Below are 115,343 nucleotides of genomic sequence, written 5' to 3' on the forward strand. Positions count from 1 at the left end.
GGCCCACGCCGGGGCGCGGGCGTCGCCGCGCGCTCCCCCTCCGCGCACTGGGACGCGCCCCAGCAGCGCTGGCTTCCCGGCGCGGGCGAACGCCCCGGCACCGAGCGGTCGATGCTGCTGGAGATCCACACCAGGGCGCTCTTTACATCGATCGTCGTGCTGTCGCTCTTCCTGCTGTTCTCCGGCCATCTGCGGCCGGGCGGCGGCTTCGCGGGCGGCCTGGTCGCGGGCCTCGGCTTCGTGCTGCGCTTCCTCGTCGGCGGCCGCGCCGACCTCGGCCTGGCCGCGCCCGTCGATCCGGGGCTCGTCGCGGGGGGCGGCCTGGTCATCGCCGCGGGCGGCGGCCTGCTGCCGATCGCGTTCGGCGCGCCCCCGCTCGCGGCCGCCCCCTGGGAGTTCCACGCGCCGGTCTTCGGCACCGTGCACGGCAGCACGAGCCTGATCCTCGACATCGGCATCTATCTGCTGGTCGTCGGCATCATCCTCAAGCTCATCGCCGCGTCGGGGCAGACCGTGGGGGAGGCCCGATGACCTCGACCACCCTGGACTGGACGCTCGCGCTGACCGTCGGAGGGCTGTTCGCCACCGGCGTGCACCTGATGCTCCAACGCTCCCTGACCCGCGTGCTGTTGGGCTTCATCCTGCTGGGCCACGGCACCAACCTGCTGCTGCTGTCCGCGGGCGCCGAGGGCGACCCGCTGCCCCAGGCCATGGCGTTGACCGCGATCGTCATCACCTTCGGCGTCACCACGTTCCTGCTCGCCCTCGCCTACCGCTCATGGCGGCTCTCCGGGCACGACGAGGTCCGCGACGACCTGGAGGACCGCAGCATCGGCACCGTCCGCGAGCGCGACGACTTCGAGCCCGCCGCGATGCCCGACGAGACGGGCGACTCCGACGAGGAGGAGAGCGAGGAGGAGGACGGCGAGGGCGAGGAGCGCGACGGCGGACGCGAAGGGAAGGGGAACCCCGGATGACCACCCTGCTGCTCGTCGTGCCCGTGCTGCTGCCGCTCCTCGCGGCGGCCTGCTCCCTCGCGCTGGTCCGCAACGGCACCGCCCAGCGCGCGCTCACCGTCGTCGTGCTCACCGCGGTCCTCGCCGACGCGATCGGCCTGCTGCTCCACGTCGACCGCGAGGGCACCACCGTGGTCGCCCTGGGCGGCTGGTCGCCGCGGCTCGGGATCGCGCTGGTCGCCGACCTGCTCTCCGCGCTGCTGCTCACGGTCGCCGTGCTGGTCGCGCTCGCCGTCCTGCTCTTCGCCCTCGGCCAGGGCACGACCGACCGCCCTGCCCTGACGGTCACGCCGTTCCACCCGGCGTATCTGCTGCTGGTCGGCGGCGTGGGCCTGGCGTTCCTCTCGGGCGACCTGTTCAACCTCTTCGTCGCCTTCGAGGTCATGCTCGCCTCGTCCTATGTGCTGATCACGCTCAACGCGGGCGGCGAACGCGTCCTGGCCGGGATGACCTACACCATGACCAGCCTCACGTCGTCCCTGCTCTTCCTCACCGCCGTCGGCCTGGTCTACGCGGCCACCGGCACCGTCAACCTCGCCGAGCTCGCCGAGCGCACCGGCGGCCTCTCCGAGGGCGTGCGGTCCGCGCTCGCGGCGTTCCTGCTCGTCGTCTTCGGCATCAAGGCGGCCGTGGTGCCGCTGCACTTCTGGCTCCCCGACAGCTACCCCACCGCGCCCGCGCCGATCACCGCCGTCTTCGCCTCGCTGCTGACCAAGGTCGGCGTCTACGCGATGATCCGCACCCAGTCGCTGCTCTTCCCGCGCGACGGGACGTGGTGGCTCATCGGCTGCGCGGCCGTCCTCACCATGATCGTCGGCATCCTCGGCGCCATCGCGCAGGACGACATCAACAGGCTGCTGTCCTTCACGCTGGTCAGCCACATCGGGTTCATGCTGTTCGGGCTCGCGCTCTTCGACCTCGCCGGGTTCACGGGCGCGATCCTCTACATCGTCCACCACATCGTCGTGCAGGCCGCGCTGTTCCTGGTCACCGCGCTCGTCGTCAGCCGCACGGGCACGGCCGCGCTGCACCGGCTCAAGCCACCCGCGGAGAGCGGCGAACGCCCAGGGCCTGGGCGCCCGTTGGCGGCGGCGCTCTTCCTCGTCCCGGCGCTGAGCCTGGCGGGGCTGCCGCCGTTCTCGGGGTTCATCGCCAAGCTGGCGCTCCTGCGGGCCGCGGTCATCGACGGCGGCGCGATCGCCTACGCGGTGGCCGCGGCGGCGCTCGTCACGAGCCTGCTGACCCTCTACGCCATGGTGCGCGTGTGGCGCGTGATCTCCGTGCCGCTCGCCAGCGCGGCCGCCACCGCGGGGGGCCGGGCGCTGACCGTGGGCGCGGCGGCGGGCATGGTCGCCGTCGGCCTCGCCATGGCCGCGGGGGCGGGGCCGCTCGTCGCGCTCACCGAACGCGCCGCCGCCGACCTCTCGCGGCCCGCCGACTATCGCGAGGCCGTGCTCGGCACCGAGGGCGGTGAGGGACGGTGACCCCGGCGAACGCCGGCCCGGGCCAGCCGCGCCGCCCGCGCCGCCCCGCGGGCCGCAGGCTGCTGGCCCTCGTCTGGCTCTGGCTGCTGTGGATCATGCTGTGGGGCTCGCTCCGCGCGACCGTCGTGGTCGGCGGGCTGCTCGTGGCCGTCGGCGTGCTCACCGCGTTCCGCATGCCGCCCATGCGCAACCGCCTGACGCTCCGCCCGCTGCGCCTCGTCAGGCTGACCGGCCACATGCTGGTCGACCTCGCGGTCTCCGCCGTCTCCGTCGGCTGGGCCGCCGTCCGCCACGGGCCCCGCGCGCCCGCCGCCGTGATCGAGGTCGAACTGGCCGAGAACAGCGACCTGTTGATCGCCACCACCGCCTATCTCACCACCATGACCCCCGGCACCCTCGTCCTGGAGATCGACAGGGAGCGCCGCCTGCTCTACGTCCACGCGCTGCCCGTGCCGGGCCAGGACGCCGTCGACGCCCAGCGCCGCGCGGTGTCGGCGGCCGAACGCGTCGCGGCGCGCGCCATCCGCGACAGCGAGAACCGGAGGACCTTCTGATGGACGCCGTGTTCGTGCTCACCGTCGACCTGCTGGCCGCGTCGGCCCTGCTGACGGTGGTCAGGATCGTGCGAGGACCCACCGTGCTCGACCGCATCGTCGCCCTCGACGTGCTGGTGACGCTGATCGTGACCGCCGTCGCGGTCGGCATCGCCCGGCACGACACCGGCTCGTCCGTGCCGCTGCTGCTGGTGCTGACCCTGCTCGGCTTCATCGGCTCGATCACCGCGGCGCATCTGGTCGAGGAGCGGGAGGACATGCGGTGAGGGCGGCGCTCGACGTGCTCTCGGCCGTCCTGCTGCTGACGGGCGCGGCGTTCTGCGTGCTGACGGCGGTGGGCGTGCTGCGTTTCCCCGACCCCGTGTGCCGCCTGCACGCGGCGGCCAAGGCCCAGACGCTCGGCGTGCTGCTGATCCTGGGCGGCACCGCGTGCCAGGTCAGCGCGCACCACATCGTGTCGCTCGCGCTGGTGGCGGTGTTCCAGCTGGCCACCGTCCCCGTCGTGGGCCAGGTCGTCGGCCGCACGGCGTACCGCACGGGCGCCGTCCACCGCGAGAGCCTGGTCGCCGACGAGCTCGAGGCCCGCCTGGCGGAGGACGAACGCGGGGGTTAGGCGCGTCGCTCGGTCGCTAGGCGCGTTGCTCGGCCGCCTGGGCCGCCTGGGCCGCCTGGGCCGCTTCGGCCGTCGCGGCCGTCTCTGCGGCGAGCCGGTCCAGGGCCCCTGCCGAGGGGGAGCCGGGCGCGGCGGTGTAGGTGACGAGCTGGTGGTCCGGGGTGTTGGGCAGCAGCATCACCACATAGTCGAGCGAGAGCGGGCCGACGGCCGGGTGCCGGAACTCCTTGCGCCCCTGCCCAGGGCCCTTCACATCGTGCTGCGCCCACAACGCCCTGAACTCCTCGCTGCGCACCGCGAGATCGCCCACCAGGGCCCTGGTCACCGGGTCGTCGGGGTCGCGCCCGGTCTCGGCGCGCAGCTGCGCGATGCCGTGCCTGGCGCTCAGCTCCCACTCGATGTAGTACGCGCGCGAGCGCGGGTCGAGGAACGCGAACCGCACCAGGTTCCGCGACGACGGCTCCCGCTCGGCGACATCGGGAACGATCGCCGCACCCATCGCGTTCCAGGCGAGCACGTCGAGGCGGCCGTTGAGCACCATCGCGGGGACAGGCCCCATGGCCGCCATGAGCTGCCGCACCTCGGGCGCCACGCCGTTGTGGCCGCGGCGGCGCGGCGGGGCGGGGACCGAGTGGGCCAGCCGGTAGAGGTGGTCGCGCTCGTGGTCGTTCAGGCGCAGCCCACGGGCGAGGCCGTCGAGGACGGACGCGGAGGGCCGCACGTCACGGCCCTGTTCGAGCCGTGTGTAGTAGTCGGGGCTGATCCCCGCGAGCTGCGCCACCTCGGCGCGGCGCAGCCCGGGGGAGCGCCGCCGCGCCCCGGCGGGCAGCCCGACGCTCTCCGGCCGGATCCGGTCGCGGCGGGATCGCAGGAACGCCGCCAGCTCGCGTGTGGTCATGCCCCCAGTCTGCCGGGCCGAGGGGGCGCGTGCCTGGCCCCGCGGGGACCAGCCTCGCCGGTGCTGGCCATGGGCGAGCACTGGCTGGGGCAGGGACGGCGGCGCACGATCGAGGGGCACATCACAGCGAGGGAGAACTCACGTGCGCTATCGCAACCTGGGCACCCATGGGCCGCGAGTCCCGGCGATCGGCTTCGGCGCCATGACGCTGGCCCCCGGCGTCTACGAGGACGTGACGGAGCGGCAGGCCACCTCGGCGCTGCTCGAGGCCGTGGACTCGGGCCAGACGCTCATCGACACCGCCGACATCTACGGCGCGGACGGGTACAGCGAGCGGCTCATCGGCCGGGTCCTCGCGGGGCGCAGGGACGCGGTCGTCCTGGCCACCAAGTTCGGCGGGAACACCGACGAGAGCGGCCGTTTCATCGCCGGGCTGGGGCGCCCCGCCCAGGTGAGGCGGGCCATCGAGGCCAGCCTCACGCGCCTCGGCACCGACCATGTCGACCTGTACTACCTGCACCGGCTCGACCCGACCACGCCCATCGAGGACACCGTGGGCGCCATGGCCGAGCTGGTCGCGGCGGGCACCATCCGCGCCATCGGCCTCTCCGAGGTCTCGCCCGCGACCCTGCGCCGCGCCCACGCCGTCCACCCGGTGGCGGCGCTCCAGACCGAGTACTCACTCTTCAGCCGCGGCCCCGAGGACGAACTGCTCGATGTCTGCCGGGAGCTGGGCGTCACCTTCGTCGCCTACAGCCCGCTGGGGCGCGGGCTGCTCGGCGGCTCGGTGCGCTCGGTCGACGACCTGCCCGATGACGACTGGCGGCGCGGCAACCCCCGCTTCGTCCTGGGCAACATCGACAGCAACGTCGGCCTCGCCGACCGGCTCGCCTCGCTCGCCGCCGAGGCGGGCATCACCCCCGCGCAGCTCGCGCTGGCGTGGCTGCTCGACCGCGACACCCTGCCGATCCCCGGCAGCCGCCGCGCCGAGCACGTCCGCGCCAACGGGGCCGCCGCCGACCTCGCCGCCGCCCTCGACCCGGAGATCCTGCGGCGGCTGACCGAGGCGATCCCGCGCGAGGCCGTGGCCGGGGCCCAGGCCGACGCGCAGTACCTGGCCGCGATCGACACCGGCGCGTGACCCGTCACGCGTGACCCGTCACGTGTGATCTGTTCCCTGTGACGCGCGGGCCCCCGTGGTCGCTTTCCGTGTGGCGTTCGGGCCTCTCCGTGACGAAGTTCGCCGAAAGGTGGTGAGGAATAGGGCGAGCCTCCACCCGAATGTCATCGCTCACCGCGATCGTGTCGGCCCGTCAGACACTGTGCACAGACGGGCAGGTCATCGATGAATCTCAGCAGACGACGCCTCCTGGGCGGCGTGGCAGCCGGCGTCGGGACGATCGGCCTCCACGCCGCCGGTCTCTCCTCCGGCATCGCCCGGGCCGACCCCCGTTTCACCGGCGACCCCTTCCGCCTCGGCGTCGCCTCGGGCGACCCCCACCCCGACGGCGTCGTCCTGTGGACGCGCATCGCCCCCGACCCGCTCGCCCTCGACGGCCTCGGCGGGCTGCCCGACCAGTCCGTCGACGTCGAGTGGGAGATCGCCCACGACGAGGGCTTCGCCCAGGTGGCCCAGCGCGGAACGGTCCCCGCCGTCCCCGAGCTCGGCCACTCGGTCCATGTCGAGGTCGTGGGGCTCGACCCCGGCCGCGCGTACTTCTACCGCTTCCGCTCCGGCGGCGAGATCAGCCCCGTGGGCCGCACCCGCACCGCGCCCGAGCCCACGTCGGCCGAGGGCGGCGTCGCGTTCGCGTTCGCCTCGTGCCAGTGCTGGTATGACGGCTTTTACACCGCCTACCGCCACATGGCCGCCGAGGACCTCGACTTCGTCGTCCACCTCGGCGACTACCTCTACGAGGGCGGCGTCGGCCCCACCGGGGGCGTGCGCGGCCTCGAGCTCGACGCGTCGTTCCAGCGCGAGACCTACACCCTCGCCGAGTACCGCAACCGGCACGCCCTCACCCGCCTCGACGCGGACCTCCAGGCCGCGCACCAGGCGTTCCCCTGGATCCTCACGTGGGACGACCACGAGGTCGAGAACAACTGGGCCGCCGACATCGCCCAGATCGACTCCGACGGCTTCCCCGACGCCGACCCGGTGGCGTTCCGCGCGCGCAAGGCCGCAGCGGTCCAGGCGTACTACGAGCACCTGCCGCTGCGCCTGCCGCAGAGGCCCGAGGGGTCGGCCGCGCGCATGTACCGGCGGCTCGCGTTCGGGCGCGTGCTCGACCTGCACGTCCTGGACAGCCGCAGCCACCGCGACGACCAGGTGTGCGGCGACGGGACGAAGGCCGGGTGCGACGCCGAGCGCAGCGACCCGGCCCGCACGATGCTGGGCGCCGAACAGGAGGCGTGGCTGCTCGACGGCGCCGCCCGATCCGGCGCCACCTGGAACGTCCTCGCCAACCAGACCCTGGTCGCCCAGGTCGACCAGGACCCCGACCCCGAGGTCCTCTCCTCGGGTCTCGACATGTGGGACGGCTACACCGCCGCCCGCGACCGGCTGCTCACCGGGCTGTACGAGAGCGGCGCCAGCAACCCCGTCGTCCTCACCGGCGACATCCACCGCAGCGTCGTCGCCGACCTCAAGCTGGACTTCGACGACGAGGAATCCCCGATCGTGGCAACAGAGTTCGCCGGTACGTCCATCAGCTCGGGCCGCGACGGCACCGCGATGGACCAGGTCGGCTACGACTGGATGACCCCGGGCGTCAATCCCCACCTGAAGTGGCACAACGCCCAGCGCGGCTACACCGTCATGACCCTCGACAGCGGCGAGCTGCGCGCCGAGTACCGCGTCCTGTCCCGGGTCACCACGGCGGGCGCGCCGGTCGAGACGGCCGCGGCGTTCGTCGTCGAGCCGGGGCGGCCGGGGGCGCGGAGCGTCTGACGCGCGGGGGCACGGGCGCACGGGCGCGGGGTCCGAGGCGCGGGGGGGCGCGTTCCTTGGCCCCCGCGCTACCGTGCGCCCCATGAGCGCAACGCCCGCCGGGCTCGCCCCGGGAGAACGCGTCCCGCTGGGTCGCACCGGACTGACCGTCAGCCGCCTCGGCCTCGGGCTCGCTCCGATCGGCGGTATGTTCGCGTCCGTCCCGCCCGAGGTGGCCACCGCCACCGTCGAACGCGCCTGGGAGCTGGGCCTGCGCCTCTACGACACCGCGCCCGTCTACGGCTATGGCCGCTCCGAGGCCCGCGCGGGGGCCGCCCTGGCCGACAAGCCGCGCGACGCGTTCGTGCTGTGCACCAAGGTCGGCCGCCTGATCGAGCCCGGCGGCCCCGACACCCAGCCGCTGTGGGCCGACCCGCCGCCCGGGATCGGACCGCGCCTCGACCACTCCTACGCCGCCACGCACCGCTCGGTCGCCGAGTCCCTCGACCGCCTCGGCCTGGACCGCGTGGACGTCCTGCACATCCACGACCCCGACCTCGACTACCCGACCGCGCTCGGCGGGGCGTATCGCGCGCTCGACGAGCTGCGCCGCGACGGCGCGATCGGCGCCGTCTCCCTCGGCGTCAACCACCCGGCCGTCGCGGCCCGTTTCGTGCGCGAGGCCCCGGCGCCCGGACCCGACTGCGTGCTCGTGGCGGGCGGCTGCACCCTGCTCGACCGCTCCGCGGCCGACGACCTGCTGCCGCTGTGCGCCGACCGTGGCATCGCCGTGATGGCCGCGGGCGTCATCACCCCGGCGCTCGCCGCCGCCGAACGCGCCGCCGTCCGCGCCGTGTGCGACCGCCACGGCGTGCCACCCCTGGCCGCCGCCCTCCAACTCCCGCTCTCCCTCCCGGCCGTGACCACGGTCCTGGTCGGCGCGCGCACGCCCGAGGAGATCACCGAGAGCGCGACACAGCTCGCGCACCCGATCCCTGAGGCGTTCTGGCCCGAGCTGACGGAGGCGGTGGAGGGCGGAGCCGGTCGTTGACGCTCCGGGTGCCCTGATGATGCCGGTCATGTGCGACCCCCCTGTGATCCCCCGAACGTCGCCCCCCGAGTGCGGCGACGTCTCCACCCCCTATGACCACCGACCGGCCCGCTCGAGTTGCCCGCGTTCGCGACTCAGCGTCGGACGGCCGGTGCCAGCACGTCCTCGCACCAGCGGCGGAACGACGTGGGGCTGCCGGTGCGTTCGGTGCGCGCGACGCCGTTGTCGAGGCCCGCGTCCTTGGCCCGCATCATGGCGAGCATCGATCCGGCCATGGCCTCGGACATCCCGGCCCCGATCAGCCCGGCCGTGTAGGCGTCGTCCTCGACGCGCCGGAAGCGGATCGGCCGGTCGTGCGGGCGCGGGGAGCAGGTGCCCGCGCCGCGCGAGGGGCGCGCGGACGTGGCGCTGGTGCCGCGCCCGTTCGACGACCGGGGGCTCGACGCCGAGACGCTCCTGACCGAGCCCCGGCTGGTCGCCCGTTCCCGCCTGCGCCTGGCCGACCTGGCCGACCGCGTCCTCCCCGACGGCGCCCCCGCCGACCGCGAGGGCGACGGGGCGCCCTCGCGCCACCTCGACCTGGCGCACATCTTCAACCTGATCGAGCTCGGCCGCCTCGTCTGGTTCCCGCCGCTCTCCGTCACGCGCCGCCACCCGCGCCCCGGCATCGCCTACCGCCCCGTCGATGACCTGCGGCCCCCGATCCTCGCCCTGGCCTGGCCAGAGGACTCCCGCTCGTCGGCCGTCGCCGCCCTCCCCCGCACGGCCCTGGCGTGGGTGGGCTGAACGGGATGCAGGCCGCGCGTCCGCGGAGTCGACCGTCGACCGCGGAGGAGGAAACCGGAAACCCGCCTCGACCTGGGGAAATCAGATAATCTGATTCCATGAGGACCATGACCGCGACGGAAGTCGCCCGCAATTTCGCCTCCGTGCTCGACCGCGCCGAGCACGGGGAGACCATCGTGATCACCAGGGGAGGACGGCGGCTGGCGACTCTCTCCCCGGCGTCCGCGGGCAATGGCGGGACGATCAGGCAGTTCCTCGCCTCGCATCCGGTCGACGAGGACTGTGCCCGCGACATCGAGGCGGCTCGGGAGATCGCCACCGACGAGTTGAGCGGCGCGTGGCACGACGACTGATCCTGGACACCGGCGTTCTCATCCACGCCGAACGGGACGGCGCGCGGCTGGTCCGGCTGCTCCGCGACGACGATGACGTGGCTGTCGCGGCGGTCACGCTGGCCGAGCTACAGCTCGGAGTGGAGTTGGCCGACGACTCCCGCCGGGTGCTCCGGCAGGAGTTCGTCGACGGGGTGCGCGCCCTGATTCCAGTTGAGGACTACACCTCGGACGTCGCCGTCGTCCACGCCAGGCTGCTGGCCCACATCCGCCGCCACGGAAAGCCCGGGGGAGGGCACGACCTGATCATCGCCGCCACGGCGACGGCGACGGCCAGGACCCTGGTCACCACGGACGGGAAGGCGGTCTTCGACGACCTTCCCGGAGTCCGCGCCACGGTCGTCCCCACCTGACCCGGCCCCCTACGCCCGCGCCGCGCCCACCGGGCATGACGGGCCCGTGCGGCCCGTGCCGCGGTGGCCCGCCACGGGCTCGTGTCGAGGTACCGCTGGTGGCCGGAAGTGTCTGCTCCGCACCGCGTCCATGCGGCGCAGCCCGCCGCCGCGTGGTCCGTTGCCCAGGTCGGCCATGGCGTCGTTCACCGCCGGGGCGACGCGAGCGCGGTGTGTGCGTCGTCCAGGATGCGGCCCGCCTGGTCGGCCGCCCGGTCCAACGCCCGTGCGAAGGAGGGCAGGGCGGCGGGCGCGATCTGGGTCACTGCCTGCCGCAGCGCGGTCACGGTCGCGGGCGGCTGCGGTCTCCCATGGTGGGATCCGCCCGCTCAGCCCTCCGCCCGCGCCACGCCCACCGGGCACGAGATGCCCGTGCCGCCCATGCCGCAGTAGCCCGCGGGGTTCTTGTCGAGGTACTGCTGGTGGTAGTCCTCCGCCGGGTAGAACGGGTGCGGGGGAGCGGGGAGGATCTCCGTCGTGATCTGCTCGTAGCCCGACTCCGACAGCACCTTCTGGTACGCCGACCGCGACGTCGCCGCCGCGGACTCCTGGGCGGGGGAGTGGGTGTAGATCGCGGAGCGGTACTGGGTGCCCACGTCGTTGCCCTGGCGGTAGCCCTGCGTCGGGTCGTGCGACTCCCAGAACACCTTCAGCAGGTCCTGGTAGCTCACCTTCCGCGGGTCGAACACGACCCTGACCACCTCGGCGTGACCGGTCATGCCGGAGCAGACCTCCTCGTACGTGGGGTTCTCCGTGGAGCCGCCCTGGTAGCCGACCAGGGTCGTCCACACGCCCGGGGTCTGCCAGAAGCGGCGCTCGGCGCCCCAGAAGCAGCCGAGGCCGAAGTCGGCGACCTCGAGGCCCTCGGGGTAGGGGCCCAGGAGGGACGTGCCGAGGACGGTGTGCGTCTCCGGGACGCGGAACGGGCGCTCCGCCCGCCCCGGGAGGGCCTCCTCGGCGGTGGGAATCCGGGTCTTGAACGCGTACAGCATGATCGAGTGTCTCCCTGTTCTCCCTGGCCGTCTCAGCGGCCCGCGATGGCCATGGCGCGATAGGCGGCGTACTCCGTGGCGGGGTCGTCGCCGTCGACCCACGGGATCGCACCGACATAACCGTCGATGGCCCGCACCTGTTCCGCCGCCTCCGGGTACCGCTCGGCGCGCACCAGGAAACACAGCAGCAGGTGGCGCACGTGCGGCTCCACCGGGTGACCCGCGCGCACGTGGCTCACCGCGAACTGGGCCGCCTCGATGGCGTCCGCCACGACGGCGCCCTGGTAGATCGGGCCGAGCGGCAGCTCGGGCAGGTGGTCGTACACGGCGAACAGCGGCAGCGCCGCCAGCAGGCTGCCCTCGGGGGCCGACGCCGCGGCGGCCGTGGCGAAGGCCTCCGCGTCGGCGCGCGAGCCGTGCCACTTCTCCGAGAAGTACGGCAACGCCGCCAGGTGCGCGCCCATGTGCTGCTCGTCGCGCTCGGTCACCTTCCGCCACAGCGCCTCGAAGTCGGGCTTGCGGTAGCTCAGGCCGCGCGCGATGAACAGCTCCGTGATGTACGGGATCGGGTCGTCGGGGCGCAGCGCCGCCGCCTCCCCGCACACCGTGCGCGCCTCCTCGAGGATGATCCGGTGGTCGGCCGACGACGGGTCCGCCATCGCCTGCCACACCAGGAACTGCGCGTACACCTGCGCGCCGCCCGGGTCGTTCGGCTGCTCACCGCGCCAGCGGCGCAGCCAGCCCGCGTCGTGCCCGCCCTCGGGCTCGCCCGCCGCGCGCCAGCGGGACAGCTCCATCGCGGCGGCGCCCGCGAGCGACTGCACGCGCTGCCAGCGCAGCTCGCTCTCGTCGGTCAGCGCGAGCAGCTGCCCCGCGGGCCGCCAGTCGCGCGTGCGCCGCGCCTCCTCGAGAACGGAGACCAGCTCGTGGTCGGGCCCCGGCAGGCGGACGTCGAGCTGGTCGACGGGGACGAGCCCGCCCGAGCCGGGCTCGCCCTCCTTGGCCAGCGAGAGCCCCTCGGGCGCCCCCGCCGCACCACCACGCGCCGTGGCGGACTCCGCGGCGGCGGCAGCGCGTTCGAGCTCCTCGCGCTCCCGGCGCCGCCGGATCATCGGCATCACGAACACCGCGAAGAGAACGGCCAGGGTCATCAGCAGGAACAGGGCTTCCATGGCGTGCGGCTCCCCCTCGGTCATGCGTGTCCGGCGGTGCGGGACCGGTGCCTGACGCGTGCTTGACGTACATGGACACCTTATGTCGCGTCCGCCGCGCACCTCGACGGCGTCACCTCCACCGTACGGCCCACTACCGTGGTCCCATGAACGATCACCTCAGCGGCCAGCGCTTCGAGACGGTGGCCATCCACGCCGGGCAGGAGCCCGACCCGGTCACCGGCGCTGTGGTCCCGCCCATCCACCAGGTCTCCACGTACAAGCAGGACGGCGTCGGTGGCCTGCGCGGCGGTTACGAGTACAGCCGGTCGGCGAACCCCACGAGGACCGCCCTCGAGGAGAACCTCGCGGCCCTCGAGGGCGGCGGGCGGGGGCTCGCATTCGCCTCGGGCCTGGCCGCCGAGGACTGCCTGCTGCGCACCGTGCTGTCGCCCGGCGACCACCTGGTGATCCCGAACGACGCGTACGGCGGCACGTTCCGCCTGATCGCCAAGGTGGTCGAACGCTGGGGCGTGAGCTGGTCGGTCGCCGACACCGGCGACCCCGCGTCCGTGCGGGAGGCGCTGCGGCCCGAGACCCGGCTGATCTGGGTCGAGACCCCCTCCAACCCCCTGCTCGGCATCACCGACATCGCCCTGATCGCCGACCTGGCGCGCACCGCGGGCGCGCGCCTCGTGGTGGACAACACCTTCGCGAGCCCCTATCTCCAGCAGCCCCTCGCGCTCGGCGCCGACGTGGTGGTGCACTCCACCACCAAGTACCTGGGCGGGCACTCGGACGTGGTGGGCGGCGCGCTCGTCACGTCGGACGCGGCGCTTGCCGAGGAGCTGGCGTTCCACCAGAACGCGATGGGCGCGGTCGCGGGCCCGTTCGACGCGTGGCTCGTGATGCGCGGCATCAAGACCCTCGCGGTCCGGATGGACCGGCACAGCGCGAACGCCGCCCGCGTCGTCGAGGCCCTCCAGGCCCACCGGAGGGTCTCCCGCGTGTACTACCCGGGGCTGCCGTCGCACCCCGGCCACGAGACCGCGGCCAAGCAGATGCGCGACTTCGGCGGGATGGTGTCGTTCCAGGTCGTCGGCGGGGAGAGCGCGGCGGTCGAGGTGTGCAACCGTACGCGCCTCTTCACGCTGGGGGAGTCGCTCGGGGGCGTGGAGTCCCTCATCGAGCACCCGGGGCGCATGACGCACGCCTCCGTGTCGGGCTCGGCCCTCGAGGTCCCGGGCGACCTGGTGCGCCTGTCCGTCGGGATCGAGGCGGTGGACGACCTGCTCGCCGACCTCACCCAGGCGCTGGGCTGACGGGCTCCGAGGCCCCGCGGGCGTCGGGGCCGCCGCTCTGGAGCCGGGTGATCGCGCCGTTGAAGCGCGTCAGGAGCGCGCAGAAGTCGGCGCGCTCTTCCGGCGTCCAGCCCTCGGTGAGCTCCGAGATCAGCCGTCGGCGCGAGTCGCGCACCTCGGCGAGCCGCTCGCTGCCGAGCGGGGAGAGCTGGAGCACCACGGCCCGCCCGTCGGCCGGGTCGGCGGCCCTTCTGACCAGGCCGGCCGCCACGAGCGGCGCGACCTGGCGGGTCACCGTCGACGAGTCGATGCCCATGCCGCAGGCCAGCGCCTTCACGCCGGCTGGCCCCTCCTCGGCGAGTCTGCTCAGCAGGAGGTAGGCGGCGCGGTCCATCGTCTCGCGGGCGGGGCCGAGGCCGCCGAGGCGGGTCTGCTCCGCCCGGCGGGCGAAGACGGCCACCTCGTGCTGGAGCGTGTCGAGCAACGCCGCGTGCCGCGGCTCAGGCCGCGACCGCGCCGGAGGTGCCGCGGCGGGGGAGGCGGCGGGTGATGCGGTGCTTGTTTCAGGCGTCATGTCCGAACGTTCCGATGGCTCACGGGGGTTCACGGGGGGTGGCGCGCTGGTTGCGCCACAGCGTACGCGTAACCGGTCGGGCACGGGGCGCTCGCGTCCCGATCCCCCCGCGCTCCCGTTCCACCCGGCTGCGACACTTGCCGCATGTCCGACCCGAACCACCCCGAAAACCCCGGTCTCGGCGACGTGCTCGCCGCGCAGAAGACGCTCACCGGGATCACGCGCGTGACGGCCCTCGAAGGCAGCCGTTACCTCGGCGACCTGGTCGGCGCCCCGGTGCGCCTCAAGTGCGAGAACCTCCAGCGCACCGGCTCGTTCAAGCTCCGCGGCGCCTACACGCGCATCGCGGGGCTCGACGACGCCGAGCGCGCCAGGGGCGTCGTCGCGGCGAGCGCGGGGAATCACGCGCAGGGCGTCGCGCTCGCGGCGTCGCTGCTCGGGGTGGAGTCGACCGTGTTCATGCCCGCGGGCGCGCCGCTGCCCAAGATCGCCGCGACGCGCGAGTACGGCGCCGAGGTGCGGCTGCGCGGGCAGGTCGTGGACGAGACGCTGGCCGCGGCCGAGGAGTACGCGCGGACCACGGGCGCGGTGCTGATACACCCCTTCGACCACCCCGACGTGGTCGCGGGCCAGGGCACGGTGGGACTCGAGATCCTGGAGCAGTGCCCCGAGGTGCGCACGATCGTGGTCGGCATCGGCGGGGGCGGGCTCGCGGCGGGCGTCGCGCTCGCGGTCAAGGCGCTGCGGCCGGATGTCGCGGTGATCGGCGTCCAGGCGGAGGGCTCGGCGGCGTATCCGCCGTCGCTCGCGGCCGGGCGGCCCGTCGCGCTGCCCGAGGTCTCGACGATGGCGGACGGCATGAAGGTCGGGCGCCCCGGGGACGTGCCGTTCCGGATCATCGCCGACCTGGTGGACGAGGTGCGCACGGTCTCGGAGGACGCGCTGTCCGCCGCGCTGCTGCTGTGCCTCGAGCGGGCCAAGCTCGTCGTCGAGCCCGCGGGGGCCAGCCCGGTGGCGGCGCTGCTGTCCGCGCCCGAGGCGTTCGATGGCCCGGTCGTCGCGGTGCTCTCCGGGGGGAACGTCGACCCGGTGGTGCTCGAACGGAGCCTGCGGCACGGCATGGCGGCCGCGGGCCGTTACCTGTCGCTGCGGCTGCGCGTGCCTGACCGCCCCGGGGTGCTCGCGGCGCTGCTCGGGGCGTTGTCAGTGGCGGATGCCAATGTGTTGGCGGTGAACCACGTCAGGACCGACCCCGGGCTCGGTGTGAGCGAGGCGGAGGTGGAGCTCCAGCTGGAGACCCAGGGGCCGCGGCACTGCGTGGAGGTGAGGGAGGCGCTGGGCGCGGCGGGGTACCGGATCCTCGGCTGAGCCATCGGTCCCCGGCGTGGGCCGATCGCGGTCCCTGGCGTGGGCCGCCCGAAAATCGCTATCGCGATACATCGCGATAGTCTATGCTGGCGACGCCGCTCCTTCAGGGGGCGGCGCCGAGTCGCGGAGCGCGCCCGTCCGACCGACCCTTGACCGACCCCCCGACCACGCTGGGAGACCACATGCCAGGCGCCATTCACGCCGAGGGGCTGGTGAAAACCTTCGGTGATGTCCGCGCCCTCGACGGCGTCGACATCGACGTGCCCGAGGGCTCAGTGCTCGGCCTCCTCGGGCCCAACGGCGCGGGCAAGACCACCGCCGTGCGCGTCCTCACCACCCTGCTCCAGCCCGACAGCGGCCACGCCGAGGTCGCCGGGGTGAACGTCCTCACCCACCCGAACGAAGTGCGTCGGCTCATCGGCCTCTCCGGCCAGTTCGCCGCGGTCGACGACCTGCTCACCGGCCGGGAGAACCTCCAGATGGTCGGCCAGCTCTACCAGCTCTCCTCGCGCGACGCGAAGCGCAGGGCGAAGGAGCTGCTCGAGCGGTTCAACCTCGCGGAGGCCGCCGACCGCACCGCCAAGACGTACTCCGGCGGCATGCGGCGTCGGCTCGACCTGGCCGCCGCGCTGGTCATCAGCCCGCCCGTGATGTTCATGGACGAGCCCACCACGGGGCTCGACCCGGTCAACCGCCTCCAGCTGTGGGACGTCATCAGGGAGTTGGTGGCCGGTGGCACCACGCTCCTGCTGACCACGCAGTACCTGGAGGAGGCCGACCACCTCGCCGACACGATCGCCGTCGTGGACCGCGGCAAGGTCATCGCGCGGGGCACGTCCGACCAGCTCAAGACGCAGACCGGCGGCGACGTCGTCGAGGTCGTCGTCCACGACCGCGAGCGCATCGACGAGGCCGAGGAGGTGCTGCGGCGCCTGGGCGACGGCGACCCGACGCTGGTGGCCCACACGCGCAAGCTGAGCGTTCCCGCGGCGGGCGGCGCCAAGCTGCTCGCCGAGGTCATCCGCGAGCTGGACGGCCGCGGCATCGAGATCGACGACATCGGCCTGCGCCGCCCGACCCTGGACGACGTCTTCGTCTCCCTCACCGGGCACGCGGTCGAGGAGGAGGCGGCGGGCGGGGCCGGGACCCCCGCGGACGCGGTGACCGAGGACGCGGCGGCCGAGGACGCGGCGGCCGAGAAGGAGAGCGACCAGTGAGCATCAGCGTCAACGGCCAGGCCACCAGGCCCGCCGCCCGCCCCGGCGACGAGCGCATAAGCCTGGGGCAGGGCATCAGGGACTCCCTCGTCGTCACCCGCCGCAATCTGCTCAGGATGCTGCGGATCCCCGAGGTCGTGGTGTTCGGCCTCATCCAGCCGATCATGTTCGTGGTGCTGTTCAGCTATGTGTTCGGCGGCTCGATCACCCTGCCGGGCGCGGGCAACGACCCCGACGCCTACCGGGCGTTCCTCATGGGCGGCATCTTCGCCCAGACGGTCACGTTCGCCACCGCGGGCTCGAGCGCGGGCATCGCCGAGGACATGCAGAAGGGCATCATCGACCGGTTCAGGTCGCTGCCCATGGCCCGCGGCGCGGTGCTGACCGGGCGCACGTTCGCCGACCTGGTGCAGACCGCCGCCATCCTGCTGGTCCTGGCGCTTGTCGCCCTCGCGGTCGGCTGGCGGATCCACGACGGGCTGCCCAAGGCGCTGGCCGCGTTCGGCATCCTGCTCCTCTTCGGGTACGCGTTCACCTGGATCGGCGCGCTGATCGGCCTCTCGGTCCGCTCGCCCGAGGCCGCGACCTCGGGCGGCCTGGTGTGGCTGTTCCCGCTGACGTTCGTCTCCAACGCGTTCGTCCCCTCCGAGAACATGCCGGGCTGGCTCCAGCCCGTCGCCGAGTGGAATCCCTTCAGCGCCACCGTGCTGGCCGTCCGCGACCTCTTCGGGAACCTTCCGCCCAACTCCCCGACGCCCGACGCCTGGCCCATGCAGCACCCGGTGCTGGCCTCGCTCATCTGGTCCGCGGTCATCATCGCCGTCTTCCGCACGCTCGCGGTCAGGAAGTACAAGCGCGCCACCGCCTGACGCGGCGTGACACCGTCTCACGTCGTCCCGTACCACCTCACACGTCTCGCACCGCCTCACGAGCCCCCGGCGCGGCCGGGGGCTTGTGCTTTCCCGGCCCGGTCCGCAGGATGATGCGCCCGGATGCAACGACTCGGCCCGATTCCGCGTGATAGAGGGTGGGTTGACCATGGGAAGGGGGACGCGATGCAGATATCCGCCGGCGGGCTCGCCGAGCGGCACCTCGCCGATGTGGAGGGCCTGCTCACCCGGGCCGCCGATGAGGAGGTGCGGCGCTCAGGAGGCCGCCTCGACAGTGCCCAGCTGCTGCAACGGGCCCGCGCCGCGCTCGCGGAGATCCTGCGCCCCGCCCAGGAGGAGTACGCCGCCTACGCGCAGGCCGAGGCCGAGGGCGCGCCGGTGCGGCTGGCCGACCGGTTCGCGCCCCGCGCGTCGGCCGGGGCGTGCGCCGCCGCGCTGGGCGCGGGGCTGGCCACCGTGCTGCTCATCGGCGGCCTCGAGGAGTCGGCGACCACCGCGTTCGTCGACGCCGGAATCGTCGCAGCGGCCGCCCTCCTCGGCTTCGCGCTCCAGGCCGTGGTCGCGCACCAGTGGTCCGCCGAGCGCCACGCGGGCAGCCGGAACCAGCCGGGCGGCGTCGAGCAGCTCCGCCTCGCCTGGCTCGCCGCGCTCGAAGTGCGGGGCGTCAGGCCGTGGTTCGAGCAGCAGCGCGTCGTCGCGCCCCGCCGCGACCCGCTGGGCCGCGACAAGGGCGACGCCCGCCGCCCCGCGCCGCGGGCCAGGGACCGCAGCGGGGTGGCCCGCACGCGTTCCGTGCTGACCCGTTCGTTCGACCGGCTTCCCGACCCGGGGCATCCGTTCATCGGGCGCCGCAGTCAGCTGATCCAGCTCACCCAGTGGGTCAACCGCGACCGGGCCAGGACCGAGACCCGGCCCACCGTCGTCGTCCTGCACGGCCCTTCGGGCTCGGGCCGCACGATGCTGGCGCGGTGGGCGGCGCACGAGCTGCGTGAGCTGTTCCGCGGCGCGTGCCTGGTGGACCTGCGCGGCCAGAGCGAGAGCCCCCTGCACACCAGGGACGCGATCCTGCACCTGCTCAACCGCCTCGGCGCCTCGCGCGAGCAGCTGCTCTTCCGCGAGGGCGCGGGCCAGAGCGCCGACCCGGCCCAGCTGCGCCGCCTCGCCGAGCGCTACCACCAGCACCTCGCGGAGCTGCCGGTGATCATCATCCTGGACGACGCCACCGACGCCGAGCAGGTCCGCACCCTGATCCCGCCGCGCTCGGCGTCGCTCGTGCTGGTCACCGCCGCCGAGCCGCTGGCCCTCGACCCCGATCTGCCCGCGTCCGTGCACCACATGGCGCTCGGCCCGCTGGACCTGGCCGCGTCGGAGGAGCTGCTGCGCGCCTCCGTCACCGACGGCGCCAGCATCGCGCCCGGGCCCTACGACGAGGCCGCGTGGCGCCGCGTCACCGAGCTGAGCGACGGCCGCCCGCTGCTGCTGCGCATGGTCGGCTCCGCGCTCGACGAGCGCTCCCCCGCCCAGCTCGCCGAGGACCTCTCGGCGTACGGGCCACCGGGCGGCGGCCTCGACCCGGCCGAGCGCGCCATGCGCCTGCGCTACGCCGACCAGCCCGAGATCGCCCGCCGCCTGCTGCGCCGCCTCGCGCTGGTCGGCCGCGCGAGCCTGGGCGCGCGCGCCGCCGCCGCACTGCTCGACGTCGGGCAGCAGGAGGCCGCGCGCCAGCTGGAGCAGCTGACGGGCGCGGGGCTGCTGCGGCATGTCCGCGGCAACCGTTACCGGCTGCACGACCTGGTCCGCCGCTTCGCGCGCGCCCGGCTGCACGACGAGGAGACCGACGAGGAGCGCTCGGCCGCGCAGGAGCGGCTGATCCGCAGCTACGCCGAGCTCGCCGACACCGTGATCCGGCTCGTGGACGGCAAGACCTCGACCCGCGCCGACGTGCTGCCCGCCTCCGCCGGCGGCCATGGCTTCGCGTCGCTCGACGCCGCGCTGCGCTGGCTCGACGACGAGACCAGCTTCATCACCTCGACGCTCCGCCACGCCGACGAGCGCGTGGACCGCACGGCCGTGCAGCACCTCCTGGGCGCGCTGTGCGACTACTGCCTCCTGCGCGGCGACCTCTACCGCCTCGGCGAGCTGAACGAGCTGACCCAGGCGGTCAACCAGGGCCTGCTCACCCGCTCCGTCCAGTGGCGCACGGGCGTCGCGGCCCGGCAGCTGGGCGAGCTCGACAAGGCGCGTTCCACCCTGGCCTCGGTGGTCACCCTCTACCAGCGCGCGCACAACGAGGCGGGCACCGCGCGCGCCCTGCGCGACCTCGGCATCACGCTCCAGCACCAGGGCCAGCTGCGCGAGGCGGGCGAGAAGCTGCGGGAGGCGCTGGCGCTCCAGGAGGGCGAGGCGCTGGACGGCGACCGGGCGTGGACGCTGCACGCGCTCGCGGCCGTCGAGCGCGAACGCGGCCGGATCGTCGCCGCGCGCGGCATGCTGCGCGAGGCGCTGCGGCTGCACCAGGGCTCGGGCAGCGTGCACGGCGAGGCGTGGACCCGCTTCCAGCTGGGGCAGACGCTGCTCCTCGCCGGGGAGATCGCGCCCGCCGAGCGCGAGCTGCGGTTCTCGCTCGACCTGTACGAGCGCTCGCGCGACGTGCGCGGCGTCGCCTGGGCCATGACCGAGCTCGGCCTGGCCCGCGTCCACGACGGCGACCCCGTGGCCGCCCAGGAGCAGCTGACCACCGCGCTGGCCAGGCACCGCGAGACGGAGGACGCGCGCGGCGAGGCGTGGACCCTGTACGACCTGGGCCACGCCCTGGAGGACGCGGGCGACGGCACGGGCGCGGTGCGCACGCTCGAGCAGGCGCGGAACATGTTCAGCCGCATGCGGGACGTCTACGGCCTGGCCTGCGCCCGCCACCACTCGGCGAGGATCACGCGGGACATCAGGGCGGACAGCACGGGATCGTTGCGCAACAGCGGCTTCGCGCGGCAGCTGCTGACCGACGCCAGGCGTGACTTCGAGCGCGCCGGGGTGACCCATGGCGAGGCGTGGTGCTGCCTCGAGCTGACGGTGATCGAGGCCGGGAACGAACGGCTCGGGCAGGCGCTCGGGTTGGCCGACGAGGCGCTGCGGCTGTTCGCCCAGGGGTATGGCGAGGGGCCCGACGCGCGGGGCGGCGACTGGGCGCAGTTCCTGCGGTGCACCCTGCTGCCGCTGGCCTCACCCGGCGGCTCCGAGGTCGGCGAGGCCGTCGCACAGGAGGAGCTGGCGGAGCTCCTGCGTGCCGAGCACCCGCTGCGCGACCCGCGCCTGACGGACGCCGCGCACACCTACGCCATGATGCTCCAGCGCGGCCAGGGCCCTGAGTCGGGCTGGACCGCCTGGCGGCTCGGCATGGTCCCGCGGCGCGGCGCCCGGGATGTGATCGGCGTGACGACCGCCTAGACCGTCACCGGTCGTCGCCGATCGCCGCTGATCGTCGCGCACGTGCTGCTCGGTGTACCTCGGAAGGCACCTCGGAAGGGGACGAACGCCCCGGGAGGCTCAGGAGCGGGAGGGCTGCCGGTCGCCGCCGGCGGTCTCCTTCTCCCGCTCCTTCCCCTGGTGTTCGTCGTGTGCCGCCGCCACGGGGTCGTTCTCCGGGACGGCGATCCTTCCGAGGTGCTTGCTCATGGACTTCAACAGGATCCAGACACCCACGCCAAGGACCGCGAACACGATGAAGCCGAGCACGCCCGGCGTCACCGTGTACTCGTTCAGCTCCTCGGCGAGGGGCAGCAACTCACTCATGCCGTCAATTCTCCCGGATGCCCGCGAAGAGGTCGGACTCGGGTAGCGAGGTGTCCACGCGGGTGCGGGCCAGCTCGTAGTCCTCGGTCGGCCAGACCTCCTGCTGAAGGTCGAGCGGCACCCTGAACCAGCCGCCGTCGGGGTCGATCTGGGTGGCGTGCGCGATCAGCGCCTTGTCGCGGACCGCGAAGAAGTCGGCGCACGGCACGCGCGTCGTCAGCTGCCGCTCGGGCCGGTCGCCGTCGTCCCAGCGCTCGAGCCACTCGCCGTAGGGCGACTCAAGACCCCGCGTGATGAGCGCCTCGTGGAGCGCGACGGTGCGCGGCTTGTTGAAGCCCTGGTTGTAGTAGAGCTTCAACGGCGTCCACGGCTCCCCGGCCTCGGGGTAACGCGTCGGGTCGCCCGCCGCCTCGAACGCCACCATCGAGATCTTGTGCGTCATGATGTGGTCGGGGTGCGGATAGCCGCCGTTCTCGTCGTACGTCGTCATCACGTGCGGCCGGAACGAACGGATCAGCCGCACCAGCGCCTCGGCCGCGACCTCGACGTCCTGGAGGCCGAAGCAGCCGTCGGGCAGCGGCGGTAGCGGGTCGCCCTCGGGGAGCCCCGAGTCGACGAAGCCGAGCCACGCCTGCTTGACGCCGAGGATCTCGCGGGCCTCGGCCATCTCCTTGGCCCGCACCTCGTGGATGTGCTCCTCGATGTAGGCGTCGCCCTGGAGCTTGGGATTGAGGATCGAGCCCCGCTCCCCGCCCGTGCAGGTCGCGACGAGCACGTCGACGCCCTCCGATACGTATTTCGCCATGGTCGCCGCGCCCTTGCTGGACTCGTCGTCCGGATGGGCATGCACCGCCATGAGTCGCAGCTGCTCGGTCAAGACTGTTCCCTCGTCGTCTGGGTCCGGTCGGTCGTCGGGCCTGGGCCGTCGCCTTCTATAGTGACGGATGGACCGGCGCGGCCATTCCGCATTTCCGCCGGTCGTCGTCTCACCACGAGGACCGAGTGCCATGGCTGATCCGCGAGCGGGGCTCCCCGAGGGCCGCTACGGCAGGCGCGGCTCCGACGACGCCAGGACCGACAGGCGGCTCACGGTGATCGGCCTCGCGCTCGGGGCCGTGTTGCTCGGCTTCGTCGCGTGGGCGGGGTTCTCCTACATCGGCGAGCAGCAGGTCACGGGCCAGCTCACCGGCTTCGACGTGGTCTCCGACGAGGAGATCCAGGTCAACGTCGCGGTCCGCAAGCCGTCGGGCGCCGACGGCGTGTGCACCGTCCGCGCCCAGGCCGACGACGGCCTCGAGGTGGGCAGGGGCGACTTCAGGTTCGACGACGAGGGCGACAGCGTGCACCGCGCCGTGACGCTGCGTACCACGCAGCGTGCCACCTCGGCCGAGCTGATGGGCTGTTCCGAGGCGGCGGAAGCCGCGCGATAGGCCCGGTGGGTTTTGTCCCGGCAGCGGAGGGTAATCCTTCCGGACATCGACAGGCATTGTTAGAGTCGATATTTCGATCGACGATCGCCCGCCCAGGACTGAGGATGTCCGGGTCGGGCCTTGTTTTTATCCCCCTCTCGTCTACTTCGAGGAGCACCTGTGACGCAGACCAGCGACACTGTCACCTGGCTGACCCAGGAGGCGCATGACCAGCTCAGGGCCGAGCTGGATCACCTGTCGGGTCCTGCCCGCACCGAGATCGCGAAGAAGATCGAGCAGGCGCGTGAAGAAGGGGACCTGAAGGAGAACGCCGGGTACCACGCGGCCAAGGAGGAGCAGGGGAAGATGGAGGCGCGCGTGCGCCAGCTCACCCAGCTCCTGGAGAGTGCGCAGGTCGGCGAGGCCCCCGCCGACACCGGTGTCGTGGCCCCGGGGATGGTGGTCACCATCGCGTTCGACGGCGACGAGGACGACACCATGACGTTCCTGCTCGCCTCCCGTGAGTTCGCCACGTCCGACATCGAGACCTACTCGCCGCAGTCCCCGCTCGGCGGTGGCGTCAACGGCAAGAAGGTCGGCGACGACGCGGAGTACACCCTTCCCAACGGCAACGTCGCACGCGTCAAGGTGCTCGAGGCGAAGCCGTACCAGGCGGGCTGACACGCCCCGGTGAGGGGGCGTCAGAAACGCCGGGTAGCCTCATGGGCTCTTGCTGAAGCAACGCGCCACCGTCGTTCGGGGGTTCGGCAGGCGCGCCCATGAGATGAGGGAACATTCATGACTGACGACGCGGCCAAGGCCGCGATACGCCGGGGTGCCGCGCTGGCGCTCGCGGTGACCGGGAGCCTGGTGCTCACGGCCTGCGGCGGTGACGGGGAGGCGGCCTCCGGCGAGGGGAACGGGAACGGGGACGGGCTGGAGGCGAGCTGGGCGACGACGCCCGCTCCCTCCGGCGAGTACGACGGGGCCCTTCCCGCGCCCCGGCTCTGGGTGGCCGAGAGCACCGTCGTGGTGGCCGGGACCGCGGGGGTCACGGCGTACGACCGTGCCTCGGGCGAGCCCGGCTGGGAGCTGCCCGCCCCTGACGGCGCGGGGGAGCTGTGCGCCGCTTCCGACTCCACCAACGCCGCGGGCGTCGGCGCCCTGCTCTACGCCGCGGCCGACGACCCCGAGAGCTGCTCGGTCGTCGTCGCCGTCGACGCGGGCGGCGAAGGCCAGCCGCTGTGGACCGGGACGATGCCGAGTGAGGGCTCGTCCTACGGGGCCGAGATCTTCGTCGGCGACGAGGCGATCACGGCCTCCAACGGCGACGTCGCGCAGTTCTCGATCGAGGGCGAGCCGGTGGCGCTGCCCGAGGTGCCGGGCGGGCCCGAGTGTGTGGACGGCGCGGACTGGACGGCCAGCGCCTCGCACCTGTTCGCGCTGAGCGACTGCGGCACGTTCGGCGACGCGTACCAGCTCTCCGCCTTCCCCACGGCCGGTGGTGAGGCGCTGTGGACCCTCGAGAACGCCTCGGAGGACTACCGCCTCGCCAACGGCATGCCGGGCGACCTGCCCACGCTGCGCACGAGCGACGACCTGCTGGTGACGTTCGGGGAGACCGGCGAGCCCGTCTCCGAGGTCCCGGCCGACAACGGCACCGACGAGTGGGACTTCTCGCCCGCCCTGCACCTGTCGCTCGTCCAGGGAGCCACGCTGCTCGCCGGCTCCTTGACCATGTCGGTCGACGGCGGCGAGGGCGCGGCGTACGACCTGGCCACGGGCGAGGAGATCTGGCGTGAGCCGCTCCCCTCGCTGTACGACCTCTTCCCCGGCACGGACGGCGCGCTGCTGATGGACGGGGACGGGATCGGCACGGCGACGGGCGTCATCGCCTTCGAGGTGGACCCGGCCACCGGCTCGAGGACCGAGCTGGGAGCGATCACCGACCTCCCCACCGCGGCGACGGTGGTGGACGGCACGCTCTACGCGCTCCTCCACGACGAGGAGGAGGACACGACGTCGGTGGAGGCTTACCCGCTGTCCTAGCGGCGTGAGTTGAACGGCCCCGAGGTGGGCCGTTCAACGCGAGTTGGCCGGTCGGTCGCGTGCGTCGCGCGCGCGTGCGCCGATGCCTGCGTCGATCGGCCAACTCGCGGTCGTCGTGTCCGCGCTCCGGCACACGGACCGTCAACTCATGGGAGCGCACGCCCGATTTCAAAGACCCGTACGTTCCCCTTCACGAGTCTGTATGCTCGTCACCTGCACCACCCGCCTCTTCTTCATCTGCCGGCCGCTCGGGCACGCTGCGGGGGAACCCCGCGGAGGGAGGGTGATTCCTTGCCCGTGAAGACCCTGCACTCTTGGTTCACCGACAGCGTCCGCCGCGTCCCCGATCAGGACGCGCTGGTCGTCGCCGGGCAACGGCTGAGCTACGCACAACTGGACGCCGTCTCACGGAAGGTGGCGGCCCTGGTGGCCGCGGCGGCCGGGACGCGGCCGGTCAGGGTCGGGTTACTGGCCGCGGGCAGCGTGGTCGCCTACGCCGGCTACCTCGGCGTGCTGCGCGGCGGCGGCACCGTGGTCCCGCTGAGTGAGGACTACCCGGCCGACAGGAACCGCCAGATCCTCGAGCTCGCCCGGCTCGACGTCGTGTTGGCCGACGAAGGCAGGGACACCTCGTTCGCGGACGGCACCGGAGTGCCGGTGATCGCGGTGGCCGAGGACGACGTGCGGGGCGCCCTGCGAGCCGCTCCGGCCGTCCCGGGTGCCCCGCTCGACGACGCGCTCAGCGCGGACGCGGTCGCGTACATCCTCTTCACCTCGGGGTCCACCGGTGTCCCGAAGGGGGTGCCGATCCGGCACCGGAACCTGGATGCGTTCCTCCGCTTCCACCTGGACCGATACCAGGTCGGGCCCGGCTGCCGGATGTCCCAGACCTTCGGCCTGACCTTCGACCCCTCGGTCTTCGACATGTTCGTCGCCTGGGGCGGCGGAGCGACGCTGGTGGTGCCCTCACGCGGCGAGTTGGTCGACCCGGTCGGCTTTGTCAACGACCATGCCCTGACCCACTGGTACTCCGTGCCCTCGATCGTCTCGCTCGTGCGCGACAGCGGCTCCCTCGACCCCGGCAGCCTGCCGACCCTGCGCCACAGCCTCTTCGCCGGCGAGCAGTTGACGCTCGAGCAGGCGCGGGTCTGGTCGGAGGCCGCGCCGGGGAGCACGGTGGAGAATCTGTACGGGCCCACCGAGCTCTCCGTCACGGTGACGGCCTACCGGCTCCCGGCCGACCGCTCCGCGTGGCCGAAGTCCTCCAACGGCACGGTCCCGATCGGCCGCGTCTACCCGCATCTCGACCAACGGATCGATCCGGACACCGGCGAGCTACAGGTCCGCGGGCCGCAGCGATTCGACGGCTACCTCGATCCGGCGGACAACGACGGGCGCTTCCATGAGCCAGGACCGGACCAAGGACCGGACCCAGGACCGGACCCCGGCTCGGGGCCGGGTGCGCGGGCGTGGTACCGGACCGGCGACCGAGTGGCGGTCGAGGACGGTGAGCTCGTCCACATCGGCCGACTCGACCAACAGGTCAAGATCATGGGCCGACGTCTTGAGCTGGGCGACGTGGAGTCCGCGATCCGCCGGTGGGGAGGCCTCGACCACGTGGTGGTCGTCGCCGCGCCGGGACCGGGTGGCGAGCCGCGACTCACCGCCGTCTACAGCGGCATCGTGACCGCGCCCGCCGACCTGCGTGACCGACTGCGCCCCCACCTGCCCGTGCACATGCTCCCCGACCGATTCGTCCAGCTCGACGCGTTGCCGCTCAACGCCAACGGCAAGGTGGACCGCCAGGCGTGCGGCGGGCTCTGACGATCCGCCCGACCCGTCCGGCGGCGACCGCTCGCCGACGCCTCGGCAACCAGCGGTGAGGACACCACGCCGCGACGGGGAGCGACCGGCCGTCCCGCCGCCGAGTTGACACCATCCCGGCCTCAGTCACGCGTAAAGGGGAGGAAGATCGATGAGTACCCACGCAGAGGGACGAACAGGCGCGCTCGTCTGGCAGGTGACATCAGGAAAGCCCGCCACGACAAGGATCGACGGTCCGAAGGACATCGACGAGGCCTGCCGTCGGCTGACCGCGCTCCGTCCGGCCGTCCTCGACGCGCTCCACGAACACGGAGCCCTGTACATCCGGGGCCTTCCCGTGCGCGGTGTGGACGATTTCGCCAGGGTGCGCGACGTGCTCATCCCACAGAGCGCCGGGTACCGGGAGAAGGCGACTCCGCGCAGCGACTACGGGGACGGGGTCTTCTCGTCCACCGACCTTCCGCCGTCGCAACCCATCGCCATGCACAACGAGAACAGCTACACCCTCAGCTTCCCCGGCCTGCTGCTCTTCGGCTGCCTCGTCGCTCCCGAGTTCGGCGGGGCGACGCCGGTCGCCGACTGCCGGAAGGTCCTGAACGATCTGCCGCCGCGCCTCGTGGACCGGATGCGGGCCGTCGGCTGGCAGCTCAAGCGGTCGTACTCCGACATCGTGTCCACCGACTGGCGCACCGCGTTCTCGGCCGAGTCCGAGAAGGACGTGGAGCGGTACTGCGACGACAACCTCATCGCCTACGCATGGCAGCAGGACGGTGACCTCCGCACCCGCCAGCTGCGCCCCGGTGTCATCCGGCACCCGTCCACCGGGGCCGAGGTCTGGTTCAACCACCTGGCCTTCTGGAACGAGTGGGCCCTGGACGACCGGGTCAGGGAAGCCCTCCTGGACGAGTTCGGTCCCGACGGACTGCCCTTCAACTCGGCCTTCGGCGACGGCGAACCGCTGACCAGGGAAGACCTTCGGACCATCCAGGCCGCCTACGAGGCCGCCACCGTGCGTGAGCAGTGGGAGGTGGGCGATCTGCTGCTCGTCGACAACATCCTGGCCGCCCATGGACGTGACGCGTTCCGAGGAGAGCGGAAGATCGTCGTGGCGATGGGCAACCCCGTGGACATCGACGCATGTCGGCCGAGCACCCGCCCCGCCGCGACGTCGGTGTGATCCGACGCCCTCGCCGCGCCGAGGAAAAGGAGCCGTACCCGCTGTGATACCCAAGACCTGCAAGATCGAGAGCTTCTTCGGGGAGTGGGAGTTCGCCGTCGAGTACGTGGCCTGCGCCTCGGACGTGGACGGCCTCACCCTGCGCGAGGTGCTCGACCTCGCCGATCCCGAGACCCTCGCCCTGTGGGAGGGACTCGAGCTCGGCTACACCGAGACCACAGGGCACCCGCTGTTGCGCGAGGCGATCGCCGACGAGTACACGAAGACCGACGCCGACGGCATCACCGTCTGCGGCGGCGGAGCGGTCGAGGCGCTGTTCCTCGTCAGCCATGCCCTCATCGGCCCCGGTGACCACGCCGTTGTCATCTGGCCCGCCTTCGAGCCCCTGCACCGCATCGTCCCGGCCCTCGGCGCCGAGTTCACCCCGGTCCCGCTGGACGCGGAGAACGGCTGGCGGCTCGACCTCGACGCGGTCCGCCGGGCCATCAGGCCCACCACCCGTGCGCTGTTCATCAACTTCCCGCACAACCCGACGGGTGCGCTGCCGAGCCGTGCGGAGTTCGAGGCCCTGGTCGCCCTGGGCGCCGAAGCGGGGGTCACCGTCGTCTCCGACGAGGTCTACCGCCATCTGGAGTTCGAGCCCGGTGCGACGCTCCCCGCCGCGGCCGACCTGGACGAGAACGCCGTCAGCGTGGGGGTCATGTCGAAGGCGTACGCCCTGGCAGGGCTGCGCGTCGGCTGGATGGCCACGCGCAACACGGCTCTGACGACCGCGGCCCGTACCCTCAAGGACTACACGACGGTCTGCGCCTCGGCGCCCGCGGAGATCCTCTCCCTCATCGCCCTCCGGGCTCGGGACCAGCTGGTCGAACGCAGCAAGCGGATCATCCTCGACAACCTCGGGCACGCCGACTCGTTCTTCGGGAAGCACCCCGACGCCTTCGCCTGGGAGCCGCCGCGCGCCGGAATGGTCGCCTTCCCGAAGCTGACGCTCCCCACCCCGGCGCACGAGTTCGTGAGCGATCTCGTGCGTGAGGAGAGCGTCCTGCTGCTGCCGGACAGCGTCTTCGACACCACCGACAACCGCTTCCGCATCGGCCTGGGCCGCACCTCGCTCCCGCTCGCCCTCGACCGCATGGACACGTTTCTCACCCGGCGCGCTCGCCATGGAAGGAGCCAGCGGTGAACCCCGGTGAGCCCGATCGGCTCGTAGCCATGTTCCTGAAGTCCGCACAGGACACACCGGATCGCGTCGCGATCCGGGACAGCGGCGGCTCGTGGACCTACGCCGAGACCGCCGCCGCGGCCGCGGACCTGGCCGACCGGCTCTCCGCCGCCGGGGTCGAGCCGGGCCACCGGGTCGGGGTCATGGCGGCGCGCCGGGCCGGCGGCCCGGTGGCGATCCTGGCCGCCCTGTGGAGCGGAGCCGCGTACGTTCCGATCGACCCCGGCTGGCCCGCCGCCCGGCGCGCGGCGGTCCTGCGGGGCGCCCAGGCGCGGACGGTGGTGGCGGTCGACACCGCGCACGAGACGCCCGATGACGTGCCGCGCCTTGACCTGACGACGCCCCAGCTGCTGCGGGCCCCGAGCGCGCAGCCGTCCTCCCCACGCCCCCGACCGCACCCGGGCGCCGCCTATGTGATCTTCACGTCAGGATCGACCGGTACGCCCAAGGGCGTCGAGGTCCGGTCGGCCGCGGCGGGCGGACTGGTCGAGTCGGTGGCGTCGTTGATCGGGATGGGTCAGGACTCGGTGTTCGTCGCCCTGTCCTCCTTCGCCTTCGACATCTCGGTGTTCGAGATCTTCGCCCCGTGGTCGGTCGGCGGCGAACTGGTCATCGTCCCCGAGCTACAGATCCTGGCGAACCAGCTGGGAGCGTCGCTCGAGGCGCCGGGGCGCGACGTCTTCGTGCAGACCACGCCGACGGTCCTTGAGCATCTCCTCAGGAACGGGCTGGCGCTGCCGAAGGACACCGTCCTGATGCTCGCCGGGGAGCGGCTGCGGCGCTCGCTCGTGGCCCAGGTCGCGCATGTCCGACAGGTGTGGAACCTGTACGGGCCCACCGAGGCCACGATCTACACCACGGCGCACGCGTGCCTTCCGCTGGTCCCCGACGACCCGGAGCCTGACCTGCCGATCGGATCGCCGGTCAACGGCGCGACAACGCGGATCCAGCCGCTCTCGGACGGTGGAGAGGAGGTCGGTGAGCTCCTGATCGGCGGCCCCGGCCTCGCCCTCGGCTACGTGGGGCGGCCGGATCTGACCGCGGAGCGCTTCCTGGACGGCGGGTCGTGCTATGCCACAGGTGACGTGGTCCGACGCAGGGCCGACGGCCTGCTGGTGCACGCCGGGCGGCTGGACCGCCAGGCGAAGATCCGCGGCAACCGCGTCGAGCTCGACGAGGTGGAGGCCGCACTCGCCGAGCGGCTCGGCCACGGTCGCGTCGCGGTCCGGATGGACACGCATCGCGTGGCGGGCCCGTACCTCGCGGCGTTCGTCGCCGATCCCCACTGCGATGTCGTGTCGTTGCGCCGCGGACTCGCCGATCGGATCCCGGCCTACATGGTGCCCACCCGGATCTACCTGGTCCCCGAGATCCCCATGACCAGTAGCGGCAAGACCGACCACAGCGCCCTGCGGTCCCCCGAGGACACCTGGGCCTGGGACGATGTGGTGTTCGAGACGCTCGCGAAGCTGTGGGAGCGGTATCTGGGCGTACCGGCGGCACCGGACGGCAACTTCTACGCGCTCGGCGGGAACGCGCACATCGCCCGGCGGATCGCGACAGGTCTGGCACAGGCCCATGGCACCGAGGTGGACGCCGCGGTGATCGAGCGGCATCCGGTGCTGTTCGACCTCGCCGCCGCGTTGACCGAGCTTGTCGGTACGCCGACGCGGGCCGACGGAAGGGCGTAGCGGCGGCCCCCGATCCGCCAGACCCGAAGATGTTCCTCAACTGTGCGCGGTCTCAGCGACTTTGCCGGGCCTGACAGCCGGTCGTACGATGGCCGCCGCCGTCCGACAGATGCTCATGAGGGCGAGGCTCGGCTACCGAAAGGGATCGATCTCTCGATCATGCAACGGATTCCCGCGCTCGGGCCAGAAGGACTTGACCACCGGTCGGCGGCCAGGTTCTTGCTCGCGCTCGTCGGCAAGCAGAAGGCCGCCACGCTCTGGGGTGCGGCCATGTCCACGGTGTGGATGACCAGCCAGGCCCTGCTCCCGCTCATGGTCGGCCTCGCGATCGACAGGGGAATCGCCGAGAACGACAGCGGCGAGGTGGTCCGGTGGTCGATGGCCGTCCTGCTGCTCGGCCTCATCAGGGCAGCCACCGGCATCGCGTTCTACCGGCACTCGATCATCACACGCACGGTGTCGGCCTCCCTCACCACGCGCATGGTGACGCGGCATGTCACGCGGCTCGGCGCGTCGCTCCCGCGTCGGAGGGACGCCGACGACCTGATCGCGACCAGCACGTCGGACGGCGTCGCGATCGGGATCGGCCTGCTCTACGCCGGTCGGATCATGGGTTCCGTCGCGGCCATCACGGCTGTCACCGTGATCATGCTCATCATCTCGGTCCCGCTCGGACTCCTGGTCCTCGTGGTCGTCCCCGTGCTCAGCGGACTCACCGGCCTGCTGCTGCGTCCCCTGCACCGGAACCAGGACGAGTACCGGTCGTTGCAGGGGCGACTGGCGGGACGCGCGATCGACATCGCCTCGGGACTGCGGGTTCTCAAGGGAGTGGGGGGCGAGCGGCAGTTCGCCGCGCGCTTCCGCGCGGACTCGGCACGGCTGCGCGAGGCGGATGTCGGAGTGGCGCGCGCCGAGGCGGACTTCGAGGCGGCGCGGGTCCTCGTGCCGGGTCTGGTCACCGTGGTCGTCACCTACTCGGCGGCTCAGTTCGCGCTCGACCAGCGCCTGACGATCGGCGAGGTCGTCGCGTTCTACGGCTTTGCGACCTTCCTCACCTTGCCGCTCACCGACTTCATGGAGGGCATGAGCCAGGTGACTCGGGGGATGGTGGCCGCCCGCCGGGTGACGCGGCTGCTGAACGTCAAGCCGCGGGCCGGGAGTTCGCCGGACGAGACGGCCGGTACCGTGCCGTGGACCCGGGGCGAGGCCCTCCTGGGCGACAGCGCTTCGGGACTGTCCGTGCCACCGTCGACGTTCATGGCGGTCGCCTGCGCCGATCCCTCGGACGCCGCCGAGCTCGCCCGGCGACTGGCCCGCTTCGAGGACTCCGGCGAACCCACGCTGGGCGGCGAGCCGTTGGCGTCGCTGCCGGTCTCGGTGGTGCGGTCACGGATCCTGCTGGGCCTGAACAGCGACCGGTTCTTCGCCGGGACGCTGAGGGAGGAGCTCGCACCGTCCGGCACGATCGACACGGCCGCCATCGGTGCCGCCCTGCGGATCGCGTCGGCGACGGATATCGTCGACGCCCTTCCCGACGGCCTCGACAGCCCGATGACGGGACGCGGCAGAACCTTCTCGGGCGGCCAGCTGCAACGCCTGCGCCTCGCCAGGGCACTGCTGGCGGACGCCGACTTCACCCTGCTCGTGGAGCCGACCAACGCGGTCGACGCGTACACCGAGCACCGCATCGCGGGGAACCTCGCCGCGTTCCACGCGACGCACGCGGCCGGGCGGAGCACGGTCGTGTTCACCCTCAGTCCGCTCCTGCTCCAACAAGCGCACCACGTGGCGTATGTGGCGGAAGGCCGCGTGGTCGCCACGGGGACGCACGACGACATACTGGCACGTCACTCGGCCTACCGGACATCGGTGGGGCGTGACGAGGTTCCGCGGGTGAGGAAATGAAGGCTCGTACACTCCCGGTCGCCGATGTGAGGTTCGTCCGAGGTTTCCTCGGGCGGACGGCGCGGCGTCACCGCAAAGAACTGGCCGGTGTGCTGGCCCTGTACGCCATCGCCGTGAGCAGCGGCCTGGTCGGCCCCCGGCTCCTCGGCGCCCTGGTCGAGGACGTGCGAGACGGTACGACCTCGGGCCATGTGACCGTCGTCGTGGCCGTGCTGACCGGATTCATCCTGCTCCAGGTGATCCTGACCCGCGTCGCCTTCCGGGCGGCGGGCCGACTCGCCGCGACGGTGCAGGGCGAGATCCGCGAGAAGTTCGTCGACGACGTGCTCGAACTGCCGCTGTCCTCCGTCGAGCGGTCCGACGACGGCGATCTGGTGACGCGTGCCTCGCAGGACTCGGAAATGCTGCGACGCACCATGCAGCTCGCGGTGCCTCAGGTCATCGAGGCGCTGGTGTGGATCGTCCTCGGCTTCATCGCCCTCGTGCTGGTGTCGCCGTTGCTTTCGCTCGCCATGCTGATCATCCTGCCGCCGCTGATGGCGGGGTTCCGGTGGTACCTGGCCCGGGCGCGCGCCGGCTTCCTGCGCGAGGCCGCGGCCTCCTCCGGCATCACCGAAGGACTGGACGCGACCATCCAGGGTTCGGCCACGGTCGAGTCCTACGGCCTGGAGTCCCACCGCGTCCGCCGCGCGGAGCGTGACACGGAGGCGGGGTACGGGGCGATGAGGTACACCTTGTACCTTCGTACCGTCCTGTACTCCACGGAGGAGTTCCTCTACACCCTGCCGTTGGCCGTCGCCCTGCTCCTCGGCGGCTATGCCTACACCGAGGGCTGGGTCAGCCTGGCCCAGGTGACCGCGGCGACGGTGTACATCCTCCAGATGATGTTCCCGCTCGAGACGTTGCTCGACTGGGTGGGGACACTCCAGCAAGCCGGCGCGTCGCTGGCCCGGCTGCTCGGCGTGGCGGACCGGTCCGAGCAGGACGGCTCCCACTCCGTGAAGAAGCCCGCCGGGCACGGCGCGATCACCTCCACCGAACTCGCCGCCCGCGATCTCCGGTTCGCGTACGACGACGGGCCCGAGGTCCTGCACGGAGTCGAGCTCACCGTGCGCCCCGGCGAGCGGATCGCCGTCGTCGGACCGACCGGAAGCGGCAAGTCGACGCTCGCCCGGCTGCTGTCCGGGACCTATCCACCGCGCGGCGGCGACGTCACGCTCGGCGGCGTCCCCCTGCGGGAGCTGCCGCACCACGAGCTGCGCGAGCACGTCGTACTGGTCAGCCAGGACCAGTACGTCTTCGGGGGCACCCTTCGGCAGAACCTCGAGCTGGCCGCCTCGCACGCCACGCGGGACGGCCGGGACGGGGCCGATGACGCCGCACTCCTCGGCGCTCTCGAGGCCGTCGGCGCGCATGGCTGGGTGGACGCCCTCCCCGAGAAGCTGGACACCACGGTGGGCGTCGGCGGGGAGGACCTGACGGATGCGCAGGTCCAGCAACTCGCGTTGGCCCGGCTGAACTTGGCGGACCCGAGTGTCCTGATCCTCGACGAGGCGACGTCCCAGATGGATCCGAGCTCCGCTCGAGAGCTCGAGCAGTCGTTCGCGGCCGTACTGGAAGGGCGGACCGTGATCTCGATCGCACACCGGCTCCACACGGCCCGCGACGCCGATCGCATCGCGGTCGTGGAGAACGGACGCATTGTCGAGATCGGATCCCACGAGGAGCTGATCGACCGGGAGGGCACCTACGCCCGACTGTGGTCGAGCGGGACCTGAGCCGCCACCCGTGCGGTGCGTACCGCCGGGCGTGTGGCACGGCGCGGCGGCGTCCTTGCCCGGGTGTCCCCTACCAGGGATCGGTCTCGCTTCCGTCGGCGGCGAGCGCCACTCGCAGGGCGCGAAGCACCGAGGCCGGAGGGACCAGCTCGGGGTCCCCGGGTGAGACCCGCATGATCTCGTCGGGTTGCTCGGGAAAGATGTCGGTGACGGTTGGCTCCGAGAAGCCGAAGCTACCCCGCTGAACGACCTCGGGGAGATCCGGCGAACCGGCGCGTAGGACGTTGCGGACGCGCTCCGCCCGTTCGGGGCCGAGCCGGAGCAGTACGAAGGGCACCGCGGGGCGACCGAGCGAGACCCAGGCGTGATGGTCCGGGTGATCGGCTCTCGCCGGGTGGATGACCTCCAACGCTGGTCTGTCCAGCTCCGTCGCGATCCAGGCCGCGGCCTGCCCCAACCGTTCGGCACGAGCCGCGGCGCCGTCGGCGGACCGGGTGACGAGCCTCAGCGCGGGCTCGTACGCGCCGGCGAGGTCCACCGCGCGGCGTAGCTCCGTGGACGAGAACAGCGGGTCGCATCCGTCCGGCACGACGGTGAGCAGATATCCACCGGGGGACCAGTCCTCGCCGGCCATGAAGTGCTTCTGAAGACTCGACCAGACCACGACCTGCACGCCGGACTCCTTGGCCGATTCGGCGACCAGTCGCAGCCATGGCCCTGGACCAGGGACGCTCGCGTCAACAGCCACGAGACCCCGACCACTTCCGCATTCCTTCCCGAGCTTGCGAATCGTCGACGGCACATCACACACGGCGAGGTCGCGGGCCTTGCTCGGCGCCCAGTCGGTGAACTCCGAGACATAGGCGGTCGAGGCGCTGTTGGAAACCGGCTCCAACAGCAACACCATTCCCGAAGGCCCGTCGGGAGCCGCTCCGGGGAAGACCCCGTTCAGTGGATGCTCCTCCTCGATGCGCCGGACATCGCATCGATGCGAGAAATACTTGAGCAGCTTGCCGTTCTCGGGGTAACAACTGTGCCCGGCCAGCACCGATGAGCCTGTCAATTCCGCCTGCCGCAGAATCGAACCGAGCGCGGACATGCCGCTCGACGTGACGACGCAGTCGACTCGTTCGATGCCGGCCAGGAACGGGCGGTGGGCCTCCGCCAGCGAACGCTCGCATTCCTCGACGACGCTGTGGCGACCCTGGGACGCCGCCCGGGCGGATCGGAGCCGGACCGGCCGGACGTCCGCGGGTGCGGTGCCGGATGGCGCTTGGCCCACACACCATGACGAAGCGGTCGGCAGCTGTTCGAGGTCGAGGTAGCCGGAGGTCAACTGGATGAGCGTCGGAGCACCGCCGAGCTTGCGGGCGTCGACGGCGAGATGCTGAAGGACGTCCGCCCCGGTGGCCGGGAGCCACAGCACGCCCACCTCCTGATCGAGTACGCGGAGGGACTCGATCTCGGGAATCGGCAGCCGATCTCGTTTCGCCGGCTGCTTCGCGGCGATGTAGTCGGCGGCGTAGCGGTGGGCCTCGCGGGCACAGCCGACGCTCCTGAAGAGCAACGCGTCCCGCGTGTCATTCGACAGCAGGCGCTCGAGAACGTCCGGGTCGAGCGTCTCACGTTCGTAGTGCGAGGGGTACGAGGGCCCCTGCAACGTCCCGCTCCCGTGGCGGCTTCCCCTCACCGGCGATTGCCACGTCGAGAGGAGCAACGCGTCCCTGAGTCGCAGCTTCGCCGAGTGGATCACGTCCTCGTCGGCACCCGCCCGAATCGCCGCCAACAGGGCGTGCACCGCGTCCCGCTCCATGTCGGTCGCCGGAGCGAGACGTGCGAGGTCCTGCGAGAAGCTCACCCGGCGCCGCGCGTCGGGCACCATTCGACCGGTCACCGGGGCTCATCCATGGGCGGATCCCCGTCCGAACTCATAGCTCATCGAGTAGTCGTACGCCCCGCACGAGCCGATCGCGATCTTTGTGCCGATCCGCAGATCGGTCGTGTCGACGTTCGAAAGGAGCACGTCGCTCTCCATGCAGGTGCGGCCCAACACGCGTGATGTTCCCCGACGCAGGGGAGTCCACCGGCCATCGAGGAGCACGGCCACCGGGCGATCGAACGTCATCGCCTGAGACATCTCCGGGTCACCGATGTCGACCACGACATCGCACTCCGACGCGTCGGTACGCCGAGCGAGCACGGTCGCGAAGCGGATGCCCGCATACTGCGTCAGCACCCGGCCCGGCTCGGTGACAAGCCTCGTCGCCCCGTCGCGGATGGACGGGAAGAGCTCACGCGCCTGTGCCACCGACGAGCAGTAGTCCTCGAAGTCCTCGGCGTGCCAGCCACCACCGACGTCGACCACCGCGGGCGGCGATCCGATCGTGTCGGTCAACACCCGCGTGATCCGTGCGAGCCGCTCGACTTCGCGGCGCCACACGGCACTTCCGATGATGGCCTCGGCATGGTGGAAGTGAATGCCCCACGTCGCGTCCAGCAGGGTCGCCGTCCGAGTGAGCTGATGAGCCACCTGGTCGATCGCGTCCGCGGTGTCCATCTCGACCCCGAACCGGCTCTCGAAGCTCGGATGGAGCCGCACACCGACCGTCTTCAGCTCGAGTGGGAAGGGCCGGTGGCCGACGTCGCCGAGCATCCGCAACTCGTCGAGCGAGTCGGCGAACGCGACACCGCACACGGCCGCCGTGGGGGTGGGCCACCACTTGGCGGGCCCGTTCAGGATCGCGTCCCGCCGCTCGAACCCCGCACGCACCGCGGCGTCGAGCTCGTGCTGCGACGTGGCTTCGGCCACGAGGCCCGACGCCGCGGCGATCGTCATCAGTCCGGGGTGGGGAAAGGTCTTGACGCTGTAGCCGATCACCGTGTGCGGTCCGAGCGTCTCGCGCATCCGCGCGACCCGTCGTGCGAAGTCACTCGTGTCGACGGCGAACGAGCCACTGCCGCCGCCCGTTTCGTACGAACCCTTCTCGAGCACCTCGACGAGTCGTTCAGTGGCCTGATCGTCCCGAGGGTGGTCGACCTCCGGCTCCTCGGTGACGGAGCGGGGCTTGGCGAACGCCGGTACCGTCGCCGACCGGTCTCGGCTCCCGGTCGGCGACGAGTCGCCCGCCCGCTGAAGCCGACCTGCCCCCACCGATGGCGTTCCGGACTCGACGACGAGCCGCGTGAAAGCCGCGCTCGAAGGGGACTCCGTACGGGCCGGGGATCCGGAGATGAGCGACCCGACGACGTTGAGGCCCGCGGCGGCCGCTCCGTAGATCCAGGACGGCAGCGTCGGCTTGACCGCGATCAGGCGCAGCTCACCGCCCTCCGTTCGGATCAGCTCGACGTCGCCGCCGCCGTTCCAGCCCAGCTCGGAGAGGCTCGTTCGCAACCGGTCGCGAAGGGCACCCGAGAGCTCGGTCACCTCGCCCGACCATGTCGTCCCGCCGTTCGCGACCTCCGTCGTCGACATGAACACGGCGTCGACGAGCTCCCCGTCGAGGGCGGCGAACGCGATGGAACACGCCTGACCGGGAATGTGCTCCTCCAGGTACCAGCGGGTACCCCACGTTGCCTCGATCCGCTGCCCCGCGCGGAGCGCGGCCGGTGTCCTGTCGACCCACTGGGACCCGCCGAGCTCGCCCCTGACCCAGGCCCCGTGCTCGCGTCGCCGCAAGAACCTCGAGACTTCGTTGACCGAGTGCGCGTCGAGCGACGGAGGCAGTGGTATGTCCAGCAGGCGCGAGAGCCGCTCCGCGGGTCTTCCGAGACGCGAGACGCAGTGCTCGTCGGGGGTGAGCAGCCGCGCGCTCGGTGGCAGCTCCCGTGCGAGAAGCCGGGCTTCGAGCGCGAGACCCGGGATCAGAAAGGAGTCGCTCGCCAGATCCTTCAGCTGGGCGACCCAGGTATCGAGGCGCACCTCGTCCCAGTCCGGAAGGCAGTGCATCTCATCGAGAATCTCCGAGTGCAGAGCACTTGGCACTACCGAATAGCCAACTCCGACGATCAAGGCATTAGGCTCGAACAGGCGAATGCTGCGCGCGATCCCGAGCCCGGCGGACCCGTTCGATCCGTCGTCAATCCCGGAAACCACATAGCGCGCGCGCATCGAATCTGCCATTTGCGACATTGCAATCCTGGAGAATTTCTCGCTCGTGTAGCGAATCTTTGGGAAAGACTCGCAGCGGCGTGAGCTATTGTCAAGCCCTCTGGATCATGAACTTCCGGTTCTCCGGCGGTAGTTGTGGAATCGTCACCGAGTGTGGCACCTGGCGCGACCAGCCGCCCGCCTTCGGTCCCCGGCCCCGCGTCACCGCCGCACCGACCGTGCGCTCACGGCGTCGGACTCACCGGGGGCAGTGCTGGGCGAGCTCTCGCTCGAGCCGCTTGAGCCCTCCGATATCCCGTAGCCGGGGCAGCTCGTCGAGCATGTCGAGGAATCGCCGACCCCAGAGGGCATAGTCGGGAAAGCGATCGAGCCGGCGCGCGAAACCCTTCTTTCGCCATGACCACGGCTTGATCCCCGCGTAGTGCAGCCCGCGGGCCACATCTATCGTCGGGTAGCCGTAGAAAATCGAGTACCTCGGATCCAGGCTTGTCCACTGGCCGGACCAGAACAACGTTGCCGCTTGCTGGTCGGTCCACGACCAGCGATTCCGCACAAGGTCTCGGATCTCACCTTGGTCGACCCAGTCCATGAACCTGCGGTAGGTCGACATCGACGGCTCGACCATCAGCAACGACGCATTGACACCATAATTTTCGACATCCACGGCCACCCGGTCGGTGATCTCCCGGGGGATCGGCGCGCCAGGTGGGCAGATGTCCGCGTACACGTCGTGCCACACCCATGTGCCGGTCTTGAGCGCGTCAGGCCGCTCGACCAGTTGTCCCCGTTCATCGATATCCGCCATATGGGCTCGGCGCTCGTTGATGATTCCGGCGGGTGCGGGAATGTCCCAGAGCCGCTCGAAGTCGCGGAGTGGAAGGAGATCGGCGTCAATGTTGACGACCTTCTCGTACGAGCAGCCGAAATCTCCGTCAGGCCCGAGGCGCAGAGAGGCGAAGCGGGTCAGTGCGGCGCCCTGCACTCTCGCCGATCCGGTCCGCTGGGAGGCTGAGGAGGGTGATTCCTGGTAGCCGGGGATGGGGATCTCGTCAACGGGGAGGACCTTGTCATAGAGAGTCAGAAGGGCATCACGTGCGCGATCCGAGACATCCTTGGTGACCAGACAGACACGGTCCGAGCGGCTGCCTTGACGCTTGAGCCCGTACGCGGCCATCAGACATCCTGGAAGGTAGCTGTCGTTGAACATGAGGAAGGTCACAAACGCGCGCCGATCCTCCTTCGGAGGCGCCTGTCGCGAAGGTCGCGACACATGCAGGCTCGTGTCTTGGTCGGGCATTGACGACGGCTCCCTCAGGCTCGCGCAGGCATGCGGACGTTCGTCCGGCACGGCGAACGAAGTTCGTGGCTCTCACTGTTGATATCGACCGGAGATTGATCTGGGCCTGCCGATCGGATTCCGAACAGCCTGGGCGTGGATATCGGGTGTCCGAACAGCGGTCGCCGAATGTGATGCAGAATGCGTTTAGCAGAGGCTACCATCGCATTGTCCGCTTCGCCCAACCCATGGGGGGTAACTGGTGATTGGCTCGGTGATTTGCCCAGTTTATCCCGCATGGTTGTGCGTCCGCGACGGCTCGGGCGAGGCCAGGCGCCGCCCCCCGGCGTAAGCTCTCGCGGAGCCACGGTCGCCGGTGCTCCGCGTCATGAGGCGCGTAGCACCCCCATGAGACGGGAGAGTCGGAGGTGAAGGCACCCCACAGCTGTGTCGTTGTCGGCGCCGGTCTGACCGGTGCCACGGCCGCGTCGGTGCTGGCGCGGCAGGGCTTCCATGTCCGTGTCCACGAACAGGCCGATGTGGTCGGTGGGCATGTGCGGACCGAGTGGATCAGGGGAATACCGTACGAGCCGCACGGGGCGCATATCTTCCATACGTTTGATAGCGAGATATGGCAATTCGTCAACGAATTCACCGACTTCGTTCCCTATCGACACCGCGTCACCACGCGGCTGCGCTCCCATCAGCTGAGCTGGCCGCTCCAGAGGAGCGAACTGCCTCAACTCGAGGAGTGGCCCGAGGTGGAGCGGGAGCTCTCCTCGCTTCCGCCCGAGCCCGACACGACCAATTTCGAGACCTATTGCCGGTCGCTCATGGGAGACACGCTCTACGGCCTGTGCGTTCGCAACTACACGCTGAAGCAGTGGGGGCGAGCCCCCGATGAGCTCTCGGCTTCCGTTGCGGTCAACCGGGTCGAGCTCCGTGACGACGGATACCGAAGTCTGTTTCGGGACCCCTATCAAGGATGGCCGGAGCGCGGCTATGCCGACCTGGTGGAAGCTCTCATCGAACCCGCGGAGATTCATCTCGGGAAGCCGGTCACCTGCGCCGACCTGACCGAGCTGACGCGGCCAGGTGAGCCTGTCGTGATCACCTCCGCGCTCGACGACTTCTTCAGCGGCGAACTGGGGCCACTGGAATGGCGGGGAGTCCGTCTGGAAAGCCAGTTCATGCCGGACGTCAGCCTCTTCCAGTCGTCCATGGTGATGAACGAACCCGACCTGGCCGTCCCATGGACCAGGACGATCGAGACCAAGTGGGCGCTGGAGAAGCTCCACACGACTCCCGGGACCGTCGTCATGCGCGAGTACCCGGGCGCGTCGGCGAAGCACTACCCGGTTCCCGACAGTGCCGGGACCAACAGGGCACTTCAGGCCTCCTACGAGGCGAAGCTCGCCGCCTACCCGAGGAATCCGCTCGTGGCCGCGGGGCGCCTCGCGACCTACAGCTACATCAACATGGACCAGGCCGTCCGACAGGGCCTGGCGGCGGCACGTCGCGTCATCGAAGCCCACTGAGCCATCCAACCTCTCGAGGAGAGAATGGTGAACTTCAAGGTCGAGGGGGAGCGCGGCCTTCTGTGGCGGAAGCTCGGTACCCTCCTCCGCAGGCATGGCTACACGACTGAAGCGGTCCGGAATGTGCTTGAGGTGCGGGAGCCCGCGGAGGCGGTACTCGCCGATGTCGGCCGGTATTCGCTTTTCTACATGGGTGCCCTGAAGCGAAGTGAGTCCCCTGTCGCCGTCATCGCGCGACTCTTCTTGTTCTGCGGCCATGTGCCCGCGGTGGATCTCGACCGCACCGACCCGGAGTTGGCGGCACTGCTTTGGCGGCTCGGCCTTGTCGAACAGGTCGCAGGTGATGAGCCGCTGGTGCGCGCCACGGTGGCACTCGTCGAGCTCAGGTCGAATTATTTTATCTCGGATAAATTGTTCGAGAACGCGCCAGGCGGTTTTACCGTTCATGATGGCAGTAGTGGCTGCATGCCTCCCCATGCTTCATCCGTCGAGCTGCTCTCCGGCCTGAAGAAGCCCGCCGCCGCGCGGTCATTTCTCGATGTGGGGTGTGGGAGCGGCTGCCAGTCGGTCGTCTTCGCGTCCGACTACGAGTGTGTGGCGGGATTCGATGTGGATGAAAGGGCGGTGGAGTTCGCCCAGGTGAATGCGGCCATAAATGGACTCTCCGGTCGATATGAGGTGAGCTCGTGGGAATCCTTCCGCGCGGACAGGCTTTATGATCACATTGTGTTCAATTCGCCCGACCCCTCGGTCGCGTTCGACTTCATAGGCCGTGGTCTCGAAGGAATGCTGTCCCGTGCGGGGCATGCCCAGGTGTGGCTGAACTGCGAGGTCGGGGCGGAGGATCAAAGCCTCGAGCATGTGCTTCTGCGGTCCATCGAGAACCCGGAGAGATTCGACATGGAGAGCCAGGAGAACGCGAATTCCCCCTTCTCGGTCGGTGCCGACTTCATACGCTCACGGAAATTTCCCGAACACACGCTGCTTGTGTCGCATCCAGGGGAAAGAGCTTCCTACATGCGGGATCTTGTCGAACGAGGAGTGCGCGAGATCGTATCTGTCATCCTGACGATCCGGCTGCGTCACCATCCCCGCTCCGATTGAGCGTCCCCGGTCATCCGTCGGCCGTCGTGCCGCGCGTGGAGCCTGCCCGCCGTCCCGACTTCCGCTGCGAGAACAGCGCCGCCACGGCGGCCCGGTCGAGCTTTCCCGAGGGAGTCAGGGGCAGCCGTTCGACGGTCCGATACGTCCGAGGCACCATATAGGCGGGGAACGAGGCCGCCAGCAGCTCCTTGACCGACCGGCTGAGCGCGTCGGGGTCGGAAGAGGGGTCCACCGCCACAAGGCACGCGGCGAGCGCCGGTCCCAGGGCGGTGTCCAACACGCAGACGGCGGCGCTGAACACGCCGGGGTGCGAGCCGAGGACGGTCTCGATCTCGCGCAGCTCGATCCGGAAGCCGCGGATCTTGACCTGGTCGTCGTCACGGTCCAGGTAGGCCAGCTCACCGCCGGGCAGCCGCCGCACCAGGTCCCCCGTGCGATAGCAGCGGACCGGCGTGGCAGCCGGTCCCACGGGTAGCTCGGCGAACCGCTCCTTGGTGAGGTCGTTACGGTGCAGATAGCCGACGGACACGCTCGCACCGGACAGCCACAGCTCACCCGCCGCGCCCTCCGCCACCGGCGTCCGCTCGGGGGTGAGCACATGGGCGCCCACGTGCGGGAGCGGTCGCCCGATGGGCGAGGCGACGGAGCCCGACCGAAGCGTCTCGGCGTCGAGCACCTTGAACGTCGAGTGCACCGTGTTCTCGGTGATTCCGTACATGTTGACCATCCGCGGGCCGCGCGGTCCGGCCTCGGCGACGAAGTCCCTGACGACGTCGAGGTCCACGCTCTCGCCGCCGAAGATGACATAGCGCAGCGGGAGCTCAGGACCACCGCTCTCGGCGTGGGCCTGGGCGGTGTAGCGGAAGACCGAAGGCACCTGGTTCAGGACGGTGATCCGCTGCTCCCGCAGGAAGTCGATGAGATCGGTGGAGAGCATGGCGGTGTGCCGTGGTACGACGACCGCGGTCGCGCCGGTCGCCAGCGCGCCCCAGAGCTCCCAGACGGAGAAGTCGAAGCACAGGGAGTGGAGGATCGCCCACCGGTCGTCGGCCGTGAACGCGAAGAGTGGCAGGGCTCCTTCCAACAGCGCGAGCACGTTGCCGTGCGTGATCACACATCCCTTGGGCCTGCCCGTCGAGCCGCTGGTGTAGATGACATAGGCCGGGCTGTCCGCGGACGGCGCGGGCGCCGCCACGCGGCCGACGGTGGACACGGGATCCGCCGCCGGTGTCGCCGGGTCGATGAGGCGATGGCCCGAGAGCCCGAGGCGTTCGGCGGTGGCGCGCGCCCCGACGACGCAGGAGAGCCGCGCGTCCTCGGCGATGAACCGGGTCCGCTCCGACGGATAGTCGGGGTCGAGCGGTACGTAGGCGGCGCCTTGCCTGAGGATCGCGAGCAGCCAGACGATGGTCCGCGCGTCTCGTTCGACCATCACTCCGGTCAGGTCGCCCGGGCGCACTCCGGCCGCGGCGAGACGACCGGCGGCAAGGTCGACGGCCCGGTCCAGCTCGGCGTAGCTCAGCCGTACGCCGTCGGCGATCAGGGCGGTCGCCTCGGGGGTCGCGGACACCCGAGAGCCCAGGAGTTGGGTGAGAGATTCCATGACCTACCTGTCATGTTCCGGGAGCGGGCGCTGATTCCGACGACGGGGGAACGGGCCGGGCCGACCGGGCCGACCGGCCAGGCTCATGGCCGACGCAGCTCCCCGAGCGTCGTGCCCGGAGAGGAGAGGACCTGCCTGACCCGCTCCGCCAGCCGGGACTTCAGCGGTGCGAGGTCGCTGGCTTCGGAGATCTCGCTGATCATCTCGACCCTGTCGTCATGTTCCTCGATGGTCACGATCGCGGGCCACGGCATGGTCTCGCGCGGCAGCACCACCGGCGCGGCGGGGGCGCCGAACATCGCCCCCGGGCCCAGAACCTCGTAGTTGAACGCGATGAGCCCGCTCGGAAGTCGGCGGTACCGCTTGTGCTGGAAGAGGCGGTACAGCCCTGAGGTGTGCTCCGAGCTGTCCAGGATCTGCCCCTGGACGGCTCCGGCCACGTCGATCACGGTGCTGTCGTCGGGGAGGTCGACGATCACCGGCAGCAGGTCGACGGAGAAGCCCATGAGCGGCTTGCCCGTGCGGCGGGGCTGTCCGGTCCTGTGGGCCATCACGAAGACCTGCTCGGCGCCGGTGAGCAGCGACGACGCCACCGCGAGCGCCACCAGGGCGGCGGTGTGCCTGGTGGAACCGCTGGACCGCGACACCTCGCGCAGGCCCGAGAGGCTTTCCCCGGGCAGGGTTTCCACGCGCGTGACGGGCTTCCAGGGCCCCGCGCCCTCGATCAGGCTGGCCGATTCCCATACCGCGTCGAGTCGTTCCCGCCACCGGGTCTCGTTCGCCGCGAACCGTGCGTCCTCGTCGCCGCGCTTCCACCGCGCGTAGTCGAGGAACCCGGCCGGTTCGGGCAGGGCGTCACCCGCCGCACCGCCCAGGTAGCAGGCGGACAGCTCCGACCACAGGACCTCGAACGACCAGCCGTCGACCACCGCGTGCGGCGCGGTGGCCTGAAGGAGCGCGGCGTCGTCGGTCTGCACGAGGTGGAACCGGAACAGCGAGGGCGCCGACGTGTCCGCCTCCCTGAGGGCGAACCGGCGCAGCAGCGCCTCCACGTCGCCAGGTGACGCGTCGCTCAGGGTGCTGACGGTCAGTTTCGGAACGGCGTGGGCGACGCTGGTCTGGGACTCCCCGTTCTCGTCCAGTCCGATCCTCATCACCTCGTGCCGCTCCGCGACCCGCTCGACCGCGTGCCGCAGCCTTTCCACATCCAAGGCGCCCTCGATGCGAAGCGCCTCGGACATCTGATACGACTGACCGAGCTCGCCGCCCAGCTCGGCGGCCAGCCACAGCAGCTTCTGGCCGTCGGTCAGCGGGGCCTCCCCGACGACGGCCGGTGGCGACGGCCGGTGCACGGGTGCCGGTGCGCGCGGCGCGCGGGGCTTCTCCCACAGGCCCTGCGAGGCGACTTCGGCCGCGGCCTCGGCCACCGCCTCCACCAGGCGCGTGCAGTCCGCCTCGGTGTGCGCGGCGCTCAGGAAGCAGGTGCGCCCCTCCCACACATAGATGCCTCGGGTGAGGAGGCCGAGGAAGAACATGTCCTCGGCCAGTGGGGAGGCGTCGACGCCGATGCGGAACAGCGAGGAGAAGTACTCGACCTCGAGGGGGTACCCATGGGCGGCGGCGTGGGCGTTGATCCTCCTGGCCACGTCGGCGGTCCGGTCCGTCAGCGAGTTCTGTAGCCGGGGCGATTCCTTCTTGAGATGCCAGATCATCCGCTGCGCCACCGCCATGGTCAGCGGGTGCTTGCTGAACGTTCCGGCGAACACCATGCTCGGCCGTTGCGGGAAGCCGACATCGCCCTCCCGCCAACGCCCGCCGTCGATGGGGGCCATGAACTCGGCGTCGCCCGCGATGACCCCGATGGGCATCCCTCCGGCGATCACCTTGCCGTAGGTCACCAGGTCGGGGCGGACCCCGAAGTGCGCGGCCGCGCCGCCGGGGTGGCAGCGGAAGCCGGTGATGATCTCGTCGAAGATCAGGGCGGCGCCGTGGGCGCTGGTGAGCGCGCGCAGACGGTGCAGCAGCTCGACGGGCTGATGCCCAGGACGTCGGCTCTGGACCGGCTCGACCAGCACCGCCGCCAGTCGGTCGCCGTAGGACTCGAGGACGGGGATCGCGGAGTCGTCGTACGGCAGGATGATGACGTCCTGGACCATCGAGGCGGGCGTGCCCCGGCCGAGGGGGGTCGTCTCGCCCCGTTCGCCGCCCGCCCGTGGCGCGACCAGCACGCCGTCGAACGTGCCGTGGAACGAGCCGGCGAACTGTGCCACGACCGTCCTTCCGGTCCTGGCGCGCGCGGCGCGCACGGCGCCCATCACCGCCTCGGTCCCCGAGGAGGTGAAGGCGACCCGGTCGACCCCGGTCATCGACGCGATGCCGCGGGCGACATCGCCCGCCGTGGACGACTGCGGGCCGATCAGCAGGTCGGAGGGGGCGAAGTCGCTCAGGGCCGCGGTGAGCGGCTCCGCCGCGTGGCCCAGCAGGACGACGCCGAAGCCCATGCAGAAGTCGAGGAACTCATGGCCGTCGACGTCGGTGAAGCGGGCGCCCTGCCCACGGACCCCGACCACCGGGTAGCTCACCTCACGGCGTCCCTTGCGCGAGGCGATCAGGTTCCGCTGGTCCGCCAGCGCGAACCTGTCCTCCTCGGTGGTGCGTTTCGACAGCGTGGTCCGCCTGGCCCACGCGACCTCCGCCGCGAACAGCTCCGCGTCCTCGGCGGGCCGCTCGGGGACCGGGGGGGCTGACGGGACGGCGATCGGGGCGGCGATCGGGGCGGGTTCGGGGATCGGGAGCGGCTCCGGCTCCGCGGCGCCGACGGGCGCCGACGGGGCGGCGGCCGGGGCGGCGTGTTCGAGGTGCTCGCTCATGCCGGCGCACGAGTCCAGCTCGGAGAACAGCATGCGTACGTCGATGTCGGTCCCGAACTCCGCCGACAGGGCGTCCGCGAGCTGGATGAGCAGGAACGAGTCATAGCCGAGCTCGATGAAGGAGGCGCTCACGTCCACCTCGTGCGGCGCGCACCCGACGAGCTTCGCGACGATCTGCCTGACCCCGGTCGCGATCCATGTCCCGTCGGCGGGCGCCGGGGTCGGCGCCGGTACAGGTACCGGCACCGGCACCGGGTCGGGAGTCGGCTGTGCTTCCTTCTGCATGGGGGGCTGCTCCTTCTGAACGCTCCGGTCGAACGCGTAGGTGGGAGCGTGGAGGAGCGTGGCGGTGGCGCCCGAGCCGCTCTCCCGGCCGGTCCCGTCCGTTGCCGGTGCGGCCTGGTCCCGGTCGGCCGACCACGCGGACGCCAGCAGCCGGGCCCGGGAGTACGCGTCGTAGCCCGCCTGCCTGCCGGTGGTCATGGCCACCGCGTCCGTGCCGAACACCTCTCTGACGAACGGTGTGATACCGGCCTCGGAGTCCAGGACATGGACGAGGTCGGTGCCGTTCGCGCGGAGCGTGTTCACGGCGGCGCCGAAGCGGACCGTCCTGACCAGGTGGCTCGCCCAGAACGCGGGGTCGCGGGCCGTCTCCTCGGCCAGCAGGTCGCCCGTCGTCGGCGATATCAGCCGGAGACCCGGCGGCCGCAGGCTCGCCTGGGACCAGGCCGTCGTGTACTCCGCGACGGCGTCCTTCAGGACCTCGCTGTGGTACGGATACACGACGGGGACCGGGACGCTGGCGATGCCCTCGCCGCGCAGCCGGGCGGCCAGCGCGTCGACGGCGTCCCGCGCGCCGCTGATCATGCAGTCCCTGCCGCCGGGCACGATCGCCAGTGACACGTCGGCGCCGAGGTATGGGGTGACGGACCCCTCGGGGAGCCGGACGCGGATCATCCCGCCCGCGGGGGCGTCCTTCAGTATCCGGGCACGCTCCGTCAGAATCGCGGCCGCGTCGGTCAGGTCGACCACGTCGGCGACCACGCCGGCGGCGACCTCGCCAAGACTGAAGCCGCACAGGGACCCGGGGCGCAGGCCGTCGGCGAGCAGTGACCGTGCGATCGTCACGGACTGCACGAGCATCGCGAGCTCGGTGAGCCGTGGCTCGGGCGGGGACCCGGCGGCCCCTGTGAGGAGCCCTCGCACCAGCGGCCTGTCCTCGGCCGACAGGCACCGAAGCGCGTCGGAGAGCAGGTCCGCGAATCCGTCGATCGTGGCTTCGGCCGCCGTCAGATCGCCCGTCGGCCTTCCCTGGCCAGGGAAGACGAGCGCGCTTTCGTGGTTCCGCGTGGGCAGTCGGCTGCCGGTCCGCCACGTGGTGACCTGGTCGTTCCGCCTGGCGACGACGATCGCCTCGCGGTGGGGGAGGACGCGCCGACCCGTCGTCATCGTGTGGGCGAGGCTCCGCAGACGCCGCGGATTCTCCGCGGCGAACTCCTCCACCCGGTCGGCGGTGTCCTCGACGCTGCGCCGGGAGGCGGCGGTCACCGGCAGGACACCGACGTAATCGCCCGGCTCGTCGGCCGGCTCGGCGACCGGCGCCTGCTCGAGCACGACATGCGCGTTGGTTCCGCCGATGCCCATCGAGCTCACTCCGGCCCGCCGCGGCTTCCCCTCGTCCTCCCACTCGCCACACGTGTCGGGAACGAAAAGCCGGTCGCTCGCCGGTTTGATCCGGGGATTGAGCTCCACGAAGTTCGCGACCGGGGGGATCCGGCCGTGGGCGACGACCAGTGCGGCCTTGATGAGGCCCACGATGCCCGCGGCGGCGCCGAGATGGCCGAGGTTCGCCTTGGTCGCCCCGATGGCGCACCGCACCCCGTCCGCGCCCAGGGCACGTTCGATGGCCGCCCATTCGACGACATCTCCGATCGCGGTGGCGGTGCCGTGCGCTTCCAGGTAGCCCAGGTCGCGCCTGTCCACCCCCGCGGCGGTCAGCGCCGCGCTGATGACCCGACTCTGCTGGCTCACACTCGGCGCGGTGAAGCCGACCTTCTGGTTGCCGTCGTTGTTGATCGCACTGCCGCGGATGACGGCGTGGATGGCGTCACCGTCGGCGAGCGCCCGCTCCAGGCGCTTGAGTACCACCGCGCCCGCGCCGCTCGCGGTGATGGTGCCGGTGGCGGCGGCGTCGAACGGTCGGCAGTAGCCGTCGACGGACCAGACGCTCCCCTCCTGGTGGTAGTAGCCCACCCGGTGCGGGAGCTCGACGTTCACCCCGCCGGCCACGGCCATGTCGGACTCGCCGCGGAGCACGCTCTGACTCGCGAGGTGCAGGGCGACGAGGGAGCTGGAACACGCGCTCTGGACGGTCAGACTCGGCCCGCGCAGGTTCAGCGGATAGGAGATCCGGGTGGCCAGGAAGTCGTTGTCGAGGAGCGCTGTCCAGTTGATCGCTTCCGACAGCTTGAGCGGCCGCGAGACGTCCCCGTACCTGGGGTCCCCGACGCGCCGCATGACCGAGATCGGCGAGGCGCCCCCTCCGGCGGCGAACAGCCCGATGTCCTCGGGATACCGCAGGGGGTCACAGCCGGCGTCCTCGAGCGCTTCGAGTACGACCTCCATCATGACGCGGTGGTTGAGGTTGATCCCGTCCGCCTCACCGGCGCTGAGACCGAAGGCGGCGCTGTCGAACCGGTCGTATCCGTCCAGCGGCGCGACCACGGGTACGTAGCTGTTGCGGACCGCCGGGTCGAGAACGACCCCCTCGCGTCGGCGATCCTCCTCCCCGACCTCCACCATGGCCGTCGCACCGACCTCGATGTTGGACCACAGTGAGCGGTATTCGGCTGCCCCCGGAACCCTGCACGCCATACCCACGATGGCCAACGACTCCTGCATCTGACAGCTCCTCAGTGCCTCGCCGACGCACCGTCGGTCTGGTCTCCGACATCCAGGCGGGAAGCGAAATCGCGCAACTGCGGGTGGTCGAAAAGCAGTCGCAGGGTCGCGGTGCGCGAGATCCGCTTGCGCACCGACGCGACGACCGCCCCCGCCTTCAGCGAGTGACCGCCCAGCTCGAAGAAGTCGTCGTACGGCGACTCCACGGGCACGCGGATCGCCTCGCTCCAGATGGCGGCCACCGCTTCCTCGACCGGGGTGAGCCCGGAATCCGGGGCGTCCGCCGCGGGCCCGGTGTCCGCGGACCGATCCGGCTGCGCGGCGGGGGACCCGTGGCCCGCGGTGGTCGCGTCACCGTGCGGGAGCCCGGCGACACGGGCCAGGAGCTCGGTCAGGCCGAGCGAGGCCATCGGTACGTCGGGCTGGCGCAGCAGCGTCGCCAGGACTTCGTGGTAGGCGGCGCAGTAGCCCTGCGCGAGCTCGGGTGAGTAGGTACGCAGGGCGTACTCCCAGTCCAGAGCGATCCCCGAAGGACTGATGTCGCAGGCCACGTACATGTCGAAAGGCCCCTGCACCGTGCGCGTGATGACCTCGGACAGCTTGCCCTCGCCGAGCTTCAGGCGACCGACGGCCCCCGCGGAGAACAGCATGCGCACGATGCCCGCCCCGGGGTCCTGCCCGGTGTTGAGGTCGGTGACCATCCTGCTGAACGGCAGGGCCTGGTGGTCGATGGCGTCCATGAGGTCGAGGGACACCTCGTCGAGCGTGTCGGTGAACGTTCGGGACAGATCGATCCGCGACTGGATGACGATCATGTTGGCGAGCATGCCCACGGTGCGTGCGAACTCGGGCGTGCGGCCGCTCGTGGCCATCCCCAACGCCTTGACGCCGTCACCGGTGGCGGCGGCGATCATGACCTTCATCGTGGACAGCAGGACGGAGAACTGCGTCGACCTGGTGCGGCGCGCATAGGCCGAGAGCGATTCGGCGAGCTGGTCGTCGAGCGTGAGGGACACCACGGCCGTGTCCAACGACGTCGGGGCCCGCGTGACGGCGTGGTCGATGCCGGGCAGCACGCTGCCGGTGACCCCGGCGAGCCGTTCCCGCCAATACGCCTCCTCCTCCTTGAGGGTGCCGTCGGCGAGTGCGGCCAGCTGCCCTTGCACAAAGGTGCTGTAGCCCCGCGGAACGGGGGCGAGGTCGGGCGGAGTTCCGCGGCGTGCCGATCGGTAGAGCTCGCCGAACTCGTCGAGGACGACGGTCATCGAGATGCCGTCACACGCGATGTGATGGACCACCAGGGCGAGCGTGGTGCGGCTGTCGGTCACCTGGACGGCGGTGAGCCTGATCGCCGGCTCGGTCGCCAGGTCGAACGGCCGGTTCGACGCGGCGTCGATGGTCGCCTGGAGCCGACCTGACCGCTCGGCTTCCGGAAGCCCCCGCAGGTCCACCACGTGGACCGGAACCGGCTCCGGGTCACGGGCGATGACCTGCACGACGCCCGAGTCCGTTTCGCGGAATGTCGTACGCAGGGACTCATGGCGGCGGATGACCTCGTTGAAGGCGAACTCCACTGCCGCCGTGTCGAATTCGCCTTCGAAGTGGAATATCTCCGGCATCATATAGGCGGGGCTCGCCTGATTCAGCCGCCAGAAAAGCCAGATGCCCTCTTGGAGTGGGCCGATCGGCAGCGTGTCCTTCATCGAGTCACTGCTGTCGGTAGTCATGCCACGTCCCCGATCATGTGACGCAGTTCGCGTATGGTTCCTGCCCGGTAGAAGTCGCGGAGACGTATGCGCACCCCGAACTCCTTGTGAATGCTCGCCAAGGCGTCGAGCGCGTCGAGTGAGCCGCCCCCGAGCTCGAAGAAGCTGTCCTCGAGTGTGCATGGGGCGCCCAACGTTTTGTGCACGATCGAGATCAGTCGTTCCGCGACGTCGTCGAGAGCGGAGTCGTCCGCCGGTGCCTCGATGTCACCGGCATCCATATGACGCTCCAACGTGGCGATATCGGCCTTGCCGTGCTCCGTCACGGGAAGCCGCTCGACTCGTTGGATCAGCGCCGGGATCATATAGGGGGGCAGCTCGGCCGCAAGGTGGTCCCGGATGCTCCTGTCCGTGCCCGTGGCCTCCTTTTCGCCGTGTCCCACATAGCAGGCGAGCAGGCGGGGATGCGCCCCTCCGCGCTGGACGAAGGCGACCGACTGGGCGACGGCCTGGTGTCGGTTCAGAGCCGACGAGACCTCACCCAGCTCGATTCGCTGACCGCCGATCTTCACCTGGTCGTCCAGCCGCCCGAGGAAGCTGTACCCGCCCCCTGGCAGCCTTCTCGCGAGATCGCCGCTCCGGAACATGCGCGAACCGGGCGGTCCTGCCGGGTCGGGAACGAACCGCTCGGCGGTCAGCCGGGGATTGCCCAGGTATCCGCGGGCGACGCCGGCGCCGCCCACGTACAGGTGTCCGTGCTCGCCCTCGGCCACCTCCGCCAGGCTTTCGTCCCGGTACAGCTGGGCGGTGACCCCGGGAATCGCCTCACCGATCGGCGGTTCGGTGAAGTCATCGCCGGTCAGAACGGTGCCCGTCGCCGCGATCGCCGTTTCGGTGGGGCCGTACTGCACCACGACGGTGCCTGAGTGGGCGGTCAACTCCCGCACCACGCCGTTGGGCACCGCCTCACCGCCGATGAAGGCGAGTCGCAGGCCGGACTCGGACGGTCGGTAGCCCGCGCCGAGCAGGCCGGAATACCAGGAAGGCACTCCGCTGAGGACGGTGACCCCGTTGTCCCTGATGCAGTCGATCTGGTCCTGCCAGGACCCGTCCATGAGGTCGGGAGCCACGACGAGCGTGGCGCCGGTGGCGAGCAGGAGGACCGGCCGGAGCGAGGCGTCGAAGCTCAGGCTCGCGGACAACAGCACGCACATGACGTCGTCGGTGTGCGGGTCCGGCCGCCTCACCAGGCCGTAGAGGTAGTCGCCGTAGTTGTCCAACGCGCCGAAGCCGACGCCGACCGCGTTGGGCGTGCCCGTCGATCCCGAGGTGTGGAGGACGTAGGCGAGATCGTGCGCCGCCGGAGAGCCACGGTCCCCCGAGCGGCTCGGGCCGCCTTTCAGCCGCTTGAACCGGATCCCCGTCCCGTCCGGCATGAGGACCTCGGCGCCGCCCTCACCCGCCTCTTCCAGGACATGGGTGGCCGACGTGTCGAGCACCAACTCGCGCCTGCGCTCGGGCCACTTCGCATCGATGGGCAGATAGGCCGCACCGGACATCCAGATTCCGAGAAGGGCGATGATCGCTGTGTCACCGCGTGGCAGGACGGAGGCCACCACGCTTTCAGGTCCGACTCCGTGAACGCGGCGCAGGTGCTCGCCGATGTCGGTCGCGGTCGCGACCAGCTCGCCGTAGTCGATCGACCGGCCGCCGGCCCGTACGGCCGTCCGATCGGGGGCACGTTCGGCGACGCGGATGATCCGATCGAGTACCTGCGGTGTGCCCATGAGGGCCCCCCTCCTTACGCCGGGATCATGGCCCCGACGACACAATCGTGGACGCGAACCTGTGGAAGTTGAGCTGTCCGCCGGGAATTCATGCGGCGCGGTGACCGATTCCCCGTCTTCGGCCATGGCCGACAGGTCGGCCATCGTCAGCGGTCACCGTCGGCGAGCGATTCCACGCTGTTCCAATGAGAGGTGAACGCCGCCACCGTCGGATACTCCATCAACGCGAGGATGTCCGTGCTGATATCCAGCTTCTGGTTGAGGCGATCGGCGAGCTCCATCAGCTGCAACGAATGACCACCGAGGTCGAAGAAATTGGTGTCCACGTCCGCTTCCGGAATACCGATCACCTCGGCCCATATCCGGGCGACGTCCTGCTCTTGCACAGGCATGATTGACAGCCTTTCCCCCGTATCTTGACAGATCGCTGAGCCGACGTCATGGTATGCGGGCGCTTCTCCGCAGCACAAGGCATCGAGTCCAGGAAATGGGACAGCGCAGGTGGATGATTGAGCGGATGGCCTTTTCAGGACCGACCGCGGCCATGTGGTGGGACTTTCTCTCGATGGGTGAGCGGATGGCGGGTGAGGTTGACGGAGCAGGCCCATGACGCCCCTCGGCGCGGTGCCGCTACTGACTCGGGGGCCCGGCGGCGGCCCGGCGGACGCTCAAGGGCGTGATATCGGTCCACACCTTCTCGATGTGGTCGAGCGCCTCGGACTTCCCGCCCCGGAAGCCCACGGCCTTCCAGCCCGCGGGGACGGGTCGGCTCACGGGCCAGATCGAGTACTGCTCCTCGTGGTTGACCACCACGTCGTAGACGAGAGCCGCTTCGCTGTCGCCTTCGCTGAGATATTCGCCGGGCGGCATGATCAAGAGTCTCCTGATGTCGGGTCGGAGCCGGGTGGTCATGGTGGTCATCGGGGAATCGCGAGGGGGTCGACGACCAGCCTACTGATCCGCGGACGGGCTTCCCGGTGAGCCGCCTTCACCGGTCGGCACGGGCAGCTCGTCGAGCCGCGCGCCGGGGTCGGCCAGACCGCCGGCGAGCAGGGTCAGCAGGGTGTTCTGCCAGCCGCGCGCCGAGGTTTGGTCGAACCTGTCGGCGGCGTATTCGACCTCGCCTGCCAGACCGGCGGAGTGCTGCCGGACGGACCAGGTCAGCGCGGCCTTCGCGGTGCCCTGGTGGATGAACTGCTCGGCGATGTCGAGCCCTTCGATCCCGCCCTCGATGTCGAGCGGGGTGGACTGCAAGGCGAACATCGCGTGGAACAGCGGGCGTTGCCCCCCCGCACGCCGTGGCAGGGACGCGACCACGTCGGCCAGCGGCAGCTCCTGGTGGGTCAGTGCCTCCGCCAGCGCCTCGTCGGTGCGGCCGACCAGCTCGCGGAAGGTCATGCCCGCGGTGAAGCGCATCCGCAGCGGTACCGTGTTGACCAGATAGCCGATCAGATCCTCCGTGCCCGGCCGGTTCCGACCGGCCATCGGCACCCCGACGACCACGTCGTCGACGCCGCCGGTGCGACGCAGGGTCGCGAGGAAGGCCGCGAGCAGTACGGTGAACGCGGTGCTCCCGCACGCGCGGGCGACGCGCTCGACGGCGGTCGGATCGACGGCTTCGGGCGGCAGGGGGAGGGCGAAGCCCTCGGTGCCGCTTCGCTTCCCCGAGCCGCGCGGGAGGCCGGGCTCGACAGCGGGCGGGTCCCCTTCGAGCCGGGCGCGCCAGTGGTCCCGCTGCCCTTCCGCCTCCGCGCCGCGCAGCCAGCGCTCCTGCCAGGCGCAGTAGTCGGCGTACTGGATGGTCGGCTCGGGCAGCGGACGCCCGGCGTAGAGCATGGCGAACTCCCGCCAGAACACGGCCAGGGACCAGGCGTCGAACACCGCGTGGTGCACGTTGAGCAGCCACAGGTGGTCCTCGGCGTCGACGCGGTAGCAGGCCGACCGCAGCAGTGGGCCGGCGGACAGGTCGAACGGGCGCCGTGCCTCCTCCTCGGCCAGGCGACCGGCCTTGTCGGCGTCGGCGGCGACGGTCACCTCCGTACGCACAGGGCTCGCGGGCCTGATCCGCTGCCAGACGCGACCGTTCCCCTCCTCGAAGACGGTGCGCAGTGCCTCGTGGCGGGCGACGATCCCGGTCAGTGCGGCGTCAAGACGGTCGAGGTCGAGCGGCCCCCTGATCCGGTAGCCGAGCACGACCGCGTAGGTCGGCGCCCCGCGGTGCACCCGGTCGAGGAACCACAGGGCCTGCTGCCCGCGTGAGGCGAGGCACCGGTCGTCGCGCTCGTGCGACGGCACGACCGCGCTCTCCGACGCGTCGCGGCCGTGTGCCCGCTTCACCAGGGCGGCGACCCCGGCCACGTGTGGAGCCATCCGCAACTGCGCGAACGACAGCCCCACGCCGGTCACATCGGCGACCCGGCTGAGCAGCTGGAGACCCCGCAGGGAGTCCCCTCCGGCGGCGAAGAAGTCCTCGTCCCTCGACGGGGACCGGCCGCCGAGCACGTCGCTGACGAGGAGGGCGACGACGCGCTCCAGCGTCGTCATCCCGGCCTGGCCCGTGCGGTCGGCGCGGCCTGTGTCGTCGGCGTGGGGCGGCGCGACGGGGGGAAGGGCCGAGCGGACCGCCTTGCCGTTCAGCGGGGAACGCGGGATGCGATCGAGCAGGACGATGGACCGGGGCACCACGGCCTCGGACAGCCGGCCCGAGATGTCGGCACGGATCGCCGCCTCGGACACTCCGTCCTCGGCCTCGACATAGGCGATGAGGCGCGACCCGAACGGCGGGTCCTCGACACTGATGACGACGACGTCCCTGACCCCGGCGCAGTGATGCATGGCGCTTTCCACCTGGCCGGGCTCGACGCGGTGCCCGCGGACCTTGACCTGGCGATCGGAGCGTCCGAGGAACAGGAGGGTCCCGTCGCTCCGTCGGCTGCCGCGGTCGCCGGTGCGGTACATGCGCGATCCGGGCGGGCCCTGGGGGTCGGGAAGGAAGCGGTCGGCGGTGGCGGCCGGGGCGGCGTGGTAGCCGCGGGCCAGGGGCGGCCCGGCGAGCCAGATGTCTCCCGGGGTACCGTCCGGCACCGGTCGCATGTCGTCGTCGAGGATGTGGAACGTGGCCTGCGCGAACGGGCGGCCGATGGGCGCGAGCGCGTAGTCGGAGCGGCCGGGGCCCGACAGCTCGTCCGGCTCCGGGCGGTACAGCGCCACGCTGATGCTGGCCTCGGTCGGCCCGTAGTCGGAGACCCAGTCGATGGATTCCGCTCCGGGGATCCGGTACCAGGCGGCGAGCTTGTCGACGAGGATCTTGTCGCCGCCGATGAACACGATGCGCAGCGAGGCGGGCAGGCTGACCAGCCCGGACGTCAGATCGTCCACCCACTGGTGCCAGTAGGCGCTGGGGAGGCTCACCCCCGTCACCGCGAGACGATCGATGAGCTCGGTGAACTCCAGGCTGGTGAAGTGTCGTTGATCGGGCATGACGACGGCAGCGCCGGTGACCCAGGCGGGCATGATCTCTTCGAGCGCGGCGTCGAAGGCGATCGGGGTGGATTGCAGGAACCGGTCGCTCGGGACCAGCTTGAGCTCGTCCCTGAGGGACACGGCGTGGTTGGCGAAGCTGGCGTGCGTGACGGCGACCGGCTTGGGCTTACCGGTGGAGCCCGAGGTGAAGACGCAGTAGGCGAGGTTGGACGGGTCGACGGCGGGGGGCGGGGCGGTGGTCGGCCGGTCGGACAGGCCGACCTGCTCCAGGTCCACGACGGGCACGCCGGAGGGCGCCACGGTCACCGATCCGTCGCGGACGAGAAGGCTGGCTCCGATGTCCTTGATCATCGCCTCGGCGACATCGTCGGGGAGCGAAGGGTCGACGGGCACATACACCCCGCCGGCCTTCCACACCGCGAGCATCGTGACCAACAGGCCCGGCGACGGCTCCATGACGACGGCGACCAGGCGCTCGGCTCCGATACCGGCCTCGGCCAGCAGCTGGGCACACCGGGCGGCTCGTTCGTCGAGTTCGCGGTAGGTGAGGACGCCACCGTCCGAGACGACCGCGACGGCGTCAGGCGTCAGCGAAGCCTGCGCCTCGAACAGGTGATGAACGCAGGTACCGGGCATGAAAATCCCATCTCCGGATCGAGCGGTACGGGTCGGCCCTTCGCGCGGAAGGTCAACGGAAGGTCGGCGGAAGGTCGGCGGAACGGAGGGACGGCAGTCGGCCCCGGGGCCACAAGTGGCAAAAGTGTCAGAAGTAGGAGTTCAGCCCACCGCGCCGCCGCACATCGACCGTCGCGCAGTGGAAGGAGCCGCCGAAGCTGTTGAAGTTCCGGAACGGGCACGGGATCGCGGCCATTCCCCAATCCTCGGCGAGGCGGCGCATCGGCTCGTCCTGCGCCTCCACGACCATCCGCTCCTCGTCGATCATGAGCACGTTCATATTGATCCATGTGCTCGTCATGTAGAGCGGGTGGTCGCCCGGAATCACCGGCGGCGGTGCCGTGCGCACTTCCCAGTCCTTGAATATCTCCGGAACCTCCGGCACCCGGTCCGGATGGATCAGCAGCTTGCCAGGAGCCAACGGCATCAGGCTCGCGTCGATGTGCATGGGGTGGTCGTCGGCCAGGGTCACCTCGTGCACCCGGTACGCGTCGCCCACGTGCCTGCGGACCCACTCGATGCCCAACGCGTTGGTGACATGGCTGCGTTGGGCGAAGATGTCGCGGCCGCACCGGATGAAGTCGGCCGCGTCGAACGTGGGCTCGAACTCGGTGATGACCGAGCGGAACGGCTCCCCTTCGGGCTGGTCGGTCCAGCCGTCGACATACAGCTCGTCAGGGAGCTCGGGCTTGGGCGGCGAGCTCCATCGGGCTCCCCGCAGGAAGTACTCCTTGAGCAGCGGCCGGTAGGCCGACGCCGCGTGGTGGCGCGAACGCCAGGACATCGGCGCCTCGATGACGTCGTCGCCGACGACCAGCAGCAGGTCGCGGGGCATCGCGTCGTACAGACCCGTGCTCGACCATCCCGGCGCGCCATAGGACTTGCCGTGGTCCCGTGGCTCGGGCCGACGGACCCTGACTCCTTCACCGGCCAGGATCTCGACCAGTTGGTCGAGCTCGTCCCGCGCGGCCGCGACGCGGTCGGCGGGGAACGGCTGCCCGGCGCGCTCCTGGAACAGGGCGCGCTGCTCCGGCGAGAGCGGCGCACCGACCGAGGCGTGCCACGGAGGGAAGCGGGCACCGTCGACGGCGCCGACGATCACCTCCTCCAGTGGGTCCCACTCGTTGAAGGAGCTGACGGGACACTCGGTGGAGGCCTCTGACTCACTCATCTCGCATCCTTTGCTGGTCGGTGTCAGGAATGCCGTCGGACCACGATCACGGCACGCGGCCCGCCGTCAGCCGTCTCGGTCCATGAGCGCGCGCAGGCTCGCCGGACGCATGTCCGTCCAGAGTTCGCCGATCCGGTCCAGGCAGGCGGACCGCTCCGCGGGGCCGCCGACCCGCTCCCATCCCTCGGGGACGTCCCGCCCCGCGGGCCAGATCGAGTACTGCCGCTCGTGGTTGCGCACGACGGTGAAGAGGGTGTCGGCCTCGGTCATGACTGCCTCTCGTCGTTCGGCTCGGTCAACACGCCTCCGGATCACCGGGGGTCCGCTCGGCCGCCGACGGCAGGCCTTCGCGGCGGATGTCCAGGAACCCGGCCACCGCAGGGACCGGCGACACGACGTGGCCGTCCTCGCGGAACGACGCGCCGTACCGCTCGGCGACCCGCGGCAGCTGACTCCAGTGCGTGGTCGGGCGCAGGTGGTGCTCCTGGTGGTAGCCGTCGTTGAAGGTCAGCCAGTTGTACAAGCGGCCGTAGTGGCTGACCGAGTTCGCGTACCGGCTCTCCGGGTGGGCCCCGTAGTGCCGGTAGTAGTTCTGCACGTTGACCAGCGTGAAGGCCACCGCTATCGCGGGTAGGTAGCAGATCAGGAGCCACTGCCAGGACAGCACCGCGAGCAGTGCGAGCAGCCCGAGGTGCGCGAGACGGTCGGCCTGGATCTGGCGCAGCTCCGCCCTGCGTCGCTCGGGATTCCGGGTGGCGAGCTCCTGGAGCAGCGTCTCGTCGGCGCCGACCCGGCAGCCCCGGCGCAGGGCGGCGAACGTTCCGAGGAGCTCGCGGACCGACTCGGCGAGGCTGAAGAACAGGTACCGCCACAGCGGTGCGTGGCCGTCGTCCCGGCTGTAGCGGAAGGTGGACGTGACGTCGCGCGTCGTTCCGTCCTCGCCTTTGCGGTCGTTGTTGTAGCGATGGTGGTTGCGCACATGGGTCAGCCGGTACGCCTGCACCGATTGCGCGATGTTCGCCGAATTGATCAGCGACATCACCGCGTTGTGGCGCGACGAGACAAACCATGGCTGATGCGAGAACAAATGAGAAACAATGATCACGCTGTACGTCAGCATGAAAGCCACGAGCGCGAATGACCCCACCATCGGCCACAGCCCGGTGGGATCGACCGCGGCGAGCCAGATCGTCACCGCGAACTGAGTGATGCTGAACAGAACCAGAAGGGCGTCGATAGGGCCGTTCCGGAACACACGGGATTTCCGGTCTTCCATGAGCCTGATACCTCTGCGTCGTCGTGCGCGCTGAAACGGATGCGCGTCAGCGCGCGCCTCGGCCCACCACGGGCGTTTCGCGATCACAGGAACGCACATCCAGGAGCTGAAGAGGCATGTGGGTGTGCGCACGGCCCCCGCAGGAAAGTGAATGACATCGTATGATCCCCGTAGTGACTGATCGGCTCCCGGCCTTCTGTGAGTTGGGCAGATCGCCTCTGTTGACGCTCACGAAAGACGCCCTGCTCGGCAACTGCCCGTTATCAGCGATCAGTTGGGATAGCCTCACGGAGCCGCATTCAACACTGTGGGTTGTGATGAGGTCAAGCCCTCTCCTACGGTGGATCGTTGGGCTTGTCGGTAGCGAAATGCTCTCTTCCGGTATTCGCCGGTGGGCCGGTGGGGAGTGCCGTTGTCCGGTGCATGGCGGAGGCGGGTGCGCGACGTCCGGTAGGCCGCTCACCCGGTCAACTCCGGGTCGAAGTAGATCTCTTGACAGGGTATCTATCAGTGGAGAACACTGGCCCCGTTCCTGTCGCGGAGAGGGGCAGAGGGCCAGATCCCGCTGGGGTCGCCGACATTCTGGAGTGGCCTTCCATCTCCGACGGGACAGCAAGCGCATCGCAGGGGGAGGGCAATACCGTGGCCAGCGCTGATCGTGCCGAGCGGCACCGGTTCTCGCCGGAGATCCTCGCGGCGGTTCGTGCCGCGTCCCGTCCGGACAACTGGCACGGACCACTCGAAGTCGTCGAGCACTGGCTGTGGATCGCGGCGTGGTGCGCGGCGTCCGTGCTGGCGTTCCAGCAGGCCCCGCTCTGGGCCGCGATCCCGGTGTACGTCGTCGCGGTGTTCTTCATCGGCGGGCGCCAGCGGGCCCTCGCCGGGGTGCTGCACATGGCCACCCACCGTGCGTTCATGGCGAACCGACGCGTCGGCAGCGTCATCGGGGCACTGCTCGGCGGATATCCGGTGCTCCAGAGCTTCACCGGCTACCGGGCCTCGCACCTCGGCGAGCACCACGGCCGCCTGGGCGACCCGGACCGGGACCCCGACTACAAGCAGTACCAGGACAACGCGCTGTGCGGGGACAACCTCAGCCGGGCCGCGCTGCGACGGTACATGTGGTCCGTCCTGAGCCCGCGCGCCACCGCCTCGTACATCCTCTACCTGCTGCGGCACCGGATCGTGGCCAAGGGCGAGCGGACGTCCGAGCGCTGGCTGCGGGTCGCCCTCATCGCCGCGGTGCTGGCGTGGGCGGTCTTCGGCGGCTGGTGGCTCTGGCTTCTCCTGCTCTGGTTCGTGCCCATGATCACGACGCAGGTGTGGATCGGCGCTGTCGCCGAGCTCATGGAGCACTTCCCGCTGATCGAGACCGCGCCTCGAGTGGACATCTTCATGTCCTGGAACCGGGTGTACGGCCTCGGGACGCGCTTCCTGTTCGGGGAGAAGGACGGCGAGGGCTTCCACCTGGTCCACCACCTGTTCCCGCGGACGCCGATGTGGCGGCTGCGGGAGGTCGACGCGATCCTGCGACGCGACCCGGTGTACGCGGAGCTGCCCCGCCTGGACGGTGTGCTCGGCGGGATGGGAAGGATCTACAAGTCCCTGCCGAGCACCGGCGGCGGGACCGCGGGAACGGTCCTGACCACCCCGATGCCCGAGATGTGAGCGACGATGCCCGAGATGTGAGCGACCGGGACGCCGTCTCGTCCCTTCGTGTGCCCGGTCGGCGCGGCCATCCCCGTCGAGACCGCCGTTGACGCCAGTGCCTACTCACCCATGCGGGGGAGCTCAATGACTTCCAGTGCTGACCTGGACCACGCGCGAACGCGGCACTCGTCGGAGCCTGACGCGCCGAGGGGGCTGGTGCCGGCGTCGGTGGGGCAGGAGGCGCTGTGGCTGGTCGATCAGCTGGGCGGCGGGTCGACGGAGTACTCGATGGTGTTCGCCTACGGCTTCCGTGGAGACCTGGTGGTGCCCGCTCTCGAGCGGGCGGTGAACCAGGTGGTGGCACGGCACGGGGCGCTGCGCACGACCTTCGTGGAGGAGGACGGGAAGCCGCTCCAGAGGATCGCCGACGAGCCTCATGTGCGGCTCGTCGTCGAGGACGTGTCAGGGAACGACGCACTGCACCACCGGCTGCTCCTGGAGGAGGAGCGCGCCTTCGACCTGGCGGCGGGCCCCCTGTTCAGGACCGGCCTCCTGAGGCTGACCGAACGTGAGCACGTCCTGCTCCTGGCCGTGCACCACGCGGTGTTCGACGGAGTCTCGCTCGACATCCTCCTGGACGAGCTGCGCGAGTTCTACGCGGCGGCGGTTGACGACCGTGCGCCTGACGTGGAGCCGTCGGTGGCGCAGTTCACGGACTTCGCGGTGGCGGAGCAGCAGTGGCTGCGGACCGAGGAGTGCGCGGAGCAGCTCGAGTTCTGGCTCCGCACCCTGGACGGTGCCGAGCCGCTGAGGGTGCCGACCGCCCGGCCCGAGTCGACGGTCGGGTCAGGCGCCGCCGATCTGGTGCAGTTCGAGGTGGACCGGGAGGTCGGCGCGGGCCTGGAACGCCTGCTGACCCAGGAGCGGGCCACGCCGTTCATGTTTCTGCTCGCGGCGCACCACGTGGCGTTCGCCCGCGCCACCGGGCAGCGGGACGGCGTGGTGGGCACTCCGATGGCGAACCGCCACGAAGCGGGGATGCGGGATGCCATCGGCTACTTCGTGAACATGGTGCCGCTGCGCGTCGATTCGACGGACGCCCGCAGTTTCCGTGACCTGTTGCGGCGGGTACGGGGGGTGTTCCTTGACGCGTACGAGAACCAGGACTATCCGTACGCACAGCTGGTGGCCGAGCTGCGGTCAGGGCCCGGCGGCCGGAAGGAGCTGTTCGACACCGCGCTGGCGATGGACTACAGCTCATCGGATCAGGAGGCGTGGCCCGGTGTCGAGGTCGCGCCCGTGGACACCGAGGGAGTCAGCGCGAAGTTCGACGCGTTGTTCTCGATCTACGCGACCGGGCGGGGCTTCGAGGGGGAGATCAGCTTCCGCACCGCCGTGCTCGACCGGCCGACGGTCGAGTCGCTCGCCGAGGACTTCGTGGCGATCCTGGGCAGGGCCGTCGCGCATCCCGACGTGGAGCTGGACGAGCTGCTGGCGCGGCCCGACGGGCGGCCCGACCGGACGCATGTGCCCGCACCTCGGGGCCGAGCCGACACCGAAGCCACCACCCCGGTGCTGCCCGGCGGGCCGGCCCTCCGCCGACCGCCGCGCAACGCCAGGGAAGAGATCCTGTGCGGGTTGTTCGCCGAGGTCCTGGAGGCCGAGGACGTCTGTATCGACGACGACTTCTTCGACCTGGGCGGCCACTCGCTGCTGGCCGGACGCCTGGTGTCGCGGGCGCGGTCGGTCCTGGGCGTGGAGCTGGCCGTCCAGTGGCTGTTCGAGACTCCGACGGTGGAGGGTCTGGCCGGACGGCTGGACGACGGAGCGTCCGATTCACTGGCGGCCCTCCTTCCGCTGCGCGCGAAGGGGCACCTGGACCCGGTCTTCCTCCTGCCCCCGATCGGCGGGCTGAGCTGGTCCTATGCGAGGTTCCTGCCGTACATCCCGAAGGGGCGCCCGGTGTACGGCTTGCAGGCCACCCGGTTCACCGGGGAGGTCGACCGGCCGGAGTCGGTCCGTGCGCTGGCCGAGACGTACCTCGAACTGATCCGCGACGTATGCCCTCATGGCTCGTGCTTCCTGATGGGATGGTCGTTCGGCGGCGTGGTCGCGCAGGAGATCGCCGTGCTGTTGGAGGCCTCGGGCGCCGAGGTCCGCAACCTGGTGCTGCTCGACGCCGTTCCCGCGGTCGGCGGGTCGACCGCGGGCGATGAGCTGTCCGAGGAACAGCTCGAGGCCATCGCGGAGTCGATCCGTGGAGCCGGCGGCGGCGCGTCCGGCGAGCTGACGGAGTCGGTGTTCAACGACCTTTCGGACATCGCGGCCCACTGTCTCGGTCTCCTGCGGGCCCACCGCTCGCGGAAGTACGGCGGGGGCGCGGTGAGCTTCGAGGCCGAGGAGACGGAGCCCGAACGCGACCGGGTCGGGGTCCGTTGGGCGGACCTCGTCGGCCGCGGGGTCGAGACCCACCCGCTGGACTGCGCCCACGGCGAGGTCATGGACGCCGCGGTGGTCCGGCGGATGGGTCCCGTCATCGCGGAGGCCGTGAAGTGACCCCGCGGGCCCCGTCCGCTTCGCCGTCAGGGCCAGGGGTCGGCGTGAGAGCCTGGGGCGCATGAACCGGTTGGCTGGTGAGACCTCGCCGTATCTGCTCCAGCACGCGGACAACCCCGTGGACTGGTGGCCCTGGGGACCCGAGGCGTTCGACGAGGCGCGGCGGCGGGATGTGCCCGTGCTGCTCAGCGTGGGGTACGCGAGTTGTCACTGGTGTCATGTCATGGCGCGCGAGAGCTTCGAGGACGAGGCGCTCGCGGGCTATCTCAACGCCCACTTCCTGTCCGTCAAGGTGGACCGCGAGGAGCGGCCCGACGTCGACTCCGTCTACATGGACGCCGTGCAGGCGGCGACGGGTCAGGGCGGCTGGCCGATGACCGTGTTCATGACGGCCGAGGGCGAGCCGTTCTACTTCGGCACCTACTTCCCGCCCTCGCCGCGCGCCGGGCTGCCCTCGTTCCGGCAGCTGCTCGAAGGGGTGCACACCGCGTGGACCGACCGGCGCGACGAGGTCGCGGGGGTTGCGTCGCGCATCGCGCGCGAGCTGGCCGGGCGCGCGCTCGAGTACGGCGACGCGCGCCCGCCTGGGGCCGAGGACCTGGCGATGGCGGTCGGCGGGCTCGCGGGCGAGTTCGACGCGAAGCACGGGGGGTTCGGCGGGGCGCCGAAGTTCCCGCCGTCGTCCGCGCTGGCGTTCCTGCTGCGCCACCACGCGCGCACGGGCTCGGCGGACGCGCTGCGGCTCGCGGAGCGCACGTGTGACGCGATGGCGCGCGGCGGGATCTTCGACCAGCTCGGCGGCGGCTTCGCGCGGTACGCGGTGGACGCGGCGTGGGAGGTGCCGCACTTCGAGAAGATGCTCTACGACAACGCCCTGCTCGGCCGCGTCTACACGCAGCTGTGGCGGATCACGGGAACGGACTGGTCGCGCCGGATCGCCCTGGAGACGGCCGACTTCGTGGTGCGCGAGCTGCGCACGGGCGAGGGCGGGTTCGCTTCGGCGCTCGACGCGGACAGCGAGGCCCCCGGCGGGGGCGGGCACGCCGAGGGCGCGTACTACACGTGGACGCCCGCGCAGCTGACCGAGGCGCTCGGCCCCGCGGACGCGGCGCTCGCGGCCGACGTGTTCGGCGTGGGCGCGGAGGGAACGCTGCGGCGGCCGGGCGCCGAGCCGCCCGCGGCGCTGCGCGAGCGGCTGCGCGCGGCGCGGGAGCGCAGGCCGCGGCCCGAGCGGGACGACAAGGTCGTGGCCGCGTGGAACGGCCTTGCCATCGCGGCGCTCGCGGAGACCGGCGCGTGCTTCGACCGCGCGGACCTGGTGGCGGCCGCGGTGGGCGCGGCCGAGCTGCTGTGCGCCGTGCACCTGGGCGCGAACGGCCGCCTCGCGCGCACCTCGCGCGACGGTCGCGCCGGGGCGAGCGCCGGGGTGCTCGAGGACTACGCGGATGTGGCCGAGGGGTTTCTCGCCCTGCACGCGGTGACGGGCGAACGCCGGTGGCTCGACCGGGCGGGGGCGCTGCTCGACGTCGTGCTCGCGCGGTTCGCGAGCGAGGACGGCGCGCTGTACGACACGGCCGACGACGCGGAGCGGCTGATCAGGCGCCCACAGGATCCGACGGACGGCGCGACCCCGGCGGGCTGGACGGCGGCGGCGGGCGCGCTGCTCTCGTATGCCGCGCACACCGGGAGCGACCGGCACCGTGGCGCGGCGGAGCGGGCGTTGGGCATCGTCACGGCGCTGGGCACGCGGGCGCCGCGCTTCATCGGGTGGGGGCTCGCGGTCGCCGAGGCCGCGCTCGACGGGCCGCGCGAGGTCGCGGTGGTCGGCCCTGCGGACGACCCGGCCACGGCCGAGCTGCACCGGACGGCGCTGCGTGCGACGGCGCCTGGCGCGGTGGTGACGCGCGGCGCGCCCGACGCGGCGGACCCGCCGCCCCTGCTGGCCGGGCGCCCGCTGCGCGACGGGCGCCCCACGGCGTATGTGTGCCGGGGCTTCGTGTGCGCGGCCCCGACGAACGACCCCGCCGAGCTGGCCGCGCAGCTGGCCCCCTCGGGGGCGTGAGGGGCCGCTACCCCGCCGCCTACCCCGCCGCCTCCTCCACGCGCGGGGCCGAGTCCGCCAGGTCGTGCTCCAGGACGTCGAACGTGCGGTCGACGATGGCGCCGAGGTCGTCGCTCAGGTCGCGGGCGACCCAGTACAGCAGGGCCTCGCGCAGGCCGCCGAGGACGGCGCCGAGGAAGACGCGCAGCTCCAGCTGGTCGGGCGCGGTGCCGGTGCGTTCGGCCAGGGCGTCGGTCATGCTGGCGCCCGAGGCGCTCAGGCCCTCGTCGAGGCGCGCGCGGAGCGCGGGAACGGTCGCGACGAGCCGCATGCGCCGCCTGATGTCCTCGACCGCCTCCTCCGTGTCGTAGATCTGCGCCAGGGTGGCGCGAATCGCCTCGCGCAGGGCGGTCAACGGGGGCTCGTGCGCCGGGCGCGCGCGGAAGAACACCTCCATCAGCGCGTCGTCCTCGTCCATGAGGACGATGTCCTCCTTGGTCGGGAAGTACCGGAAGACCGTGCTGGGGGAGACCTCGGCCGCCTCCGCGATCTGGTCGATCGGGGTCGCGTCGTAGCCCTGCTCGGTGAACAGGCGGACGGCCGCGCGGCGGATGGCCTGCCGGGTGCGCAGCTTCTTGCGCTCGCGGAGGCTGATCTTGGCGACCGGGGGCGGGGTCATGGGCGCCATTGTCGGCCATCCCCCGTGGGCCGGGCCAGGCTCTCCGCCCCGGCGGCATGGGGCGTTCCGCGGGGGAGCAGGAGCGCGGCGAGCGCCGCGGTGGCCAGCGCGGCCAGCGCGCACACGAACAGCGTGACGCTCATGCCGCGCAGGAACGCCTCGTCCGCCGACGCGATCAGCCGGGGCGCGCCGACGCGTTCGGCGACGAGGTGGGCCGCGACGACCGACTCGCGCGCGGCGGCGGCCGCGTCGGGCGGCAGCCCGTCGGTGTCGACGGCGCCGCGGTAGGTCTGGGCGAGCAGGCTGCCGAGCAGCGCGACGCCAAGGGCGCTGCCCATCTGGCGCAGCGTCATCAGCAGCCCCGAGCCCGCGCCCGAGCGGTCGTCGGGGAGCGCGGCGACCGCGCCGTCCACGGCGGGCACCAGGGCGAGCCCGCCGCCGACGCCGATGACGGTGAGCCACGTCGCGGTGAGGGCGTAGCCGGTGTCCTCGGTGGTGGTGGACGCGAGCAGCCCCGCGAAGCACAGCAGCACCAGGCCCGTCGAGACGACGCCGCGCTGCCCGAAGAGCCGGACGAGCGGCGGGCACGCGCGGGCCGCCACGAGCGTGCCCGCCATCATGGGCGTCAGCCGCAGCCCGGTGGCGAACGCGTCGTGCCCGCGGACCACTTGGAGGTACTGCGGGACGACGAAGAGGAGCCCGGCGAACGCGAAGCCGACAAGACCCGCGACCAGGCCGTTCCACGCGAAGCCCGGGGTGCGCAGCAGGTCGGTGGCGAGCAGGGGGTGGGGGCGGTCGCGCTCGCGCAGGACGAGCAGGGTGAGCATCGCGGCGGAGCCGAGCAGCGTGGCCGGCACGAGCGGGTCGGCCCAGCCGCGCCCGGGGCCCTCGATCAGGCCGAACACCAGCGCGCCGAGGCCGCCGACGCTCAGCAGCGCGCTCAGCGGGTCGAGGCGCGGGGCGGTCGGGTCGCGGCTCTCGGGCACCAGCAGCAGACAGGCCAGCGCGCCGACGGCCGCGAGCGGGACGTTGAGCAGCAGGATCGAGCCCCACCAGTGGTGGTCGAGCAGCCAGCCGCCGAGCACCGGGCCGAGCGGGAGGCTCGTCGCGAGGGCCGCGGCGAGGGTGGCGATGGCGCGGGCGCGCTCGTCGGGGGCGAAGAGGGTGGGTATGACCGCGAGGGCGAGCGGGGAGACCAGGGCGCCGCCGAGCCCCATCGACGCCCGGGCGGCGATGAGGACTTCGGGGCTCTGGGCGAAGGCGCCGAGCAACGAGGCCGACCCCAGGACGACGAGCCCGGCGACCAGCATGCGGCGCCTGCCGAAGCGGTCGCCGAGCAGCCCGGCCGGGAGCATCGTCGCGGCGAAGACGACGAGGAACGCGTCCACGATCCACTGCTGTTCGCCCGTGGAGGCGTCGAGCTCGACGGCCAGCGTGGGCAGCGCGACGTTGAGGATCGTGATGTCGAAGCCGAGCACCAGGACGGAGAGTGCCAGGGCGGCGAGGGCCCACCAGCGGCGCGGCGCGGGTGAGTTGGGGCCGGACAAGGGCACCTCCGGGAGTCGCTGCTAATTGGTAGTGACTCTCAAAAGTGAGTAGCTGTCAAGAGGCGTGGGTCGCCATCCGATCCCCGGATGTGATGTGTCGCTCATATGAGCCCGACTGGACACACAAGAGAGAAGACGGCACCATCAGATGAGCGTTCCTCCTTGCGGATGAGCGCTCGCTCAACGACCCTCAACCCTCTGGAGCGAACGTGACGCTGACCTCAGCAGCTCCCGTCGCCGCCCACGCCCCGACCCGGCACCACAAGCTCGTCTCCTGGGTCGAGGAGATCGCCGCGCTGACCGAGCCCGACCGGGTGGTCTGGTGCGACGGCTCTCAGGAGGAGTACGACCGCCTGTGCGACGAGTTGGTCGCCAAGGGCACCTTTGTGAAGCTCGACCCCGACAAGCGCCCCGGCTCGTTCCACGCCGCGTCCGACCCCACGGACGTCGCCCGCGTCGAGGACCGCACCTTCATCTGCTCGGAGCGGGAGGAGGACGCGGGACCGACCAACCACTGGATGGACCCCGCGGAGATGCGGGAGACGTTCAGCGGGTCCGACGGGCTCTTCCGCGGCGCGATGCGCGGGCGGACCATGTATGTGGTGCCGTTCTGCATGGGCCCTTTGGGCTCGCCGCTCTCCGCGCTCGGCGTGGAGATCACCGATTCCGCCTATGTCGCCGTCGCCATGCGGACCATGACCCGGATGGGCGGCGCCGTTCTCGCGGAGCTCGGCACGGACGGGGCGTTCGTCCGCGCCGTGCACTCCGTCGGCGCGCCCCTGACCGAAGGGCGCGAGGACGTGCCCTGGCCGTGCAACCCCGTGAAGTACATCTCGCACTTCCCCGAGACCCGCGAGATCTGGTCCTTCGGCTCCGGCTACGGGGGCAACGCCTTGCTGGGCAAGAAGTGTTACGCCCTGCGCATCGCCTCCGTCATGGCCAGGGACGAGGGCTGGCTGGCCGAGCACATGCTGATCCTCAAGCTCACCCCGCCCGACGGCGCCCCCGCCCGGTACATCGCGGCGGCCTTCCCCTCCGCCTGCGGCAAGACCAACCTCGCCATGCTCAGGCCCTCGCTCCCCGGCTGGCGCGTGGAGACGGTCGGGGACGACATCGCGTGGATGCGGTTCGGCGAGGACGGCCGACTCCACGCGATCAACCCCGAGGCGGGCTTCTTCGGCGTCGCGCCCGGCACGGGCGAGCGCACCAACGCCAACGCCATGCGCACCCTGTGGGGGAACGCGGTCTTCACCAACGTCGCCCTCACCGACGAGGGCGACGTGTGGTGGGAGGGCATGACCGACGAGACCCCCGACCACCTCACCGACTGGCGCGGCAACGACTGGACGCCCGGCGGCGGCACCCCCGCGGCCCACCCCAACGCGCGGTTCACCGTGCCCGCCGCGCAGTGCCCGACGATCGCGCCCGAGTGGGAGGACCCCGCGGGCGTGCCCATCTCGGCGATCCTCTTCGGCGGGCGCCGCGCCACGGCCGTTCCGCTGGTCACCGAGTCGTTCTCGTGGCGGCACGGCGTCTTCCTCGGGGCCAACGTCGCCTCCGAGAAGACCGCGGCGGCCGAGGGCACGGTGGGCGAGCTGCGCCACGACCCGTTCGCCATGCTGCCGTTCTGCGGCTACCACATGGGGGACTACTTCGCGCACTGGCTCGAGACCGGCGAACGCGCCGGTGCCGACGGGGCGTTGCCGAAGATCTACTACGTCAACTGGTTCAAGAAGGACGCCGATGGCGCGTTCGTCTGGCCCGGCTTCGGCGAGAACATCCGGGTGCTCAAGTGGATCGTCGAGCGCCTCGACGGGCGGGCCGACGGCGTCGAGACGCCCATCGGCGTGCTGCCGGCGCCCGGCGCGCTCGACATCGAGGGGCTCGGGCTGACCGACGAGCAGGTGGCGTTCCTGCTCGAGGTGGACCCCGACGTCTGGCGCCGGGAGGCCGAGCTGATCCCCGACCACCTCAGGACGTTCGGCGACAGGACGCCCGACGGGCTCTGGGAGGAGCACAGGGCGCTGGTCGAGCGCCTTGAGCGGCTCGGCGACGGCCTCGGCGACGGCTGAGCCGACCGGGCGCGGACGCGCGTGGCGAGGGGCCTCGGCTCGATGGAGCGCCGGGGCCCTGGTCCGCGTCGGTGGCCGCCGTCAGTACTGGTTGTAGCCGTCGAGGAACGAGCCGATCCGCTCGATCGCGTGCTCCAACTCGCTGACCTGCGGCAGGGTGACGATGCGGAAGTGGTCGGGCTCGGGCCAGTTGAACCCGGTGCCGTGCACGATCATGATCTTCTCCGCGCGGAGCAGATCGAGCACCATCTGCCGGTCGTCCTTGATCTTGTAGACCTTGGGGTCGAGGCGCGGGAACGCGTAGAGCGCGCCCTTCGGCTTGACGCAGGTCACGCCGGGGATCCGCGTCAGCATCTCGTACGCGGTGTCGCGCTGGGCGAGGATGCGGCCGCCCGGCAGGATCAGCTGCTCGATCGACTGGCGGCCGAAGAGGGCGGCGGCGACGGCGTGCTGGGCGGGCATGTTGGCGCACAGCCGCATGTTCGCGAGGATGGTCAGGCCCTCGATGTAGCTGGTGGCGTTCTCCTTGGGGCCGCAGACGGCCATCCAGCCACAACGGAAGCCCGCCACCCGGTAGTTCTTCGACAGGCCGTTGAACGTCAGGGTCAGCAGGTCGGGCGCGAGCGCGGCGGTCGAGGTGTGGGTCGCGCCGTCGTACAGGATCCGGTCGTAGATCTCGTCGGAGCACAGCACGAGGCGGTGCCGCCGGGCCAGCTCGGCCAGCTGACGGATCATCTCCTCGCTGTAGACCGCGCCCGTGGGGTTGTTGGGGTTGATGATGACCAACGCCTTGGTGCGGTCGGTGATCTTCCGCTCGATGTCGGCGAGGTCGGGCATCCACTCGGCCTGCTCGTCGCAGCGGTAGTGCACCGCGGTGCCGCCCGCGAGCGAGACCGACGCCGTCCACAGGGGGTAGTCGGGGGCCGGGACCAGCACCTCGTCCCCGTCGTCGAGCAGCGCCTGCATCGACATCTGGATCAGCTCGGAGACGCCGTTCCCGAGGTAGATGTCCTCGACGGAGAGGTGGATGCCCTTGGTCTGGTAGTGCTGCATCACGGCGCGGCGGGCGGACAGGAGGCCCTTGGCGTCGCCGTACCCGTGGGCCATCGAGACATTCCTGAGGATGTCCTCGAGGATCTCGGGCGGGCAGTCGAAGCCGAATGCCGCGGGGTTGCCGGTGTTCAGCTTCAGGATGCGGTGGCCTGCCGACTCGAGCCGCTGTGCCTCTTCGAGCACCGGGCCGCGGATCTCGTAGCAGACATTGGCGAGCTTGGTCGACTGGATCACCTGCATGCCCGCCACCTTACGGCTGTGTTACGCGGACCGCTCTGTGTTTTCCCCCACCCGGGTGGGGGTCGGCCGATCAGGAGTCATGGGCCAGCACGCCGCCCTCAAGAGTCCTGGTCACGCGGTCGAGCGCCTCGTGTCGGGCCAGGCTGCCCTCGGACACCGCCTCCCAGCCGGCGGCCACCGCGTACCACAGGATCCGGAAGAACCACTCCATGTCCATCTCGCGGGAGAAGAACCCCTGGGCCTGGCCCCGCGCGAACAGCACGGCCGCCGGGAGCTGCGCGGCCTCCCACGAGGGGCCCGCCCAGTCGTCCGCGGTGAGCGAGGGCTCGCTGAACAGGAACTCCACCCGCGGCCCCGAGTCGAAGAACGCCCGCACCAGGCGCGGGAACGCCTCGGCGATCGGGCCCTGGTCGAGCGCGGCGTCGGCGAGCGCCCGCTCGATGGTCTCGGTGCAGTCCTCGAGCAGGCCCCTGACCAGGGCGGCGCGGTCGGGGAAGTAGCGGTGGAGGGTGCTGCGGCCCACGCCCGCCGCCTTGGCGACCTCGCTGAGCGGCGCGGCCTTGTCCTCCGCGTAGACGGCGATCGCCGCATCGAGGATCGCCCGGCGGGTGCGGGCCAGGGTGCCGGGGGCGGACGACGCCGAGGGAGCCATGGGCTCATGGTAGGGAAGGAAAAAGGGGTTGGACTTGTCGTCCCTCTGTGGGACACTGTGTCCCATGATGAGTCAGCAGGTTCGGGCGGGGGGTCGGGGTGAGGCGGTCCCGTTCAGGGCGCCGCTCCACCGGGTGGAGCGGCGGGCCGTCCTGCTCTGGGTCGCCCGCGCCCTGGCGATGCCGCTGGTGCTCGGTGGCGTGCTGGCCGCGGTGCACGCGCTGTGGGACGGTGCGCGGCCGTGGACGGGGCCCGCGCTCGCGGCGGTCGGCGTCCTGGGCGCGCTGTATGTGGCGGTGATGCCGCCGTGGCGGTACGCCGTGCACCGCTGGGAGGCGACGGACGAGGCGGTGTACGCGACGACGGGGTGGTTCGTGCGGGAGTGGCGCATAGCGCCCCTGTCGCGGATCCAGACGGTGGACACGGTGCGCGGCCCGCTCGAGCAGCTGCTGGGGCTGTCGACGCTCGTGGTCACCACGGCCTCCTCGCGCGGCGCCATCCACATCGGCGGTCTGGCCCCCGAGGTGGCGGAGGAGGCCGCCGAGCGGCTCGCCCGCATCACGCGGCTCACGCCGGGCGACGCGACATGAGCGGCCGCGACGTGGGGGCAGGCGGCATGCGGGTGGGCGACGTGGGCTGGCGGCGGCTCGCGCCGCGGATGATCCTGGTCGACGCCCTGCGCGTGGCCTTCTCCCTGCTGCCTGGGGTGCTGGTGCTGCTCGTCCTCGACACCGAGCCCGACACGATGACCGTCGCGCCGCTCGCCGGGGTGGCCGCGTGGGGCGTGCTCGGCGCGGTCGCGGACTCCGTCCGCTGGGCCACCACCGCGTACCGGGTGACCGAGACCCATGTGGAGCGGCGCACCGGGCTGTTCGTGCGGACGCACCGGTCCGTCAGCCGCGACCGGATCCGCAGCGTGGACGCGGACGCCAAGCCGCTGCGGCGGCTGTTCGGGCTGCGCCGGGTCACCGTGGGCGCGGGCCAGATGACCACGGCGATGGAGGCGGCCCTGACCCTGGACGCCGTGACCCGGCGTGAGGCGGCGGCGCTCCGCGAGGAGTTGACGGGCGCCCGCCAGGAGGCGGCGGACGGGCCGCTCGCCACCTTCGAGCCGCGCTGGGTGGCGCACAACGTCCAGGGCTTCTGGGCCTATGTGTGCGCGGCCGGGGTGCTGTGGGGCGGGTACTGGACGGCGCAGATGGTCGGGATCGACCTGGCCGAGGTGGTCGGCTCGCTCGCCGACTGGGAGGCGCTCGGCCCCGGTTGGACGGCCGCGGTGGCCGTGCTCGCGGTCAGCGTGCTGGGCGCGGCCGGGATGGCGGTGGCGTTCTTCGCCGAGTCCGCCCACTTCAGGCTCGAGCGGGTCGAGGGCGAGGGGACGACCGTGCTGCGCACCACCGCCGGCCTGTTCAGGACCCGCGAGATCGCCAGGGACGAGAGCAGGGTGCGCGGCATATCCGTGTCCCAGCCGCTGCTGTGGCGCTGGCTCGGCACGGCCGACACCACGCTCATCACCACCGGGCTGCGGATCTGGAGCAGCGCCGTGACCATCCTGCCGCGCGGCCCCGTCGATGTCGCCCGCCGGGTGGCCGCCGCGGTGATCGGCTCGTCCGCGCTCGACGCCCCGCTGATACGCCACCCGGTGGCGGCCCTGCGCCGCAGGCTCCTGTGGGCCGCCCTGGTCGCGGGGTGCTGCGCCCTGCTCCTGGTCCCGGTGGGCGGGGACGCCTGGTGGGTGGCGCTGCTCGTGGTCCTGCCGCCCGCGCTCGGGCTGGCCTTCGTCGGGTACCGCTCGCTCGGTCACGCGGTCGCGGGGGACCATCTGGTGGTCAGGGCGGGCGCGTTGACCCGGACCACCTCGGCGCTGCGGCGCCAGGCGGTGAGCGGGATACGGGTGCGGCAGTCGCTCCTCCAGCGGCGCCTCGGGCTGGCCACGGTGGTGGCGTGCACGGCCGCGGGGGAGGGCGGATATGGCGTATACGACTGCGCGGTCGGGGACGCGGTGGCGTTTGCGCAGGTCAGCCTCCCTGGCCAGGTGCCGCTCCGCGTCGGCGAGCCATTGCCTGTCGATCGCACTCCGTTGACCATCTCTGTACCGGGTGCTAGGTAGGGTCGGGTATCCGATCACGCTTGCAATGGGTCACCCCCCGGAGTCGCCATGAGCACGCCGTTCGCCAGGCTCGAGAACGAGATCGTCGATCACCGGTTCAAGGGGCTGCCACCGGACGCCGAGGGGCGGACCGTGGGCGCCCTGGCCGCCGAGCGCCGGTGCCTGTACACCGGCGGGTTCACCACGCCGGTGCTGACGCTCTCGGCCGAGGCGGTCGCGCACAACCTCAGCTCGATGGAGCGGTTCGCGGCCCGGCACGGCCTGGTCCTCGCGCCGCACGGCAAGACGTCGATGGCGCCCCAGCTGTTCAGGCGCCAGCTCGACCACGGCGCGTGGGGCATCACCGTGGCCGTGCCCCATCAGGCGCGTGTGGCCAGGGCGTTCGGGGTCCCGCGGATCTTCCTCGCCAACGAGCTGGTCGACCCGGCCGCCCTGGCCTGGCTCGCGGGGGAGCAGGACGCCGACCCGGGGTTCCGCTGCGTGGTCTACGTCGACTCCGAGCGCGGCGTGGAGCTGATGGACGCGGCCCTGCGCGACGCGGGGGCGCGGCGCCCGCTCGATGTCGTCGTGGAGCTCGGCGTGCCCGGCGGGCGCAGCGGCGTCCGCGACGCCCGCGCGGCGGCGGACGTGGCCGCCGTGGCCGCCAGGACGGCCACGCTGCGGCTCGTCGGGGTCGCCGGGTACGAGGGCGAAGTCCCCGGCGGCGACGCCGAGTCGGTGCGCGCCTGGCTCGACGGCCTGTGCGAGCTCGCCGTCGAGCTCGACAAGGCGGGCCGGTTCTCGGCGGCGGACGAGATCATCGTCAGCGCGGGCGGCAGCGCGTGGTTCGACGAGGTGGCCGCCGCGTTCACCGAGCTGCCCGAGCTGTCGCGCCCGGTCTGCGCGATGCTCCGCTCCGGCGCCTACATCAGCCACGACGACGGCAGATATCGGGACATCACGCCGTTCAACCGAGTTCCGCACGAGGGTTCGCTGCTCCCGGCGTTCCGGCTGTGGGCCCAGGTGGTGTCCCGGCCCGAGCCCTCGCTCGCCCTGGTCAACGCGGGTAAGCGGGACATCGCCTACGACCTGGACCTGCCCGAGGTGCAGGCCGTGCGCACCCCCGAGGGCGTGGTGCGCGGCGGGCATGGGCTGACCGTCGCCAAGGTGGCGGACCAGCACGCGTTCGTCGTGGGGACCGGTGAGGTGCCGCGCGTCGGCGACTGGGTCGGGCTGGGCATGTCGCACCCGTGCACCATTTTCGACAAATGGCCGCTGATCCCGCTCGTCGCCGGCGACGGCACCGTCACCGACTACATCCGCACGTTCTTCTGAGGTCGCGGCCTTGTGAGGCCGCGGCGCGGGCCTCGCGTCACGGCAGGCCGTGCACGTGCGGGCCGACCGCCTCGGACCAGGCGTTGCCCGCGTGCGCGTCCCAGTTGACGGACCAGGTCATCGCGCCGCGCAGGTCCGGGTAGGTCCGGTCGGGCACGAAGCTGCCGCAGCCCGTGCCGCGGGTGAGGCAGTCGAGCGCGTCGTTCACCACGCCGGGGTCGACATAGCCCGAGCCCGCGGCGTTGGGCGTGGCGGGGACGCCGAGCCCGACCTGGGACGGGGCCAGGCCGTTCTCCAGCTGGATGCAGGCGAGCGCGGTGAGGAAGTCCACGCTGCCCGACGAGTACACCTGGCCGTCGCAGCCCAGCATCGAACCACTGTTGTAGTACTGCATGTTGACGACGGTCAGGAAGTCGCTGGTGTCGAGCGCCAGCTGGAAGTAGGGCGTGCCGGTGTTCTGCATGTCGATCGTCTGCGGCGCCATCGTGTAGACGAGCCCGTCGCCCGCGCCCGCGTGGATCGCCCGCATCGCCTGGGTCATGTACTCGGCGTTGATGCCGTGTTCGAGGTCGATGTCCACGCCGTCGAAGCCGTACTCGTCCATCAGCCCCAGGGTGCTGTCGGCGAACGCCTGGGCCGAGGCGTCGTCGTTCACCGTGACGGTGCCGTTCTGGCCGCCGACCGAGATGATGACCGAGACGCCCTCGGCCTGCTTGGCGGCGATGTCATCCTTGAACTCCTGCTCGGACGCGTAGCCGAGCACCGGGTCGAGGGTGAAGTCGATCTGGCCCGCCGTCGCCGTGGACTCGGCGAACGACACGGCGATGATGTCGTACTGGTCGGACACGTCGCGCAGCTTCTGCACGACGGACCCGTTGTCGAAGTTGTGCCAGTAGCCGGTCAGGGCGTGGTCGGGGACGGCGGACGTCCCGACGTCGGACGACGCGGACCCGCCGGTCTCGTTCGCGCCCGCGGTCAGGGCCGGGCCGGTCAGGGCCAGGGCCCCGGCCAGGGCCGCGACCCCGAGCAGCCGGTACCGGCGCAGGGGGGTGCCTTCGGTGCTGTCGGTGCCGTTGGGGCTGTTGGTGCTCTCCACACTCGCCTCCGTAGCGTCAGATGGTGGGGTGCTGCTGGAGGAAACGGTGGCCACCGTTGGGCAGACAGATTGGTCCAGACCAGCGGCGCTGTCAATGGGGCGGACGAGGGCGGACCGTGACCCTCCGCGCTGTTCCCCTCCCTGGCGGAGTCGATAAGCTGCCCAACTGGCGGATGAGGAAGCGGACACGACGGGTGTTCAGCCTCGGGGGGAGCGGCATGCCGATTGCCATCGCGGTCACCAGCGCCGACCTCGTGCTGCCCGCCACCGACCAGCACACCCCCGGCGCCCATGTCCTCACCGCGCCCCGCGACCAGGACTTCCCCACCGCGCTCGCCGAGATGAGCGATCTCGTCGGCCGCCACGGCCATGTCATCGCCGTCCACCCCACCACCACGCCGCTGCCCTACGTCCAGCGGCTGCACGCGGTGCGCGCCATGCTGGAGTCCGACCGCATAGCCCTGCTGCCCAGCGCGCTCCCGCCGCTCGGCACCGCCGTGCTGGTCCGTCAGCTGCGCCAGCTGTCCGCGTGCGACTTCAGCCCCGGCGTTCTCGGCGCCTCGGCCCGGCTGCTCGCGCACTACATCTACGCGGGTGCGCTGCTCGCCTCAGGCAGCCGCCTCGACCGGGTGCCCGTCACCCTCCCCGCCCGGGGCGGCGCCCGCCCGTCCGGCGGCCAGTGCGCCGTGCTCGCCGGGCCCACTCCCCAACTGGTCCGCGCCGACGGCGAGGTCACGCTCGCCGGGCCGCAGTTCTCGACCACCCTCACCTACGCGCCCGGCACCCTGGGCAGCGAGTGGGTCACCAGCCGCCTCGCCAGGCAGTGGCAGGTGCAGGCCCTCCACCCCGTGCCCATGCCCGCCGAGTCCAGCGCGTGGTGGGCCACCGCCAAGCTGGTCGAGTTCGCCGCCGCCATCCCCGATGTGTCCCTGCTCTACCAGATGGTGAGCCAGATGCGGCAGGAAGCCTGTCACTGGTGCGGACTCACGCTCATCGGCGACCGCTGCGCGTTCTGCTCGGCCCCCGTGCGGCAGGACCGCCCCCCGCGCGCCATAGCGCCCGCGCGCCGCCGGGCACTCGCCCCCGGCGGCGGATGACGGGAATCACGACGGAGAGGGTAGAAGACGCCTCATGAACGCTCGCCAGCGACGCGGCATGCTCCTGCTGCTCGCATCGGTCCTGCTCGCCGTCGGCGCCTTCGCCGGCGTGCTCGCGGTGATCAACGACGTGGAGTCCAAGGTCGGTCCCGAGACGACCGCCTTCGAGCTGACCACCGACGTCGAGCCCTACCAGGAGGTGACGGCCGACCAGGTGCGCGAAGTGCGCATCCCCGAGCGCTACATACCGCCCTCCGCCGTCACCGACCTGGGCCAGCTCGACGACCAGGTCGCCGTCGGCCCCCTCGCCGAGGGATCCCTGCTGCAACGCGACATGCTCGCCGACCGGCCCGAACTCGACCCGGGCCAGCAGGAGATCGCCGTCATGATCGACGCCTCCACGGGCGTCGCGGGCAAGATCTATCCCGGCGCCTCGATCAACATGTACGCGGCGTTCAGCGTTCGCGAGGGGCAGGGCGACCAGGAGTCCGAGTACGAGGTCGTCCGGCTGATGGTGAACAACGCCGAGGTCATCGAGGTCGGCGACCTGACGGAGGTGGAGGACGACGACGAGAGGCGCGAGGCCGTGCCGATCACGTTCGCCCTCGACAACACCGACGCCCAACGCGTCACCTACGCCGAGGCGTTCGCCGAACAGGTCAGGCTCGCCCTGGTCGCCCCTGGCGACGAGGAGGAGATTCCGGAGGAGGAGCGTACGTACACCATCATTGGTGACATCGGCGGCACTCCCAACGCCGGGCTCGACGAGCTCTTCCCGTAGAACCAGGTGACCCGATGACGACGCGCATTCTTCCCGCGGTGGGCGACCCCGACACCGCCCGCTCGCTGATCACGCTGCTGAGCCAGCTCCCCGACAGCGAGCCGATGCGCCCCGTGCCCGACTCCACCACCCTCCTCGACACGTTGGCCTCCCTCACCCACGAGTCCGTCGCCGAGCTGCCGGACGTCGTGGTCGTCCACGAGCGCATGGGCCCGCTGCCCGCGCTCGAGCTGATCCGCGAGATCGCCCTGCGCTTCCCCGCGGTGGGCGTCGTCCTGGTCTCCGCCGCGCCCACCCCCGAGCTGTACTCCGCGGCCATGGACGCCGGAGCCCGCGGCCTGGCCGGGATCCCGCTCTCCTACGACGAGTTGGGCGCGCGCCTGGCCGCCGCCGCCCAGTGGGCCGCGGGGATGCGCCGCCACCTCGGCGCGGGCGAGCAGGCCCCCGCGGGTCCTGGCGGCCGCGTGATCACCGTCTCGGGCGCCAAGGGCGGCGTGGGCGCGACGTTGATCGCCACCCAGCTCGCCCTGGCCGCCCAGACGTCCGGGGCGTTCGAGCGCGGCGCCATCCTCGTCGACCTCGACCTGCTGTGCGGCGACGTCGGCTCGTACTTCGACGTGCAGTTCAGGCGCTCGGTCGCCGACCTCGCCGGGATCGCCGACATCGCGCCCCAGGTGCTCGCCGAGGCGGTCTTCTCCCATGAGACAGGGCTTTCCATGCTGATCGCGCCCGCCGAGGGCGAGCGCGGCGAGGACGTCAGCGAGGCCACCGCGCGCCAGCTGCTCGGCGCGGTCAGGGCCCGTTACGACATCGTCGTGGTGGACTGCGGCTCCCACATGAACAGCGCCAACGCCGCCGCCGTCGAGACCGCGGACGTCGCCCTGCTCGTCACCACGCCCGACGTCATCGCCGTGCGCGCCGTCAACCGCATGGTCCGCATGTGGGACCGGCTGCGCATCCGCAAGGCCGCCGACACCCTGACCGTCGTCAACCGCCTCGCCCGCAACAGCGCCATCCAGCCCCAGCTGATCTCCCGCATCACCGGTACGCAGGTGGCGCGCAACGTCGTCCCCGCCGGGTTCAAGGAGCTCCAGGAGGCCCAGGACGCGGGCCGCATCCAGGACCTCGACGCCAGGGGCCAGGTGCGCCGCGCGATGTGGGCGCTGGCCGCCGAGCTCGGCCTGACCGCCCCCGAGCAGGCCCCCGCGGGGGGCAGACGGCGGGGCAGACGGTCATGATCCGCGTGGCGGCGAGGGAGCGGGACCGCGGGGCGGTGCTGGTCGAGTTCGCGGGGCTCTTCCCGCTGATCCTGGTGATGGTGGGCGTCATCTGGCAGTGCATCGTGATCGGTTACACGTTCTCCCTCGCGGGCAACGCCGCCGACGAGGCCGCCCGCGCCGCCGCCGCTGCCGACGGCGACCCCGGCGCGGCCTGCGCCAGCGCGGCGCGCGAGCACCTGCCGAGCGCGTGGTCGGCCGACATCTCCTGCCCGCTGTCGGGGAACGTCCGCCAGGCCCGCGTCGCGCTGCGCGTCCCGGTGCTGTTCCCCGGCGCGATCAACCTCCCGATCACGATCACCGGCACCGCGGGCGCCGCCGAGGAGGGCTGAGCCATGGCCGGACGCAGGGGGCGGGGACGGGGGCGGCGGAGGCGCGACGACGGCGTCACCGCCGTGGAGTTCATCGGCTGGGTGCCGCTGCTCATCCTGGTGGCGCTGGCCGCGATTCAGCTGGGGGTCGTCGGGTATGCCGCCCAGCAGGCGGGCTCCGCCGCCCGCGCCGCGGCCCGCACCGCCGCCCAGGAGGACATCGAGGACGAGTACGAGAGCGCGGGCCACGCGGCCGTGAGCGAGTGGCTGACCGTCAGCATCGATCCCGTGGCGCTGTGCGGGGACGAGGCCACCGTGACCGCCCGCGTCTCGATCCCGTCCGTCCTGCCGTTCATGGACGCCTTCGGCAGCGCGTCGAGGACCGTCACGATGCCCTGCGACTGACCGTTGAGCCACCGACCGTTCAGCCATGTACACACCGAGGCACCACCGAGGCACCACCGAGGGGAAGGAGCGAGCGATGGGCCTGCGTTCCCGCGTCACCGCGCCCGACGAGCCCGTAGCCGCGGATCCCGGCGACGGGCGGCTCGTCGCGACATACCGCGCCAAGCTGCTCGAGGAGATCGACCTCGCCGAGATGTCGTCCCTCGACCTGAGCGAGCGCCGCGACCGCCTCGAACGCGTCCTCGGCCACATCCTCAGCCGCGAGGGCCCCGTCCTCTCCACCCAGCAGCGCGCCCTGCTGATCCGCCGCGTCGTGGACGAGGCGCTGGGCCTCGGCATCCTCGAGCCACTCCTCGAGGACGCCTCGATCACCGAGATCATGGTCAACGGCCCCGACCAGATCTATGTCGAACGCTCGGGCCGCGTCGAGCGCCTGCCGCTCCGCTTCGCCTCCGACGATCAGCTGATGCAGACGATCGAGCGCATCGTCTCCACCGTCAACCGCCGTGTGGACGAGTCGAATCCGATGGTCGACGCGCGCCTCCCCACCGGCGAGCGCGTCAACGTCATCATCCCGCCGCTCTCCCTCAGCGGCGCCACCCTCACCATCCGCCGCTTCCCCCGCGCCTACACCCTCCCCGAGCTCATCGGGTTCGGCACGGTCGACGAGCACCTGGTGATGCTGCTCTCCGGCCTGGTGCGCGCCAAGTTCAACGTCATCGTCTCGGGCGGCACGGGCTCGGGGAAGACCACGCTGCTCAACGCCCTCAGCGGCCTGATCCCCGAGGGCGAGCGCATCGTCACGGTCGAGGACGCGGCCGAGCTCCAGCTCCAGCAGAGCCATGTCATCCGCCTGGAGTCCCGCCCGCCCAACATCGAGGGCAAGGGCGAGGTCACCATCCGCGACCTGGTCCGCAACTCCCTGCGCATGCGCCCCGACCGCGTCATCGTCGGCGAGGTCCGCGGCGGCGAGACCCTGGACATGCTCCAGGCCATGTCCACGGGCCACGACGGCTCCCTGGCCACCGTGCACGCCAACAGCGCCGAGGACGCGCTGCTGCGCCTCCAGACCCTGGCCTCGATGTCCGAGCTCCAGGTGCCGTTCGAGGCCCTGCGCGACCAGATCAACAGCGCCGTCGACGTCCTCGTCCAGCTCGTCAGACACCCCGACGGCTCGCGCCGCATGGCCGAGATCGCCTTTCTCGCCTCGCACGGCCGCGAGCCGTTCCGCATCGCCACCGTCGCCGAGTTCCGCGCCGAGCCCATGGGCCACGACGGGCGCGTGCGCGGCAGGTTCCGGCACCACCCCGTGCCGCGCGCCGTCGCCGACCGCCTGTATCTGGCGGGCGAGCAGGTGCCGCACGCGTTCGGCGTCCACCTCGACGACAGCCATCTCGCCACCAGGGAGGCGAGCTGACCATGGAATCCCTCTCGCTCCTCGTCATCGGCCTCACCCTGCTCGCGCTCGTGTGCGCGGTCGCGGGCCTGCGGCTGTGGGCCACCGGGCGCGCCCAGCGCCGGGCCCTCATCGAGCGCCTCGCCGCCCCGGTGCCCGCCGCCGAGGGCGCGCCGGGGCAGCTGGGGCAGGCGGGGCAGGCGGGGCAGCCGGGGCGCCGCCGCCGCTTCGACGCGCTCGACCGGCGGCTGCGCGCCACCAAGGCCGGGCGGCGGCTGCGGCTCAAGCTCCAGGCCACGGGCCTCGACCTGAGCGTCGGCGAGTACGCCGCCTATGTCGTGATCGCCGTCGCCGCGCTGTGGCTGATCGCCTCGACGGTGCTCGCGCCGTTCTTCGGGCCCGTGTTCGCGGCCGTGGCCCTGTGGGGCGGGAACCTCTTCCTCGGCTGGCAGCGGGCCCGCCGCACCGAGCGTTTCATCGGCCAACTCCCCGAGCTGGCCCGGCTGATCGCCAACGGCACCGCGGCCGGGCTCGCCATGCGCACCGCGCTGTCCATGGCCGCCGAGGAGATGGAGGACCCGGCGGGCGCCGAGCTGGCCACCGTCGCCGACCAGCTGGCGGTCGGCCGCTCGTTGGAGGAGGCCCTGCACGAGCTGGGCGAGCGCCTGCCGTCACGGGAGCTGAACGTCCTGGTCACCACCCTCATCCTCGCCAACCGCGCGGGCGGCACCATCGTCGCGTCGCTGCGCAACCTCACGTCCACGCTCGAGGAGCGCAAGGAGACCCGCCGCGAGGTGCGCACGATGCTCGCCGAGATCAACGCCACCGCCGTCACCGTTCCGCTGCTCGGGCTCGGCGCGCTGCTGATGATCAACGCCATGCAGCCGGGCGCGCTCGGCCGCGTCACCGGCAGCCCCGGCGGGCAGATCGCCATGGTCGTGGCGCTCGCCCTGTACGTGGTCGGCTTCGTGGTGGTCCGGCGGTTCGGCCGGATCGACGTCTGACGGCGGCTGTAGGAGGCTTGGGTCGTGGGACTGCTTCTCGGGCTCGCCATGGGCGTGGCCGTCTTCGGCATCATCTCGGCGGTGCGCATGCTGCGTTCGGGCACGCCGCTCCCCGCCGACCTGGCGCTGGCCCTCGAGGTCGGCGCCTCGCGCGTGACGGCCACGGGCTCGGCCGTCGACCGGCTCGGCATGCGGTTCGCGCCCCTCGTGCTGCGGCTCATGGGCCCCAAGGCGGTGGACCGCAAGCGGCTGCGCATCGACCAGGCGGGGAACCCCGACGGGCTCACCCTCGACCGCTACGCCGCACGGCGCGCCGTCTACGGCATCTTCGGCGCGGTCACGGCGCTGATCTTCGTGACGGCGGGGTGGCCGTTCTTCGCGCTGTTCTCGATCGCCTTCGGCGCGCTGGCCGCCGACGCCGTCATATGGCAGGGCATCAGGAAGCGCCGCGACGTCATCGACCGCACCCTGCCCGACTTCCTCGACGTGCTGGCCGTCGTGGTCTCCGCCGGGCTCGGCTTCCGCCAGGCACTCGACCGCGTCTCCGCCCGCTACGCGGGGCCCTGGGCCGACGAGATCCGCGTCACGCTGCGCCAGATGGACATGGGCGTCTCGCGCCGCCAGGCGTTCGACGAGCTGCGCAGGCGCAACGACTCCGAGCCCGTCAACCAGTTCGTGACCGCGCTCCAGCAGGGCGAGGAGCTCGGCGCGCCGATCGCCGACACCCTGATCCAGATCGCCCGCGACATGCGCCGCACCGACGCGCAGCACGCCCGCCGCAGGGCCGCGAGGGCCATCCCGATGGCGACGATGGCGACGTTGTTCTTCATGGTCCCCGCCACCATGATCATCATCGTGACGGGCATGATCCTGGGCTCGGGCACGGACTTCTCCGGCATCCTCGGCGGCGACTGAGGGGCGTCGACCGACGGGCGTCGCGCGGCGCGCGCGGGGGGCGTTGCGCCGCTGTCGGCTTCCTGTGACGAACTTGTCGGGGCGCCCTCGGGGCGCGCCCCCTTAGGCTGGATGTGAGGGGGTGCTGCCCATGGGCCGCGACGGCGACATCGATGTCACTTACCAGGACATGCGCGATGCGGGCGACGATCTCATCGAAGCCAAGGGCGAGTTGCTGACCAAGCTCAACCAACTGCGGGCGTATGTCTCGGACCTCGTCAGGGACGGCTATGTCACGTCCGCGTCCTCGGGGGCGTTCGACCAGCAGTACCAGGTGTTCCACGACGGTGGGACGCAGGCGGTCGAGGCGCTCCAGGGGCTCGGGGACTTCCTGAAGGGCGCCGCCGACGGGTTCAGCAACCTCGACCAGGAGCTGGAGCAGGGGCTGCGCGAGTAGGGCGTCGCGGAGAGGGAGGAACGGTCATGGCCGACAAGTGGGTCGACGCGGTCGTCGTCGAGCGGCGCGAGTTCCGTATCTCGGTGCCGGACTCCTGGTGGGAGTTCGACCTGCGCCCCGAGACCAGGGACAGCAGCATCCGCCGCATGATCGACGAACGGGTCGCCGCCCAGCCGGAGATGGGCGAGTACCGGGAGGTCATCGCGTCGTTCCTGCGCCGCCAGGCCCGCCAGGCGTGGGACTCGGGCGCGGTGTACTGCGGCTGCATGGCGCAGAGCTTCGGCGGCAGCCCGCCGATCACGGCGTCGCTCACGGTCTCGATCGTCGGCGCGCGCACGTCGTCGGGGGAGATCCTGCCGACCGATCCCGCGTCCATCGTGGGGCAGTTGGGCAGCCGCCCCCGCGTGCGTCCCGGGGAGCCGTGGCGCGAGGTCTCGACGGTCGACATCAGGGACGTGGGCCCCGCGGCCCGCACGCGCGGCATCGAGGACATCCCGGTGCCGGGCGACACGCGCCATGTGCGGGCGGTGCTGATGCAGACGTACATCCCCGTCCCGGGGGAGCAGTCGGTGGCGCTCGTGGCGGGCAGCAGCCAGGTGCTCGACCTGGCCGACTCGTTCTTCGACGTCTTCGACGCGATCACGTCGACGTTCCGGTTCATCTGAGAGTCACTCGTGAAGTGAGGGGAGGCGCACAGGATGCCAGGCAGCGACGAGCGGCTCGCGATCCCGCTCGGCGAACTGTCCGAATTCGCCCCGCGGTTGCGGAGCGTCAAGGACTTCATGAATCGCACGGGGAACACGTTCGACCGGTACGACGACGCGCTGGGCGACAGCAGGGTGGTGGACGCGCTCGACGACTTCGTCAGCGGCTGGGAGGACGGCCGCGAGGACATCACCCAACAGCTCACGGGCCTCGCGGACATGGCCGACACGGTGGTCACCACGGTGAACGACTACGAGAACGAGCTGACCCGCTCCCTCACCGAGGGCGGCGAGAGCGGCGGCTGACTCCCGCCCGCGCCGGGGGGTTTCGCGACTCCGCGCACGGGGCACGGTGCCCCTTGCGCGGAGTCGAGGGTCGCGCTCAGCTATCGATGGCAACACAATGCCAACGGAACGGCCAGGTCTCTCTGCCCAAGCCGCGCTCGGTATGGCACAGTCGGTGCCGATAGCTGTACGCGTCGGCCCGCTGGGAGGGGATCGGGCATGGTGCACCCCGCCTTCGTACGCCGCGCCCCGCAGTACCGTGGCCAGGAGAGGCTGGCTGACGTCGGGTCAGCCGCAGGAGAGGGACGCCATGAGCAGGCTGCTGTCGACCTGGGGACAGACGATCAGAGACCGCCTGAGCGGCCGTTACTCGGACCGCGGCGCGGGCTTCGTGGAATACGCGGGCCTGCTGCTGCTGATCGCCGCGGTGGTGGTGGCCGTGCTGGCCCTCCCGTTGGAGACCACCATCGCCAACGCCATCAGGGACGCCGTCGGTCGCGTCGTGAACGCGGAGTAGCGTATGCCGACCGTGGGGCGGTCTTCCCGCTCTACATCTGGATGGTCAGCGCGCTGCTCGGCGTCGCCCTGACGCTGTTCGTCTTCGCCCAGGCCGCCGTCACCCGCAGCGCGGGGCAATCCGCGGCGGACGCGGCGGCGTTGGCCGCCGCGCAGGAGTCGAGGGACGAGCTCGTCGACGCGTTCTTCGACGCCATCGGCGAGGACGGGGAGATCGACCCCGGCGACATCCTCGACGGGGACGGCTTCGAGACGGGCTCAGCGTGCGACGCGGCGGCCAGGCTCGCCGACCGGAACGACGCGGACGTCCGCGGCTGCGGTCCCGCGGCCGACGGCATCGGCTTCACCGTTGTCGTCGAGACGCGCGACACCGTCGGCGAGTCGCTGATCCCCGGCACGGAGAGCCAGACGGCCAGGGCCGAGGCGACCGCCGTCATCGCGGGGGCGTGCGAGCTCAGGAGCGACGAGGACGACCGCGTGGAGCTCGAGTGCGAGGACGGCCCCGGCTGGATCTTCGACCCGGGCGACGAGGACCCGGACGAGGACGAACGCCCCGACGCGCGCGACCTGTTCGAGATCCACTTGGAAGACTGATCACCGAAGACCGACCACCACCGAAGACCGACGACCGAAGACCGACCAGCACCGACGCATCGAAGACAAAGGAATGGCGCCCGATGGACCTCCGTGACAGCAAGTCGCGCCTCATCTTGATCGTCGCCGCCCTGGGCGCGGCGCTCGTGATCGCCGTCGCCAGTTGCAGCGGAGGGGGCGACGGCGACGGTGACGAGGGTGCCACGGGACAGGAGTCGGGCCAGGACACGGAGAACGGCGACGGCGAGGACACCGGGGGCGAGCCCACCGACGACGGCGAGGGCGAGGCGCCCCAGGGCGAGCCGCTGGCCCAGGTGACCGGCGAGCAGGAGATCACCCTCACCATCAACGACGCCCGCCGCGAGGCGGGCGGCTTCCTGACCGTCGAGGGCACCCTGACCAACGGCGGTGGCGAGCCCTGGGGGGACGGGGCGTGGGCGGGCGCCGAGCGCGAGCTCGCCGGGAACGACTTCTCCATGGCGGGCGCCAGCCTGGTCGCCCAGGAGGAGGGCCGCCGGTATCTGATCCTCCGCGACACCGAGGGCCGTTGCCTGTGCACCAACTTCGGCCTCCTGATCAACTCGGGGGACACCGTGAACTGGTTCGCCCAGTTCCCCGAGCCCGAGGCCGAGACGACCGAGGTCGACTTCAACATCGGCCAGCTGCCCCCCGCCACCATCCAGATCCGCTGAGAGGACCGCGATGAGGTACGTGCCGCACCACCCCGGCCGTTCGGCGTTGGCCGTGATGACGGGGGCCGCCCTCATGGTCCTCGGCGCGCCCGCGATCGCCGCCGCCCAGGACGAGCAGAGCCCGCCCGCCGAGCAGCCGCCCGAGTACGTTCCCCCCGCGCCCCCGGAGATCGACCCCCAGGCCGCGGGCCTGATGCTGGGCGACGGGGCGACCCTGGCCGAGCCGCGCGTGATCGAGATCTCCTTCGTCTGGGTGGACATGGGCACGGGCGAGACCGGTGGCGGAAGCCCTTCGCCGGAGCAGCCGGAGCAGCCGGAGACGGGCGGTGCCACCGGGGGCGACACCGGGGGTGACGACGGCGGCCAGGAGCCGAACGGCGGCGGTGGCGGCGGCGAGCAGCGCGAGGAAGTGACCGGCGACACGCACAAGTTCACGTTGCAGACCGACGTCATCTTCGGCGAGGGCAGCGACGAGATCACCGACGAGTCGCGCGAGGCGCTCATGGACGTCGCCGCCGCCATCGACGAGTACCAGCCCACCCAGGTCAACATCTTCGGGTTCACCGACGACCAGGGCTCGTACGAGAGCGGCGTGACCCTGTCCGACGCCCGGGCCAGGAACACCCACCAGGTGCTTCTCGACCTGATCGCGGACCCGGTCGGCATACAGTTCAACGTCCGCGGCTACAGCGAGGACTACCCGCTCTTCGACAACAGCACGGAGGAGGGCAGGGAGGGCAACCGCCGCGTGGAGATCTCCTGGCCCACCACCGGGGACTGACCGCGCTCAGATGTTCGGCTTCCACTGGGTGGCCGTGGTGATGTAGGTGCGCAGGTCGCGGTTGTTGGGGTTGACCTCGATCCTGTCGATCCACAGCAGCACCACGGTCGCCTCCGGGGTCTCCACGCAGATCCCGGTGTCCTCACGCAGCGTGACGTCCCGCAGGATGTCGTCGGGCGGGACGGGGTTCGGCAGGGGCGCGTCGTGCGCGGCGCCGGCGCACTCCTCGGCGGTGGGCTCGGGGTTGTCGAGGGACCCCACGAAGAGCTCGGGGGTGAACGAGATCCCGTCCTCGACCACGCTGTCGTCGTCGCAGAACATGTACTCGATGTCGGGTTCGGCCCCTCGGTGGTCGAAGCTCCCGTTGGGCACGCCGGTCTGGGCCGCCAGCTCCTCCAGGTCGATCAGCGTCATGTTGGCCCCGAGGCACTGCCCGCCGCTCACATTGCGCTCCTCGTGGAACAGCGGTGCGCGGATGTCCAGTTGGACGTTCTCCTGGGCCACGTAGTACGGCGCGTCCGGGTCGGTGTCAGGGGGAGGGGTGTCCTGGCCGCCCTCGTCGCCACCGGAGGACCGCTCGTCCGCCGGCGTCTCCTCCGCCTCGTCCCCCTGCCCGTTCCCGCCCGACGCGGTGTCGGCTCCGGCGTCCGAGCCGCTGCCCTGCGAGCCGCCCGACTCGTCGTCGCCGCCCGCGAGTTGCACCGCGAGCAGCCCGCCGACCAACGCCGCCACCACCGCCGTCGCCACCACCAGGATCGCCGTCCTGCGGCGGGGCGCGCCGCCAGGACCGGCGGTGAGCGGCGCCGTCGTCGGCGGGGTCGCGGGCGGCGGTGGCAGGGGCGAGGCGGCGGGCGTGGGCGGGGTGGCCGGGGCGGGCGGGCGGGCGTGGAGGCGCTGGGTGACCTCGGCGGCCAGCGGCGCGGGCAGCCAGCTGTCGCGGCGCTGCAACGTCTGCCCCGGCGCCAGCGCGCGGCACGCGTCGATCACCTGCGCCGGGGTCGGCCGCGCCGCCGGGTCCTTGGCCAGGCACGCCGCGACCAGCCCCCGCAACGCCTCGGGCAGCGCCGACAGGTCGGGCTCCTCCTGAACGATCCGGTACATCACCGCGTGCGCCGCGCCCTCGCCGAACGGATGCCCGCCCGTCGCCGCGTAGTGCGTGACGATGCCGAGCGCGAACACGTCCGTCCCCGGCGTGGCCGACGCGCCCGTGATCTGCTCGGGCGCCATGTACGACGGGGTGCCCACCCGGACGTCCGTGCCGGTCAGCGCCGTGACATCGGCCGCGCGCGCGATGCCGAAGTCGATGACCTTGGGGCCCTCGGCCGACAGCAGGACATTGCCCGGCTTGAGGTCGCGGTGGATGATGCCCGCCGCGTGGATCGACTGGAGCGCCTCGGCGACCCCGCCGACCAGCAGCAGCACCGTCTCGACCGGCAGCGGGCCGGGGCCGCGCACCACGTCGGAGAGCGAGAGGCCCGGCACATAGGCGGTGGCGAGCCAGGGCGCCGCGCCCTCGGTGTTGCTGTCGAGCACCGGCACGGTGTAGACGCCCTGCACCTGGCGGGCCGCCCGCACCTCGAGCTCGAACCTCCGCCGGAACTCCGGGTCCTCCGCGAACTCGCTGCGCACCACCTTGAGCGCCACCGGCTGCCCGCCGCGCGTATAAGAGAGGTACACGCTGCCCATGCCGCCCGAGCCCAGCCGCGCCTGGAGGCGGTATCCGGCCACCTCGCGTGGATCCGTGGGACCGAGCGGAGCGAACTGCGAAGGTGTCTGGTGCGGCGTCATGCGTGGTCCCCCGGGTGCGCGGACGGCGTGAGGTGCATCGTAGGACGCCGGACCCGAACCGGCAGAAGGAGGGGCTCAGATGAACGCCACCCCCGGCGACCTCACCTACGCGCCGCACGTCGGCGCGACCGCGAGGGAACGCCCCGACCCGCTGCCCCCGCCCGGCTACCGGCTGCTGCGGGCGCGCGTCCGCGTGGGCGAGGGGCCCGACGACCTCGCCGAGGCCGGGCGGATCGTCACCATGTGGGGCATGCACCGCGCCGCCGGGTTCAGGGTGGCGGCCGACGAGCCCCGCGCGCGGCCCGGGGTCGTGGTCGACGCCTCCCTCGGCGCGGGTCCGCTGCGCCTCCCCGCGCCCTGCCGCGTCGTGTGGACGGTCGACGAGCCCGACCGCGTCGGCTTCGCCTACGGCTCGCTGCCAGGGCATCCGCTCACCGGCGAGGAGGCGTTCGAGGTGGAACGCGCGGAGGACGGCGCGGTGTGGCTGAAGGTCACCGCGTTCAGCAGGGGCGCCACGTGGTACACCCGCGCCGCGTGGCCCCTCGTCGGGGTGGTGCAACGCGCGATGGCCCGGTGGTACGGGCGGTCCCTGCGCCGCACCGTCCGCGCCCGACAGCGGTGAGTGGTCGCCTCGCCCAGGGGGTCACGCGGCCAAGAACCGTGCGGTATCGTTCCCCTCATGTTGGCAGCCGCTGACATCTTTTACGCCAGCGTCGTCACTCCCACCCCGGCGACGGCTGGCGGGGCGGACCGTGAGCCACCCCCCCGCTCCGGTCCGGCCCCATTCCACGGGCCGGTCTGCCCTTCCCCCCCACTCGGGCAGGCCGGCCCGCCCTACGCCAGGACTACGCTGCGGGCGTGCATCCCCTCCTGATCGCGGTGGCCCTCTGCTTCGGCGCCTGCGCCGGCCCTTTGCTCGTCAGGGCGGCGTACCGGCTGTCCGTGCCGCCGGGGGAGCCCTGGCGCCGCGCCTGCCCCGCCGGGCACCCGCTGGCCCCCCACCCCAAGGGCTGGCTCGGTCCGGGCCGGTGCGCCGACTGCGCCGCCGCCATCGGCGGTCCCGGCCCGACGGCGGACGACGGGGCGAACGACGCGGCCGTCGGGGGCCCGGGCTACGGCACCTCGCCGCTCCGCCTCGCCGCCGTCACCGCCGCGTGCTGCGCCGCCCTGGCCGCCGCCGTCGGCGCGCGGCCCGAGCTCGTGGTGTGGCTGCTCGCCGTCCCGGTCGTCGTCCTGCTCGCCACCGTCGACCTGGCCGTGCAGCGGCTGCCCGACGTGCTGACCCTGCCGCTGGCCCTCGGCGTGGTCGCCGGGCTCGGGATCGCCTCCCTCTTCGACGCGGCCGATGGCGACCTGGGCCGCGCGCTGCTCGGAGGGGCGGTGCTCAGCGGCGTCTACTTCGTGCTGTTCCTGATCAACCCCCTGGGCATGGGCTTCGGCGACGTCAAGCTCGCGATCACCATCGGCGTCGCCCTTGGGTGGTACGGCTGGGACGCGCTCGTGCTGGGGACGTTCGTGGGCTTCCTGCTCGCCGCCGGATACGGGGGCGCGCTGGTCATCGCCCGCAGGGCGGGCCGCGGAACGACGGTGGCGTTCGGCCCCTTCATGGCCGCGGGCGCGCTCGCCGCCCTGATCGTCGCGGGACTCGCCAGCTGAATTGTCGCCGAGGTTGCGCCCACGAAGGCCACGGATGCGTTACGGTGGAATCCCCCCCTCGGGCCGGTCCGTATCCCCCCCACGGACCGGCCCGCTTCTGTTGTCGGGGGCGGTGCGCCGCGGGCGCTAGGGTGTGGGTGCCGGTGCAGGGGAGAGGGCACGGAGGGCCATGCAGGCGTTCACACAAACCATGAGGAACACACTCCGGCGGCTCGCCGTGCGGCTCTACGCCCGGCGCGTCGAGGGCCGTCTCGACACCGACAGGGGGCCCAAGCACATCGGGGTCATCCTCGACGGGAACCGCCGCTGGGCCAAGGCCGCGGGCAGCACCACCAAGCAGGGCCACGAGGCGGGCGCCGCCAAGATCCGTGAGCTGCTCGGCTGGTGCGAGGAGACGGACGTCGAGGTCGTCACCCTCTGGCTGCTCTCCACGGACAACCTCAACCGAGCCCCCGAGGAGCTGACCCCGCTGCTCTCCATCGTCGAGGGCGCCGTGCGCGACCTCGCCGAGGACGGCCGCTGGCGGGTCAACCACGTGGGCGCGCTCGACGTCCTGCCGGAGCGCACCCGGCGCGTGCTGCGCGAGGCCGAGGATCTCGCCAGGGACCGCGCCGGGATACTGGTCAACGTCGCGGTCGGGTACGGCGGCCGCCAGGAGATCGCCGACGCCGTCCGCTCGCTGCTCGCCAAGCGGGCCGCCGAGGGGCAGTCCCTCTCGCAGGTCGCCGAGTCGCTCGAGGTCGAGCACATCGCGGAGCACCTGTACACCCGGGGGCAGCCCGACCCCGACCTGGTGATCCGCACGAGCGGCGAGCAGCGGCTGTCCGGATTCATGCTCTGGCAGAGCGCTCATTCGGAGTACTACTTCTGCGAGGTCTTCTGGCCCGCGTTCCGCAAGGTCGACTTCCTGCGGGCCCTGCGCGACTACGCGGCCCGGCACCGGCGTTACGGGGTCTGAGCCCCGCGCGGCGGGGTGGTGCGGGCGGCGGGCGACGCTCCGGGGCGGTGCCGCCCCGGAGCGTTCTTCGCATGAGATGCGCAGCGAGCGGGCATATTCCACGCGGACCGCGCGTCGGTGCGGTCCGCCGGGAGGCCCGTTTGCGCACCACGACACCCCTCACTGAGCGGGGGAGCGGGGCCGGCACCCGGCCCGTGCGTGTCGGGCCGGCGCCGGCCGTCTCGACCCCCGGCGCCCTGGGCGCCTTGTTCCCCGCACCTCATCCGAGGGGGTTCGTCCACTCGTGGCCATCAGCAAGAAGCGTTCGAACGACCGGCGTATGTATGTCCTGGACACCAGTGTCCTGCTTGCCGACCCTGCGGCCATCACCCGCTTCGACGAGCACGAGGTCGTCCTTCCGGTCGTCGTCATCTCCGAGCTCGAGGCGAAGCGGCACCATCCCGAGCTGGGCTATTTCGCGCGGCAGGTGCTGCGCAGGCTCGACGAGTACCGCGTGCGGTTCGGGCGTCTCGACACGCCCCTGCCGATCGGTGACCTCGGCGGCACGCTGCGCGTCGAGCTGAACCACTCGGATCCGGCCGTGCTGCCCCCCGCCATGCTGAACGAGCGGGGCCGCCTCGCGGACAACGACTCGCGCATCCTGGCCGTCGCCCGCAACCTCCAGGCCGAGGGGCACGACGTCACCGTCGTCTCCAAGGACCTGCCGTTGCGCATCAAGGCGTCGTCGGTGGGGCTCGCGGCCGAGGAGTACCGCGCCGAGCTGGCGATCACGGACTCCGACGGGTGGACGGGCCTGGTCGAGATGACGCTGGGCGCCGAGGCCGTGGACGAGCTGTTCGCCGCGGAGAGCGTCGCGGACGACGCGGCCGCCGAGCTGCCCGTGCACACGGGTCTCGTCATCTCGTCCGAGCGCGGCAAGGCGCTCGGGCGGGTCACCCCCGACGGGCGGGTGAAGCTGGTACGCGGGGACCGCGAGGCGTTCGGCATCCACGGGCGCAGCGCCGAGCAGCGGATCGCGCTCGACCTGCTGCTCGACCCCGAGGTGGGGATCGTGTCCATGGGCGGCAGGGCGGGCACGGGCAAGTCGGCGCTCGCGCTGTGCGCGGGGCTCGAGGCGGTGATGGAGCGTCGGCAGCACAGCAAGGTGATGGTCTTCCGTCCGCTGTACGCGGTGGGCGGCCAGGACCTCGGCTATCTGCCGGGCACCGAGGCCGAGAAGATGAACCCCTGGGCCCAGGCCGTGTTCGACACGCTGTCGGCGGTCACGACGCGCGAGGTGATCGAGGAGGTCGTGGCGCGCGGGATGCTCGAGGTGCTGCCGCTGACGCACATCAGGGGCCGGTCGCTGCACGACGCGTTCGTGATCGTCGACGAGGCGCAGTCGTTGGAGCGCAACGTCCTGCTGACGGTGCTCTCGCGGATCGGCCAGGACTCGCGCGTGGTGCTCACCCACGACGTGGCGCAGCGGGACAACCTCAGGGTGGGCCGGTACGACGGCGTGGCCGCGGTGGTGGAGAAGCTCAAGGGGCATCCCCTCTTCGCGCATGTGACGTTGACGCGTTCGGAGCGGTCGCCGATCGCCGCGCTGGTGACGGAAATGCTGGAGGACGGCCGTATTTGACGGATTTACTCCGCGTTGTCTTCGCGTCTTCTCCGGACGCCGTCGCTCGCCCGCGCCGAAAGGCGCGGGCGAGCGCATTCACGCCGCTTTCGTGCGTCATTCGGCGAAACGGACGTCGTGGTCGTAATCGCCGCGCGGCGTCGCCGCCTTGGGGGACGAACGCGCTGGCAGGGGCGTTGCGAACGCCTTTTCGCGGTTTGGCAAGGCCATCCGCCCTGTGAGCTTTCCCACAGAGGGCTGAATTGCCTCGGGGTATCCGCGTCCGGCAGTGTGTGCGTCTGTCAGGCCCCGCATACGGCATGGGTGTCCCCAAGGACACCGCAAGGACTGCGTCTTACAACTGAACAGCCGCTCGCCGTATGCCGCCCGCACCACTCGAAGGTTCCGCAGGTTCGCCGCGCGGGACCCCGACCGGGCCAGTGCCTCCCCGCCCAACGTTCCAACGGGAGGCCCGTGTCAGGGGCACGATTGCGCCCGCAGGGTTTCCGAGCGGGCGATGTCGGAAGGAAACCGTGTGACCGGGATGTCGGTCCGGGGATTCGCAGTGGCGTCCGCCACGGCGGTGACCACCGTCGGCGCGGCCGTCGGTGTCGCGTCGGGTGAGGACCAGTCCACCGCCACCGGCGATGTCGAGGTCGTCGCAGCAGACGCGACGCTGCTCGCCGAGATACCCGCTGGCACGAACGTGCAGGCCCACGCCGCCGCGCTGACCCAGCAGGCGGACGTCCAGGCAAGCGCCGCCGACAGCGACGCCAGGCGCCAGGCGCAGGAGGCCGCTCGCATCCAGGCCGCCGAGGCCGCGTCGGAGCGCAGGGCCGAGGCGGAGCGCGAGGCGCAGGAGGAGGCCGAGCGGGAGGAGGCCGAACGCGCCGCCCTCGAGGCGCAGTCCGCCTCGTCGTCGGCCGGGTCGGGTGACTTCCCGATCCAGTCCTCCTACAGCAAGGCCGAGATCCAGGCCATGGCCCAGCAGATGGTCGCCGCCGACCAGTACACGTGCTTCTCGGCGATCGTCCAGCACGAGAGCGGCTGGGACTACACGGCGACCAACCCGAGCTCGGGCGCCTACGGCCTGATGCAGGCGCTGCCGGGCTCCAAGATGGCATCGGCCGGCGCCGACTGGCAGACCAACCCCGCCACCCAGATCAGCTGGGGCCTGAACTACATGGACGACCGCTACGGCAGCCCGTGCGGCGCCTGGGAGTTCTGGCAGGCCAACAACTGGTACTGAACGCCGCACAGCGTCGCGTTCCACGCGTGGGAGAAGCCCCGTGCCGCACCGGCGCGGGGCTTCGGCGTCGGTGCGTTACCCGGTGGAGACCCGCTCGCCACCCGCCGCACGGTAACGTCCCTACCGCATCGCGGTGAGATTCATGGGGGCGGAGGGACGAGGGATGTCGAGACTTGACCGGGTGAAGACCGGCGTGACCCGCGCGGCGTCGCGGGTGTCCGGTTTCCGGGCGGCGGCGGAGCGCGAGCAGGAGCGCCGCGAGCACGAGGCGGGGGAGCGCGGCGAGGCGGAGGCCGAGGCCGCGGGCGTGGTGGACGAGACGCCGCCGCGCCCGACGCTCGCGAAGGCCGAGCCCGGCGGTGAGCCGCCGCCCGAGCCCGAGCCCGCGGCGGAGGGCGGCCGGGCCGAGCCGCCGGGGGGCGAGCCACCGGCGCCGCCCGTGCCGTTGCGGCCGCGGCCCGCCGAGGCGATCCCGTGGGGCGTGCGCGTCGCGGCCGAGGCCGGGTGGCGCATGCTCGTGCTCGCGGGCGTGATCTGGGTGCTGATGCAGGTGGTCGGGGCGGTCAGCCTGCTGGTCATCTCGTTCGCCGCTGGTCTGCTGATCACCGCGCTGCTCCAGCCGTTCGCCGGCTGGCTCAAGCGCGTCGGCTTCGGCCGCGGGACCTCGACCGCGGTGACCGCGTTCATCGGGTTCGCGGTGATGGGCCTGATGGGCTGGTTCGTGGTGTGGCAGGTCATAGAGAACAGCGAGGACCTCTCCACCCAGGTGCAGGAGGGCGTCGAGCGCCTGCGGAACTGGGTGTTGGAGCTGCCGTTCGAGATCACCGAGGAGAACCTCGACGAGTGGGTCGACAACATCAACGGCTGGATCGCCGACAACACCGACACGTTGACCTCGGCCGGGCTCGAAGGCGTCAACTACGTCGTGGAGTTCGCGACCGGCGCCGGTCTGACGCTCTTCATCGTGCTGTTCCTGCTCTACGACGGGCGGGGCGTGTGGCACTGGTTCCTGCGCCTCGTGCCGCGGGCGGCGCGTGAGGGCGTCGCGGGCGCCGGGCCGCGCGCCTGGATCACGCTCACGGGGTATGTGCGCGGCACGGTGATAGTCGCGCTGATCGACGCGGTCGGCATCGGGATCGGCCTGTTCGTCATCGATGTGCCGATGGCCGTGCCGCTCGCGGTGATCGTCTTCGTGTCGGCGTTCGTGCCGCTGGTCGGCGCGATCGCCTCGGGGGCGCTGGCCGTTCTGGTCGCGCTGGTGACCAACGGCGTGGTGGACGCGGCGCTCGTGCTCGGCGTCGTGCTGCTGGTGCAGCAGATCGAGGGCCACATCCTCCAGCCGTTCATCCTGGGCCGAATGGTCCGCGTGCACGCGCTCGCGGTGGTCCTCGGCGTGGCCGCGGGCTCGATGCTGGCCGGGATCCCCGGCGCGGTCGTGTCGGTGCCGCTGATCGCCGTGACGAGCACGGTCGTCAGCTATCTGAAGGCGTACCAGGAGGAGGTGGACCGCCGCGCCGGGGTCTCGGGCGGCGGCGGTGGCGCGACCATCGCCGAGGTCTCCCCCGCTGTGGAGCCGCCCCGCTGAGCTCGCCCCACCGAGGGCCGAACGCCCCGGGCCAGGACCGCCGTCGACGGTTCGGGGCCCGGGGCGTTCCCGTGGCCGTCCAGGGGTCGTGCGGGGGTCGTGCGGGGGGTCTTCAGCCCGCCCAGCCGCGCCGCGGGGGGTGGCGGACCTCGAGGAGCCAGCCGAGCCGGTCCGTGTCGGTCGCCGTCCACCCCTCGGGCGGCGCGATGGCGGCCCACGCGTCCACGGGGCCTGAGCCGTAGCGGTGCCCGTGCGGGGCGGGGGAGGTGTAGGAGACGGCCATGTCCACGGTCGTCTGCCAGAAGGTGACAAAGGGGAACCAGTCGATGGAGCCGGTCACATCGGGCCCCAGCGGCTCGTTCAGCCACTCGGGCCGCTTGAACAGCAGGTCGGGCGACCACCAGACGACCGGGTCAGAGGCGTTCTGGAGGTAGACGACGCGGGGCGTGTCCCACGGCTGCCCGTCGGGCCGCAGCAGGTCGCGCTCCGGGAACTGCGCGAAGCGGACGTGCCGCCCCCGGTCGTACTCGGGGCGCCAGATCGGGCTTCCCGCGTCGCGGCTGTCCCGCAACGCGCTGTGGATCGGGCTGAAGTCGGGCGGCCCGATCAGCAGGGCGCCGTCCGTCCTGGCGATCAGGTCGTCCAGGTCGTCGAACGCCGACTCGATCGCGGCGACGGCCAGGCTCTCGCCGAAGACCAGCAGCCGCGGTCTGTCGCCCTCGGGCTCCTGCTCCCACCGCGCGTACACGGCGTCGAACAGCGCCTCGGTGGCAAGACCCGCCTCGTTGCGGTCCACCATGAACGACGCCCAACTCGGCAGGTACGAGTACTGCATCGTGACCACGGCCGTGTCGCCGCCGTGCATGAACTCGAGCGCCTCCACGGTCGTGGGGTTGACCCAGCCCGTGCCCGTCGTGCCGGTCACGGCGAGCACCGCGCGGTCGAACGCGCCCGTGCGCTCCAGCTCCCGCACGGCCAGCTCGGCGCCGTCCGCGTAGTCGTCGTAGGAGGCCCTGCCGACATAGGCGCGGACCGGGTCCATCGCGTCCTCGCCGGTGAAGCCGGAGATCTCCTCGCCCGAGATGGCGGTGCCGGTGAACGTCCTGCCCTTGTTCCCCAGGTCCTCCCACGCGATGAGCGAGTCGGGGCTGCCGGAGAGCAGCGGCGAGAACGGCCGCATCACGCCAGGATCGGTCGAGCGGTCCTTGGCGGCGGCGATCCGGTCGGCCACCTCCAGGATCCCGCGGTCCCACACGACGTCCCGCGTGCCGATCACCACGACGGTCGTGGACAGGGCGAGCCCGAGCGCCACGGCCACGGGCCACGGCACGAACCGGCTCAGGAGCTGGGTGAGCAGCCGCGTGCCGAGCCGCACCGAGCGGGCGACCACGAGCAGCAGGGCGAGCATCACGAGCGAGATGGCCGTGATCATCAGCGAGTGCCACGTCAGGGTCGGCGGCAGGGCCTGGAGCCTGCGCAACTCCCGCTGCATGTCGGCGCTCTGGCCCAGCATGATCGCCACCGCGAACGGCAGCAGCACCAGATATCCCAGCCACGCCCGCGCCCGCACCCGCTGGCTGGGCCGCCACGGCGAGACGACCCGGAAGAGCCAGCTGAGCAGCGCGCCGAGGCCGTAGCCGATCGCGGCCGTGATGCCCCCGATCGCGCCCTGGTAGTACCACGGGCGCGGCACGAGCGAGGGGGTGAGGGAGAGCCAGAAGAAGAACGTCGCGGCCAGGCACGCGGTGAGATCGGGCCAGCGGCGCACCACCCAGCGGGACCCCGGCCGTTCCCAGTAGGGCTTGCGGGCGACCCGTATCGCCACGACCGCGACCGAGCGCAGCGCGCCGCGCGCCTCCTGCGCGCCCGCGGTCACGGCTCGGGCGGCCGGCGCCGTCAGGGCCGCGCCCCCGGGCTCCGCATCAGGCGCCGTCTGCTCAGCCACGTCGTCTCCGCCCCGTTCGCCCTGCCCGTTCGCCCTGCCCTGCGTCCTTCATCACGCTAGGGGATCAGACGCGGGCGCGGTACGCGGCGTTGCCACGTTGGAGCCTTTCCGTGCTGCCCAGGTGACGGAACCCGTGGTCACGAGGGCCCCACGGTCTCCACACCCCGTGTATACATGAAGTGTATACACGGGGTGTATAGTCTCGGCATGTCCATCAGTCACACGCTCCTCGGCCTGCTGGAGGCCGGACCCAGCCATGGGTACGACCTCAAACGGGCCTTCGACAACCACTTCGGCCACGACCGCCCCCTGCACTACGGGCAGGTCTACTCGACGATGTCGAGGCTGCTGAAGAACGGCCTGGTCGAGGTCGAAGGCACCGAGTCGGGCGGCGGGCCCGAGCGCAAGCGCTACGCCATCACCGACGCCGGGATCACCGACGTCGGCGACTGGCTCTCCCGCGCCGAGAAGCCCGAGCCATACCTCCAGAGCGTCCTGTACACCAAGGTCGTGCTGGCCCTGCTCACAGGCCGCGACGCCGCCGCGCTCCTCGACGTCCAACGCTCCGAGCACCTGCGGCTCATGCGGGAGCTGACCCGCCGCAAGATGGGCGGCGACCTCGCCGACCAACTGATCTGCGACCACGCCCTGTTCCACCTCGAGGCCGATCTGCGCTGGCTCGAACTGACCGCCGCGCGCCTCGACCGGCTCGCATCGGAGGTCCGCTCATGAGCCAGAACGCCCCCACCGCCCCCACCACCCCGTCGGGCGCCGCGCCCCTGCTCGTCGCCTCGGGCCTCCACAAGACCTATGGCGCGACGCCCGCGCTCGCCGGCGCCGACTTCGCCATCGCCTCGGGCGAGGTCGTCGCCGTCATGGGCCCGTCGGGCAGCGGCAAGTCCACGCTCCTGCACTGCCTCGCAGGCATCGTGCCCCCCGACGGCGGCACCGTCAGCTACGCGGGCCGCGACCTCGCCGGGCTCTCCGACGCCGGGCGCAGCGCCCTGCGCCGCGGCGACTTCGGCTTCGTCTTCCAGTTCGGCCAGCTGGTGCCCGAGCTGACGTGCGAGGAGAACGTCGCCCTCCCGCTGCGCCTCACCGGCGTCGGCCGCAAGGAGGCCGGGGCCCGCGCCGCCGAGTGGCTCGGGCGCCTCGAGGTCGACGACGTCCGCCACCACCGCCCGGGACAGATCTCCGGCGGCCAGGGCCAGCGCGTCGCCGTGGCCCGCGCCCTGGTGAACAACCCCCGCGTCCTCTTCGCCGACGAGCCCACAGGCGCCCTCGACTCCCTCAACGGCGAGCGCGTCATGGAGCTTCTCGTCTCCGCCGCCCGCGACACCGGCGCCGCCGTCGTCCTGGTCACCCACGAGTCGCGCGTGGCCGCCTACTCCGACCGCGAGGTCGTCGTCCGCGACGGGCGCGCCCGGGACATGGCGGGAGCCCTGTGAGCGAGCGATCAGCCACGTCCCTCGCCACCTGGGCGAGGGAGCTGGCCCTGGGCGCGCGGTTCGCCGTCACCGGCGGTCCTGGCTTGACGCGCACGGCACTCACCGCGTTCGGCGTCGGCCTCGGCGTCGTCGTGCTGCTGCTCGCCGCCTCGGTGCCCACGATGCTCTCCGCGCGCGAGGACCGCGGCGACGACCGCAACCCCGACCCGGTGCTCGAGACCGCCATCGAGGACACCCCCGCCGCCCAGACCTTCCAGGCTTTGAGCGGCTCCACCGAGTACCACGGCGAGGAGATCGGCGGCTGGGTCGTCCAGCCGCACGGCGGGGCCGCCACCGAGGCCGAACCCCCGCCCGGGCTCGACGCGTTCCCCGCGCCCGGCGAGATGGCCGTCTCCCCCGCGCTCGCGCGCCTGCTGGAATCCGACGAAGGCGCGCTCCTCGCCGAACGCCTCGACCACCCCGTCGGGGACACCATCGGCGATGAAGGGCTCCAGGGCCCCGGCGACCTCTACTACTACCTCGGCAGCGACACACTCGACGGGGACACACTCGACGGGGAGGCACTTGACGGGGACGCGATCGACGGGGACGCGAGCAGCGCCTATGTGTTCGGCGACATGACCATGGGGAGCCCCTCGCTGCCCGCCCCGCTGATCCTGCTCATCGTGGTCATCTGCGTCGTCCTGCTGATGCCCATCGCCGTCTTCGTCGCCACCGCCGTCAGGTTCGGCGGCGAACGGCGCGACCAGCGGCTCGCCGCGCTGCGCCTCGTCGGCGCCGACATCGACATGACGCGGCGCGTCGCCGCGGGGGAGACGCTCGTCGGCGCCGTCGCGGGACTCCTGCTCGGCGGCGCCGCGTTCCTCCTGCTGCGCGCCTGGCTCGGCACCGTCACCGTGTGGGGCTTCTCGGCGTTCTCCCACGACATCGTGCCCGCCCTGCCGCTCGCCGCGCTCATCCTGGTCGGCGTGCCCGTCGCGGCCGTCGTCGTCTCGCTGCTCGCGCTGCGCGGCATCGCGATCGAGCCGCTCGGCGTCGTGCGCGACGCGACCGAACGCCGTCGGCGCCTGGTCTGGCGGCTGGTGCCGGGCGCGCTCGGCGTGGTGCTGCTCGCGCCCATGCTGGGCGGCTCGTTCGACGGCGGCAGCACCGGCGGACAGGTCCAGGCCGCGGTGGGCGTCGTGCTGCTGCTCGTCGCGGCGACGGTCCTGCTGCCCTGGGTCGTCGAACGCGTCGTGGCGCGCCTGCGCGGCGGCCCCGTCTCGTGGCAGCTCGCCACCCGGCGGCTCCAGCTCAGCAGCGGCGCGGCGGCCAGGACGGTCAGCGGCATCACCGTCGCGGTGGCCGGGGCGACCGCCCTCTACATGCTGTTCATGGGCGTCAGCGACGAGGAGACCGAGGCCACGGGGCAGGACCCGGACCGCGCCCAGATCGAGATCAGCGAGTCGACCGAGGGTGGCATGACGGCGGTGGAGCTGTCGGGCGAGCTCGAGGGCCTGCCCGGCGTCGCCGAGGCGCTGGCCTGGGAGACGACCTCGGCGCTGCCCACCGACGCGCGGCCCGTCGACGGGATCACGCCGTCGGCGCAGGTGCTGATGGGCGACTGCTCCGTGCTGCGCGAGCTGGCCAGGATCGAACGGTGCGCGGACGGCGACGTCTTCGTCCCGCCGGGCGAGGGCGACCCGTGGGAGCTGGCCGTCGAGCCGGGCCAGCAGCTGATCCTCGGCGTCGACTCCGAGGGTGTGCCCTACGGCGAAGCGCCCGTGCCGTGGACCCTCCCCGAAGACGCGCTCGTCGTCGAACCCCGCACCGACCCCGGCGGCTACGTCAACGTCGGCGTCCTGGCCACCCCCGGCGCCCTCGACGAGGAGCACATGGCGGGCGGCTGGACCCGCGCGATGGTCCGCACGGAGGGCGACGACCCCGACACCCTCGAACACGTCAGGAACGTCGCCTGGGGCGAGCACCGGGACGCCTGGGTCTTCGAGCTGGAGTCCCAGCGGGTCTCCGACGAACTCGCCGACGTGCAGCGGGCGTTGCTCATCGGCGCCACGGGGGTGATGGCGGTGATCACGGCCAGCATGATCGTGTCGATGCTGGAACAGCTGCGGGAACGCCGCCGCCTGCTGTCCGCGCTCGTGGCGTTCGGCACCCGGCGCAGGACGCTGAGCGCGTCGCTCCTGTGGCAGACGGCGGTCCCGGTCGTCCTGGGCCTGGGCCTGGCCGCCATCGTCGGAACGGGGCTCGGCGCCCTGCTGATGTCGATGGTGGACCTGCCGATCGGCGGCTGGCTCGCGTTCCTCCCGATGGCCGCCGTCGGCGCGGGCATGATCGCGACGGTGACCCTGGTGAGCCTCCCCCTGCTGTGGCACCTGATGCGCCCCGACGGCCTCCGCACGGAGTGATCGGCCCCGCCCACCCGCCCCCTTTCCTCCGGGGTGGGTGGGCAACGCCGCGCCCGGCCGCTCGGCCCGGGCAGCCCGGGGTCAGGCCAGTGCCCGCAGGGCCTTCCGTACGCGTGCCGTGTCCTTGCGTATCTCCGGCACCTGGGCCGCCGACACGACGTTCGCCTGGGCGTGCAGCAGCCGCTCGTACTCCGCCCGCAGGCGTTGCAGGACCCGCAGCGCGCGGGGCGTGCCAGGCTCCCCGGCGCCCGCCAGCTCGTCGCCGAGGCGTATCAGGTCCGCCCGCGCCGCCTGGGCCGCGAGCTCCGCCCGCGCCAGCTCCGCGCGCGCCTCCTCGGGGGTCAGGCGCGCCAGGCGCCTGCGGTGGCGGTCCAGGGCCAGGGTCCTGCGCCGACGGCGCGTCAGCCGCCCGGCCAGGAGCGGGAGCACCCAGATCGCCAGGACGGCCACGACGATCAGCACAGCGCGCCACCCGTCCCCCGCGCCGGGGCCCGTGGCGCGGTCGGAGCCCGCGGCCTCCTCCTCACCGCCCTCCCCGCTGTCCCCGCCGCCCCCGGCGCCCGTGTCCCCGCCGCCGCCCGAGATCGCCGCCGCGCCGAGGCCCTCGAGCAGCGACGTCATCGTCGACGCCACGAAGTTCTCGTCGCCGCCCCACGCGAACTCCGCCGCCTGCACGAACTCCTCGTCGCCCGTCGCCGAGACCGTGGAGACCCGCCCGCCGTGGTAGGGGTCGACGAGGAACACCGCGGCGTTCCCGCCGTCGGCGGCGATCAGCCGCGCCGCGTCCGGCTCGTACATCGCGTAGTCGTCGCCGGTCTGCAACTCCGTGACGCCCTCGGGCAGGAACGCCACCCGCGCCGACCCGTCCGCCGCCGCGAGGTCGTCGGCCAGCGCGGCCACCGTGTCGGCGTCCGTGTGGCCGTCGGACACGCCGGGGTGCACATACACCGAAGGGCCCGCCTCGAGCGCCGCGCGCGCCACCTCGGTGACATCGTCCCCGAGGACCGAGGCCAACAGCGCCACGCGCTCGGGCAGCTCGCCCGCCGGGACCTCCGTGATCCCCGAGGCGCCGACCACCGTCTCCAGCTCGCTGATGGAGAACGGCACCCCCGACCCGGCGCTCACCACCGCGGAGAACTCGCCGTCCTCCCACTGCATCAGCAGCGCGACCCCGTCGTCAGGAAGCCCGCCCAGCATGGACGCGCGCGCCTCCTCCAGGTCGCCGCCGAGGCCCGAGACCAACGCCACCCGCACCGACGGCACGTCGGCGAACGCGTCGCGCAGCATCTCCTCGTCGAGCCCGGGGAACGCCTCGCTCACGGCCGGGTCCACGAAGAACAGGTCATCGCCGCCCGCCGTCTCGGCCACCCGCGGCCTCAGGTCACCGTCGAGCGCGTCGGGCAGCGTCAACAGGAAATTGCCCGCGGGTATGCCGATCCGCTCCATGTCCTCGGCGGCCAGCTCGTCCAGCGTCGCCGACACCCCGGACACCGCCCACGCCTCCGACGTGTCGGGGCTGTCGCTGACGGGCGTGTGCACTTCGTTGTACACGAGGTAGACGCCAGGGCGGCCCACCTCGGCCGCCAACTCCTGGGCGGCCGCGTCCCCTTCGGGGATCTCCTCGGTGAGCATGGCCACCCGCACCGGCGTCTCGGCCATGCCGTACCTGGCGTTCATCAGGGCGACCGCGTCGTCGTCGATCCCCTCGTACCCCTCGGCGACCCACACGCCTGGCCCCTCGGCCAACGCCTCGGCCGCCTCGGCCAGCTGGCCCTCCGCCGCCCGCGCCTGCGGAGCGGCGAACAGCCCGAGCAGCAGGGCAGGCCCGATCACCGCGGCCACACATCCCGCCCCGCGCCCCCACCGGCCTGCCATCACGCGCCCCTCCCGCTCCGCCTGCCGCGCTCGTCCGCACCCCCGCCCGCTGCCGGACGCCGCTGTGGGATCCTAAGCCGTCCCACTGACAACTGACATCGGGGAGTTCGGGGGAAGCCCATGGCCGTCGGCGACGTGGTGGAGGGCCGTTACCGGCTCGTCAGCAAGCTCGGCGAGGGCGGGATGGGGCAGGTCTGGCGCGCCCATGACGAGCGGCTGCGGCGCGACGTCGCCATCAAGACCGCGACGGACGGCGCCGAGGCGGACCTCGTCAAGCGCCTGGAGCGGGAGGCCATGGCCATCGCGCAGCTCGCGCACCCGCACATCGTGACCGTGCACGACCTGTTCACCGGCGAGTTCGCGGGCAGGCCCGCCGTCTTCCTGGTGATGGAGCTGGTGCCGGGCCAGTCGCTCGACCGCCGCCTCGCCGAGGGAACGCCGCCCCTGCCGGTCGCGTTGGAGTGGGCGGCGCAGATCGCCGACGCGCTCGCGGCGGCGCACGCCCCCGGCGTGGGCATCGTGCACCGCGACCTCAAGCCGGGCAACGTGATGCTCAGCCATGGCCGCGTGAAGCTCCTCGACTTCGGCATCGCCCGCTTCGCCGAGGGCATCAGCGAGCAGCGCCGCACCTCACTCACCGCCACGGGGACCGTGATCGGCACCCCCGACTACATGGCCCCCGAGCAGTGCGCGGGCGGCGACATCGGCCCAGGCACCGACCTGTACGCGCTGGGCTGCGTGCTGTTCGGGATGCTCACGGGCGAGACCGTCTTCCCGCGCGGCGGCACCGCGATGCAGGTCATGTACCGGCAGGTGCACGAGCCCCCGCGCGCGCCGAGCGCCGTGCGCCCCGGGATCCCCGCGGCCGTGGACGCGCTGGCGCTGCGGCTGCTGGCCAAGGCGCCCGAGGACCGCCCGGGCGGAGCGGCCGAGGTCGCGGGACAGCTGCGCGACCTGATCCGCGCCCTGTGCAACAACGCCCCGGGCCCCGCCCCCGCGACCCCGCACCCCACCCCCACGACGCCCGCGCCCCGCACCGCGCCCTCCGTCGCCGACCGCCCCGCGACCGGACCCACCCCAGGACCCGCGACGGGCTCCGCGACAGGCCCCGGGGCGGGCCGCCGCGCCGACGACCTGCGCCGCCGCACCGCCGAGGCGGAGGCGGCCGGTTCGCCGGAGCTGTGGGCCGAGCTGATCCCCGAGCTGGCCGCGTTCTACGGCCCCGACGGCTGGCCCACCGAGCGCGCCTGCGTCCAACTCGGCTCCCTCGACTCCCTCCTGGGCGACGCCGTGGCCAAGGAGCTCCTGCGCGCACACGGCGGCTGGCGCACGCGCCGTGCGCGCCGGGCGCTGCGCGGCAGACGGATAGCTCTCGGCTGACCGGGGGCCGGTAGATTCGCTCCCATGAGTGGTACGAACGAATACCGCGTCGAGCATGACTCGATGGGCGAGGTGCGGGTCCCCGCGGACGCCAAGTGGCGGGCGCAGACGCAGCGGGCCGTGGAGAACTTCCCGATCTCGGGCCAGCGCCTCGAACGCGCCCACATCGCCGCGCTGGCCCGCGTCAAGGCGGCGGCGGCCACGGTCAACGCCCAGCTCGGCGTCATCGAGAAGGACATGGCCGAGGCCATCGTCTCGGCCGCCGACGAGGTCGCCGAAGGCCGCTGGGACGAGCACTTCCCCGTCGACGTCTTCCAGACCGGCTCGGGCACCTCGTCCAACATGAACACCAACGAGGTGCTCGCCACGCTGGCCACCGAGCGCCTCGGCCGCCCGGTCCACCCCAACGACCACGTCAACGCCAGCCAGTCGTCCAACGACGTCTTCCCCTCCTCCATCCACATCGCGGCCACCGGCGGCGTCACCGGCGAGCTGATCCCCGCGCTGAACCACCTCGCCGACGCGTTGGAGCGCAAGGGCGCGGAGTTCGCCGAGGTGGTGAAGTCGGGGCGCACGCACCTGATGGACGCGACCCCCGTCACCCTCGGGCAGGAGTTCAACGGGTACGCGGCGCAGGTACGTTTCGGCATCGAGCGGCTCAACGCCTCGCTGCCGCGCCTCGCCGAGCTGCCCCTGGGCGGCACCGCCGTGGGCACGGGGATCAACACCCCGCCCGGCTTCTCCGCCGCCGTGATCACCGAGGTCGCCCGCGCCACCGGCCTCCCGCTGACCGAGGCGCGCGACCACTTCGAGGCCCAGGGCGCCCGCGACGGCCTCGTGGAGACCTCGGGCCAGCTGCGCACCATCGCGGTCTCGCTCACCAAGATCTGCAACGACCTGCGCTGGATGTCCTCGGGCCCGCGCACCGGTCTCGCCGAGATCGCGCTCCCCGACCTCCAGCCCGGCTCCTCGATCATGCCGGGCAAGGTCAACCCCGTGATCCCCGAGGCCGTTCTCATGGTCGCCGCCCAGGTCACGGGGAACGACGCCACCGTCGCCACCGCGGGCGCCTCGGGCAACTTCGAGCTGAACGTCCAGCTGCCCGTCATTGCCAAGAGCCTGCTCGAGTCCATCAGGCTGCTGGCCAACGCCTCGCGCCTGCTCGCCGACCGCACCGTGGACGGCATCACGGCCAACGCCGAACGCGCCCGCGAGTACGCCGAGTCCTCGCCCTCGGTGGTCACCCCCCTCAACCGCTACCTGGGGTACGAGGAGGCCGCCAAGATCGCCAAGCGCGCCCTCGCCGAGCGCAAGACGATCCGCGAGACGGTGCTCGACGGCGGCTACGTCGACCGCGGGGACCTGACGATCGAGCAGCTCGACGAGGCGCTCGACGTGCTCCGCATGACCCACCCCTGACCGCCGCGCGACCGAGCCGCACCACCCGACCCCGGCCGCACCACCAAGGACGTCGACGAGCGTTCGAGCCGAGATCAGGGCGCGCCCGCCCTCCGCGTCGACCCGAATACCATGTGTAGATGACAACGGGAAGAGACGGGACCGGCGGTGCGCGTCCGTGGCAGCCGGGGGACCACATTCTGTGGAGATATCGCGCCAATGGGCGGGGGGAGCCACGGGAATTCCACATCTGCCGGCCGGTCACCGTTGTCCGGGACACCCCCGATCTGCTGGCCGTCTGGATGGCGCCCGGCACCGAGTGCGTCAGGCCCGAGCTGGCCGACGGCACCCCCGTGCACGACGAGCCGCTGGCCACCCGTTACACCAAGCCGCGCACGACCGTTCACGGCCGATGGCTCGGCGCCGGCGTCCTCAAGCTCGCGCGCCCCGGCGAGCCGTGGTCGGTGTGGCTTTTCTGGGATCGGGGCTGGCGCTTCAAGAACTGGTACGTCAATCTTGAAGAACCCCGGAGCCGGTGGCCGGGAGGGGTCGATTCTGAGGACCATTTTCTCGATATCGCGGTGTACCCCGACCGCAGCTGGGAGTGGCGGGACGAGGATGAGTTCGCCCAGGCACAGCAGGCAGGACTGCTGGACGCCGGGCAGGTGGAGCGCATCCGCGAGGCCGGGCGCGAGGCCACCCGCGCGATCCGCGCGTGGGACAGGCCGTTCTCCGAGGACTGGGCGGCATGGCGGCCCGATCCGCGCTGGCGGACCCCGCGGCTCCCGGCCGACTGGGACCGGGCCCCCGGCGGCCTCGCTCCGAGCGACCTGGCCCCGGTGCCGGACGTCCGCGTCCGGCGGCCCCACCCGAGAGCCTCTTGATACGCCCCGGGCCACCAAACGTAGGATCGACCCCCACAACCTCACAACGACCCCACTCCGCACGCTAGTTCCCGCCTGGATGGATCTCCCCTTGTGACGGACCCGACCCCACCGCAGCACGCGGCGCGCACGGCGGACGTTCCCGCGTTCGCCGAAGGACCACCGCTGCCGCACGCCCGCTCCGAGCCCGAGTCGACGGAGCAGCCGCCAGCCCGCCCGGCGTCGGGCGAGGGGCTCAACGGCGGGATGGGCGACACCGACAGGCTGCGGTTCGTGGGGGCCGCCACCCGTCGCATCGCCCGCGGGATGGACCTGGACGAGATCGTGCTCGGCCTGTGCCGCGCCACCGTGCCCACGTTCTCCGACGCCATCCTCGTCTACCTCAGGCACCCCCTGCCGGTCGGCGACGAGCAGCCCGTGACGCCCATGGTGCTCAAGCTGCGCCGCACCGACCGCATCCCCGAGGCCCTCTCGCTCGGCGGCGCCTCGCTCGAGTCCCTCGACGACGTGCACGGCGACGGCTCGGGCCCCGTGCTGCCGATCCTGGCGAGCGCGACCCCGCTGGTCGAGGTCAGGGGGAACGGCCCGCTCGCCGAGGTGCTGCGCGGCGTCCGGCCGGTCTTCGTGGAGTCCCAGGTCCCCAGGGCGGCGCTGCGCGAGCTGACCGGGGCCGTGGCGCTCCCCGAGGGGCACCGGGCGATCCTCGCGCCGCTGCGCGGTCGGCGGCGGGTCATCGGCGCCGCGGTGTTCCTGCGGCGGCCCGACCGCGAGTCGTTCGAGCAGGAGGACCTCCAGGTCGCCCAGCAGCTCGCGACGCACTCCGCGCTGGGCGTGGACAAGGCCGTGCTCTACGGCCGTGAGGCGTCGATCGCCGACGAGTTGCAGCGCACGATGCTCCCCGACGACCTGCCGCAGCCCACCGGCGTGCGCCTGGCCAGCCGTTATCTCCCCGCGGCCCAGTCCGCGCGCGTCGGGGGCGACTGGTACGACGCGATCCCGCTGCCGGGCAGCCGCATCGCGCTCGTCGTGGGCGACGTGATGGGCCACTCCACGACCTCGGCGGCCATCATGGGCCAGCTGCGCACCACGGTGCAGACGCTCGCGGGTCTCGACCTGCCGCCGCAGGAGGTGCTGCACCACCTCGACGAGCAGGCCCAACGCCTGGGCACCGACCGGATGGCGACGTGCCTCTACGCCGTCTACGACCCGGTCGAGCACCGCATCACCGCGGCCAACGCCGGTCATCCGCCGCCCGTCCTCCTCCATGTGGACGGCTCGACCGAGCTGGTGGACCTCCCGCCCAACGCGCCCATCGGCGTGGGCGGCGTCGACTTCGAGACGGTCGAGCTGCCCGCGCCCGCGGGCGCCACCCTCGTGCTGTACACCGACGGCCTGGTCGAGTCGCGCAGCCGCGACGTGTGGACGGGCGTGGAGCACCTGCGGGAGAAGCTCGCCGAGATCTCCCGGCTGACGCGACCAGACGCCGCGGCCCCGCTCGAGCCGCTGTGCGACGAGATCCTGGACATCGTCGGCCCCGGCGACCGCGACGACGACATCGCCCTGCTCGCGGCCAGGTTCGAGGGCATCGCCCCGGGGAACGTCGCCTACTGCCGCCTCGACCCGCGCGCCGAGTCGGTGCGCGAGGCGCGCCGCCTGGTGCGGGACAGCCTGGCGCGCTGGGAGCTCGAGGAGCTGGAGGACTCGGTCGAGCTGCTGGTCAGCGAGGTCGTGACCAACGCCGTTCGCTACGCCGAACGCCCCGTGTCCGTCCGGCTGTTGCGCACCGACGTGCTGCGCTGCGAGGTGGGCGACGACGTGCCGCAGCTGCCGCGCCTGCGGCAGGCGGGCCCGGCCGACGAGGGCGGCAGGGGCCTCTATCTCGTGCAGCGCCTCGCCCGCCAGTGGGGCGCCACCCGGCTGAGCACGGGCAAGCTCGTCTGGTTCGAGATGGCGCCTCCCGGCTAATTCTTCTCCTCCTTGGGCGGCCGCCCGCGTCGCGGGTGCGGCCCCGCGTCCCTCGGGAGGCGGCCCGCGTCCCGCAGCGCCGCGCGCAGCAGGAAGTCGATCTGCGCGTTGGTGCTGCGCAGCTCGTCGGCCGCCCACCGCGCGAGCGCGTCGTGGACGGCCGGGTCGAGCCGCAGCAGCACCTGCTTGCGCGCGCGCCGCGCGGCCCTCTCGGACTGCGGACCCTCGGTCACTGGTAGAGGGACCCCGCGTTCACCACGGGCTGGGCGCCATGGCTCCCGCACAGGACCACCAGCAGGTTGGACACCATCGCGGCCCTGCGCTCGTCGTCGAGCTCCACCACGTCCATCTCGCCGAGCCGCTCGAGTGCCTTCTCGACCATGCCGCAGGCCCCCTCGACGATCGCCTGGCGGGCCGCCACCACGGCGCCCGCCTGCTGCCGTTGCAGCATGGCCGACGCGATCTCGGGCGCGTACGCGAGGTGCGTGAAGCGCGACTCGATGATGCGCACGCCCGCCGCCCGCACCCGCGCGGTCAGCTCGACCGCCAGCTTCTCGGTGATCTCCTCGGCGTCGGCGCGCAGCGACAACTGGTCGGCGTCCGGGGCGTCGTACGGGTACTCGATCGCGATGTGCCGCACGGCCGACTCGGTCTGCGTGCTCACGAACTCCACGAAGTCGTCCACCTCGAAGCTGGCCTGCGCGGTGTCCTCGACCTGCCACACGATCACGGCCGCGAGCTCGATCGGGTTGCCGTCGGCGTCATTGACCTTGAGCACGGCCGTCTCGTGGTTGCGGACCCGGGTGGAGATCTTGACACGCGTGGTCAGGGGGTTGACCCAGCGCAGGCCGTCGTCGCGGATCGTGCCGGTGTAGCGCCCGAAGAACTGCACGACGCGCGCCTCGCCAGGGGCCACCATGTTGAGCCCGGTCATCAGGAAGAGGGCGGTCAGGAAGGCCGACGCGCTCACCACGAGCAGCGGGACGCCGACGGCGGGGGAGTCGTTCGCGGCGATCGCGATGCCCGCGACGGCGCCGCCGAGGCCGAGCAGCGAGCCGGTGAGGGTGAACAGCAGCGCGAGCCCGCCGGGGACGCTGCGCGCCCTGAACTCCCGGACGCCGGGCGGCGGCATGTCGGGCGCGTCCGTCGCGTCCGGCGCGTGGGCGGCGTCGGCCGCGGCGGAGGGAACGTTCTCATCGGCGGTCATGGGAGCCCCCGTTCATGATGCACTATCAATGTGCTAGCAAATTATCATAGGTCTGGTCGCGATGTATCGCGTGTCTGTACGCTGGTGTTCGTGAACGCTGAGAACCGGCCTGCCGTGCCGCTGGAGAAGCAGCCTGTCCGGGCGTCCGACGCGGACCGTGACCGGATCGCCGACATCCTTCGCGAGGCGCTGGCCGAGGGGCGGCTCGACGCCGAGGAGCACGCCGAGCGGGTCGAGGCGGTCTACCGGGCCAAGACGCTCGCGGAGTTGGAGCCGTTGATCCAGGACCTGCCCGCCGGGCAGCCCACGGGCCCCGACCCCGACCCCGGGCACGCCCCGCCGCCCCCGCGGGCCTCCGACCGGCGCGGCGGCTCGCACGGGCTGAGCGTGTCCAACGCGAAGAACGTCGTGGCCGTCCTCAGCGGCGCCAACCGCCAGGGGCGTTGGCGGGTCGGCCCCAAGGTGAACGCCGTGGCGGTGTGCGGCGGCGTCGAGTTGGACCTGACCGAGGCGATCTTCGAGTACCGCCACGTCGTCATCAACGCCACGGCCATCTGCGGCGGCATCGAGATCCGCGTCCCCGAGAACGTCAGCCTGCGCAGCGCGGGCAGCGGCGTCATGGGCAGCTTCGACGTGCGCGAGGCCGAGTCGCCCGAGCCGCACGCCCCGATCGTGGTCGTGCAGGGGGTGGCCATCTGGGGTGGGGTCGAGGCGAGGCACGTGCGGGGGAAACGCCTACGGAACCTCAGCGACGGGTGATACGTCTGACCATGTTGTCGCTCCGTGCATAGACGTGCGCACAGCGGGTAGGGCTGGGGGGACCGTCACTCGTATGGCCGCATGGTGGGAAGGCGAACAGCGGCACCCCCTGACGGGTGAGGGTCCACCAGCCAGGAGCGACCCCCGTAGCCGTCGTCAGGAGTTGACCGTGCTGCAATCGTCACCGCCACATGAGTCCCAGTGGTCCCCCGCCGTCCCCACGCAACGCAGTTCGAAAGATCTCGCGGGGCCCTGGCACTCGGAGGCCGCCTGCCGGCGGGATGAGGCGGGGCTGTTCTTCGCCCCCTCCCAGGAGCCCACGGCGGCCAGGCTGTCCAGGGAGCAGGCGGCCAAGTCGGTGTGCGCCCGCTGCCCGGTGCTGCTCGAGTGCCGCGAGCACGCCCTCCTCCAGCCCGAGCCCTATGGCGTCTGGGGCGGGCTGACCGCGGCCGAGCGCCGCGTGGTGCTCAGCCGCAGGCGCCGCCGCGACGCGGCCGCGGGCGGCAGGCCCGCGGACATCAGCCGCATCGCCTGACGCCGCGCGCCTCGGTCCCCCCACACCACACCGGCGCGCCCCGCCCACCGGCCGGCGGTCCCGGCTCCTCCGCCCGGGACCGCCGGCCGTTCGCCCAGGGCCTGTGGCGAGAGTCCCGCCTGCCCGCGGGGCTCAGCGCGCGGTGTCGAAGTCGATCGCGCTGTACGCCCGCAGCTTGGACAGCCGGTGCGTCGAGTCGATCTGCCGGATCGTGCCCGAGCGCGAACGCACCACGAGCGACTGGGTGGTCGCCGTCTCCGCGCGGTACCGCACCCCGCGCAGCAGCTCGCCGTCGGTGATGCCGGTCGCGACGAAGAACACGTTCTCGCCGCGCACCAGGTCGCCGGTGTGCAGCACCCGGTCGAGGTCGTGGCCCGCGTCGAGGGCCGCCCGCCGCTCCGCCTCGTCCTTGGGCCACAGCTTCCCCTGGATCGTGCCGCCGAGGCATGTGATCGCGCAGGCCGCGATGATGCCCTCGGGGGTGCCGCCCACGCCGAGCAGCAGATCGACGCCCGTGCCCTCGCGGACGCTCATGATCGCCCCGGCCACGTCCCCGTCCTGGATGAACTTGATCCGGGCGCCGCACTCCCTGACCTCCCGCACCAACGCGTCGTGCCGCGGCCGGTCCAGGATGCAGACGGTCACATCGCCGGGGCTGCCGCCCTTGGCCTTGGCGACCCGCCTGATGTTCACGGACGCGGGGGCGTCGATGTCCACGAACTCCGCCGCCTCGGGGCCCGTCGCCAGCTTGTCCATGTAGAAGACGGCGCTCGGGTCGAACATCGCGCCCCGCTCCGCCACGGCGAGCACCGACACGGCGTTGGCCATGCCCTTGGCCGTGAGCGTCGTGCCGTCCACCGGGTCGACCGCCACGTCGCACTCGGGGCCCGAACCGTCCCCGACCCGCTCGCCGTTGAACAGCATCGGCGCCTCGTCCTTCTCGCCCTCGCCGATGACCACCACGCCGTTCATCGACACGGTGGAGATCAGCGCGCGCATCGCGCGGACCGCCGCGCCGTCCGCGCCGTTCTTGTCGCCGCGGCCCACCCAGCGGCCCGAGGCCATCGCCCCCGCCTCGGTCACCCTGACCAGCTCGAGGGCGAGGTTGCGGTCGGGGGCCTGGGGGCCGACGTCCAGCGGGGGAGGGAGATGGTGCTCCGTCATCGGGACGACCTTTCTGGCACGGTCACGGTGCGCTCCCCTCGACTGTAACCGGCCGGGGTACACATGAGCATTCCTCTCTCTCCGATGAGCGAACCCGGGGGCGGTCGCACGCAAGCCCGGGGCGTGAGGGACGATGGAGCCGTGGCGAACCACGCGGTGGAAGACGCGCAGAACGACGTGGCGGCGGCCGAGGACCGCACGACCGGCGAGGCCCCGAGGCCGTCGGCCGGGCGGCGCGGCCTTGCCTCCGTGCGGAACATGGTGGTGTCCCTCGTCGTCATCTGCGGCGGGACGTTCGCCCTGGTGGCGCTCAACCCCGGGGACCAGCCCGAGGGTTCGACCCCGACCGTGGAGTACGACGTCGAGGCGGCGACGGCCGCCCGCGCCGCGCCCTACGAGCTGCTGGTCCCCGAGGGCCTGGCGTCCGACTGGCGCGCGACCTCCGTGCGCTACGAGCCCATGGGCGACTTCGGCGCGACCTGGCGCCTCGGCTTCCTCGACCCGGACGAGGAGTACGCCGCCCTCGCCCAGGCCGACGGCGCCCCCGATGACTTCATCGAGGAGATCACCCAGGGCGCCACGGACACGGGCGGGACCGCGTCGGTCGGCGGCCGGGACTGGGCCCGTTACGAGGGGGACAAGTACGACGCGCTCGTGCTCCGCGACGCCGATGTGACCACCGTCGTCCTGGGCACCGCGCCCTTCGACCGGCTCACCCACTTCGCCACGGCCCTCGAGCCCGAGCCCGTCCAGGGCTGAGCCGGACCCTGGGGCGAACCCGGGCCCTGACCCGTCAGCGCGGCTCCCCCTCCTCGCCGTCCTCCGCGGCCCCGTCGTCCTCGGCCAGCGCCGCGTCGAGGCGGGCCCGCGCGCCCTCGAGCCAGCGGCCGCAGATCCTGGCCAGCTCCTCCCCGCGCTCCCACAGCGCCAGCGACTCCTCGAGCGTCGCCCCGCCCGCCTCCAGGCGGCGCACCACGTCGATCAACTCGTCCCTGGCCTGCTCGTAGCCGAGCGCCGCCTCCGTGGCCGCCCCCGCCGGGTCCACCGCGTCCGCCGAGTCCGTCGTCGTGTCCGCTTCCGTCATGCCGGTCACCCTATGCCCCACCTCATGCCCCACCTCCCCGGCCCGTCCCGGGCCGCTCGCCGACCGTGACAGGGAACGCGCCCTCCGCGACGCGCGCCCGCAACTCCTCGCCCGCCACCACCTCGTCGGCCGCCCGCACCGCCGAGCCGTCCGCCCGCTGCAACACGGCATAGCCGCGCCGCAGCGTCGCCGCGGGCGACAGCGCCACCACCCGCGCCCGCGTGTGCGCCAGATCCGCCCGCGCGCGATCCAGCAGATGCGCCAGCGTGCGCCGTGAGCGCCCCATCAACGCCGCGATGTCC

Annotated in this window: 100 protein-coding genes (1 of these 100 running past the window's edge); 66 read left to right on the forward strand and 34 right to left on the reverse strand. The window is 72.0% G+C overall.

All coding sequences use genetic code 11. The features are described 5' to 3' along the window. The 6 genes from D7318_RS22305 to mnhG form a co-directional block, all read left to right on the forward strand. Positions 1–531, forward strand: a 531-nt coding sequence (locus tag D7318_RS22305; protein ID WP_329604844.1) for an MnhB domain-containing protein, incomplete at its 5' end; no start/stop codon positions are given. Next, positions 528–977, forward strand: coding sequence for an NADH-quinone oxidoreductase subunit K (locus D7318_RS22310; RefSeq protein ID WP_120698961.1), 450 nt, complete (start codon positions 528–530; stop codon positions 975–977). The genes D7318_RS22305 and D7318_RS22310, both read left to right, overlap by 4 nt. Next, positions 974–2,500 carry a proton-conducting transporter transmembrane domain-containing protein gene (locus tag D7318_RS22315; protein ID WP_120698962.1) on the forward strand — a complete coding sequence of 509 codons (1,527 nt, stop codon included), beginning with the start codon at positions 974–976 and terminating at the stop codon, positions 2,498–2,500. The genes D7318_RS22310 and D7318_RS22315 overlap by 4 nt, the downstream gene beginning before the upstream one ends. Further along, a complete protein-coding gene (locus D7318_RS22320; RefSeq protein WP_120698963.1) occupies positions 2,497–3,054 on the forward strand; it encodes a Na+/H+ antiporter subunit E in 558 nt (185 codons plus the stop codon). Before D7318_RS22315 ends, D7318_RS22320 begins: the two co-directional genes overlap by 4 nt. Next, positions 3,054–3,320 (forward strand): monovalent cation/H+ antiporter complex subunit F, encoded by a 267-nt coding sequence (locus tag D7318_RS22325; protein ID WP_113688470.1) that lies wholly within the window; start codon positions 3,054–3,056, stop codon positions 3,318–3,320. The genes D7318_RS22320 and D7318_RS22325 overlap by 1 nt, the downstream gene beginning before the upstream one ends. Beyond that, positions 3,317–3,667 (forward strand): monovalent cation/H(+) antiporter subunit G, encoded by a 351-nt coding sequence (gene mnhG, locus D7318_RS22330; RefSeq protein ID WP_120698964.1) that lies wholly within the window; start codon positions 3,317–3,319, stop codon positions 3,665–3,667. Before D7318_RS22325 ends, mnhG begins: the two co-directional genes overlap by 4 nt. 16 nt (positions 3,668–3,683) lie before the next feature. Here mnhG and D7318_RS22335 read toward each other — a convergent pair whose 3' ends face one another. Beyond that, the gene (locus D7318_RS22335) at positions 3,684–4,565 is read right to left on the reverse strand and encodes a helix-turn-helix transcriptional regulator (RefSeq protein WP_120698965.1); all 882 of its coding nucleotides are present in this window, start codon (positions 4,563–4,565) and stop codon (positions 3,684–3,686) included. A 142-nt stretch (positions 4,566–4,707) separates the two neighbouring features. Between D7318_RS22335 and D7318_RS22340 the strand changes: the two genes are divergently transcribed. The 3 genes from D7318_RS22340 to D7318_RS22350 all read left to right on the forward strand — a co-directional run bounded on the left by D7318_RS22340 (position 4,708) and on the right by D7318_RS22350 (position 8,545). After that, positions 4,708–5,706 (forward strand): aldo/keto reductase, encoded by a 999-nt coding sequence (locus D7318_RS22340; protein WP_120698966.1) that lies wholly within the window; start codon positions 4,708–4,710, stop codon positions 5,704–5,706. A 204-nt stretch (positions 5,707–5,910) separates the two neighbouring features. Continuing rightward, entirely contained in the window at positions 5,911–7,515 is a 1,605-nt protein-coding gene (locus D7318_RS22345; protein WP_120698967.1) for an alkaline phosphatase D family protein, read from the forward strand. Positions 7,516–7,597: 82 nt separating this feature from the next. Then, positions 7,598–8,545, forward strand: a complete 948-nt coding sequence (locus tag D7318_RS22350; protein WP_120698968.1) for an aldo/keto reductase — start codon at positions 7,598–7,600, stop codon at positions 8,543–8,545. Positions 8,546–8,679: 134 nt separating this feature from the next. On the opposite strand, the gene D7318_RS22355 is transcribed toward D7318_RS22350, so the two are convergent. Next, a complete protein-coding gene (locus tag D7318_RS22355) occupies positions 8,680–8,832 on the reverse strand; it encodes a hypothetical protein (RefSeq protein WP_230423966.1) in 153 nt (50 codons plus the stop codon). Between the two features lie 85 nt (positions 8,833–8,917). On the opposite strand from D7318_RS22355, the gene D7318_RS22360 reads away from it, so the two are divergent. The 3 genes from D7318_RS22360 to D7318_RS22370 all read left to right on the forward strand — a co-directional run bounded on the left by D7318_RS22360 (position 8,918) and on the right by D7318_RS22370 (position 10,076). Then, positions 8,918–9,331: a type 2 periplasmic-binding domain-containing protein gene (locus tag D7318_RS22360; protein WP_183091476.1), complete on the forward strand. Its 414-nt coding sequence runs from the start codon at positions 8,918–8,920 to the stop codon at positions 9,329–9,331. Positions 9,332–9,438: 107 nt separating this feature from the next. Continuing rightward, the gene (locus D7318_RS22365) at positions 9,439–9,684 is read left to right on the forward strand and encodes a type II toxin-antitoxin system Phd/YefM family antitoxin (protein ID WP_220729745.1); all 246 of its coding nucleotides are present in this window, start codon (positions 9,439–9,441) and stop codon (positions 9,682–9,684) included. Continuing rightward, a complete protein-coding gene (locus D7318_RS22370; protein ID WP_120698970.1) occupies positions 9,669–10,076 on the forward strand; it encodes a PIN domain-containing protein in 408 nt (135 codons plus the stop codon). The genes D7318_RS22365 and D7318_RS22370 overlap by 16 nt, the downstream gene beginning before the upstream one ends. A gap of 185 nt (positions 10,077–10,261) precedes the next feature. Here D7318_RS22370 and D7318_RS32950 read toward each other — a convergent pair whose 3' ends face one another. From D7318_RS32950 to D7318_RS22380, 3 genes are read right to left on the reverse strand one after another with little or no spacing between them, the layout of a single operon-like run. Next, positions 10,262–10,402 carry a hypothetical protein gene (locus D7318_RS32950; RefSeq protein ID WP_183091755.1) on the reverse strand — a complete coding sequence of 47 codons (141 nt, stop codon included), beginning with the start codon at positions 10,400–10,402 and terminating at the stop codon, positions 10,262–10,264. Between the two features lie 42 nt (positions 10,403–10,444). Next, positions 10,445–11,107 carry a peptide-methionine (S)-S-oxide reductase MsrA gene (msrA, locus tag D7318_RS22375; RefSeq protein ID WP_120698971.1) on the reverse strand — a complete coding sequence of 221 codons (663 nt, stop codon included), beginning with the start codon at positions 11,105–11,107 and terminating at the stop codon, positions 10,445–10,447. Positions 11,108–11,139: 32 nt separating this feature from the next. Further along, positions 11,140–12,279 (reverse strand): hypothetical protein, encoded by a 1,140-nt coding sequence (locus D7318_RS22380; RefSeq protein WP_120699039.1) that lies wholly within the window; start codon positions 12,277–12,279, stop codon positions 11,140–11,142. A gap of 146 nt (positions 12,280–12,425) precedes the next feature. Here D7318_RS22380 and D7318_RS22385 point away from each other — a divergent pair, with 146 nt between their 5' ends. Next, entirely contained in the window at positions 12,426–13,580 is a 1,155-nt protein-coding gene (locus D7318_RS22385; RefSeq protein ID WP_120698972.1) for a cystathionine gamma-synthase, read from the forward strand. Here the strand turns inward: D7318_RS22385 and D7318_RS22390 are convergent. Beyond that, the gene (locus D7318_RS22390) at positions 13,561–14,133 is read right to left on the reverse strand and encodes a MarR family winged helix-turn-helix transcriptional regulator (RefSeq protein WP_120698973.1); all 573 of its coding nucleotides are present in this window, start codon (positions 14,131–14,133) and stop codon (positions 13,561–13,563) included. The two genes, D7318_RS22385 and D7318_RS22390, sit on opposite strands and share 20 nt — an antisense overlap. 144 nt (positions 14,134–14,277) lie before the next feature. Here D7318_RS22390 and ilvA point away from each other — a divergent pair, with 144 nt between their 5' ends. The 4 genes from ilvA to D7318_RS22410 all read left to right on the forward strand — a co-directional run bounded on the left by ilvA (position 14,278) and on the right by D7318_RS22410 (position 21,052). Further along, positions 14,278–15,501, forward strand: a complete 1,224-nt coding sequence (gene ilvA, locus D7318_RS22395; protein ID WP_120698974.1) for a threonine ammonia-lyase — start codon at positions 14,278–14,280, stop codon at positions 15,499–15,501. A 182-nt stretch (positions 15,502–15,683) separates the two neighbouring features. Then, positions 15,684–16,718, forward strand: coding sequence for an ATP-binding cassette domain-containing protein (locus tag D7318_RS22400; RefSeq protein WP_120699040.1), 1,035 nt, complete (start codon positions 15,684–15,686; stop codon positions 16,716–16,718). A 116-nt stretch (positions 16,719–16,834) separates the two neighbouring features. Beyond that, complete coding sequence (locus D7318_RS22405; protein WP_230423976.1) at positions 16,835–17,587, forward strand: ABC transporter permease; 753 nt, start codon at positions 16,835–16,837, stop codon at positions 17,585–17,587. 186 nt (positions 17,588–17,773) lie between these two features. After that, entirely contained in the window at positions 17,774–21,052 is a 3,279-nt protein-coding gene (locus D7318_RS22410; RefSeq protein ID WP_120698975.1) for a tetratricopeptide repeat protein, read from the forward strand. A 99-nt stretch (positions 21,053–21,151) separates the two neighbouring features. Here D7318_RS22410 and D7318_RS22415 read toward each other — a convergent pair whose 3' ends face one another. Then, positions 21,152–21,397, reverse strand: a complete 246-nt coding sequence (locus D7318_RS22415) for a hypothetical protein (RefSeq protein WP_120698976.1) — start codon at positions 21,395–21,397, stop codon at positions 21,152–21,154. Positions 21,398–21,401: 4 nt separating this feature from the next. Continuing rightward, positions 21,402–22,274 carry a mycothiol conjugate amidase Mca gene (gene mca, locus D7318_RS22420; RefSeq protein WP_120698977.1) on the reverse strand — a complete coding sequence of 291 codons (873 nt, stop codon included), beginning with the start codon at positions 22,272–22,274 and terminating at the stop codon, positions 21,402–21,404. Between the two features lie 130 nt (positions 22,275–22,404). On the opposite strand from mca, the gene D7318_RS22425 reads away from it, so the two are divergent. The 9 genes from D7318_RS22425 (at position 22,405) to D7318_RS22465 (ending at position 34,455) form a co-directional block, all read left to right on the forward strand. Beyond that, entirely contained in the window at positions 22,405–22,827 is a 423-nt protein-coding gene (locus D7318_RS22425; protein ID WP_120698978.1) for a DUF4307 domain-containing protein, read from the forward strand. 159 nt (positions 22,828–22,986) lie between these two features. After that, on the forward strand, positions 22,987–23,487 hold the full coding sequence (gene greA / locus D7318_RS22430) for a transcription elongation factor GreA (protein WP_120698979.1): 501 nt from the start codon (positions 22,987–22,989) through the stop codon (positions 23,485–23,487). A 117-nt stretch (positions 23,488–23,604) separates the two neighbouring features. Then, positions 23,605–24,855: an outer membrane protein assembly factor BamB family protein gene (locus D7318_RS22435; protein ID WP_120698980.1), complete on the forward strand. Its 1,251-nt coding sequence runs from the start codon at positions 23,605–23,607 to the stop codon at positions 24,853–24,855. 297 nt (positions 24,856–25,152) lie between these two features. Next, entirely contained in the window at positions 25,153–26,679 is a 1,527-nt protein-coding gene (locus D7318_RS22440) for an AMP-binding protein (protein WP_120698981.1), read from the forward strand. Positions 26,680–26,830: 151 nt separating this feature from the next. Further along, positions 26,831–27,856: a TauD/TfdA family dioxygenase gene (locus D7318_RS22445; protein WP_120698982.1), complete on the forward strand. Its 1,026-nt coding sequence runs from the start codon at positions 26,831–26,833 to the stop codon at positions 27,854–27,856. 43 nt (positions 27,857–27,899) lie between these two features. After that, positions 27,900–29,042, forward strand: a complete 1,143-nt coding sequence (locus D7318_RS22450; RefSeq protein ID WP_220729749.1) for an aminotransferase class I/II-fold pyridoxal phosphate-dependent enzyme — start codon at positions 27,900–27,902, stop codon at positions 29,040–29,042. Further along, on the forward strand, positions 29,039–30,772 hold the full coding sequence (locus D7318_RS22455) for a non-ribosomal peptide synthetase (protein WP_120698984.1): 1,734 nt from the start codon (positions 29,039–29,041) through the stop codon (positions 30,770–30,772). The genes D7318_RS22450 and D7318_RS22455 overlap by 4 nt, the downstream gene beginning before the upstream one ends. A gap of 159 nt (positions 30,773–30,931) precedes the next feature. After that, positions 30,932–32,677 carry an ABC transporter transmembrane domain-containing protein gene (locus tag D7318_RS22460; RefSeq protein WP_120698985.1) on the forward strand — a complete coding sequence of 582 codons (1,746 nt, stop codon included), beginning with the start codon at positions 30,932–30,934 and terminating at the stop codon, positions 32,675–32,677. A gap of 26 nt (positions 32,678–32,703) precedes the next feature. Further along, positions 32,704–34,455, forward strand: coding sequence for an ABC transporter ATP-binding protein (locus D7318_RS22465; protein WP_230423968.1), 1,752 nt, complete (start codon positions 32,704–32,706; stop codon positions 34,453–34,455). 70 nt (positions 34,456–34,525) lie between these two features. Here the strand turns inward: D7318_RS22465 and D7318_RS22470 are convergent, their stop codons facing one another. From D7318_RS22470 to D7318_RS22480, 3 genes are all read right to left on the reverse strand, one after another. Beyond that, on the reverse strand, positions 34,526–36,349 hold the full coding sequence (locus tag D7318_RS22470; RefSeq protein WP_147437777.1) for a hypothetical protein: 1,824 nt from the start codon (positions 36,347–36,349) through the stop codon (positions 34,526–34,528). A gap of 6 nt (positions 36,350–36,355) precedes the next feature. After that, positions 36,356–38,575 carry a type III PLP-dependent enzyme domain-containing protein gene (locus D7318_RS22475; protein ID WP_183091477.1) on the reverse strand — a complete coding sequence of 740 codons (2,220 nt, stop codon included), beginning with the start codon at positions 38,573–38,575 and terminating at the stop codon, positions 36,356–36,358. Between the two features lie 226 nt (positions 38,576–38,801). Then, complete coding sequence (locus D7318_RS22480) at positions 38,802–39,860, reverse strand: glycosyltransferase (protein ID WP_120698989.1); 1,059 nt, start codon at positions 39,858–39,860, stop codon at positions 38,802–38,804. A gap of 407 nt (positions 39,861–40,267) precedes the next feature. Between D7318_RS22480 and D7318_RS22485 the strand changes: the two genes are divergently transcribed. After that, complete coding sequence (locus D7318_RS22485) at positions 40,268–41,377, forward strand: UDP-galactopyranose mutase (protein WP_120698990.1); 1,110 nt, start codon at positions 40,268–40,270, stop codon at positions 41,375–41,377. Between the two features lie 24 nt (positions 41,378–41,401). Next, positions 41,402–42,481, forward strand: a complete 1,080-nt coding sequence (locus D7318_RS22490; protein ID WP_120698991.1) for a methyltransferase — start codon at positions 41,402–41,404, stop codon at positions 42,479–42,481. 10 nt (positions 42,482–42,491) lie between these two features. Here the strand turns inward: D7318_RS22490 and D7318_RS22495 are convergent, their stop codons facing one another. From D7318_RS22495 to D7318_RS22540, 10 genes are all read right to left on the reverse strand, one after another. After that, positions 42,492–44,084: an amino acid adenylation domain-containing protein gene (locus D7318_RS22495; RefSeq protein WP_120698992.1), complete on the reverse strand. Its 1,593-nt coding sequence runs from the start codon at positions 44,082–44,084 to the stop codon at positions 42,492–42,494. 83 nt (positions 44,085–44,167) lie between these two features. Further along, entirely contained in the window at positions 44,168–49,855 is a 5,688-nt protein-coding gene (locus tag D7318_RS22500) for a type I polyketide synthase (protein ID WP_120698993.1), read from the reverse strand. An 11-nt stretch (positions 49,856–49,866) separates the two neighbouring features. Further along, positions 49,867–51,582 carry a condensation domain-containing protein gene (locus tag D7318_RS22505; protein ID WP_120698994.1) on the reverse strand — a complete coding sequence of 572 codons (1,716 nt, stop codon included), beginning with the start codon at positions 51,580–51,582 and terminating at the stop codon, positions 49,867–49,869. Beyond that, positions 51,579–53,348 (reverse strand): non-ribosomal peptide synthetase, encoded by a 1,770-nt coding sequence (locus D7318_RS22510; RefSeq protein WP_183091478.1) that lies wholly within the window; start codon positions 53,346–53,348, stop codon positions 51,579–51,581. Before D7318_RS22510 ends, D7318_RS22505 begins: the two co-directional genes overlap by 4 nt. 146 nt (positions 53,349–53,494) lie before the next feature. Further along, positions 53,495–53,740: an acyl carrier protein gene (locus D7318_RS32955; protein ID WP_183091479.1), complete on the reverse strand. Its 246-nt coding sequence runs from the start codon at positions 53,738–53,740 to the stop codon at positions 53,495–53,497. Between the two features lie 238 nt (positions 53,741–53,978). Continuing rightward, positions 53,979–54,218, reverse strand: coding sequence for an MbtH family protein (locus D7318_RS22520; protein WP_120699042.1), 240 nt, complete (start codon positions 54,216–54,218; stop codon positions 53,979–53,981). An 81-nt stretch (positions 54,219–54,299) separates the two neighbouring features. Then, positions 54,300–57,467 carry a non-ribosomal peptide synthetase gene (locus D7318_RS22525; protein ID WP_120698997.1) on the reverse strand — a complete coding sequence of 1,056 codons (3,168 nt, stop codon included), beginning with the start codon at positions 57,465–57,467 and terminating at the stop codon, positions 54,300–54,302. Positions 57,468–57,594: 127 nt separating this feature from the next. Further along, positions 57,595–58,677 carry an amidinotransferase gene (locus D7318_RS22530; protein ID WP_120698998.1) on the reverse strand — a complete coding sequence of 361 codons (1,083 nt, stop codon included), beginning with the start codon at positions 58,675–58,677 and terminating at the stop codon, positions 57,595–57,597. A 66-nt stretch (positions 58,678–58,743) separates the two neighbouring features. Beyond that, positions 58,744–58,947, reverse strand: a complete 204-nt coding sequence (locus D7318_RS22535; protein ID WP_120698999.1) for an MbtH family protein — start codon at positions 58,945–58,947, stop codon at positions 58,744–58,746. A gap of 25 nt (positions 58,948–58,972) precedes the next feature. After that, entirely contained in the window at positions 58,973–60,040 is a 1,068-nt protein-coding gene (locus D7318_RS22540) for a fatty acid desaturase family protein (RefSeq protein WP_220729751.1), read from the reverse strand. A gap of 555 nt (positions 60,041–60,595) precedes the next feature. Here D7318_RS22540 and D7318_RS22545 point away from each other — a divergent pair. From D7318_RS22545 to D7318_RS22555, 3 genes are all read left to right on the forward strand, one after another. Further along, positions 60,596–61,621, forward strand: coding sequence for a fatty acid desaturase (locus D7318_RS22545; protein WP_220729753.1), 1,026 nt, complete (start codon positions 60,596–60,598; stop codon positions 61,619–61,621). A gap of 126 nt (positions 61,622–61,747) precedes the next feature. Further along, positions 61,748–64,159 carry a condensation domain-containing protein gene (locus tag D7318_RS22550; protein WP_183091480.1) on the forward strand — a complete coding sequence of 804 codons (2,412 nt, stop codon included), beginning with the start codon at positions 61,748–61,750 and terminating at the stop codon, positions 64,157–64,159. 61 nt (positions 64,160–64,220) lie between these two features. Further along, positions 64,221–66,221 (forward strand): thioredoxin domain-containing protein, encoded by a 2,001-nt coding sequence (locus tag D7318_RS22555; RefSeq protein WP_120699002.1) that lies wholly within the window; start codon positions 64,221–64,223, stop codon positions 66,219–66,221. A gap of 19 nt (positions 66,222–66,240) precedes the next feature. Here the strand turns inward: D7318_RS22555 and D7318_RS22560 are convergent, their stop codons facing one another. Both D7318_RS22560 and D7318_RS22565 read right to left on the reverse strand, forming a co-directional pair. After that, positions 66,241–66,879 (reverse strand): TetR/AcrR family transcriptional regulator, encoded by a 639-nt coding sequence (locus D7318_RS22560; protein ID WP_230423969.1) that lies wholly within the window; start codon positions 66,877–66,879, stop codon positions 66,241–66,243. Then, positions 66,876–68,432, reverse strand: a complete 1,557-nt coding sequence (locus D7318_RS22565; RefSeq protein WP_408055523.1) for an MFS transporter — start codon at positions 68,430–68,432, stop codon at positions 66,876–66,878. Before D7318_RS22565 ends, D7318_RS22560 begins: the two co-directional genes overlap by 4 nt. 203 nt (positions 68,433–68,635) lie before the next feature. Here D7318_RS22565 and D7318_RS22570 point away from each other — a divergent pair, with 203 nt between their 5' ends. Next, the gene (locus tag D7318_RS22570) at positions 68,636–70,498 is read left to right on the forward strand and encodes a phosphoenolpyruvate carboxykinase (GTP) (protein WP_408055524.1); all 1,863 of its coding nucleotides are present in this window, start codon (positions 68,636–68,638) and stop codon (positions 70,496–70,498) included. 81 nt (positions 70,499–70,579) lie between these two features. On the opposite strand, the gene D7318_RS22575 is transcribed toward D7318_RS22570, so the two are convergent. Together D7318_RS22575 and D7318_RS34105 are read right to left on the reverse strand one after the other, a co-directional pair. Then, positions 70,580–71,791 carry a pyridoxal phosphate-dependent aminotransferase gene (locus D7318_RS22575; protein WP_120699045.1) on the reverse strand — a complete coding sequence of 404 codons (1,212 nt, stop codon included), beginning with the start codon at positions 71,789–71,791 and terminating at the stop codon, positions 70,580–70,582. Positions 71,792–71,861: 70 nt separating this feature from the next. Further along, entirely contained in the window at positions 71,862–72,443 is a 582-nt protein-coding gene (locus D7318_RS34105; protein ID WP_183091481.1) for a TetR/AcrR family transcriptional regulator, read from the reverse strand. A gap of 67 nt (positions 72,444–72,510) precedes the next feature. On the opposite strand from D7318_RS34105, the gene D7318_RS22585 reads away from it, so the two are divergent. The 3 genes from D7318_RS22585 to D7318_RS22595 are packed head-to-tail and all read left to right on the forward strand — an operon-like array spanning position 72,511 to position 75,866. Continuing rightward, positions 72,511–73,032, forward strand: coding sequence for a PH domain-containing protein (locus D7318_RS22585; protein WP_120699006.1), 522 nt, complete (start codon positions 72,511–72,513; stop codon positions 73,030–73,032). Then, complete coding sequence (locus D7318_RS22590; RefSeq protein WP_120699007.1) at positions 73,029–74,552, forward strand: PH domain-containing protein; 1,524 nt, start codon at positions 73,029–73,031, stop codon at positions 74,550–74,552. The genes D7318_RS22585 and D7318_RS22590 overlap by 4 nt, the downstream gene beginning before the upstream one ends. A 48-nt stretch (positions 74,553–74,600) precedes the next feature. After that, on the forward strand, positions 74,601–75,866 hold the full coding sequence (locus tag D7318_RS22595) for an alanine racemase (RefSeq protein ID WP_120699008.1): 1,266 nt from the start codon (positions 74,601–74,603) through the stop codon (positions 75,864–75,866). 37 nt (positions 75,867–75,903) lie between these two features. Here the strand turns inward: D7318_RS22595 and D7318_RS22600 are convergent, their stop codons facing one another. Beyond that, complete coding sequence (locus D7318_RS22600; RefSeq protein WP_408055525.1) at positions 75,904–76,962, reverse strand: chitinase; 1,059 nt, start codon at positions 76,960–76,962, stop codon at positions 75,904–75,906. Between the two features lie 218 nt (positions 76,963–77,180). Between D7318_RS22600 and D7318_RS22605 the strand changes: the two genes are divergently transcribed. The 15 genes from D7318_RS22605 (at position 77,181) to D7318_RS22675 (ending at position 88,156) form a co-directional block, all read left to right on the forward strand. Then, positions 77,181–78,059, forward strand: coding sequence for a hypothetical protein (locus tag D7318_RS22605; protein ID WP_230423972.1), 879 nt, complete (start codon positions 77,181–77,183; stop codon positions 78,057–78,059). 34 nt (positions 78,060–78,093) lie between these two features. Continuing rightward, a complete protein-coding gene (cpaB, locus tag D7318_RS22610) occupies positions 78,094–78,840 on the forward strand; it encodes a Flp pilus assembly protein CpaB (protein WP_120699010.1) in 747 nt (248 codons plus the stop codon). 14 nt (positions 78,841–78,854) lie between these two features. Further along, positions 78,855–80,078: an AAA family ATPase gene (locus D7318_RS22615; protein WP_120699011.1), complete on the forward strand. Its 1,224-nt coding sequence runs from the start codon at positions 78,855–78,857 to the stop codon at positions 80,076–80,078. Then, entirely contained in the window at positions 80,075–80,449 is a 375-nt protein-coding gene (locus tag D7318_RS22620; RefSeq protein WP_120699012.1) for a TadE/TadG family type IV pilus assembly protein, read from the forward strand. Before D7318_RS22615 ends, D7318_RS22620 begins: the two co-directional genes overlap by 4 nt. Before the next feature lie 3 nt (positions 80,450–80,452). Beyond that, complete coding sequence (locus tag D7318_RS22625; protein WP_120699013.1) at positions 80,453–80,833, forward strand: TadE/TadG family type IV pilus assembly protein; 381 nt, start codon at positions 80,453–80,455, stop codon at positions 80,831–80,833. A 76-nt stretch (positions 80,834–80,909) separates the two neighbouring features. Then, positions 80,910–82,250 (forward strand): CpaF family protein, encoded by a 1,341-nt coding sequence (locus tag D7318_RS22630; RefSeq protein ID WP_120699014.1) that lies wholly within the window; start codon positions 80,910–80,912, stop codon positions 82,248–82,250. Between the two features lie 2 nt (positions 82,251–82,252). Continuing rightward, positions 82,253–83,233 carry a type II secretion system F family protein gene (locus D7318_RS22635; protein WP_120699015.1) on the forward strand — a complete coding sequence of 327 codons (981 nt, stop codon included), beginning with the start codon at positions 82,253–82,255 and terminating at the stop codon, positions 83,231–83,233. A gap of 24 nt (positions 83,234–83,257) precedes the next feature. After that, complete coding sequence (locus D7318_RS22640) at positions 83,258–84,148, forward strand: DUF5936 domain-containing protein (protein ID WP_268987358.1); 891 nt, start codon at positions 83,258–83,260, stop codon at positions 84,146–84,148. Positions 84,149–84,278: 130 nt separating this feature from the next. Continuing rightward, on the forward strand, positions 84,279–84,584 hold the full coding sequence (locus D7318_RS22645; protein ID WP_147437779.1) for a WXG100 family type VII secretion target: 306 nt from the start codon (positions 84,279–84,281) through the stop codon (positions 84,582–84,584). A 26-nt stretch (positions 84,585–84,610) separates the two neighbouring features. Then, positions 84,611–85,249 (forward strand): hypothetical protein, encoded by a 639-nt coding sequence (locus D7318_RS22650; protein WP_120699017.1) that lies wholly within the window; start codon positions 84,611–84,613, stop codon positions 85,247–85,249. 33 nt (positions 85,250–85,282) lie between these two features. Next, on the forward strand, positions 85,283–85,594 hold the full coding sequence (locus D7318_RS22655) for a hypothetical protein (RefSeq protein WP_120699018.1): 312 nt from the start codon (positions 85,283–85,285) through the stop codon (positions 85,592–85,594). 289 nt (positions 85,595–85,883) lie between these two features. Then, a complete protein-coding gene (locus tag D7318_RS22660) occupies positions 85,884–86,090 on the forward strand; it encodes a hypothetical protein (RefSeq protein WP_120699019.1) in 207 nt (68 codons plus the stop codon). 41 nt (positions 86,091–86,131) lie between these two features. Beyond that, a complete protein-coding gene (locus D7318_RS32960) occupies positions 86,132–86,683 on the forward strand; it encodes a hypothetical protein (RefSeq protein ID WP_183091482.1) in 552 nt (183 codons plus the stop codon). An 83-nt stretch (positions 86,684–86,766) separates the two neighbouring features. Further along, on the forward strand, positions 86,767–87,375 hold the full coding sequence (locus D7318_RS22670) for a hypothetical protein (protein WP_120699020.1): 609 nt from the start codon (positions 86,767–86,769) through the stop codon (positions 87,373–87,375). A gap of 10 nt (positions 87,376–87,385) precedes the next feature. After that, the gene (locus D7318_RS22675) at positions 87,386–88,156 is read left to right on the forward strand and encodes an OmpA family protein (RefSeq protein ID WP_120699021.1); all 771 of its coding nucleotides are present in this window, start codon (positions 87,386–87,388) and stop codon (positions 88,154–88,156) included. 6 nt (positions 88,157–88,162) lie between these two features. Here D7318_RS22675 and D7318_RS33480 read toward each other — a convergent pair whose 3' ends face one another. Next, positions 88,163–89,944, reverse strand: coding sequence for a serine/threonine-protein kinase (locus tag D7318_RS33480; RefSeq protein ID WP_220729755.1), 1,782 nt, complete (start codon positions 89,942–89,944; stop codon positions 88,163–88,165). Positions 89,945–90,023: 79 nt separating this feature from the next. Between D7318_RS33480 and D7318_RS22685 the strand changes: the two genes are divergently transcribed. From D7318_RS22685 to D7318_RS22710, 6 genes are all read left to right on the forward strand, one after another. After that, a complete protein-coding gene (locus tag D7318_RS22685; protein ID WP_120699022.1) occupies positions 90,024–90,566 on the forward strand; it encodes a DUF1990 family protein in 543 nt (180 codons plus the stop codon). A 236-nt stretch (positions 90,567–90,802) separates the two neighbouring features. Further along, positions 90,803–91,600, forward strand: a complete 798-nt coding sequence (locus D7318_RS22690) for a prepilin peptidase (protein ID WP_120699023.1) — start codon at positions 90,803–90,805, stop codon at positions 91,598–91,600. Between the two features lie 190 nt (positions 91,601–91,790). Beyond that, positions 91,791–92,558 carry an isoprenyl transferase gene (locus D7318_RS22695; protein WP_120699047.1) on the forward strand — a complete coding sequence of 256 codons (768 nt, stop codon included), beginning with the start codon at positions 91,791–91,793 and terminating at the stop codon, positions 92,556–92,558. 319 nt (positions 92,559–92,877) lie between these two features. Then, on the forward strand, positions 92,878–94,179 hold the full coding sequence (locus D7318_RS22700; RefSeq protein WP_120699024.1) for a PhoH family protein: 1,302 nt from the start codon (positions 92,878–92,880) through the stop codon (positions 94,177–94,179). 514 nt (positions 94,180–94,693) lie between these two features. After that, positions 94,694–95,407 (forward strand): aggregation-promoting factor C-terminal-like domain-containing protein, encoded by a 714-nt coding sequence (locus D7318_RS22705; RefSeq protein ID WP_456243338.1) that lies wholly within the window; start codon positions 94,694–94,696, stop codon positions 95,405–95,407. 163 nt (positions 95,408–95,570) lie between these two features. Then, positions 95,571–96,992 (forward strand): AI-2E family transporter, encoded by a 1,422-nt coding sequence (locus tag D7318_RS22710; RefSeq protein ID WP_120699026.1) that lies wholly within the window; start codon positions 95,571–95,573, stop codon positions 96,990–96,992. 112 nt (positions 96,993–97,104) lie between these two features. On the opposite strand, the gene D7318_RS22715 is transcribed toward D7318_RS22710, so the two are convergent. Next, a complete protein-coding gene (locus D7318_RS22715; RefSeq protein WP_329604593.1) occupies positions 97,105–98,937 on the reverse strand; it encodes an alpha/beta hydrolase in 1,833 nt (610 codons plus the stop codon). A gap of 207 nt (positions 98,938–99,144) precedes the next feature. On the opposite strand from D7318_RS22715, the gene D7318_RS22720 reads away from it, so the two are divergent. Genes D7318_RS22720 through D7318_RS22730 form a run of 3 tightly spaced genes read left to right on the forward strand, consistent with a single transcriptional unit; the run spans position 99,145 to position 102,790 of the window. Then, complete coding sequence (locus D7318_RS22720) at positions 99,145–99,669, forward strand: PadR family transcriptional regulator (protein ID WP_120699027.1); 525 nt, start codon at positions 99,145–99,147, stop codon at positions 99,667–99,669. Then, positions 99,666–100,385, forward strand: a complete 720-nt coding sequence (locus tag D7318_RS22725) for an ABC transporter ATP-binding protein (RefSeq protein WP_120699028.1) — start codon at positions 99,666–99,668, stop codon at positions 100,383–100,385. The genes D7318_RS22720 and D7318_RS22725 overlap by 4 nt, the downstream gene beginning before the upstream one ends. Further along, positions 100,382–102,790: an ABC transporter permease gene (locus tag D7318_RS22730; protein WP_120699029.1), complete on the forward strand. Its 2,409-nt coding sequence runs from the start codon at positions 100,382–100,384 to the stop codon at positions 102,788–102,790. Before D7318_RS22725 ends, D7318_RS22730 begins: the two co-directional genes overlap by 4 nt. 81 nt (positions 102,791–102,871) lie before the next feature. Here the strand turns inward: D7318_RS22730 and D7318_RS32965 are convergent, their stop codons facing one another. Beyond that, a complete protein-coding gene (locus D7318_RS32965; protein ID WP_183091483.1) occupies positions 102,872–104,632 on the reverse strand; it encodes a hypothetical protein in 1,761 nt (586 codons plus the stop codon). Between the two features lie 153 nt (positions 104,633–104,785). Here D7318_RS32965 and D7318_RS34635 point away from each other — a divergent pair, with 153 nt between their 5' ends. The 4 genes from D7318_RS34635 to D7318_RS22755 all read left to right on the forward strand — a co-directional run bounded on the left by D7318_RS34635 (position 104,786) and on the right by D7318_RS22755 (position 110,292). Beyond that, complete coding sequence (locus tag D7318_RS34635; protein ID WP_120699030.1) at positions 104,786–106,045, forward strand: serine/threonine-protein kinase; 1,260 nt, start codon at positions 104,786–104,788, stop codon at positions 106,043–106,045. A gap of 24 nt (positions 106,046–106,069) precedes the next feature. After that, positions 106,070–107,464 (forward strand): class II fumarate hydratase, encoded by a 1,395-nt coding sequence (locus tag D7318_RS22745; protein WP_120699031.1) that lies wholly within the window; start codon positions 106,070–106,072, stop codon positions 107,462–107,464. 119 nt (positions 107,465–107,583) lie between these two features. Further along, positions 107,584–108,327, forward strand: coding sequence for a cytidylyl-2-hydroxypropylphosphonate hydrolase (gene fomD, locus D7318_RS22750; RefSeq protein ID WP_120699032.1), 744 nt, complete (start codon positions 107,584–107,586; stop codon positions 108,325–108,327). Between the two features lie 93 nt (positions 108,328–108,420). Beyond that, on the forward strand, positions 108,421–110,292 hold the full coding sequence (locus D7318_RS22755; RefSeq protein WP_120699033.1) for an ATP-binding SpoIIE family protein phosphatase: 1,872 nt from the start codon (positions 108,421–108,423) through the stop codon (positions 110,290–110,292). Here D7318_RS22755 and D7318_RS22760 read toward each other — a convergent pair. Beyond that, positions 110,289–110,525, reverse strand: coding sequence for a hypothetical protein (locus D7318_RS22760; RefSeq protein WP_120699034.1), 237 nt, complete (start codon positions 110,523–110,525; stop codon positions 110,289–110,291). The genes D7318_RS22755 and D7318_RS22760 overlap by 4 nt on opposite strands. After that, positions 110,522–111,499 (reverse strand): SPFH domain-containing protein, encoded by a 978-nt coding sequence (locus D7318_RS22765; RefSeq protein ID WP_120699035.1) that lies wholly within the window; start codon positions 111,497–111,499, stop codon positions 110,522–110,524. Before D7318_RS22765 ends, D7318_RS22760 begins: the two co-directional genes overlap by 4 nt. 90 nt (positions 111,500–111,589) lie before the next feature. On the opposite strand from D7318_RS22765, the gene D7318_RS22770 reads away from it, so the two are divergent. Further along, positions 111,590–112,258: a DUF1707 SHOCT-like domain-containing protein gene (locus D7318_RS22770; RefSeq protein ID WP_230423973.1), complete on the forward strand. Its 669-nt coding sequence runs from the start codon at positions 111,590–111,592 to the stop codon at positions 112,256–112,258. A 169-nt stretch (positions 112,259–112,427) separates the two neighbouring features. Further along, entirely contained in the window at positions 112,428–112,793 is a 366-nt protein-coding gene (locus D7318_RS22775) for a WhiB family transcriptional regulator (protein ID WP_113688541.1), read from the forward strand. Positions 112,794–112,925: 132 nt separating this feature from the next. Here the strand turns inward: D7318_RS22775 and glpX are convergent, their stop codons facing one another. Then, positions 112,926–113,957, reverse strand: a complete 1,032-nt coding sequence (gene glpX / locus D7318_RS22780; RefSeq protein WP_113688542.1) for a class II fructose-bisphosphatase — start codon at positions 113,955–113,957, stop codon at positions 112,926–112,928. 141 nt (positions 113,958–114,098) lie between these two features. Between glpX and D7318_RS22785 the strand changes: the two genes are divergently transcribed. Beyond that, on the forward strand, positions 114,099–114,716 hold the full coding sequence (locus tag D7318_RS22785) for a DUF4245 domain-containing protein (protein WP_230423975.1): 618 nt from the start codon (positions 114,099–114,101) through the stop codon (positions 114,714–114,716). A 34-nt stretch (positions 114,717–114,750) separates the two neighbouring features. Here the strand turns inward: D7318_RS22785 and D7318_RS22790 are convergent, their stop codons facing one another. Together D7318_RS22790 and xseA are read right to left on the reverse strand one after the other, a co-directional pair. After that, the gene (locus D7318_RS22790; RefSeq protein ID WP_120699050.1) at positions 114,751–115,041 is read right to left on the reverse strand and encodes an exodeoxyribonuclease VII small subunit; all 291 of its coding nucleotides are present in this window, start codon (positions 115,039–115,041) and stop codon (positions 114,751–114,753) included. A 22-nt stretch (positions 115,042–115,063) separates the two neighbouring features. Further along, positions 115,064–115,343, reverse strand: partial view of an exodeoxyribonuclease VII large subunit gene (xseA, locus tag D7318_RS22795; RefSeq protein WP_120699037.1) — the final stretch only. 959 nt of this gene lie beyond the right edge of the window; only the last 280 of its 1,239 coding nucleotides appear in the window; its start codon lies off the right edge, out of view — the gene reads right to left on this strand; its stop codon occupies positions 115,064–115,066.

The sequence above is a fragment of the Streptomyces radicis genome, assembly GCF_003626575.1.
In the GTDB taxonomy this organism is placed as follows: Bacteria; Actinomycetota; Actinomycetes; order Streptomycetales; family Streptomycetaceae; genus Streptomyces; species Streptomyces radicis.

Coding starts and splice junctions, on each gene's coding strand:
- D7318_RS22520 (WP_120699042.1), bottom strand. CDS start 54,218: ATGCCGCCCGGCGAATATCTCAGCGAAGGCGACAGCGAAGCGGCTCTC.
- cpaB (WP_120699010.1), top strand. CDS start 78,094: ATGAACGCTCGCCAGCGACGCGGCATGCTCCTGCTGCTCGCATCGGTC.
- D7318_RS22585 (WP_120699006.1), top strand. CDS start 72,511: ATGAGTCAGCAGGTTCGGGCGGGGGGTCGGGGTGAGGCGGTCCCGTTC.
- D7318_RS22355 (WP_230423966.1), bottom strand. CDS start 8,832: ATGTCCGAGGCCATGGCCGGATCGATGCTCGCCATGATGCGGGCCAAG.
- D7318_RS22495 (WP_120698992.1), bottom strand. CDS start 44,084: ATGGAATCTCTCACCCAACTCCTGGGCTCTCGGGTGTCCGCGACCCCC.
- D7318_RS22490 (WP_120698991.1), top strand. CDS start 41,402: ATGGTGAACTTCAAGGTCGAGGGGGAGCGCGGCCTTCTGTGGCGGAAG.
- D7318_RS22605 (WP_230423972.1), top strand. CDS start 77,181: ATGCCGATTGCCATCGCGGTCACCAGCGCCGACCTCGTGCTGCCCGCC.
- D7318_RS22365 (WP_220729745.1), top strand. CDS start 9,439: ATGACCGCGACGGAAGTCGCCCGCAATTTCGCCTCCGTGCTCGACCGC.
- D7318_RS22500 (WP_120698993.1), bottom strand. CDS start 49,855: ATGCAGGAGTCGTTGGCCATCGTGGGTATGGCGTGCAGGGTTCCGGGG.
- D7318_RS22385 (WP_120698972.1), top strand. CDS start 12,426: ATGAACGATCACCTCAGCGGCCAGCGCTTCGAGACGGTGGCCATCCAC.
- D7318_RS22310 (WP_120698961.1), top strand. CDS start 528: ATGACCTCGACCACCCTGGACTGGACGCTCGCGCTGACCGTCGGAGGG.
- D7318_RS22625 (WP_120699013.1), top strand. CDS start 80,453: ATGGCCGGACGCAGGGGGCGGGGACGGGGGCGGCGGAGGCGCGACGAC.
- fomD (WP_120699032.1), top strand. CDS start 107,584: ATGACAACGGGAAGAGACGGGACCGGCGGTGCGCGTCCGTGGCAGCCG.
- D7318_RS22475 (WP_183091477.1), bottom strand. CDS start 38,575: ATGGCAGATTCGATGCGCGCGCGCTATGTGGTTTCCGGGATTGACGAC.
- D7318_RS22350 (WP_120698968.1), top strand. CDS start 7,598: ATGAGCGCAACGCCCGCCGGGCTCGCCCCGGGAGAACGCGTCCCGCTG.
- D7318_RS22415 (WP_120698976.1), bottom strand. CDS start 21,397: ATGAGTGAGTTGCTGCCCCTCGCCGAGGAGCTGAACGAGTACACGGTG.
- D7318_RS33480 (WP_220729755.1), bottom strand. CDS start 89,944: ATGACGCCGCACCAGACACCTTCGCAGTTCGCTCCGCTCGGTCCCACG.
- D7318_RS22510 (WP_183091478.1), bottom strand. CDS start 53,348: ATGGGCACACCGCAGGTACTCGATCGGATCATCCGCGTCGCCGAACGT.
- D7318_RS22710 (WP_120699026.1), top strand. CDS start 95,571: ATGTCGAGACTTGACCGGGTGAAGACCGGCGTGACCCGCGCGGCGTCG.
- D7318_RS34635 (WP_120699030.1), top strand. CDS start 104,786: ATGGCCGTCGGCGACGTGGTGGAGGGCCGTTACCGGCTCGTCAGCAAG.
- D7318_RS22745 (WP_120699031.1), top strand. CDS start 106,070: ATGAGTGGTACGAACGAATACCGCGTCGAGCATGACTCGATGGGCGAG.
- D7318_RS22405 (WP_230423976.1), top strand. CDS start 16,835: ATGCTGCGGATCCCCGAGGTCGTGGTGTTCGGCCTCATCCAGCCGATC.
- D7318_RS22590 (WP_120699007.1), top strand. CDS start 73,029: ATGAGCGGCCGCGACGTGGGGGCAGGCGGCATGCGGGTGGGCGACGTG.
- D7318_RS22575 (WP_120699045.1), bottom strand. CDS start 71,791: ATGCAGGTGATCCAGTCGACCAAGCTCGCCAATGTCTGCTACGAGATC.
- D7318_RS22555 (WP_120699002.1), top strand. CDS start 64,221: ATGAACCGGTTGGCTGGTGAGACCTCGCCGTATCTGCTCCAGCACGCG.
- D7318_RS22660 (WP_120699019.1), top strand. CDS start 85,884: ATGAGCAGGCTGCTGTCGACCTGGGGACAGACGATCAGAGACCGCCTG.
- D7318_RS22700 (WP_120699024.1), top strand. CDS start 92,878: ATGTATGTCCTGGACACCAGTGTCCTGCTTGCCGACCCTGCGGCCATC.
- D7318_RS22720 (WP_120699027.1), top strand. CDS start 99,145: ATGTCCATCAGTCACACGCTCCTCGGCCTGCTGGAGGCCGGACCCAGC.
- D7318_RS22765 (WP_120699035.1), bottom strand. CDS start 111,499: ATGACCGCCGATGAGAACGTTCCCTCCGCCGCGGCCGACGCCGCCCAC.
- D7318_RS22530 (WP_120698998.1), bottom strand. CDS start 58,677: ATGAGTGAGTCAGAGGCCTCCACCGAGTGTCCCGTCAGCTCCTTCAAC.
- D7318_RS22645 (WP_147437779.1), top strand. CDS start 84,279: ATGGGCCGCGACGGCGACATCGATGTCACTTACCAGGACATGCGCGAT.
- D7318_RS22525 (WP_120698997.1), bottom strand. CDS start 57,467: ATGCCCGGTACCTGCGTTCATCACCTGTTCGAGGCGCAGGCTTCGCTG.
- D7318_RS22400 (WP_120699040.1), top strand. CDS start 15,684: ATGCCAGGCGCCATTCACGCCGAGGGGCTGGTGAAAACCTTCGGTGAT.
- D7318_RS22595 (WP_120699008.1), top strand. CDS start 74,601: ATGAGCACGCCGTTCGCCAGGCTCGAGAACGAGATCGTCGATCACCGG.
- D7318_RS22460 (WP_120698985.1), top strand. CDS start 30,932: ATGCAACGGATTCCCGCGCTCGGGCCAGAAGGACTTGACCACCGGTCG.
- D7318_RS22445 (WP_120698982.1), top strand. CDS start 26,831: ATGAGTACCCACGCAGAGGGACGAACAGGCGCGCTCGTCTGGCAGGTG.
- D7318_RS22725 (WP_120699028.1), top strand. CDS start 99,666: ATGAGCCAGAACGCCCCCACCGCCCCCACCACCCCGTCGGGCGCCGCG.
- D7318_RS22550 (WP_183091480.1), top strand. CDS start 61,748: ATGACTTCCAGTGCTGACCTGGACCACGCGCGAACGCGGCACTCGTCG.
- D7318_RS22675 (WP_120699021.1), top strand. CDS start 87,386: ATGAGGTACGTGCCGCACCACCCCGGCCGTTCGGCGTTGGCCGTGATG.
- D7318_RS22695 (WP_120699047.1), top strand. CDS start 91,791: ATGAGGAACACACTCCGGCGGCTCGCCGTGCGGCTCTACGCCCGGCGC.
- D7318_RS22390 (WP_120698973.1), bottom strand. CDS start 14,133: ATGACGCCTGAAACAAGCACCGCATCACCCGCCGCCTCCCCCGCCGCG.
- D7318_RS34105 (WP_183091481.1), bottom strand. CDS start 72,443: ATGGCTCCCTCGGCGTCGTCCGCCCCCGGCACCCTGGCCCGCACCCGC.
- D7318_RS22650 (WP_120699017.1), top strand. CDS start 84,611: ATGGCCGACAAGTGGGTCGACGCGGTCGTCGTCGAGCGGCGCGAGTTC.
- D7318_RS32960 (WP_183091482.1), top strand. CDS start 86,132: ATGGTCAGCGCGCTGCTCGGCGTCGCCCTGACGCTGTTCGTCTTCGCC.
- D7318_RS22380 (WP_120699039.1), bottom strand. CDS start 12,279: ATGGAAGCCCTGTTCCTGCTGATGACCCTGGCCGTTCTCTTCGCGGTG.
- D7318_RS22560 (WP_230423969.1), bottom strand. CDS start 66,879: ATGACCCCGCCCCCGGTCGCCAAGATCAGCCTCCGCGAGCGCAAGAAG.
- D7318_RS22480 (WP_120698989.1), bottom strand. CDS start 39,860: ATGCCCGACCAAGACACGAGCCTGCATGTGTCGCGACCTTCGCGACAG.
- D7318_RS22345 (WP_120698967.1), top strand. CDS start 5,911: ATGAATCTCAGCAGACGACGCCTCCTGGGCGGCGTGGCAGCCGGCGTC.
- D7318_RS22535 (WP_120698999.1), bottom strand. CDS start 58,947: ATGACCGAGGCCGACACCCTCTTCACCGTCGTGCGCAACCACGAGCGG.
- D7318_RS22685 (WP_120699022.1), top strand. CDS start 90,024: ATGAACGCCACCCCCGGCGACCTCACCTACGCGCCGCACGTCGGCGCG.
- D7318_RS22630 (WP_120699014.1), top strand. CDS start 80,910: ATGGGCCTGCGTTCCCGCGTCACCGCGCCCGACGAGCCCGTAGCCGCG.
- D7318_RS22790 (WP_120699050.1), bottom strand. CDS start 115,041: ATGACGGAAGCGGACACGACGACGGACTCGGCGGACGCGGTGGACCCG.
- D7318_RS22325 (WP_113688470.1), top strand. CDS start 3,054: ATGGACGCCGTGTTCGTGCTCACCGTCGACCTGCTGGCCGCGTCGGCC.
- D7318_RS22655 (WP_120699018.1), top strand. CDS start 85,283: ATGCCAGGCAGCGACGAGCGGCTCGCGATCCCGCTCGGCGAACTGTCC.
- D7318_RS22435 (WP_120698980.1), top strand. CDS start 23,605: ATGACTGACGACGCGGCCAAGGCCGCGATACGCCGGGGTGCCGCGCTG.
- D7318_RS22335 (WP_120698965.1), bottom strand. CDS start 4,565: ATGACCACACGCGAGCTGGCGGCGTTCCTGCGATCCCGCCGCGACCGG.
- ilvA (WP_120698974.1), top strand. CDS start 14,278: ATGTCCGACCCGAACCACCCCGAAAACCCCGGTCTCGGCGACGTGCTC.
- glpX (WP_113688542.1), bottom strand. CDS start 113,957: ATGACGGAGCACCATCTCCCTCCCCCGCTGGACGTCGGCCCCCAGGCC.
- D7318_RS22410 (WP_120698975.1), top strand. CDS start 17,774: ATGCAGATATCCGCCGGCGGGCTCGCCGAGCGGCACCTCGCCGATGTG.
- D7318_RS22505 (WP_120698994.1), bottom strand. CDS start 51,582: ATGACTACCGACAGCAGTGACTCGATGAAGGACACGCTGCCGATCGGC.
- D7318_RS22620 (WP_120699012.1), top strand. CDS start 80,075: ATGATCCGCGTGGCGGCGAGGGAGCGGGACCGCGGGGCGGTGCTGGTC.
- D7318_RS22670 (WP_120699020.1), top strand. CDS start 86,767: ATGGACCTCCGTGACAGCAAGTCGCGCCTCATCTTGATCGTCGCCGCC.
- D7318_RS22315 (WP_120698962.1), top strand. CDS start 974: ATGACCACCCTGCTGCTCGTCGTGCCCGTGCTGCTGCCGCTCCTCGCG.
- D7318_RS32955 (WP_183091479.1), bottom strand. CDS start 53,740: ATGCCTGTGCAAGAGCAGGACGTCGCCCGGATATGGGCCGAGGTGATC.
- D7318_RS22615 (WP_120699011.1), top strand. CDS start 78,855: ATGACGACGCGCATTCTTCCCGCGGTGGGCGACCCCGACACCGCCCGC.
- D7318_RS22635 (WP_120699015.1), top strand. CDS start 82,253: ATGGAATCCCTCTCGCTCCTCGTCATCGGCCTCACCCTGCTCGCGCTC.
- D7318_RS22425 (WP_120698978.1), top strand. CDS start 22,405: ATGGCTGATCCGCGAGCGGGGCTCCCCGAGGGCCGCTACGGCAGGCGC.
- msrA (WP_120698971.1), bottom strand. CDS start 11,107: ATGCTGTACGCGTTCAAGACCCGGATTCCCACCGCCGAGGAGGCCCTC.